Raw genomic sequence first — 110,215 nt, forward strand, 5'->3', positions numbered from 1 at the left:
CGAAACCTCATCTGCACATGCCCTCCAATGTCAGAATACGAAGAAGCCGCAGAGTAAACTCTCAAAACCCCCGCCAAAAAAGCGGGGGTTTCGCCAATCGGAAACCTGTGTTCTGATTTGAGCCTGTTTTAGATGTCGTTTTTACCCAGCGAAGCGTCTTTTCTGCTTGCTGCAGGTGCGAAGGCCCCGTACCTCTGCCCGTGGGACACCCCTCCCCAACGAGGGGCGTGTATCTGGAAGGGTAATACAGATGACAATCGAACAACCGGCGACGCGGCCGGCCAATCCGCGTTTTTCCTCGGGCCCTTGTGCCAAACCCCCCACATTTGATCTGACCAAACTGGCGGATGCTGCCTTGGGTCGTTCGCATCGTGCTGCGGTCGGCAAGGGCAAGCTGAAGGCAGCCATCGAAGGCACGCGCGAGATTTTGGGCATACCTGCTGACTACCGCATCGGTATCGTTCCTGCGTCTGACACTGGCGCGGTTGAAATGGCGTTGTGGTCTCTGCTGGGCGAACGCAAGGTCGAGATGCTAGCCTGGGAAAGCTTTGGTTCTGGTTGGGTCACTGACGTTGTAAAGCAGCTGAAGATCGATGCCGAGGTGAAGACCGCCGATTACGGTCAGATCGTTGATCTGGCATCTATCGATTTTTCCAATGATGTTGTGTTTACCTGGAACGGCACCACCTCGGGTGTGCGGGTGCCGAATGGCGACTGGATTGCCGAGGACCGTAAGGGTCTGACGATTTGTGATGCGACCTCGGCAGCGTTTGCGATGGATCTGCCTTGGGACAAGCTGGATGTGACCACTTTTAGTTGGCAGAAAGTGCTGGGTGGAGAGGCTGCGCATGGGATGCTAATCCTGTCGCCCCGCGCCGTTCAGCGGCTTCAAAATTATACCCCGGCATGGCCATTGCCGAAGATTTTCCGCCTTACCAAGGCGGGCAAGCTAATCGAGGGCATTTTCACCGGAGCAACGATCAACACGCCCTCGATGCTGGCGGTCGAAGACTACTTGTTCGCTTTGGGCTGGGCGCGCTCGGTTGGCGGCTTGCAAGGCCTGATCGCCCGTGCGGATTCCAATGCGGGTGTGGTGCATGCGTTCTGCGATCAAAACGACTGGATCGGCAATTTGGCCGAGGACGCAGCGACACGTTCGAACACTTCAGTTTGTCTTAAGTTCACCGACGCGCGTATTCAGGATGGTTCGGCTTTTGCCAAGGCCGTGGCCAAACGGCTCGAAGCCGAAAACATCGCACTGGATATCGGTGCCTATCGCGATGCCCCTGCGGGTTTGCGCATCTGGTGCGGTGGCACGGTCGAGACCTCGGATATCGAGGCGATGTTGCCATGGCTCGCATGGGCCTTCGAGACCGAGATCGCGTCGCAGACTGAAGCTGCCTGATGTTATTGCCGGGCCACCCAAGGCCCGGCGCTTCCATACAATTCAAGGACCAAAGATATGGCCCCCAAAGTACTCGTATCTGACAAACTCAGCGAAACCGCCGTGCAGATCTTCCGTGATCGCGGCATTGATGTGGATTTCATGCCCGATCTGGGTAAGGACAAAGACAAATTGGCCGAGGTGATCGGTCAGTATGACGGCCTCGCCATCCGTTCGGCCACCAAAGTCACGCCCACCATTCTTGATAAAGCCGACAAGCTGAAGGTCATCGGCCGTGCAGGGATCGGCACCGATAATATCGACAAGGATGCGGCTTCAAAAAAAGGCGTGATCGTGATGAACACGCCGTTTGGAAACATGATCACCACCGCCGAGCACGCCATTGCGATGATGTTCGCGGTCGCACGGCAAATTCCCGAGGCCAGCACCTCGACCCATGCGGGCAAGTGGGAAAAATCCAAGTTCATGGGGATCGAACTGACCAACAAGACACTCGGTGTGATCGGCGCGGGTAATATCGGCGGCATCGTTTGCGAGCGTGCGCTGGGGCTAAAGATGAAGGTTGTCGCCTATGATCCCTATCTGGGCGAAGAGAAAGCCGCCAAGATGGGCGTTGAAAAGGTCGAGCTGGACGAGCTGCTGTCACGTGCTGACTTTATTACTCTGCACGTGCCGCTGACCGACCAGACTCGTAACATTCTGAGCCGCGAGAACCTTGCCAAAACCAAACCCGGTGTGCGCATTGTCAATTGCGCGCGCGGCGGTTTGGTCGACGAAGACGCGCTGGCCGAGGCGTTGCAGTCGGGACATGTCGCTGGGGCGGCTTTTGATGTGTTCAGCGAGGAGCCTGCCAAAGAGAACGCTCTGTTCAATCTGCCCAATGTTGTGTGCACACCTCACCTTGGCGCGGCAACGACCGAAGCGCAGGAGAACGTGGCGTTGCAGGTGGCCGAGCAGATTTCGAACTACCTGCTGACCGGCGCGGTAGAAAACGCGCTGAACATGCCAAGCGTTACGGCAGAAGAGGCCAAGGTCATGGGGCCGTGGATCAAGTTGGCTGGCCATTTGGGCAGTTTCATTGGTCAGATGACGGACGAACCGATCAAGGCGATCAACATCCTTTATGATGGTGTTGCGGCCGAGATGAACCTGGCGGCTCTGAACTGTTCGGTGGTCGCTGGTATCATGAAGAAATTCAACCCCGAGGTGAATATGGTTTCTGCTCCGGTCGTGGCCAAAGAGCGGGGGATCCAAATCTCGACCACCAATCAGGATAAGTCCGGAGCCTTTGAAGGCTATATCAAGGTGACCGTCGTGACCGGGAAACGCGAACGTTCGATCGGGGGAACCGTGTTCAGTGACGGCAAGCCGCGCTTTATTCAGATCAAAGGCATCAATATCGATGCCGAGGTTGGCGCCCACATGCTTTATACCACCAACGAGGATGTGCCGGGTATCATCGGTGCATTGGGGCAAACTATGGGCACGCATGGTGTGAACATTGCGAACTTTACCCTTGGTCGCGCTGAGGCGGGAGGCGAAGCGATCGCGCTGTTATACGTCGACGAACCAGTTCCGGCTGAAGCGCGCGCGCAGCTGGCGGAAACCGGTCTGTTTACCCAGATCAAGCCACTGGAGTTTGAGGTGGCCTGAGTGTCGCTGTTGAATTTCTGAAACAGATTGATGCCCGGGCTTGTGCAAAGCGCGGGCATCGCCTTTTCAAAGAGTCGTATTTGCGTCAGAAGTGCAGCAGTCGCAGATGCCCGAGGGGAACCAGATGACCAACCCGATCTACGCAATCGGTGATTTGCACGGGCGTGTGGACGAGTTTGACCGCGCATTGTCGCTGATCGAGCGCGATGGTGGTCCGGACGCCGAAATCGTGTTTTTGGGTGATTACGTCGATCGAGGCCCAGATAGCAGGGGCGTCATTGACCGTTTGATCGCAGGACGTGATGCGGGCAGGCGCTGGGTCACCCTGCTAGGCAATCATGACCGGATGTTTTCGTGGTTTCTGGAAGATGTGCCACGTCACGATCCGCATATGTTGGTAGGATATCATTGGCTGCACGAGCGGTTGGGTGGTGTCGAAACACTTCAAAGCTATGACGTGTTCTTCGATCAGCAGACGCGCTTAGAGGATCTACATGCCATTGCACGGGGCGCGGTTCCTGTGGCGCATCGGATGTTTCTACGGGGGCTCGTGGCCATGCATCAAACGCCAGAGATTGCGTTTGTTCACGCAGGCATCCGGCCCGGAATACCGCTGAGCGAACAACGGGAAAATGATCTGGTGTGGATCAGGCAGAGCTTTCACAATCACCGTGGCCCGCATCCGAAGCTTATCGTCCATGGACATACGCCTGTGGATCGGGCGACGCATTATGGTAATCGCATCAATCTGGATAGCGGTGCAGGGTATGGCCGCCCGGTAGGCGTTGCGGTGTTTGAAGGTCGGGATTGCTGGTTGCTGACGGATAAAGGCCGCGTTGCGCTATTGCCCTGACGATCAGGATTGTGTGAACAGGTCTTTGCAGCGGTCACGCAGGATGTTTTTTTGCACCTTGCCCATTGTATTACGCGGCAGTTCGTTAAGCAGGATCAGTTGGCGGGGATGTTTAAAACGGGCCAAAGCACCCTGTATCGTATCCATGATCGCTTCGATATCGGGCGTCTGACCGGGGGTCGGAACCAGAATGCCAACCGGGGTTTCTCCAAAATCCGGGTGGGGTACGCCGATCACCGCGCTTTCCAGCACGCCGGGTTGTTCATCCAGCAGCAGCTCGATCTCTTTAGGGTAAATGTTGTACCCCCCTGAGATGATCAGGTCCTTCCCGCGTCCGACGATGTGGACATATCCATCCTCGTCGATCCGTCCCAGATCACCGGTGATGAAGAACCCATTTTCGCGCAGTTCGGCGGCGGTTTTCTCGGGCATTTGCCAATAGCCCTGAAACACGTTGGGGCCGCGTACTTCGATGACCCCGATTTCACCATTTGGCAGAGTCTCCCCCGATTCAGGGTCCGTGACCTTCAATTCGACATCTGGCAAGGGAAATCCAACGGTTCCTGCGCGGCGCTCGCCGTCGTATGGGTTTGACGTATTCATGTTGGTTTCGGTCATTCCGTAGCGTTCCAGAATGCGATGGCCGGTCCGGTCTTCGAATTGAACATGCGTGTCTGCCAGCAAAGGTGCCGATCCTGAAATGAACAGCCTCATATCCTGCGTCAGCTCCCGCGTGAACCGTTGGTCGCTCAGCAGCCGGGTGTAGAAGGTTGGTACGCCCATCATCGTCGTTGCCTGAGGCATCAGACGTAGCATGTCGTCCAGGTCGAATTTGGGCAGAAAGATCATCGATCCACCCGAGGCGAGCATGACATTGGTCGCAACAAACAGCCCATGGGTGTGAAAAGTCGGAAGTGCGTGGAGCAGCACGTCGCTGTTCGTAAACTGCCACTCGTTTACCAGAGTCTCCGCGTTCGATAGCAGATTGGCTTGCGTCAGCATCGCCCCTTTCGAGCGTCCGGTCGTGCCCGAAGTATAGAGGAAAGCGGCCAGATCGTCCTCGGTCCGGCGGACCGGTTCAAAGGCAGGAAGCATCCCCAACGCACGCCGTGTCAGGCTACCCGAACCGTCCGCGTTCAGCGTCTCGAACCGGGCGTTGTTCTTTTGTGCGATATCAGCAAGCCCAGCCTCGTTGGCCGCGTCGCAGACCACCAGAGATGCGCCGCTATTTTCGATGAAATAGCTGAGCTCTTGCGTCGTGTAGCCCGTGTTGAGGGGTAGAAAGATCAGCCCCGCCTGGACACAGGCGGCATAAAGCGCCAGTGCTTCGGCGGACTTCTCCACCTGCACTGCGACACGGTCTCCCGGTTCCAGTTCCAGTCCGGTCAGCGCATTGGCCAAACGGGCTGCCGTGTCCAGAAACGCGGCATGGGTCAGTGTCTGACCATCGGCGAGATGCAGAAACGGCGTGTCCTTGCCCGCATGAATGCCAAACAAACGATCATAGAGCGGGTTGCCCATCCCGGTTTCCTTTCCATCCGACGCTGGAACTCTGTCTCGTAAATGGCAGGGGGTAAAGCCCGGAAAATCAGAATTCGGTGGTCATCCGGTAGCCCGCTGCAAAGTACATTTTGGCGAAGGTCACCGGCTGACCTTGCAGCCATGTGATGCGCTCTGCCGTAAAGACGGGCTCTCCTTCGGACACATCTAAAAACCCGGCCAATGTGGCGTCAGCGCGGCTGGCTAGAAATGTTAGCTCGACATTTGTGAAAGGGACGGTTTGCACCAGCCAGTCATTCGGTCCGATACTTGAGAAATCGGCCTGTTCCACTTGCGGTACGCTGTCGATCACGATCCAGCGGTCCTCGAACTGAAAGGGTGTGTTGGTGGAAAAATGCATGCATCGCACATGCATGACTCGCTGATCCACGCGCAGGGCCAGACGAGCCGTCAGCCAATCGGGAGCGGTCTGTGTTTCATGCGATACCAGCGCATAGCGATAGGTGCCGCCCGCAGCTTCAATCTCATCACGGACCAGTGGAATGGTGAATCGTGCCTGACGCTGCGGCGCGCTGAGAACCCGGGTGCCCGCCTTTCGACGCCTTTCCAGAAACCCTTCATCCGCCAGTTCCCGCAGCGCACGGTTGACTGTGGTGCGGGTGCACGAAAATTCCACCGCAAGCTCTTGCTCATTGGGAAGCAGGGCATCCGGTTGCCATTCGCCGGATCGGATGCGTTGCAGGACGGTTTGCTTAATGTCTTTGTAGCTGGTGGTATCGCTTGTCTGGGTCATGATTCAAAGGTCGCCAACAGGTCACTCATCGCCGCGCGATAATTGGTCAGGATCGCATCGCGAGCGATGTGCCGCCCTCCGCACACTTGATGTCGCCCGGCAGACCACAAATCGGTCACAGTTCCGTCTGGCGCCGCAAAGCAGAGCCCGTCAAGCAGTTGATCGTCGCGCAGACTGCACAGAGTTGGGTGGCTGCGATCGATTGCGACCAGATCGGCAAGGTGACCCACAGCTATATTTCCAGCCGCGCGCCCAAGGGCTTGCGCTCCACCTCGTGCGGCCCCGTTATAAAGAGCCTGACCAACCGATCCTTCGCCGCGCACCAAAACCGTGCGCGCTTTGTCACGCAACCTTTGGGAATATTCCAGCGTCCGCAACTCCTCAGGCAGTGAAATGCGTACATTCGAGTCTGATCCGACACCAAAGGCACCTCCGGCGTCGGTATAGACAGCCCCATTGAAGATGCCATCGCCCAGATTGGCCTCGGTGATCGGGCAGAGACCTGCCACCGCTCCGGATTGGGCGAGGGCGCGTGTTTCATCATCGGTCATGTGGGTGGCGTGGATCAGGCACCAGCGCTCGTTCACGTCCACGTTGTTCAACAACCAATCCACCGGACGCTGACCCAGAGCGGCCTCGACATCCGCGACCTCCTTCTCTTGTTCCGAGATATGGATATGCACCGGGCCGTTAGGAGTTGCCTTGAGCACCTGCTGCAGGTCATCCGGTGAGGTCGCGCGCAAGGAATGCGGCGCGATGCCAATCTGACTATCTGCGTGGGGCAGAAGCGGTTGGCACTCTTCAGTAAGCTGCAAAAACCGATCCACATCATTGCTGAAGCGTAACTGACCACCTGCTAGCGGCTCTTGTTTGACGCCGCCATAGGTGTAGAGCACCGGCAGATGCGTCAGGCCAATCCCGGTTTGGCTTGCTGCCGAAAAGATGCGCTGGCTCAGCTCGGAAAGCTGCGTATAGGGCGCACCGCCGGGTTGTTGGTGGACATAGTGAAATTCCCCGACCGAGGCATACCCGGCCTCCTGCATTTCCATGAAAACCAGTGCAGCGATGGCTTCGATGTGCTCAGGGGTGAGGCGATCCAGAAAGCGGTACATCAGGGTGCGCCAGGTCCAAAAGCTTTCGCGCCCGGCAGCGCGGGTTTCGGTCATACCGGCCATGGCGCGCTGAAAGGCGTGGCTGTGCAGGTTGGCCAAAGCGGGAAGCAGGACATCGACACGGGTGTCGCTTGGATGGGCGTCTTTCCCGTGTTCCAGCTTCGTGATCCGACCGTGTTCGATTTCAACCCGAAGATCGCTAACCCAGTCAGAGCCTAACAGGGCCGTTTTGGCATGAACCGTCATCGCAACTCCATTTTGTGTAGACTTTATGTATTTACCCGTATACGAAAAATCAAGCGCAGGGGGAGCCCAAAAGAATCGCCATGACGAAAAAAACCGTAATTTGCAGCAAACAGGTGGCCACCATGGGGGGCGACCAGCCCTATGGGATGATTGAGGATGGCGCGATTGCCGTCGAAGGATCGCAGATCGTATGGGTGGGCCGCCAATCTGAAGTTCCAGCATCTTATGCTGAATGGCAGCGTGTTGATTACGGGGACCGACTGATCACGCCCGGGCTGATTGATGCCCACACCCATGTAGTATTCGGCGGTAACCGCGCGGTTGAATTCGAGATGCGCCTAAACGGAGCGACCTACGAGGAAATCGCGCGCGCGGGCGGGGGCATCCTGTCGACCGTAAACGGCACGCGGGCGGCAACAGAAGATGAGCTGCTGGCAGGTGCTCTTCCGCGCGTGGATGCGCTGTTGGCCGAAGGTGTGTCCTGCATCGAAGTGAAGTCGGGCTATGGGTTGGATACCGAATCCGAACTGCGCATGCTGCGTGCCGCGCGCCGGATTGCGCAGGAGCGGCCCGTTCGGGTTAACACCAGCTTTCTGGGCGCACACGCTACTCCGCCGGAATTTGCGGGCCGCGACGATGCCTATATCGATGAGGTTTGCATTCCGACCCTACGCGCGGCCTATGCCGAAGGACTGGTGGACGCGGTGGATGGGTTCTGCGAAGGCATTGCCTTTGACCCCACACAGATCGAACGGGTTTTTGTTGTCGCGCAAGAGCTTGGCTTGCCGGTGAAGCTGCATGCTGAGCAGTTGTCTAACATCGGCGGGGCAAAGCTGGCGGCAGCCTACGGGGCTCTGTCCGCTGACCATATCGAGTATCTGGACGCCGACGGTATTGCTGCCATGGCCACCGCCGGAACGGTTGCGGTCCTTCTGCCCGGCGCATTCTACACGCTGCGCGAGACGCAGATGCCGCCAGTTGAGATGTTGCGCCAGCAGAATGTGCCAATGGCGCTGGCGACCGATTGCAATCCGGGGTCATCACCGCTGACCTCTCTGCTTTTGACGATGAATATGGGATGCACCCTGTTTCGCATGACGCCCGAGGAAGCCCTGGCAGGTGTCACCCGCGTCGCGGCCCGCGCCTTGGGTCTGGATAATACGGGCATGATCGCACCCGGTTTGCGTGCTGATCTCGCCATCTGGGACGTGTCCCATCCGGCCGAGCTGTCTTATCGCATCGGTTTCAACCCTCTGTACAAACGTATTTTTGGAGGTGAGGAATGACTCCCATACCACTCACTCCGGGTCAGGTTACGCTGGATCAATTGGCCGAGATTTATTGGGCCGAGGTTACGATATCGCTGGATGAAGCTTGTCGCCCCAAGGTTGACGCTGCTGCGACTCGAATTGCGCAAGCCGCCGAAGGGACTGAGCCTGTCTATGGCGTGAATACCGGCTTCGGTAAGCTGGCAAGCCATAAGATTGCGGCCAAGGACACCTCGACCCTGCAGCGCAACCTGATCCTCAGCCATTGTTGTGGCGTGGGCCCTGCGGTACCGCGTCGTCTGGCGCGGCTGATGATGTCATTGAAGCTGCTGTCCTTCGGGCGCGGGGCGTCGGGTGTTCGCTGGGAGCTTGTCGAATTGCTGCAACAAATGCTGGCGCGAGGTGTAACGCCCGTTATCCCAGCGCAGGGTTCCGTTGGCGCGTCAGGTGATCTGGCGCCCTTGGCGCATATGACCGCAGTGGTGATCGGTGAGGGTGAAGCCGAGGTAAACGGCACCGTCATGCCGGGTGCGGAGGCTTTGAAAACAGCTGGGCTAGAGCCGATTCAACTTGGCCCAAAGGAAGGTCTCGCGTTCATCAATGGGACGCAATTTTCGACCGCCTTTGCGCTGGCCGGTCTGTTCGAAGGCTGGCGCGCGGCGCAAAACGCGTTGGTGATTTCGGCGGCGTCAACGGATGCGATCATGGGATCCACCGCCCCTCTGCAACCCGAAATTCATGCTCTGCGTGGTCATCGCGGGCAGATTGAAGCAGCGGCGGCGATGCGGGCCACTTTGGACGGCTCTGAAATCCGCGAAAGCCATCGCGATGGGGATACGCGGGTTCAGGACCCATACTGCATTCGTTGCCAGCCTCAAGTGACCGGCGCGGCGATGGACGTAATCCGGCAAGCTGCCGCAACACTGGTGATCGAGGCCAACGCCGCCACCGACAATCCGCTGGTTCTGACCGATCCGGATGCCATCGTATCGGGTGGGAACTTCCACGCCGAGCCGGTGGGTTTTGCCGCCGATATGATCGCACTGGCCCTGTCTGAAATTGGAGCAATCGCGCAACGTCGGATCGCGCTGATGGTCGATCCTGCGCTCAGCTTTGATCTGCCACCATTCCTGACGCCAGAGCCAGGGCTGAACTCGGGCCTGATGATCGCCGAGGTCACTACGGCCGCTCTGATGAGCGAAAACAAGCACCTGGCCAACCCTTGCGTGACAGACAGCACGCCGACATCGGCCAACCAGGAAGACCACGTCTCGATGGCTGCCCACGGGGCGCGGCGGCTGAGCCGGATGGTGGATAATCTGAACTATATTTTGGGGATCGAACTGCTCTGTGCCGCACAAGGCATCGAGTTCCGTGCGCCTCTGGCTACCAGCAAGTCGCTGAACAGCGCGATTGGGCGTTTGCGCGAAGATATCCCATCACTGGGCGATGATCGCTATCTGGCGCCCGAGTTGGAGACGGCGAAGTCGCTGGTCGAAAGCGGCGCTGTTCTACAGGCGGCTGCCCAGCCCATGCCGGAGCTGTCGTAATGCAGGTTTTCAGTGTTCAGAGTGGCGATGGGCCTATCGTTCTGGGGCAGCCGCATGGCGGTACGTTTGTACCTGACGACGTTGCCGCGCGACTGAATGCGAACGGGCAAATTTTGGCGGATACGGATTGGCACATCAACAAGCTCTACGACGGGTTGGTGGCCAATGCGACGGTCGTGCAATCCCATATCCACCGTTATGTGATCGACGCCAACCGAGACCCTGCGGGCGCATCACTGTATCCGGGGCAGAATACGACAACACTGGTGCCATTGACCGATTTTGACGGTCAGACGATCTGGGCAGAAGGACAGGAGCCCTCAGCCGATGAGATTGAAGCGCGACGCATCGCTTACCACGCGCCCTACCACAACGCGCTTGAGCAAGAGCTTGAAAAGGTGCGCGCAAAACACGGGGTGGCGATCCTGTTTGATTGCCACTCGATCCGCAGCAAGATCCCGTTCCTGTTCGAAGGTACCCTGTCGGATTTGAACATCGGCACCGATGGCGGTGTGACTTGCGCCCCCGGTATAGAGGCCGTGGCCTATGAATTTTCGCATTCCTCCCCCTACAGCACCGTCCTGAACGGGCGATTCCGAGGGGGCTGGACGACCCGCCATTATGGCCGACCTGATGAAGGCCAACACGCGATCCAGATGGAGCTGGCGCAATCCACTTATCTGTCCACCGAGACCCCTCCGTGGGCGTTTGATGAGAAGAAAGCCACCCGTCTGCGTCGCTGGCTGGTGGATATTCTTGACGCCATCCAAGACACTGCATTGGAGCTTTGACATGACCGATCCTCGCAAGAATACCCGCGATATCTATCCGCCCACCGGCCCCGAACTGAACGCAAAAAGCTGGGTGACCGAAGCGCCATTGCGGATGATGATGAACAACCTGCATCCAGACGTGGCCGAAAACCCGCATGAGCTGGTGGTTTATGGAGGCATCGGTCGCGCGGCGCGGACATGGAACGATTTCGACCGGATCGTCGCAGGGCTGAAGGATCTCGAAGAAGACGAAACCCTGATCGTGCAGTCGGGCAAACCAGTGGCGATCATCCGTACTCATAAAGATGCACCGCGCGTTCTGATCGCCAACTCAAACATCGTGCCGCATTGGGCCAATTGGGATCACTTCAACGAGCTCGATAAGAAGGGCCTGATGATGTACGGCCAGATGACGGCTGGGTCGTGGATCTATATCGGTACGCAGGGCATCGTTCAGGGCACCTATGAGACCTTTGCCGAGGCAGGTCGTCAGCACTATGGCGGTGACCTTACTGGCAAGTGGATTCTGACCGGTGGTCTGGGCGGCATGGGTGGCGCACAGCCTCTAGCAGCGGTGTTTGCCGGGGCCAGTTGTCTGGCAGTTGAGTGCAATCCAGACTCGATCGATTTCCGCCTGCGCACCAAGTATCTCGACGAAAAAGCCGAAACGCTGGACGAAGCGCTTGAGATGATCGACTGCTGGACAAAGGCGGGCGAGGCGAAATCTGTGGGTCTGCTGGGCAATGCGGCGGAGGTGTTCCCCGAGATTTACGCGCGGATGCAGGCCGGTGGCATGCGCCCCGATATCGTCACTGACCAAACCAGCGCCCATGACCCGATAAACGGGTACCTGCCCATCGGCTGGAGCATGGCGCAGTGGAAAGACAAGCGTGAGACTGATCCCAAAGCGGTTGAAAAGGCTGCTCGCGCGTCGATGAAGCAGCATGTGGCTGCGATGGTTGATTTCTGGAACGCGGGCGTTCCGACGCTGGATTACGGCAACAACATTCGGCAGGTGGCTCAAGACGAAGGTCTTGAGAACGCCTTTGCGTTCCCAGGATTTGTCCCCGCCTATATTCGCCCGTTGTTCTGCAAAGGCATCGGCCCGTTCCGCTGGTGTGCCTTGTCTGGTGACCCCGAGGATATTTACAAGACTGACGCCAAGATGAAGGAATTGTTCCCCGAGAACGAGCACCTGCATCGCTGGCTGGACATGGCGCAAGAACGCATCGCGTTTCAGGGTCTTCCGGCACGTATTTGTTGGATCGGCCTTGGTGATCGTCATCGCGCCGGCTTGGCGTTCAATGAAATGGTGGCCAATGGCGAGTTGAAAGCGCCGGTTGTTATTGGGCGAGACCATCTGGACTCGGGCTCGGTCGCCAGCCCCAACCGCGAGACGGAGGCGATGCTGGACGGCTCGGATGCGGTGTCGGATTGGCCGCTGCTGAACGCGCTGATCAATACGGCGAGCGGTGCGACATGGGTTTCGTTGCATCATGGCGGCGGCGTGGGTATGGGCTTTAGCCAGCATGCAGGTGTGGTGATCTGTGCAGATGGAACCGAAGATGCCGCACGGCGCTTGGAGCGGGTGTTGTGGAACGACCCGGCCTCGGGTGTCTGGCGTCACGCGGATGCAGGGTATGAGATCGCCAAAGATTGCGCCCGCGAACATGGGCTGCGGCTGCCGGGTATTCTGGGCTAGATCAAACTGCCTCTGGTGAAAATGCTGCACCTGCGATATCCCGCAGGTGTGCTAACCGGAGGCCCGACATGTACATAGCCACTCTGCTGACCAACCCGGCGGCCCCATCGCTTGAGGCGACGCTGGTCGAGTCCTTGCGGAACGCCTGGGGCGGTGGTGATGTGCAATGGCTCAGTCCGGATGAGGCGGCCGAGTTTTCGCTGACTGATATGCCGGACAATAAATGGGATGTCTGGGCAGACCTGCAGAACATGGGCGTTGATCTTGTTGTCCAGCCCGCCGAAGGGCGGCGCAAAAAGATGCTGCTGGCCGATATGGACAGCACCATGATCCAGCAGGAATGTATCGACGAGTTGGCTGACGAGGCCGGTGTGGGCGATCGGGTCAAGGACATCACCGCGCGGGCGATGAATGGCGAGCTGGATTTCGAAGGGGCGCTGACCGAGCGCGTTGGTCTGTTGAAAGGGCTGGATGAAGGCGTGATCGGCAAGGTTCTGGACGAACGGATCACTCTGATGCCCGGCGGTAAGGCGTTGCTGGCCACGATGCGCGCGAATGGGGCCTACGCTGCGCTGGTATCGGGTGGGTTTACCGCTTTTACGGCCAAGGTCGCCGAAGAGCTTGGATTTGATGAGAACCGAGCGAATACATTGCTGGCTGAGGATGGCAAGCTTACCGGCGACGTGAAGCGGCCCATTCTTGGGCGACAGGCCAAAATTGAGGCATTGGAGCAGATAACGGCCAGCCTTGGCATTTCAGAAAGTGATGCAATCGCCGTTGGTGACGGGGCCAATGATCTGGGAATGTTGGGCCGCGCGGGCACGGGTGTAGCGCTGCACGCCAAGCCCTCGGTCGCTGCCGAATGTGATGTCCGCGTAAATCACGGCGATCTGACTGCTCTGTTATATTTGCAGGGATATGCTAAGGCGTCTCATCGCTACTGATCGCGTATATTCACCTTTCAATTTGGTTGCTCAAAGCCTACGAGCAGAGTAATTTTGCTGCAATGCTACCGGGTCCCAAAATGCTTCAAGTTCGGTGGTCGAATAACCAAGTTTGATGGCCAAGTTTAGTACCGCGTTCAGAAGCGGCTCTTGAATCTCTCCAATATCTGTTCGCAGGATTCGCTGTACTTTATCTACAGGCGGTGACGAAACGTTGTACTGGGCCGGACCAGCGAACCTGTTTAGAAATAATTTCAACTTTGGATCGTTAGCTGCGTATAGGTCCTCAAACTTATAAATTCCCGAAAATCCTGGCACATCGTGCTGTTCTAAAGCGAATTGGTTGATCTCAAGCCAATTGAACAAGTTTTTCTCGAATGGCGAGAAGGTCTCAGCATTCTCAGCCACATCCTTGTGATAGACAGTTGGGTCGTTCGGATGAATTGCAGCTATTCTTTCCGTACGCCTACCTCTGGAGACATTTGGAACAAATATCCCATGGGTGGCGTGAGACGCGGCGACACTAAATGGATTTCGAACTAGATGCGCAAATCGCAGAGATTCACCAAAACGCTCCGCAAAATAGGGCAGCCATGCGTAACTTGTCCAACCTACATCGATGTAGTTTTTGTCTTCCGCAAGCAGATCTTCAATCTCGATCAGCTTGCGCTGGATCTGCACATGTTTGCCAAGAACGCCAAAGTAATTCCTTGGGCGACGGAATACCCTTCTGGAATGATAATCCGGGCCGATTCCTTCATGCTCAACGGTAACTTGAGGCAATGAATCTGCCAGTATCGACGCCAGATTTTGTGTCGATGTTCGACCCGTTGAAAGAAGAAATCTGACGGTCGCCATATTGGTTTCTTAACTCCACTCTTTCCTAAGCAATAAGTCGTGGAATCTTCCGGTGCAAGCTAGTGATTTATCAGCGAAACCCAATCGAATAGACCGGCCACTTGATTATTTAACCAAAAAATTAAATAGTAGACTTATGACGCCACTGCTGACCGCATTCTCCGCCTTGTCTGATGCCACTCGGTTCTCGATTGTCGAGCAACTGATGGACGAAGGCGAGCTGCCCGTCGGCGACCTGATTGAAGGCAAGGGCATGTCAGGGGCTGCGATCTCGCGTCACCTGAAGGTCCTGCGCGAGGCCGGGTTGGTGCAACAACGGGTGCGCGGCACGCAGCGGATGTATTCGGTGCAGCCTGAGGGTCTACGCGCAATTGCCGAGTGGACGATTTCGAAACGACAATTTTGGGAAAGCGGCCTCGACCGTTTGGGCGAACTTATTGAAAAGGAGAACTCATGGCCGACTTGAAACTGGAACGAGATTTTCCCGTCAGCCCCGAGGACCTGTTCGCATGGGTTAGTGATGGCGCAAAGCTGCTGCGGTGGTGGGGCCCCGAGGGCTTGCACGTGCCGGAACATGACCTCGATTTTTCACGGCTGGGTCCGTGGTATTCGGTGATGCAGAACGGTGAGGGCCAGCAATTCAAGGTCTCAGGGCATGTCACCCATATCGACCGGCCAAAGTCGGTCGGGTTTACGTGGGCCTGGCACGACGATCAGGATCAGCGCGGTGCCGAAAGCCATGTGACCTTTTCGGTTTCCGCGACCGACAGCGGATCACGGCTGGTGGTCGATCATCGCGAGCTTGTTGATGCCGAGTCGGCTGCGAACCATAATGAAGGCTGGACATCGTCGCTGCGCAAGCTCGAAGCACTTTGCAATTAGGTTTTCATCAGGGAGGAGCGATATGCCCCAATATTTGTTTGTTTATCACGGGGGCCACACCCCAACCGATCCCGCCGAGGTCGATGCGACCATGGCCGCTTGGGGTGCCTGGTTTCAGGACATTGGCGGTTCGCTTGAGATTCCCGGAAATCCTGTGGGTCAATCCTATACGGTCACCAACGGTGGCGTTGAAGATAATGGCGGCGCCAATCCGGCCTCGGGGTTTACGGTTGTAAAGGCTGATAGCATCGAAGCCGCAACCGCGATGGCCAAGGGCTGCCCGATGGTGGTGAACGGCTCAGGCTCGGTCGAAGTGGCCGAGGTGCACGAGATCGAGATGTAAGTCTTAGCCGGGGAAGTCCGGCGCTGGCTTGATCACACCACATTCCAGCCCGCGACGGCTGTATTGCGTGGCGTTCATGAATTTGCGGGTGGCCGGGTGATCGGCCGCCAGCACGCCCAAGCTTACCAGAATGGCCGCGATGGCGCATTCGCTGGCGCGGGTCGTGCCATCCGTGATTTTCAGCGCTACACCCATTCTCTTCTCGGGAATGATGGCGACAAAGACGGCTTCGGCCCCTGTTTTGATTGCCACGCGTCCATTCATCGCGCGCATTAATTCGGTACAGGCGCGGGTTTCTCCGGCGACAAGTTCGGGGTGCTTCACCATCGCCGCCGTAAGCTGCGATGCTGCTTCGCTGGAGCGGTCTGACCGGTCAGCGGCTGACGCAAACCACGCCATTGATCGCGCAAGTCCGACCAGGGACGTTGCAAAATTCGGGGCTGAACAGCCATCGATCCCAAAGGTTGGGCTCGTCTCACCTGTGGTCTCTTCGATGGCAGACAGGCAGGCCTGCTGAACCGGGTGATCGATTTCAAGATATTCAGGCCCGGCCCCCATATGCTGGGCCAAAGTCAGGAAACCGCAATGCTTACCTGAGCAATTGTTATGTATCTGGCAGGGCGTATCGTCCGCCAGGATGAGTCCGTCTCGGGCTGCCATGTCAGCGGGTTCCTGCGGGCCGCAGCGCAGATCGGGCTCGGACAGGCCGAGGTGATCGAGCCATGCGGACACGCGATCGGTATGGATATGCGCCCCGTTATGCGAGGCACAGGCCAGTGCCAGATGTTCGCTGTTCAAACCGTATTTCGCCGCCGCACCCGAGGTGATCAATGGCAGGGCCTGGATCATTTTGGCCGAGGATCGGGGATAGATTATCGCGTTCGGATCCCCCCAACTGCGCACGATCTGACCACTATCGTCACAGATCACTGCGTGACCCAGATGCAGGCTCTCTAATAGCGATCCGCGCCAGAGTTCTGTCATCGGTACGGCTTGTGTCATGTCCACCCCATAAATCATGCGCAAAAATCTGCCAATCGCCCTTTCGCCTGTGGCGAAACCTGCGTTAGTGTGTGTATGTCGACAATCATCGGAATACGCAACTGAACAGACGAACCGGCAGGGTTCGCACGCATGTCCGATGGGTATGAGGTATTAGGTCGGGCTAGGAGGCTGGACAGATGGGACTAAAGCTCGTTCGCGTGATCGCGGGCCTGTGCATGGCAGGAATTGCGACAACGGCAATTGCTCAGCAGGCTACTAGTACGAACCGCGTCGCGGCAAAGACCGATTGGAGCGTGTTTGTCGAAGAAGACCCCACCGAATGCTGGAGCGTTTCCGCGCCCAAGGAAACAGTGAACACACGCGGTGGCCGCGTCGTTTCCGTGCGGCGCAGCGATATCCTGCTGTTTGTTTTCTACCGCCCAAATGCTGAGGTCAAAGGGCAAGTGACCTTTACCGGCGGCTATCCGTTTGCCTCTGGATCGACTGTCAATCTACTTGTCGATGGCAGCGAATTCGAACTGTTCACGGATGGCGAATGGGCGTGGCCTGCAACCGCCTCGGACGATGCCAAGATCGTCACGGCTATGAAGCGCGGAAGCGAAGCCGTGCTGACTGCCCGTTCGGAACGTGGAACACAGACCAAAGATACGTTCTCATTGCTGGGTTTCACGGCCGCGATCGAAGACGCTGAAAAGCGCTGCACGAACTAAAGTGCACACAGATATGACCTCGAAACCCCGCTATCCGGCGGGGTTTTCTACGTATGGGTAGATCTTTTGGGTTTATTGGAAATTTATCCAACGTCAGAATGTGTTTTTGATCCGTGTCAAAGCCGACTTCTCAAATTTCTGAACTAATCAGTTTAGATCAATTTGAGGAGTTGGCAATGAATCCAAACAAATATCTGTCCGCGCTTTTGGTGGCGTCTGCGGCGATCCTTGCAGGATGCGAGAAGGAAGCGGAAACTTATCCAATTACGGGTGAGCAATGTGGACCGGAGGATCCCGTAAAAACTCTGGATGCAGAAGATTGCTACATCCCACCTGCAGTAAACTGACAAAATTGGACCGCTCAGGTTTCTGCCTTGGCGGTTCAACTTGATTGGGCGTGGGTTTTGATCTGTGATAGACAGGTGTCTCTGTCAGGAGGATCGAGGTATGCGATGGGCTATTGTTTTTCTGCTGTTTCCCATGTCCGCAGTTGCGGACCCAACACTGGAGTGTATCAACGCCGGATCGCAGGTTGAGATTGGGTCTTGTGTTTCGGACATGGAAACGCGCGTGAATGCCGCGATAGACTCCAGCTATTCCTTGGCACTTGGCGCTGCAAGGGAACTGGATGACGTCACCGGCCGCGCTGTTGCCACGCCCGCGCTGGAGGCATCGCAAAACGCGTGGACAGCTTATCGCGATGCACAGTGCGAAGCGGTGGGTGCGTCGTTTGGTGGTGGATCAGGCACCGGCATTGCCATAACTGCGTGCCGCGTTGATCTTGGGCGGGCACGTGTTGACGAATTGCTGCGCTATGCAAATTGATGCACGATTTCTTTTGATCTTTGTGCGCGTTCCTATATAGAGGCGCATCCCAAGCCAGAATCCATTGAGATAGCCACATGTCGCCCAAAGCGCCGATCACTCAAGATGTCATGACCATCCCCCGCAAATTGCCCGAGGGGAAGGTGAACCTTGTTGGCCTCACCCGTGATCAATTGCGCGATGTGCTGATTGAGCATGGTACACCGGAAAAGCAGGCAAAGATGCGCACCGGCCAAATCTGGCAGTGGATCTATCAATGGGGTGTGCGCGATTTTGGTGAGATGACCAACCTCGCCAAAGCTTATCGGGCACAACTTGCCGAGAATTTCTTAATCGAAATCCCCGAAGTCGTGACCCGTCAGGTGTCTGAGGACGGCACACGCAAATACCTGTGTCGCATCGCGGGAGGGCACGAAGTAGAGGTCGTCTACATCCCCGAAGAAGATCGCGGTACGCTGTGCATCTCGTCTCAGGTCGGCTGCACGCTGACCTGCTCATTCTGTCATACGGGTACACAGAAACTGGTGCGCAATCTGACCGCGGCAGAGATCGTCGGACAGGTCATGATGGCGCGGGACGATCTTGAGGAATGGCCGACACCCGGTGCCCCCAAGGACGAGACACGGCTGTTGTCGAATATCGTGCTGATGGGTATGGGCGAGCCGCTCTATAACTTTGAAAATGTCCGTGACGCGATGAAGATTGCCATGGACCCCGAAGGAATATCTCTGTCGCGCCGACGTATTACCCTGTCGACTTCGGGTGTGGTGCCTGAAATTGAACGTACCGCCAAGGAAATTGGCTGCCTATTGGCGATCTCGTTCCACGCCACAACCGATGAAACCCGCGACGTGCTGGTGCCAATCAACAAGCGCTGGAACATCGAAGAGCTGCTGCAGGCACTGGCCAGCTACCCCAATGCCTCGAACTCCGAGCGAATTACATTTGAATACGTGATGCTGGATGGCGTGAACGACAGCGATGAGGACGCGCATCGACTGATCGAGCACATCAAGCGCCATAAGATTCCGGCCAAAATCAACCTGATTCCGTTCAACGAATGGCCCGGCGCGCCTTACAAGCGTAGCTCGAACAATCGCATCCGAGCCTTTGTCAATATCATCTATCAGGCGGGTTATGCCTCACCCATCCGCAAAACGCGCGGTGAGGATATCATGGCTGCCTGCGGGCAGTTGAAATCGGCCACCGAACGCGCCCGAAAATCGCGCAAGCAGATTGAGGCCGAGGCTGGCCTGAACCATTAGATTCCGCAGATTGTCCGTCACTACGATAAACTTAATAAATTGAATGCTGTTTTGGCATTCAGAATTTGCTATGTTTAAGGGGCATCTGCTCTGGTTGGGGGGTCACTAGCAAACACAAAGTGGTGAAGTTGCTGGGGCGGTGCTGGCAACACTATTTAAGGCCGCTATCATTTTTCGAACTTAATGCGGCATTTCGGCGAACTGATCAGTCAGGGAGGCCATAGAATGATTACAAGACACCTGCCGATCGTTAAGATCGTGCTGTTTATTGCGGTGTTGGGGCTTATTTCTGTTGCGGGAAATGCACAGAACAACGATCAGGATGCTCATCTGGCCATTGAAAACCCGGCTGATCTGTCCAAGGAAGATGCTCAGGCTCATTACAAATCTCTGTCCCGGCGCATGGAACGAGGCTATGCCGCAGCCCAGTTGGACGTGCTTTTGAACTATCAAGCCTGGCCGCTTTTCAACGATGCACCCTATATCTCGGCCACCCATGGGCAGCGCTATGTCAACAGCTACGCCAATCGCATGGCGCATAATTACGGAACCTTGCAGGAAGGTGAGGTTTTGCCTGTGGGCTCGGTTCTGGCCAAAGACAGCATGACCGTCACCGATGAGGGTAACGTGCATCCGGGTGCCTTGTTCGTGATGGAAAAACTACCGGCGGGTACCAACCCTGAGACAGCAGATTGGCGATACATCATGGTGATGCCGGATGGTTCGCTGTTTGGCGACACGATGGGCTTTCGCGCGTCCGAGGTCGATTACTGCCATGTCTGCCACGAGGCGGTTGCTGACAGGGATTATACGTTTTACGTGCCTGAAGAGTATCGCGTCGAGAACTGAACTTCAGCTTGCTGGTAAGGTCAGTTCGGTGGCCTCGCGGCGGCTAAGTTGCTCACCCTGCTTGCGTTTGGACAGAACCTCGCGTGCACGCGCGAATTTCTCATCCTGCCAGAAGATCAAACAGCCGTTGCAGCCTTTGCCGCAACACCCTTCGGTTCCGATGCGATTGGTTTTGAAGCGGCGTTCGTTGCCGTCTTCTCCGATTTTTTCAATCAATTCATCGCGGCGGCGCGCATAAGCTTTGGCGTTGTCACGACCCGTGGTCTCCAGCCCTTGCACCAGCTTGTCGAACCGAATGCGGCTCCAGTGTTCGTCCGTCAGGGCGCGTTCCTTGCGCAGAACCGAGTAGACAGGGAAACGCGCGCGTAAATCTTCGATATCCTCGTGATCGAACAGAGTGAATGGCAGGCGGATAATTGTCTTGGTGCTCCCATGCACCACGTTTAGTCTCGCGCCATCTTGGGCGCGTTCAAAGTCATAGACCCGCAACAGAACCGTCTCGCGTGAAATCGGAGAGACGAAGTCTAACACATCCCCCGGTTCCAGCTTGTTTTTCACCTCAACCAGAAAGGCATCCTGAGTCACATCTGTGACGATCCCCGCATATTCCCACTGCGCGATAGAAGCAGTGTGCTCGTAGTCATGTGCGTAGTTTGTCAGTCGGCCTTCGTGGAAGGCCAGCGTGTAGCCTCGGTTCCCGACGGTTTCGAGTTCACGCATGTAAGGTTTCGGGTCCCAGTTCTCGGGGTCGGCGTGATAGTCGTCAATGGCCATACGATAGGCCCGTGCAACGATGGCGGCGTAGTATTCTGACTTACCGCGCCCTTCGACCTTAAGGCTGTCGACGCCGATCTTCAGGTATTCATCCAGTTTTGGCATGATGCACAGATCGCGCGAGTTCAGGATATAAGACCCCCGATCATCTTCTTCGATGGGCATCAGTTCACCGGGGCGGCAGCCCTCTTCCAGCAGGAATTCAAACATATCGGCGTTTTCGTCGGTAATGCGCAGCTCCTGATGCGTACCGTCTTTCAGACGCAGTTTCAGACCATAGTTCCAACGGCAAGAATTGGCACAGTTGCCTTGATTCGCCCCGCGTTCGGCCATGAAGTTAGATAGCAGGCAGCGGCCCGAATAGGTCATGCACATGGCGCCGTGGACGAATGCCTCAAGCTTGATGTCGGGGCATTTCTCGCGAATCTCGACCAGTTCGGGGTATGAGACTTCGCGCGCCAGGACTACAAGCTCGGCCCCCTGATCCTGCCAGAACTTCACCGACAACCAAGAACAGATATTGGCCTGGGTTGAGATATGCAGCGGCAATTCAGGCGCCCGTTCACGGACGTATTGGAACACGCCGGGATCAGCGATGATCAGCCCGTCGGGTTTCACCTTGCGGACGGTGTCGATGTATTCATCGAGCTTCGGGATGTCCTTATTGTGCGAGAACAAGTTCAGCGTCAGGTACGCGCGCCGGCCGTGGCTATGGCAGAACTCGACCCCCTCGATCACCTCTTCCAGCGAGAACTCGGATTTAGTCCGCAGCGACATATCCGGTGTGCCCAGATAGACCGCATCCGCGCCATACAGGATGGCGAGTTTTAACTTGCGTAGATTGCCCGCAGGCATCAGCAATTCGGATCTGGACTGGGTCATAGGGATACCGGGCTAAGGATCAAGGGCGTCTTCTACGCCAATACCCCTGTGCCCAAAACCCCGTTACCTGCGACTGAACCGCGCTGTGCCGATGACCTCGATCAGTTGTTTTCGAACAGGTTCCGGTTGGGCCTCGACCGCGTTCAGCACCTCGCGCAATTCGGCGCGCAGCCCATGCATCTGGTCGATCAGCGAGATCATCATCGACAGTGCGTCGGCCTCCATATCGTACTGGTCATGCAGCTCGCATGCCAGTTCCAGTCGGGCAACGTCAATGCGCTGATATCGCAGCCCTTGCTCCGATTGCTCGGGGATCACGATCTCAGCCGCCAGATATTCGGTTAGGCGATCCGAAGTCAGGCGGGCGATGGTTTCGATCAGTTCGGCTTCGGTCAATGTGCGGCTCATGACGGCATTCCTTTGCGCGGATCATAGCTGTGGGTTTCGCGCCATGTCTCCATGAATTGCTTCAAATCATCGTCTACCTTGTCCGGCATTGCGACGGTCAGTTCGATGAACTGATCACCCCTATCGGACGAGCCGCGCTTCTTGACCCCTTTGCCACGCAGGCGCAGGGTTTTGCCGCTGCTGGTCCCTGCAGGGACACTGACATTGACGCCCCCGTCGATGGTGGGCGCTTGGACCTTGCCGCCCAATACCGCCTCGTCAATGGTGATGGGCAACGTAATATGGATGTCATCGCCCTGACGGTCAAACACCGGATGATCCGCAACCGAGATGGTGACCAGCGCATCCCCGGGAGGGCCTTCACCATATCCCGGTGCCCCCTTGCCACGCAGGCGGATGGTTTGACCGGTCGTGATGCCCGCCGGTATCTTCACTTCAATCCGGTTCCCATCCGGTAGGGTCAGCTTTTGGCTGGCGCCGAATACGGCATCCAGAAAACTGATCTGCAGTGAGTAATTCAGGTTGTGCCCTGGCGCGTGGAACTCTTGTGTTCGTTGGCCATAACCACCCCGCCCGCGCATGAACTCGGCGAAGATGTCGGACATGTCGTCTTGCTCAGTCGAATACCCGCGATAGGGGTTGCCTGCAGCTTCGGCATAGTCCCGATAATATTGCTGCTGTGGACGTTCCTGACCGGACGCATCAATTTCGCCATTGTCATAGCGTTTGCGTGTTTCGGGATCTTTCAACAGGTCATAAGCGGCGGCGGCGGCTTTGAACTTGGCTTCGGCTTCCGCATCACCCGGCTTAAGGTCCGGGTGACACTCCTTCGCGATCTTCCGGTAGGCTTTCTTGATTTCGGCATCGCTGGCGTCTTTGGCGACACCAAGAACGGTATAGGGATCGTCGCTCATATTGCCTCTCGTCGATGTAGGTATGGTCTGGCCTTGATGAAGGTATTTTATCATGTGATTTCAACAGGTCAAAAATCCTTCGGGGTCGAATTACCTCGCAAATTCCGGTTGTCCTGCTAATATCTGCATGTTTCGAAGTGTTGATTGCCGGAGATCACCTTATGTCGCGCAGAATAAAATCCGCTCTCGCGTTACTAGTCGGGAATGCCATCGGGTTGTTGCTTGCTTCGCTGCTGCTGGCGGGCTTTGCAATCAAGCCGATCTCGTTCATCGTTGTAGTGATTGTCTTTACGCTGGTTCAAGTCGTAGCCGAACCGTTGATCCTGAAGCTGGGCGAGAAGAAGGCCCCGGCGCTGAAAGGTGGGATCGCACTGATTGTCACATTTGTGGGCTTGCTGGTGACCGATCTGATAACAGCGGGGCTAACAGTTGGAGGTATTTCCAACTTACTGGCAGCGACTTTGCTGGTATGGCTGGGCGCGTTGATCGCCAGCATCGTGCTGCCAATCTACGTGTTCACCGAGCTGCGTGAACCTAAGAAGAAATCATAACGCGTTCAGGCTGGCCTCGATCGCCCGCCACAGTTCTTCTACCGGCTCGCACCCGACAGACAAGCGGATAAAGGCAGGGTCGACCGCATCGCCCCAGCGGGCACGCCGCTCGGCTGAGCTGTGGACACCGCCGAAGGATGTGGCAGGGCGCAGCAGGGGGCAGGCGTTGATGAACTGTTCGGCTTTGGCCTCAGACTCCAGCGTGATTGTCAGCAGAAAACCGAACCGAGCGGTTTGGGCAGCCGCCAATGCGTGCGATGGATCACCGGGCAGGCCGGGATAGCGAATGTGTTTCACGGCCGGGTGCGATGCCAACCGTTCGGCCAGAACTTGCGCCGAGCTACACATGCGATCAAACCGCACATCCAGCGTTTCAAGGCCACGGTGCAACAACCACGCCTCGTGCGGCCCCGGTATCGCACCTGAAACGCGGCGCCATTCCTCTACCCGTTCCATGATTTGCGCATCGCGGCTGGCGACATGGCCCATCAGCAGGTCCGAATGCCCGCCCATCGCCTTCGTATCCGAACTCACCACCACATCGACGCCAAGGTCCAGTGGGCGTTGGCCCAATGGTGTCATGGTTGTGTTGTCGGCAATCGTGATGCCACCAGCCTCGCGCACGGGCCTGGCGATTGCTGGCAGATCAAGCATATCCAGACCGGGGTTCGATGGGCTTTCCAAGAACACGACATCAATTCCATCAAAGCCACCTTCGGCAAAGGCAGTAGTTGGGCGTTCGACGATTGAAACGCCTAGATTCGACAGGAACCGGTCGGCCAGAAGCCGGGTCACATAGTATCCGTCGGATGGGATCAGCAAACGAGACCCTGCTTTGACCGTGGCAAACAACGCAGCCGAAATCGCCCCCATGCCAGAAGGAAAGCTGAGGCAGGGTGCGTTTTCGAGATGCGACAGGACGTGCTCCAGGTGAACCCAAGTCGGGTTGTCGACCCGGCCATAACTGGCGTGACCGTCTGGATCACCCGGTAAATGAAACATGCTGCTTTGGGTCAATGGCAGGGCCACAGGCTCGCCCTTGTCCAACGCGTTTCCGCGCAGGTGGAGCATCTCGCCGGTCTTGGGTCTAGTCATAGTTCAGCGTCCCGGAATTTGGTCACGCGGGGGAGCGGGCTCCCAGTTCTCGATAATCTCGACCGCCTCTTGCGCGGTGTCGACAAAGCGGAACAGGTCCAGATCTTCATCCGAGATGGTGCCCGCGTCCGCCAGCGCTTCCCAGTTGATGACTTTCTCCCAGAACTCACGCCCGAACAGCAGGAAGGGAACGCGCTCCATCCGTCCTGTCTGGATTAGGGTCAAGGATTCGAACAGCTCGTCCATAGTGCCGAACCCGCCCGGGAAAATAGTGATGGCGCGGGCGCGCATCAGGAAGTGCATTTTGCGGATAGCAAAATAGTGGAAGTTGAAGCTGAGATCAGGCGTTACATACAGGTTCGGGGCCTGTTCGTGCGGCAGCACGATGTTCAGGCCGATCGAACAGCCACCCGCATCCAGTGCACCGCGATTACCCGCTTCCATTACCCCGGGTCCGCCGCCGGTGACGATCACATTCTCACGGCAGCCGGTCTGGTTCGATTTCTCTGTCATCAGGCGCGCAAACTCGCGCGCCTCATCGTAGTATTTTGACAGCCCGGCCAAGGTCTCAGTCCGCGCCGTGTGTTTCTGGGCTGGTTCCGGGATGCGCGCACCGCCAAACATGACAATGGTCGAGGTGATCTCACGCTCGGTCATGATCATCTCGGGTTTTAGCAACTCCAGTTGAAGGCGAACGGGGCGCAGCTCATCCCGGCACAGGAAATCATCATCAGCGAAGGCAAGTCGATAGGCCGATGACCGCGTCTGCGGCGTGTCCGGCACTTCGCTTGCGGTCGAGCGGTCGGTCTGTGCGTCGCGAAAGGGGCTGAGGCGATCTTCTCTCATAAACGGGGTTCCCTGCTTGCGTGTTTCCAAAACAGCTATAGGGTTCGCGGGAAGAGTGCCAGTCACGGAAAGACAAGAATGGATTGGAAAAGTGAAATATTGGCAGCGCGGGATCGCATTGCCGGACATGCACAAATCACACCTGTGATGCAGAGCAATGCGCTGGGTTATCCGGTCGAGTTGAAGCTGGAGCATATGCAACACACTGGCAGCTTCAAAGCGCGCGGCGCGTTCAACACTTTGCTCAGCATGGATGTTCCTTCGGCGGGCGTGGTGGCGGCATCGGGTGGCAACCATGGAGCGGCTGCGGCTTATGCGGCGCATGCGTTAGGTCATCCGGCGAAGATTTTTGTGCCCGAGCTTGCAGGACCGTCGAAGATTTCCCTGATCGAACGGATCGGAGCCGATCTGAGCGTGGTTCCGGGGGAATATGCCAACGCTTTGACCATGGCTCAGGCACATGAGGTTGAATCTGGTGCAATGCAAATCCACGCCTATGACGCGCCCGCAACTGTTGCCGGGCAAGGGACGTGTTTTGCTGAATGGGACGCGCAGGGTTTGCAGGCAGATACAGTTCTGGTTGCTGTCGGTGGCGGCGGCCTGATTGCTGGGGCGCTGGCTTGGTTTCAGGGTGCGCGCAAGGTTGTGGCTGTCGAGCCGGAAACCTCCTGCGCGCTGAATGCTGCCTTGGCTGAAGGTGAGCCGGTTGATGTTTCGGTCTCAGGCATTGCAGCGAATGCGTTAGGCGCACGTCGAATTGGCGATATCTGCTTCGGTCTGGCACAGGGGATGACTTCGGTTTTGGTTCCCGATGAGGCGATAGCGCAGGCCCAGCAGACATTGTGGCAAGCTCATCGAATTTTGGTGGAGCCAGCTGGGGCGGCAGCCATGGCTGCGCTGATCTCAGGTGCATATCAGCCCGAACCAGATGAGCGGGTTGCGGTTCTTATCTGCGGTGGGAATATTGCGCCGGACCCCCTGGCTGATTGAATTAACTGCTTGTGGAAACACGTTGTGAATTTTATCTATAATTTATGACTGCGACCATTGCCGACACGATATATCAAGCGCTGAGCCAGAAGATCATAACTGGAGACCTTGCCGCCGGTGAGAAGTTGCGTCAGGACCATATCGCGCGCGACTTTGAAACCAGCCATGTGCCGGTGCGCGAAGCGCTGCTGCGGCTTGAGGCACATGGATTGGCCAAAAGCGAGCCGCGAAAGGGCATGCGTGTCACTGCCTTGGACCCCGCCGAAGTGCGTGAGGTGATCGAAATGCGTGTCGCGCTTGAATCTCTGGCATTGCAGCATTCAGCGCAAAACATGACCCCAACCGCACTGAAAGTAGCTGATCGGGCGCGAAAAGACTGCGATGAGGCTGACAGTATGCCGCAATGGGAAGCGCGGAACAGAATCTTTCACCGAGCTATCCTGACGCCATGCGGCCTACCTCGCCTGTTGCATGCGATTGATGATCTGCATATTGCCAGCGCGCGGCATCTGTTCGCGCACTGGCGACCAAAATGGATGCAGCGGATCGATACGGATCACGCGGCCATAATTCAGGCGTTAAAAAGCAAAGATGTGTCAGCGGCGACATCGATTCTGGTGCGCCATATTCGCCGCGCAAATTGAATTCTTTCAGGCAGTTAAGTGCTATTTTTCACCGCTGAAGATTTCACTTGATTTTTAATAGATAAAAATGATGATCATGAGTCAACTGGTAAATAATTATCTATAAAAGGAAGTACAATGAAAACCATGCTGCGATCCGCCTTGCCGACTACCGGTGCGCTCAGCCCGGCGGGACAGATCATCCGTGTCGTGATGGGCATCCTTCTGCTGACAGCCAGCGCAAAAGTCCAAGTGCCATTTTGGCCGGTGCCGATGACCCTGCAGGTCGCTGCCGTCATGGCGATTTCTGCAGCTTTCGGGATGCGCCTCGGATCCGCAACTGTGATTGGCTACATGGTGGCTGGAGCCGTCGGTCTGCCGGTTTTTGCCGGGACACCCGAAAAAGGCATCGGACTGGCCTATATGATGGGCGGCACTGGTGGCTATCTGCTGGGCTTCGTTTTTGCCTCGGCCATCGTCGGATGGGTGGCGGATAATCTGCGCAAGCTGTTTTTGGTCCCGGCCATGTTAGCTGGACTTGTAGCGATATACGCTCTGGGTCTGGGGTGGCTGGCCCAGTTTGTACCTGCGGACAAAGTGCTGGTTTACGGTTTCAGCCCGTTTATCGTAGGTGATCTCGTAAAGATCGCGTTGGCGGCCGTTATCGTGATTGGCCTGCCAACGGGTTTGATGCAGAAAATCCGCGGGTCGCAAGCGGATGCTTGATACAGGACAGGACATCCGCAGCAACTGGACCGTGGATGAGGTGGAGGCGCTACTGCGCCTCCCGTTGCTGGATCTGGTTGGCCGTGCAAATACCATCCATCGGACGTATCATGACCCGGAAGACATTCAGAAGGCCAGCCTGCTATCGATCAAAACCGGCAGCTGCCCGGAAGACTGTGCCTATTGCCCTCAATCCGCGCATCACCGCGAGGTTGAACTGACCAAGGAAAAACTGATGGACCCCGGGCATGTGGTCTCGCTAGCTAAACGGGCCAGGGATGCCGGGGCCGAGCGGTTCTGCATGGGTGCCGCGTGGCGCCAAGTGCGGGATGGGGAAGAATTCGACAATGTTCTGGAAATGGTTCGGGGCGTTCGCAATTTGGGGATGGAAGCTTGCGTGACACTGGGTATGTTGAAGCCGCATCAGGCCCAACGGCTCGCCGACGCGGGACTAACCGCCTACAATCACAACCTTGACACCTCGCCGGAATTCTATGGTGAGATCATCGGGACGCGCACCTATCAGGATCGGTTGGAAACACTCAGCTATTGCCGTGACGAAGGTATCGATCTGTGTTGTGGAGGTATCATCGGCATGGGTGAAAGTCTGCGGGATCGTGCTTCACTATTGCAGGTTCTAGCGAGTTTTGACCCACATCCCGAAAGCGTTCCGATCAATGCTCTGATCCCGATTAAGGGTACTCCGCTGGAGCATCGAGAGAAGGTGAGCATCTTCGATCTGGTGCGCATGGTTGCGACCGCACGTATCACCATGCCAGCAACCCGCGTACGCCTGTCGGCGGGCCGGTCTGACTTTTCGACCGCAGAGCAGGCATTGTGTTTTCTCGCTGGCGCAAACTCGGTTTTCTACGGAGATGTTTTGCTGACCGCACCCAATGCTGGAACACAAAATGACAGGAACATGTTTACACTTCTTGGCGCAATAGCAGAAGATTGACGCATGTAGGGTTGCTTGCGTCGCATTGCGCCATGGTTCCACCTTGCGTATAGGCCACATCAACGTGAACAGATTCTCTAGGGAGACGCCTATGTCAAACGCGCAACTGGAAGCCGCCATCGAAGCCGCCTGGGACATGCGTGATACGATCACACCGGCCACGACGGGCGAGCAGCGTGAGGCCATCGAGGATACTCTGAATGCGTTGGACAGCGGTTCATTGCGCGTTGCCGAAAAGCAGGCAGATGGCAACTGGCACGTAAACCAGTGGGCTAAGAAGGCCGTTCTTCTGGGGTTCCGCATCAAGGATATGGAGATCCAAAATGGCGGCCCGCAAGCCGGTGGCTGGTGGGACAAGGTCGACAGCAAGTTCGCCGGTTGGGATGAGAACCAGTGGCGCGCTGCAGGTTTCCGGGCGGTGCCCAACTGCGTCGTGCGCAAGTCAGCCTATATTGCACCCGGTGCGGTGTTGATGCCGTCATTTGTGAACCTGGGTGCTTATGTGGACGAAGGCACCATGGTCGATACCTGGGCAACGGTCGGTTCTTGCGCACAGATCGGAAAGAATGTGCACCTGTCGGGCGGTGTTGGCATCGGCGGAGTGCTGGAGCCAATGCAGGCTGGTCCCACCATCATCGAAGATAGCTGCTTTATCGGTGCCCGTTCCGAGGTTGTTGAAGGCTGTATTGTCCGCGAAGGCTCGGTTCTGGGCATGGGCGTATTCATTGGAAAGTCGACCAAGATTGTCGATCGCGAAACCGGTGAGGTTATGTATGGCGAGGTCCCGCCCTATTCGGTGGTCGTCGCGGGTTCGATGCCGTCAAAAAACAATGTCAGCCTGTATTGCGCGGTCATCGTGAAACGCGTTGATGAAAAGACGCGCTCGAAAACCGGGATCAACGATCTGCTGCGCGACTGATCCTGAGCTGTTTATTTAAGATTTGGCCGCAGAGCAGATGTTGCGGCCAAATCTATTATTGCTTGGGTATCAACCCCAGCACTGTCTGTTGAAAGAAATCTATTGCGGCCTCGCCGCCAGCGCCTTTGGCGAGAGCGCCCACTTCGAAGCGCGGAGATTGCATGGATTTTTGCATCTTTTCGCAAACCCAGACATCTTCGGTTTGGAAATCGCCCGTTTCCAGCGGGTGTTTGGTCCAGTGCGAGGATTTGATCAGCCCTGTTTCGGCATCGTACCCAGGAATGTCAGCCGCGCGGTGCGTGTAAGTAAACCAGCCCTTCGGAGACCAGTTCCGCACCCTTAATCGCATCCTGTTTGCGCTTATGGGTTCCATCGTTGAAATCGAGAATCCCCAGGGATTGGGCGTTAGGATCGTGGTTGGGAACAGCATGTAGACCCCGCCATACCCCGGGGTTTCAGCATTTTTAACGGTTTTCAAACCTGAACCTTTGGCGGAGTTTTCAACGAATTGCGGAATCCTGTGTTTCACACCTTCGCGCTCGGTCGACCACCAAATCATATTTTGACCAAACACCTCCCACAGGTTTTTGTCATGGGTCGGCCCTCCCAGCGTGTCTTTGTGCAGATAGGCAAGATGATAGCCATCAATTGCGTTCTCGAAGAAGACCTTCCAATTGCACTCGATTTCATAAACCACGTTGTCGGGATTTTCCTGCAGCTCGGTCGAGTTCAGATCATGCGGCCAGGAAATCTGATCCAGCCCGCTCAGCCAGTTGTCAAAATCCGCATCCGGGTCAGGATTAACGAAAACAAGATTGCGAAATACGCCCACAGCCGCCCCAAAAAGAGCATTGGATTTCTTGTCGAGATCAGGAAAGCACTCACGCTGGGCAGGAACTCCGCGCAAAGCACCGTCCAGATTATAGACCCAGTTGTGATAGGGGCAGACAATGGTTTTGCCTGCATTGCCGCATCCTTCCAGAAGTTCTGTACCACGATGGCGGCAAAGATTGTGAAACCCGCGTAACTCACCATCGGCGCCTTTGATGACAATTACGGAATTTGCTCCGGCTTTGATCGTGCGAAAATCTCCGGGTTCAGGAAAATCCATTGTCACACCGGCAAAGGTCCAGCAGCGGCTGAAGATATGTGCTTGTTCAACCTGAAACCAATCCTCTGAAACATAGGCTTCTCGCGGTAGTCGGTTTTTCGGTTTGTCGGGTAGCGATGCCGGGGCTTGCATGTCACTTCCTTAGATTGTCAAAAATGATAATTGTCATTATTGACAATAAAGCGATTTGTCCAGTATCCAATTTCAAGATTTCGACCGAAGGATAAGGCGGGCAGATGAAACCTGGAAAAAGCCTAAGGCATCACAAATGGATGACTATCGCGGCTGTGCTGGTGCTGCTGGCATCAACACTGGCGGGGGTATATGCGATCTGGGGTGTGGTTTTTGTGTACTGGGGAGTTCTGGCAATTCGATCAGGGCAGGCCTTTCTTGTTGAAGCTATTGAGCGCAGAGAGAACCCGGTTTTGTTCTGGGTGCTAACGGCGATGTGGTTCGGCTTCGGAGTACTTTACATCCTGACGGACATTTTCCCCACTCAGACCGCCTGAATGATTAACTCATGCCCAGAACCAGTTTGAAAGATGTCCGTACGAAGGAAATACTGAGCGCATTTACCAGATGTGTCGCACGGTATGGATTGGATGGCTCAACACTCGCCCGTATCTCCGAAGAAGCGGGGATCGCGCGGCCTCTGCTTCGTCACTACCTTGGCAATCGCGAAGAAATGATCCAGCGCCTGCTGGACCATGTCCTGAGTGATTTTGCTATGCGGACCAAAACCTTTTTCGATATGTTGCCAGCAACAGGGCGCATTGATGCTTTGATCGAAGCGTTGTTTGGACGCGTTGATTATTCTTCTGAAAGCGCCGCCGTTTTTGCGGCTTTGGTAGCGGCCTCGGAGCGACACAAAGAAATTCGCCAACCCCTGTTGCGCTTCGTATACGAGTTTGAAGATCGTATCGCTGCTGAGATCAGTGCTGAGAATACAAGCGCTGATCCGAATCTTGTGGATGTCGCGGCTGCAGGGATCACAGCGATTTACTTCAATACAGATGCGGTAATGCCCTTGGTTCCAAAGGAAGGTTGGCGCGACAGGCAGCGGGCAGCCGCATTGGTTTTGCTGGAAGCGGCCTGCCAGAGCGGTCGGACCTGAGTTGACCCACACTCTGGCTCAGCGTATTGCGGGCCTTATGCAGAAGCAAAAGAAACCCTCGCGTCAGCAAGTCTATACTCTTCTGGTTCAGATTGGCCGGAAGGATGGAGATGGTTTGCCAAAAGACGCAACCGGAGCCGCGCTGATGTGCTTTGCCAGCGGTGTGGATGAGGCAGAAGCCGTGCGTGAAACGGTGGCGATTTTAAAACAGGCCGATACCGCTCCACTGGATGTCACCGGTTACGGCACGCTTGCCGAGCGAGAAGCGCAGGGGCACGATATCGATCCGGATGAGCGGGCATTGATGCAGCGGGCGCTGGACGAAAACGCCGTCATAGTTGCACAGATGACGCCATTCTTTGGAGACGAGAGCCCGGCTTAGTTCCGCGCTCCGAACCATTTGCGGTAGATTTCATCATAGGTACCGTCTTCGCGAAGAGAGAGAAGCGCCTGGTTGACGTCTTCAACCAAAGGCGATCCGGTTGGGAAGGCGATGCCATAATTTTCGCGTAGGAAAATCCCGCCGGTCATACTTGCCGTTCTTCGACCCTCATGACTGGCGTAATAGGACAGAATTGGCGCATCGAATACGACTGCATCCAGATCCTTGTCTTTGAACGCAGCCAGCATGTCCTGAAGGTCGGCATAGCCCGTGAACTCGATCTCGCGGCGGTTCAGAAAGTTGGCTGCTGTTGAATCAGAGATGGTTCCGACTTGCTTGCCATAGAGGTCATTAACCGAATTCACGCTGCCGGTGATCGCATCTACAGTCATCACCGATGTGATCCGGGCGGTAAACACCGATACGATGAACAGCGAGGAAACCACCAGCACAACCCCCAGAATGCGCCCAAAAGGCGTGCGGGGCATCCGCTCTTCAAATCCGCCATTAACCACGAGGTTGAGCGCCCACCAGAAGGAAGGGAACCAAGCCTCATTCAGTTTCCGGTCAAAATAGGGCTGCGCGCGTTTCTCGAAACTCCACATCAGCATGCCGCCCCCCAGAAGAATGGCAAAGGCCAGACCAATTGCGATGAACAGCTCGCGCGACAGCAGGGCGTGCAGTAAAGACGGTTGGCGCGCTGCCTCGGACGGAACCATGATCTGTAGCCCGGCTTCAAAGATGGGCTGGGTGAAATCCATTCGGGTTTCACGCATGGCGGTGATTGAAATATTCGCAATGGCCAGATCGGCTGACCCGTCTTGAACGGCCCCCAGCATTTCGCCAAAGCTCTCGACCCGGTTGATCGAATACTCCCAGCCCAGCGACTCAGATAACGCCGCCAGCAGGTCCATCGAGAAACCGGTCTGGACCCCGTCCTCGACAAACGAGAACGGAGGGCGGGTCACAGTTGTAACCGTGAGGGTCTGAGCCTGGCTTTGCTGCGCGAGAGTCGCGAAAGTCAGGCAGATCAATGCGAAGAAGACGCGCTTCATTTGGAATCACCTGTTTCGCGGCCCTCTAACCTAGTTCAGGGCAGCGCGGCAAGGCAGCCGCAGGGTCAAGGCTCACGTTTTGTTGGGGTGCTAAAATCGAAGTCTTTGGATTTTGGATTGGAAATCTGACTATTCGGGGTTGGCAAGCCGGGCAATTCGTTGAATCTGTGCACGAACACCGGCATCCATCAGAACAAGAGGCCCGTTATGACCGATCCAGTTGAGCTGACCGCAAATCTGATCCGTTGCCCTTCGGTCACACCCGAAGAGGGCGGCGCGCTGGTTTTATTGCAACGTGAACTTGCGGATGCAGGTTTTGAATGCACCCGTGTGGATCGCGGAGGCGTCAGCAACCTATTTGCGCGTTGGGGCAAGAAAGGACACGCTCGCAGCTTTGGCTTCAACGGCCACACGGATGTTGTTCCGGTGGGTGATGAGGCCGCTTGGACTGCGCCCCCGTTCGGAGCAGAAATTCGTGATGGAGTGATGTATGGCCGTGGTGCGACGGACATGAAATCGGGCGTGGCGGCCTTTGCCGCAGCAGCCATTGATTTTGTGCGCAATACGCCTCCGGATGGTGCGGTGATCCTGACAATTACAGGGGATGAGGAGGGTGACGCACTGGATGGCACCGTCGCTCTACTGGATCACATGGATGCGACGGATGAGCGGATGTCGGTCTGTCTAGTAGGGGAACCAACCTGTCCGAATAAGATGGGTGAAATGATGAAGATCGGTCGGCGCGGCTCAATGTCAGCTTGGTTTATCGTGACCGGGGTGCAGGGGCATTCTGCTTATCCGCACCGGGCGAATAACCCATTGCCAGCAATGGCGCGGTTGATGGATCGGCTGGCCAGTCGCGAGCTGGATCAGGGGACCGACCACTTTGATGCCTCAACATTGGCCGTGGTGACGATCGATACGGGCAATCCAGCGACGAACGTCATCCCGGCGCAATGCTCTGGAACAGTGAACATTCGGTTCAATGACCTGCACTCGGGCGTCAGCCTGAGCGACTGGTTGAAATCCGAGGCTGAATCAGTTGCCAAGGCGTTTGGAGTTGAAATCGAAACCAAGATCAAAATCTCAGGTGAGAGCTTTCTGACTCCTCCGGGTCGGCTTTCGGATCTGGTAGCGCGCGCCGTTGAGGCAGAAACCAATATCTGCCCCGAGCTTTCAACCACTGGCGGCACATCGGATGCCCGGTTCATCAAGAACCATTGCCCAGTGGTCGAATTCGGGCTGGTCGGGCGCACGATGCATCAGGTTGATGAGTGCGTTGAGGTGGCACAAATTCATCAGCTCAAGGCAATATACGCGCGTATTCTGTCGGATTATTTCGCCTGATTGATGCAAAAGACTTTGGTCATCATGGTGAAAGAGCCACGTCCGGGGCGGGTGAAGACTCGTCTGGGACGCGATATTGGCATGGTCGGTGCGGCTTGGTGGTTTCGACATCAAACGCGGTCACTTGTCCGACGCCTGCGCGATCCGCGCTGGCAGATTGTTCTGGCGGTTTCTCCGGATCGGGAGGGGATGAACAGCCGTGTCTGGCCAGTCGATCTGCCGCGTAAGCCGCAAGGGCGCGGAAATCTCGGTGATCGTATGGGGCGGATGCTGCGCGGTGCCCCCGATGGGCCAGTATGTTTGATCGGTGCAGATATTCCGGGGATTACACGCGGACACATCGCGCGGGCCTTCGGCGCATTGGGCCGGGCTGAAATCGTGTTCGGGCCAGCCCCTGACGGGGGCTATTGGTTGGTCGGTGCGCAGCGTTATAGCGCGTTGCCGTCAGGGATGTTCAACAACGTGCGCTGGTCGACTGAGAACGCTTTGGCCGACACGCTGGCTTCGGTAAATGGACGTCGAGTGACGTTGCTGGATCACCTTCGCGATGTGGATACCGTGGCCGATCTGCACGGCTGACCCGACAGGCCGCTTTTTGGTCATGACGCGGTCGCATGCCCGTGCTAGGCCAAACTCATGACACGCATTCCGACCAAGCAAGAGGTCCTCGACTGGATCTCGGCGAACCCTACCCTGACCTCGAAACGTGATATCGCCAAGGCCTTTGGCATCAAGGGCGCAGATCGGATCGACCTGAAGCGCATCCTGAAAGAGCTTGAGGCCGAAGGGCATCTGGAAAAGCGCAAGCGTAGCTATCGTGATCCGGATCGTTTGCCGCCGGTCAGCGTGTTGCAGGTCAAGGCTCCGAACGCGGATGGCGACCTGTTTGCGCGTCCGTTGGAATGGCACGGTGAGGGAGTCGAGCCCATCATTCTGCTCATCACCCGCGCCAGCGATCCGGCATTGGGCGAGGGTGACCGCATTCTGGCCCGCCTGACCGTCGTGCACGAGGAAGACCACAATTACGAGGCACGCCTGATCCGCCGTATCGGCACCAACCCGCGCAAGATCGTGGGTATCTTCCGCAAAGGGGCCGAGGGTGGCCGGATCGTACCTATCGACAAGGCTGGTTCCACCGAATGGCTGGTCGAGGACGGGGCCGTTCTGGGCGCTAAGGACGGGGAGTTGGTCGAGGCCGAGCAGGCCGGACCCAAGAACCGCATGGGCCTGCCACGCGCGCGCATTGTTGAACGGCTTGGCGATCCGACCGCGCCCAAGGCTGTCTCATTGATCGCCATCCACCAACATGGCATTCCTGACGATTTCCCGGACAAGGTGATTGAAGAAGCCGACAAGTCCAAACCTGTTGGCCTGAAAGGGCGCGAAGACCTGCGGGATATGCCCTTGCTGACCATCGATCCTGCGGATGCACGGGACCATGACGACGCCTGTTATGCGCACGCAGACGATGACCCAAAGAATAAAGGTGGCCATGTGATTTGGGTCGCCATCGCCGATGTGGCCGCCTATGTGACACCCGGTACGGCGCTGGATCGCGAGGCGCGCAAGCGGGGCAATTCCAGTTACTTCCCCGACCGCGTAGTGCCGATGCTGCCGGATCGCCTGTCCGGTAATCTGTGTTCCCTGCACGAAGGCGTGCCGCGCGCCTGTATCGCGGTTCGGATGCAGATTGATGCCGAGGGTAGTAAGATCGGCCACCGCTTTGTAAGGGGTCTGATGCGTTCAGCCGCTTCGCTGAACTATACCGAGGTGCAGGAAGCGATCGATGGCAACCCGAACGACCGCACCGGGCCGTTGCTGGAAACCGTTCTGAAACCGCTCTATGCCGCCTATGCCGCATTGAAAAAAGCGCGGGCGGAGCGCCAGCCGCTGGAACTGGACTTGCCTGAACGCAAGATCGTTCTGAGCGACGCGGGCGAGGTCACAAGCGTTGCGTTCCGTGACCGGCTGGATGCGCATAAGCTGATAGAGGAATTCATGATCCTCGCCAATGTCGCTGCCGCCGAGACCCTGATCGCCAAACGCCGCCCGCTGTTGTTCCGCGTCCACGAAGAGCCCGCACCTGAGAAGCTGGAAAGCCTGAGAGAGACGGCGCAAGCAGCAGGTTTGAATCTGGCCAAAGGGCAGGTGTTGCAGACCCGCCACCTGAACGCGCTGCTGAATGCTGCCGCGGATACCGAAGATGCCGAGCTGATCAACCTAACCACTTTACGGTCAATGGCACAGGCCTATTACAACCCTGAAAACTTTGGACATTTCGGACTGGCTCTGCGGAATTATGCACATTTCACCTCACCCATCCGCCGCTATGCGGACCTGATCGTGCACCGCGCGCTGATCACGGCCCATGGCTGGGGCAAGGACGGGCTGACCGAGGAGGAAATCGCGCGGTTGGAGGAAACAGCCACGCATATCTCGGATACCGAGCGCCGATCCATGATGGCCGAGCGCGATACGACTGATCGTTATCTGGCGGCCTATCTCAGCGAGCGGGTCGGCAATGAGTTCACCGGCCGTATCAGCGGCATCGCGCGTTTCGGGGCCTTCGTGAAGATGGACGAGACCGGAGCGGACGGTTTGGTGCCCGTGCGCTCGCTAGGGCGTGAGTTCTTTCATTTTGACCGTGAAGCCGGGACGCTGATGGGTTCGGATACCGGCCTGATTATTGCCATTGGTCAGCGTGTCACCGTGCGGCTGACCGAGGCAACGCCTGTAACCGGCGGATTGGAATTGGAACTGCTCTCTATCGATGATCAAGCCCTGCCACGAGGACGCGGTCCAACCAAACGCGGGTCGCGGCGCAAGGCGGTCAGCACCAAGCGCAAGAAGGACAAAATCAAGCGCAAGGTCGAACGCAAACGCCGTCAGAGATGATAGGTTAACGCGCGCGCAATCAGCCAGCCGTGGCGTGTGGGGTCGATCTGATCGGGCGCATCGAATAGGATGGCGCGATTGCCATCGATGTGATCCTCATTGGGAAAAGCAGAAGTAAAATCCCCCATCAGTCTGCTCTGGCAGTGCACGAACAACGCAAACCGAGCGGCTTTGTGTCCGCCCAGTCGGATCGTTGATCCCTTGGGTGCCAAATAGGCTGGCTGCCCCCACCGCAACGCCTCTTCCAGCGGCTGAGCCTGCGCTAGCGAGGCCGCAGTTTCGAAAATCAACTCGCGCAGCATAAGTGCTCCTGCGCGAGTTTCTTCTGGCATCGCCCCGTAAGCTGCGGCGACTTTTGCATCCTCAAAGGGTGTCATGACAATGGGATCGCCTGTTCCATTCGATCGATATAGCTGTTGAGCAGTTTATCCTGTTTGATCCGGCGGGTCAGGGGGGTGTCGGACGGTGTCGCGCGCATCGCCGCCAGCATTGGACCGACGCTCATGTCCGCCGAGGTTGGTTCCTCTCCCATCAGGTAGGGCGATTGCCAAAGATAGGTTGAGATAGCTTCAAGGTCGCGCTCTAGCCGGTCCTGTCGTTCTGCGGGTGAGAATCGGGAAACACCCTGAAAGGCCAACCCTTTGACAACGGATTTACGGATCGAGTTCGAGACCGGCTTGCGGATCAGTGCTGGAATGACTGTGAAGAACGTATCGCGCAGGATTGGCCAGACCTCATCATTGGCCCAACGATCCTGGACGACATGGAAGTAAAGATGTTCCTCGGCCATGCGGATTAGAGTACGGGATTGGGCTTTTTGCAGGCCATTCAAACCGGCATCGAAATCTGCACCCTGAGACTCGAGCCACTCGCGGATCAAGTCGCTGTCGGGGATCAGGCGCTCGGGTGTGCGCAGAACCGGCAGTTTCTGATGCGGCATCTTGCGGGGGTCCAAAAGGTCGGACCGCCGCCAGCGCTGTCCTGCCCGTTGAAGCATCAGGGCGGTTTTCACACAGAACGGGCTGGCACTGAACAGGCCGAACGCAGAGGGGAAAGTAAGAAGGGTCAGCATCATCAGCTCCATAATTGGGATGTCCGAGGGATACGCCTGACTAATGACAGTTTCTGACATTAGGTTTAGGTTAGTGTGCAGTATGTCTCGTACCGCTCGCCTGTTTCAGTTGATGCAAGCCCTGCGTTCTGGCCCATCACCCAGAACGTCGGTCCAGCTGGCACAGGATTTGGGCGTTTCACCGCGTACAATACATCGGGACATCGATGCTTTGCGTGCTCTGGGGGCCGTAATAGACGGCGAGGCCGGGTTTGGGTTTACCCTGATCGAAGATGCAACTTTGCCACCACTGGGTTTTACCAATGACGAGCTTGAAGCATTGGTATTAGGTCTACGAGAGGTGCAGTTGATCGGTGATCCGGCGCTGTCTGATGCGGCAAGCGAGGCCTTGCGAAAGCTGCAGGGCCGGTTGCCGCAGCGCCAATCCCACCGACTAAGTCATGCTGTTCTGACTGCCACGCGGTTTGACAGGCCAGCGGTGCCAACAATTGATGTTGCAGTCCTGCGCCAAGCAGCATGGGACGAACGCGCGGTTGAGTTTGCCTATACCGATGCCAAGGGCGTGGGAACGCGGCGTCGGGTCAATCCACTGAGTATCGTCTACATGGATCGCGCCAGTGTTCTGCTCAGCTGGTGTCACTTGCGCGAGGACTTTCGCGTTTTCCGGCTGGACCGTATGCAAGACATGGACGTGTCCGACGAAAGCTTCCGCCCCAAGCGCGTGTCGTTACTGCGAGAGGCGATTGCCCGTATTCGTGCTGAACGCGAGGCACAGGAACAGGAAAGCTAATTTTCTACATTTTGAAAAATACCGATTGTGCGCTATCATTGAACCTGAGCAGTAATCAGGAAAAATCGGAATGCGTAAGTGCGTAGGTGGCGTCATGACCGCCGCATTATGGGCATCCATCGTGCAGGCGGATACAACAGATAAATCAATACGGCCTCTGGCCCGACCATTGGTCGACAATATTCAACTGGCTTCGGCAGACGTGATGGTTTCGGTAAGGCCAGTATTGCGTCCTGAGGTCGAACATTATCGCGTATCTGCCGAAGGGAACGCGCGCTTTCAGGCTTGGCTTGGAGCGTTTCGCGAGCGGGCCCGCGCTCAAGGAATCTCGGCCCGGACGCTGGACCGAGCATTGGCCGGGGTGACCTATGACAGCGACATCATCAAACGAGATCGCAATCAGGCTGAGTTTTCAAAACCGATCTGGGAGTATCTGGATTCGGCAGTTTCAAAAACGCGGATTTCGAATGGACGCGCGGGCTTGGACCGGCATCGGGAAAATCTGACGCGGATAGAGGCGCAATATGGCGTTGAAAAAGAGGTTGTCACCGCTATTTGGGGGCTCGAAACCTCGTTCGGAACCTATCGGGGTGGCAAGCAAACTATCAGATCGCTCGCGACACTGGCCTTTGATGCACGGCGGGCGAGTTTCTTTGAATCCCAGCTTATCGCGGCCCTTCAGATCCTGCAGTCCGGGGACGTGGATGCTGTGAATATGGTCGGCAGTTGGGCCGGAGCGATGGGGCACACGCAGTTCATGCCGACCTCATTTCTGGATCACGCAGTAGATTTCGATGGCGATGGGCGGCGCGATATCTGGTCGGATGATCCAACTGATGCTCTGGCGTCAGCCGCCGCCTATCTGGCAAAGCATGGATGGACCAAAGGCCAACCATGGGGGGTAGAGGTCAAGTTACCATCCGGCTTTGATTATGCAGATGCAAGACGAGACGTTACACTGATGCCGTCAGAATGGGCGGCCCGAGGAGTTCTGGCGCACTCAGGCCAGGTGGTGCCCGACTATGGAAAAGCTGCAATTTTGTTGCCAGCGGGTGGCCGTGGTGTTGCTCTGATGATTTTCGATAATTTCAAGGTGATCGAGGCATACAATGGTGCCGATGCTTATGTGATCGGGATTGGGCATCTGTCTGACCGGCTTGCAGGCGGTGCTCCGTTTCAAGCCGAATGGCCACGTGGAGATCGCGTGCTGAGTTTTACCGAAAAGAAAGAGTTGCAGCGTCGGTTGACGCAGGCTGGGTTTGACACTCAAGGGATTGATGGTCGCACCGGTCCGAATACGATCAATGCGGTCCGAGCGTTCCAGGTCGCTCAAGGGCTGGTTCCGGACGGGTACCCGTCGCTCAGTCTGCTGGAGCGGATGCGTTGAAGGTAAGGGCGGACCAAATGGGCCGCCCTTTAATCGTGATTAGGACGCGGATTTCATCAATCCCCTGTTGTTGATTTCTTCCAATGCTTCGTCCAGCGATTTGTTAATGCGCACAAACATCTCATCGATGTCCTCAGGCGTCAGGATCAGGGGTGGCGAGATGATCATCCGGTCGCCCACGTGGCGCATGATCAGGTTGTTCGCAAAGCAGCGGTCGCGACAGATATACCCAATCGTGCCGGGTTCAGACGCAAATTTGGCGCGGCTGGATTTATCCGGTGTCAGCGCGATTGACGCCATCATTCCAACGATCTTAGCTTCGCCGACCAATGGGTGATCAACCAGTGCCTCCCATTTCTTCTTCAGATAGGGGGCCGCGACATCGCGGACATGATCCACAATTCCTTCTTCTTCCAGAATGCGCAGGTTTTCCAGCGCAACCGCAGCAGCAACGGGATGGCCGGAATATGTATAACCGTGGTTGAATTCGGTGTTGCCGATAACTTCGGCGATTTCATCATTTACGATAGACCCACCGATAGGCGCGTAGCCCGAGCTGAGGCCTTTGGCGATGGTCATGATGTGTGGTCTGATGCCGACAGTTTGTGACCCGAACCAATTCCCAGTCCGACCAAACCCGCAAATCACCTCATCTGCGATCAACAGGATATCGTATTTGTCGCAAATACGTTGGATTTCCGGCCAGTAAGTGTCTGGCGCAACGATAACACCACCCGCTCCCTGCACTGGCTCGGCGATGAAGGCTGCGACTCGGTTTTCACCAAGCTCTAGAATGGCCTCTTCCAATTCGCGCGCGCGGGCGAGGCCAAACTCTTCAGGGGCGAGGTCATCACCTTCGGCCCACCAGTTTGGTTGGTTAATGTGGTGAATATTTGGAATCGGGATGCCGCCTTGCGCATGCATTCCGGCCATACCACCCAGCGATGCGGATCCAACCGAAGAACCGTGATAGGCATTCTTGCGGCTGATGATGATATTCTTGTCCGGCTGACCTTTCTCAGCCCAATAGGTGCGAACCAGACGGATATTGGTATCATTGGCCTCGGACCCGCCAGCGGCGAAGAACACGTGGTTCAGATCACCGGGTGCAAGTTCAGCAAGCTTGGCGGCCAGTGCGATAGCCGGGATGTGGGTCGTTTTGAAGAACGTGTTGTAATACGGCAGTTCGCGCATTTGACGGGCGGCGGCGTCGGCCAGTTCATCGCGGCCATAGCCGATATTGACGCACCAGAGCCCGGCCATGGCATCCAGAATCTCTTCACCTTCGCTGTCGGTCAGATACACGCCGTTGGCGCGGGTGATTACACGTGCGCCTTCCTCACCCAGCGATCCATTTGCCGAGAACGGGTGAATGTGATGCGCCGCATCCAGCGCCTGCAATTCGGCGGTGGGCATGTGATTGGTGATAGTGGACATCGGCGATTCTCCTGCAAGCGTGATTGCAGGACAGAATATGATCAAATTTTACACTGTCAATCGAATCGCTGCATTCTAGGTGCCGGGCAGGGCATCGCCCATCATTCCCATACCTTGCTCAATGTCCTGTGCCGTTGCCAAAGCAGCCTTCTCCGCATCCTTATTGCGCAGTGCGACGATGATATCCTTATGTCTATCGGGTAGGCTTTGGGTGCCGAATCGACCGCAAACAATCCGCAATGAAGGGCCGAATCTCAACCACAGACGTTCGGCCAGGTCGACCAGAATCGGGGCATCGGCATGCGAATACAGTGCTTGATGAAAGGCGTGGTTTAATCGCAGATATCCGCCAACATCCCCATCTGTAATCATGAGGTCGAGCCGTTGATCCAGCTTCTCCAGATGGTCAATTTCGGTCGACGAAATGTTCCTGGTGGTACGCCTTGAAAGCTCTGTTTCTATTGATATTCTTGCAAAAATCATCTGTTCGATATCATTGGCAGATAATAAGGGTACGCTGACCCGTCGGTTGCCTTGAAAGATTAGGGCGCCGTCAGAAATTAGGCGTCGTATCGCCTCGCGCACCGGGGTCATGCCTACGCCCAACGAATCAGTCAGACCCTGAATCGTTACCGGCTGTCCTGGCACAAGATCACCAAACAGGATCTGCGATTTCAGAGTGCGATAGACCTGTTCATGCGCAGGGCGTTTTTCTTCATCATCCGGCTGTGTGCTCGCCTTATTTTTGATCAAATCCAAATGGTTTACCTCAATCCGCGCATTTCTATCTTGTCTGAATTTACACCTGTTCCGACCATAGGTGAAACCGCTGCAAAACGCAAAACTTGATCAAATCCAAAAAAAAGTGAAAATAGCCGCATAATCGCAGGGAGAAGACTATGAAACTAAAAACGCTGGGGATGACAGCGATCGTCGCATTGGGGACTTCGGCCGCTTTTGCCGAGGAAGTGCGTGTCTATAACTGGTCCGACTATATTGACGAGGAATTGCTGAGCAAATTCGAAGAAGAGACAGGCCTGACCCTGATCTATGACGTGTTTGATAGCAATGAGGTTCTGGAAACCAAAATGCTGGCCGGTGGGTCAGGTTATGATGTGGTTGTGCCTTCGGGAACGTTTTTACAACGCCAGATTCAAGCGGGCGCGTTCCAGGAACTCGACGCAGCCAAACTATCGAATGCAGGAAACCTGTGGGATGTGATTCAGGAGCGCACCGCAGGGTATGACCCCAACAACGCTTATTCGATCAACTACATGTGGGGAACCACCGGCATCGGCTTGAATGTTGACAAGGTCAAAGAAGTTCTGGGCGACGATGTTGCGCTCAACAGCATGGATCTGGTGCTGAAGCCTGAAAACATGGAAAAGCTGGCCTCGTGCGGTGTCCATTTCCTGGATGCACCCGCCGAGATCATTCCGATGGTGCTGCAATATATCGGCGAGGACCCGGATAGCCATGACACGGACGTCATTGCGAAAACCGAAGAGGTTCTGACCGGCGTGCGTCCATATGTGCAGAAGTTCCACAGCTCGGAATACATCAATGCGCTTGCCAACGGTGATATCTGTGTGGCCGTCGGTTGGTCAGGGGACATTCTGCAAGCTCGGGATCGTGCCGATGAGGCAGAAAATGGTGTGGTCATCGAATACCATCCATTCGCGGAAGGCTCGCTGATGTGGTTTGACCAGATGGCGATACCTGTTGATGCACCAAATCCGGAAGGTGCACACAAGTTTCTGGACTTTATTCTGGATGCCAACAACATGGCTGCCGCGTCGAACTATGTTTACTACGCCAACGGTAACAAGGCTTCGCAAGAGTTCCTGGAAGAGGACGTAATCGGAGATCCGGCGATCTATCCGGATGATACGACGATGCAGAATCTCTATATCACCACGCCTTATCCGGCAAAAACCCAGCGGGTGGTGACTCGTCTCTGGACCAAGGTGAAATCAGGCACCTGATCTGATTGATGCGCAAGGCAGACAAACTGCCTTGCGCCATATTTATCCTGACCGATTACCGGGGGCCACTTTGAACACTGAAGTCTTTGCGCCGTGGAACGACCCGCAGGCGAAACCCTTGATCCAGTTCCAGAACGTCACCAAACGATTTGGCGCATTCACCGCAATCGATAACCTTTCGCTGGATATCTATGAGCGTGAGTTCTTTGCTCTGCTTGGGCCGTCGGGCTGCGGAAAGACCACGATGATGCGGATGCTGGCCGGTTTTGAAACTCCGACCGATGGCCATATCCTTCTTGGGGGTCAGGATATCGATCCGATCCCGCCCAATAAGCGGGCGGTGAACATGATGTTTCAGTCTTACGCCCTGTTCCCTCATCTGAGCATCTGGGACAATATCGCTTTTGGTCTGCGTCGGGACAACATGCCCAAGCGCGATCTGGAAGAACGAGTTGAAGAGATGCTGCGCCTGACCCGCCTTGAGCAGTTTGCGCGCCGTAAGCCGCATCAGATCTCGGGCGGTCAACGCCAACGCGTGGCGCTGGCCCGGTCATTGGCCAAGGCGCCAAAACTGCTTTTACTCGACGAACCCTTGGGGGCGCTGGATAAGAAGCTGCGTCAAGATACCCAGTTCGAGTTGATGGATATTCAGGAAAAGACCGGCACGACCTTTGTCATCGTGACTCACGACCAGGAAGAGGCGATGACCGTTGCCAGCCGAGTGGCTGTCATGGATCAGGGAAAATTGATGCAAGTGGCGACACCCGATCGCATCTATGAGACACCGAATTCCGTCTATGTCGCAGATTTTATTGGCGACGTGAACATCATCGAAGGGCGCGCCACGGCACAAGGGGATGAAAACTATCGGATTGATTGGGCCGAGGGGCAACCTCCGCTCACAGCCTCAACTGCAACCCAATTGTCCGATGGGCAGGGCTGCCATCTGGCGATCCGTCCCGAGAAAGTCGCCATTTCAGCCGAGCGCCCCACAGATGCGATCAATGCGATCCAGGGCAAGGTGCATGACATCGCTTATCTGGGCAACCTGTCGACCTATCATGTTGAGCTGCCAGACGGCACGATCATCAAAGCACAAACGGCGAATACCCGTCGTATCTCGCGCCGCTCGTTTACTTGGGAAGACCCGGTCTGGCTGTCCTGGACAGCGACTGCCGCAGTCTTGTTGGAAAACTGATGCGTCGCGCTGTTCTGATCGCCATTCCCTATGTCTGGCTTCTGGCGCTGTTTCTGGTGCCGTTCTTTATCGTTCTGAAAATCTCACTTTCGGACACCGCGCTGGCCATTCCACCTTACACGCCGACATTGGATTTCTCTGAGGGCTGGACAGGCATTAAGAACTTCTTCAGCCAGCTTGATCTTGAGAATTTCGTTTGGCTGACCGAGGACGATCTATACTGGAAAGCTTACCTTTCCAGCGTCAAAATCGCCCTGATTTCAACAATTCTTACGCTGATTGTCGGCTACCCGATCGCCTACGCGATGGCGCGCGCGCCTGAAGAATGGCGGCCCACATTCATGATGTTAGTCATCTTGCCCTTCTGGACGTCATTCCTGATCCGGGTCTACGCGTGGATGGGCATTCTCAGCAATGAGGGCTATCTGAACCAACTGCTGCTGTGGACGGGCATTATCTCAACCCCGCTGACCATTCTTAACACCAATACGGCGGTCTATATTGGCATCGTCTACACTTATTTGCCCTTCATGATTCTGCCGATTTACTCGTCTCTAGAACGTATGGACGGGTCGCTGATCGAAGCCGCCGAAGACCTTGGGTGTTCGCGCATGCAGGCTTTCTGGTTGATCACAATCCCTCTGTCACGTCCGGGTATCATCGCGGGTTGTTTTCTTGTGATGATCCCGGTGATTGGTGAGTTCGTGATCCCGTCGCTTCTGGGTGGCTCCGGAACTCTGATGATCGGTAAGGTTCTTTGGGAAGAGTTTTTCTCGAACCGCGACTGGCCGGTCGCTAGTGCGGTTGCCGTGGTTTTGCTACTGATCCTTGTGATTCCGATCGTGCTGTTCCAGCGCAACCAGCAAAAGCAGACGGAGGCTGAACAATGAGCAGACTCAGCTGGTTCAACACGGTGTCGCTGACGTTGGGGTTCGCGTTCCTGTATATCCCAATGATCATCCTGATCATCTTCAGTTTCAACGAAAGCAAACTTGTCACCGTCTGGGCAGGGTTTTCAACCAAATGGTACGGAGAGCTGGTTCAGAACGAGGCGTTCCTTGACGCGGCATGGGTTACACTGCGGGTTGCTGTGTTCTCGTCGACTTTGGCGACGATCCTTGGCACGGCAGCGGCATATGTTTTGGTGCGTGGCGGGCGGTTTTTTGGACGAACGCTATTTTCGGGGATGATCTACGCCCCTCTGGTGATGCCAGAGGTGATAACGGGCCTGTCTCTGCTGCTGTTGTTCATCGGGATCGGGTTGGATCGGGGGATTCTAACCATCGTTCTGGCTCATACGACATTTTCCATGTGCTTCGTTTCGGTTGTCGTCTCTTCGCGCCTTGTTACATTTGATCGGTCGCTGGAAGAGGCCGCGCTGGATTTGGGGTGCTCGCCGGCGCAGGCTTTTCGTCTAGTGACGTTGCCGATCATTGCGCCCGCCGTTGTTTCCGGCTGGTTGTTGGCGTTTACCTTGTCGCTTGATGATCTAGTCATTGCGTCCTTCACCTCAGGACCATCCGCCACGACACTTCCCATTAAGATTTTCTCGGCTGTGCGTCTGGGTGTCAGTCCAGAAATCAACGCGTTGTCGACGCTTATGATCGCTGTGGTAACGGTGGGTGTCATCACCGCATCATTGGTGACCAAACGCGCGATGATGCGGCAAAAGCAGGATGAACAAGCCGCGGCGCGCACCGAATGAAGCGAATCTTTTCGGATTACGCCTACAGTGCGGCCCCTCGTTCAGGATGCTGGTGGGACGAGACGATCGCGGCACCTGATTGGCCTAAGCACCAAGGAGAGCTGAAGGTCGATGTTGCCATAATCGGCGGTGGGTTCACGGGCCTATCTGCAGCGCTGCATTTAGCGAAAGAGGGCGTATCGGTTGCTGTGTTCGAGGCGAACTCTCCGGGCTGGGGCGCATCAGGGCGAAACGGAGGATTCTGCTGTCTGGGTGGTTCGAAGCTCAGTGAAGCCACTCTCAGACGTCGTTACGGTGCAATTGAGGCAGCAGCATATTTTCAGGCTGAAAAAGACGCAGTGTCGTTGGTTGCCGATCTTCTGGCGCGTCATGAAATCGATGCGGACAGGCACTCGCGGGGTGAAACTCAACTGGCCCATTCCAAGCGAGCGATGGCACGACTACGTCAAAGCGTCGCCTCAGAAGGCCAGCTGCATGAGCAGCATGAACTGGCAGATTTAGGGTTGGGAGGCGCGTTCTTTGGCGGATACACAACGCCTATCGGCTTTGGTTTGAACCCTCGTAAGTACCTTTTTGGTTTGGCCAGCGCAGCGCAGGCTGAGGGTGCAAAGTTGTACCAACACAGCCCGGTTCAGAAGATATGCAAAACCGCGCAAGGCTTTGATCTGCATACACCCACCGGTCATGTTCAGGCTTCGAACGTGCTAACCTGCACAAATGGGTATTCCAGCGAGGATTTACCCCAATGGATGGCTGCGCGCTATATGCCGACGCAATCGACGGCTTTTGTCACACGCGTTCTGACCCAAGACGAATTACAGGCTCAAGGCTGGACTTCGGATCAGATCGCATATGACACGCGCAACCTGCTGCATTATTTCCGGTTGATGCCCGATAGGCGGTTTCTGTTCGGAATGCGTGGGGGATTGATGTCGTCACCCCGTGCCGAATCGCGCATTCGGCAAAAGGCGTTGCAGGATTTCAGATACTTGTTTCCTGCGTGGGCCTCAGTTGACGTTACGCATATCTGGTCCGGTATGGTCTGCCTGTCCCGCGCCCTCGTGCCATTTGCGGGTCCGGTTCCGGATCAAGCCGGGTTGTTTGCGGGCTTTGCATATCACGGCAACGGCGTTGCTATGGGGACATATTGTGGCCGAGCCCTCGCCCGGATGGTCCTCGGGCAACCAAGCGAGCTCCCTTTGCCGATCAAGCAACCGCCAGCTCGTTTTCCATTGGGAAGATGGCGCCGTGCCTTAATGCCGCCAGCCTATGCATTGCTTGGGCTTGCAGATCTATAAGGCTTGGATTTCCAATTCAAAGGCCCGAACATATTCAGGTGATCCGTTTTCGACCCGCCACAGACAATATGCCGCCATTCGCCAGCCATACCAAGAGCGCAGAGATAAGTATCGCGCAGTAACTTGGTGCCGATCATAGGCGGTTAGAAAGCTCGCTACCTCCGCCTCCGACAGAGGTGCACCGCGATAAAGATGCTGCATCGCGGGCGATAAAAATATCGCCAAGTCTTCACATGGGTCACCCGAGGCCGGACATTGCCAGTCGATGAGTGTCAGCCCGGCTGATGATTGCAGAATGTTGCCCGCCACCGGGTCACCATGGATAAGACATCGTTCGGCAAGAGGTGGTATTTGCCCCCGCGGTTTCAACGCGATCAGCCGCTGCGCCTCAGCGTTCTGGCAACTGCGCAAGATTTGCTCAGCATGGCATCTCAGATCCTCGCTGCCATTGCAGCCAGTGGGGAGGTCCAGATTTATCGATAGACTGTGGAGTCGCCTCAGCAGAACCGCGACGTTTTCGACGCCTTCGCGCCATGGATTGCCTGGTGCATGATCGTAATAAACCCAGCTCGCCTTCTCGAAAGACCCGGTTGCCCGAAGATTGGGCACGAAGCCGGTGCTGTTGAGTGCGCGCAAGCAGTTCGCCTCAAGTCTAGCGTCGTTGCGAAACAACGGATTCTGAAACGGTGCGCGATACAGCTTGAGGACCGCGTCGCTGTGATCCGACAGTACCTTCCACACCTGATTTGTACGCCCACCGTACAGCACCTGGAATTGGGCTCGAACATCAATCAGCCCTTGAGAATGTAGCTGGGCAACCAGCTTTGGCGGAGGTGGGATTTGGTCAGACAGGGAAGTTACCAGATTGAGCAGCGAGTCGATTTTGCCAAGCTTTGACCTGCGCCGCCCAACAGATCAAGCACCTGTTCGGATTTGAGTAACCTCATCCGCAGATACTTCTGCCCCGCTTTCGAGCTTTAACATGACCGCGCCGTCACCCACGTGGGCCTCAACAACACGGCCAAAGGCGGCAGTGGGAGTTTCAGTTAGCAGTTTGTCTCCACTAAAGCTCGCGAGAGTCGCAGAGTAGCTCCCTGCCAGAAACGCGGTGCCGGTACTGTCAACACCGTGCCATTCGAATTCGGTTTCATTGACGGGCACGGTAATTCGGTCGACCACGTCGCCCTGCGTGTTGCGGATGATCAGTTCAGCTCTGGTTGCATCAGGAGCTGCACTGGCAAAGAGCGTAACGGGCTGATTTTCAAACTGAAATGGTGTGGCAACTTGAACATCCATACCAACCCAACTGGCAAGCTGGTTTAGATTGACCGATCCCAACGTCAAAGCCAGACCAGATAAAAGTTCATTTGCCTTGACCTGTTGCTCGACCATCGAAAACTGCGCGAGCTGCGAGGCATATTCTGATGAGTCCAATGGTTCCAGCGGATCCTGGTTTCGTGCCTGTGCCGTCAGCATGCGCAGGAATGTCTCGAAATCCGACGACAGAGCAGAACGTTGCGCGTTGCTGGGTACACCTGAGGTGGCGATTGGGTTTGCGGTTGAACTCGACGGGGTGATCATCGCTTAAAGCCTCACATCAAGGCCACCACGCGGGCCGGATTGAACTATTGGTGGAGTATGAGTCTCATCAACAGCGAGCTCCGGTGTGTCAGAGAACTGCTGCGCCTCGGGATCTTTTTCTTGCTCTGCTGTGTTACCGGACAGGCCCAGATCAAGTGACATACCTTGGTATCCAAGTTTATCGAATTCAGCGGATAACAGCGCGATGTGCCGCCGCATCAAATCAAGCGTTTCTGGCCGTTCCGTCATGATCATCAGATGCAACCCATCTTCACGGTTGGTTAATGTGATCGAGACGCGGCCCAGTTCCTCGGGGTTGAGGGCGATGTCTACGCCCTGAGCTCCAGGCCTTGCTGAGATGACGGCTGCTAATTGGCCCGCAATGGCGCGGGCATATTCGGCGCGATGGGGTATCAATGGTGTTGTGCCCATGGTTTCCCGCTGGATGGGCACAGATGTCGCTTCCTTTAGTGTCGGCATATCGAGAATCTCGTAGTCTGTTACGGGTTCGCGGATTGCATCTGCGGAAGTTATTTTTGTGGCTTGGGTCGATATCAGAACACTAGTGGCGCTAGCTGTTTGCTGCTGCGAGACCGCTTTAAGTACCGACGCGATCGGTGTGTCTAAATCCGGGCGGATGCCGACTTCGGCCGAATTTCCAGACTGAATTGGGCGTGCATTCGAATTCGGGCTGATCCCGTACGGACCTAGCGTCCGTGTGAGCACCCGTTTTTCAACTTTATCGGATTTTTGTTCCGGCGCTGCCGGGATTTCGGACGCTGCCGGGGTGGTCGAACCTATTGTTGTCGACCTATTTGTCTGATCGGTTGGTGAAGTGGATATGTTCTGATTAGACACCGGTCCTACAGCGGGCGAGGGTGCCGCTATTTCCGACTGTCCCGGCGCTTGCAATTCGCTGTCCGCAATCGTCAACAGTTGCGGAAACGCAGCCTCGGGATTTGGCAACTCCTCATCACCGTTTTGGGATAGTGGTTCCTCATTAGTTCTAACAGAGTCGTTGATTTCGACATCCGGCTGTTCTTCTACTGCGACTTTCTGTTTTGAAATTGTTGGCAAGCTCTCAGGATCGTTCAACTCGGCCTCTTCGTTCATGACGTCCTCAAAGGCCTGAGCTCCCTTGTTCTCACGCGCTCCCCCGTGCTGGGCATCGGATTTGCCTCCTGTGGTGGTTGAGGCCGTCAAAACGGTCAGCGGGTTGGACATTTCTTGCTCCGGCTGTGTTTGTTTGACCCGGACTCTGACCTCAGGAAGTTACAATTATTTTAACTGCTTTCCTCTTTGATCATGAAAGTTCGAAGCAATTTACGGAGAATCCAATGTCGATATCAGCGATTGGAGCAACGACGCCGGCCGCTCAAGCTTCAGATAAGCTTAGAGCTGCCTCAATCGAGCTTGAGGCGACCTTTCTCGCTGAGACGTTGAAATCCGCGGGCCTTGGGCAGGCGCGGCAATCGTTCGGAGGAGGCGCAGGTGAAGATCAGTTTTCTTCGTTTCTAATTCAGCAGCAGGCCCAGCAGATGGCCCGCGCTGGTGGAATTGGTCTGTCAGAGGTTCTCTTTAATGCAATGATGGAGAAGGCCGATGGGTGAAAATCCGATAAAGGCGTTGGAGGATCTGCTGGATCAGGAGCGTAAGGCATTGATAGGCGGCGATCTTGACGACCTGAACCGATTGGCACCTGAAAAGGAAGACCTGATTGATGCTCTCAACGGCCTGAAAGTCATTGATAGCGACGACCTTGTTCGTGTTCAGATGAAAGTCGCGCGTAATCAGGCACTATTGACCAGTGCAGCCGAGGGCATCCGCGCCGTTGCTGAACGCATGTCGGAACTGCGTCGCGTGCGTCAGGAGTTCAGTACTTATGACGCGGCGGGTCAGCGGAATGGGTATTCGGTGCGCTTGCAGGCAAAGCTGGAGAAGCGTGCATAAGGCTGGGTTTGATTCAAATCCAAAGCTTTGGATTTATTCGTCTTAGCACTCCGTTAGGGGATCAGGGTCAAAGTTGGGATTGCACCTGGAACAGCAGGTGGCGCGAAGGCCACAGGGCGCGACGCAAAGGTCAGAACGACGGAATGCCCGCCGGTTCGGTGGGTCCAACATGGGCGTCGAAGGCGCTCGAACGCAAAGAGGATGACAAATATGTCCAGCATTCTGACGAACAATGGCGCAATGGTTGCGCTGCAAACTCTCAAATCCGTAAACAAGAACCTTGCGATGACGCAGAACGCGATTTCGACCGGTAAAGATGTGGCGACGGCCAAGGACAACTCTGCCGTCTGGGCTATTTCCAAAGTGATGGAATCGGACGTTAAGGGTTTCAACGCCATCAAAGACAGCCTGGCGCTGGGTGAATCCACAGTGGCAGTTGCACGGAACGCTTCGGAAACGGTTACAGATCTGCTGAACCAGATGAAAGGCAAGATTGTTGCGGCACAGGAAGACAATGTCGACCGCGGCAAGATCAATGACGATGTGACGGCATTGCGGGACCAGATCGCATCGGTCGTAGGCGCGGCGCAATTCAATGGTCTAAACCTAGTCGATGGGTCGGCAGGTACAGCATCCATTCTTGCGTCGCTGGACCGTGATAGCGCTGGAAACGTAAATGCATCATCGATTTCGGTCGCGAGCCAGGATTTGTCGACCGGCGGCTATGCGTCGAAGGGGGTTCTGGCGGGGTCGGATAACGTAACCACCGACAATGATGCGGCCGGGTTCACAATGGATAAGTCCGGCGGTTCGGGTGATATCGTTATCGACAGCTCGACTGACAACTTTGCTGCTGGTGACCAGGTGTCGATTACCATCGGTGACAAAGTTGCTTCCTATACGGTTCAAGCTGGAGATCTGGACCCGTCGGGCACCTACGACTCAGCTTATACTGATGCGATTGTCGCAGTTGGGTTGAAGAACCAGATTGATGCCTTGGGTATTACCGGTGTGGCTATCGACTATGACTCCAGCGCGGCGGGTACGCTTTCATTCGTTACCGGGACTGCGACAGCGGGTGCTGACGCAGATCGCGATGTGACCGTTTCGGCGCAATTCACCAATGCCGGAGCAGGCGGTTTGGGTGCGTTGTCGTCGATTGACGTATCGACCGATGCAGGTGCCGCGGCAGCACTAGGAACCATCGAGACACTGATCAACACCGCGATTGATGCATCGGCCGCATTTGGTTCGTCGCAGGGCCGGATTGAAACCCAGAAAGAGTTCATCTCGAACCTGGCGGACTCGTTCAAATCCGGTATTGGTTCATTGGTCGACGCCGACATGGAAGAGACGTCGGCCCGGTTGCAGGCTCTGCAGGTGCAACAACAGCTGGCGACGCAGTCTCTTTCTATTGCGAACCAGGCTCCGCAGTCCATCCTGTCGCTGTTCCGCTAATTCAGGAACTCAGCCGGGGCGCGCGCGCCGTGCTCCGGCCTTAACTGCCCGCTGATGGACAATCGGAAGGATTTCAAGTGACTCCGCAAACGCTCGCCCAACGCGCTTATGCGCAATCTGCTGCACCGACGCGAACGCCCCGGGATACGGAATATGAGGCGATATCCAAAATCACACACCGTCTGAAGTCTGCGGCAGCACGCAGGGAAACGGATTTTAGCGCCTTCGTCCAGGCATTGCATGAAAACCGCCGGTTATGGAGCGTGTTGGCGACCGATGTTGCGGATGCTGATAATGCACTGCCGAACAATCTGCGGGCTCGAATATTTTATCTCGCTGAATTCACGGAACAACACAGCAGCCAGGTGTTGGGAAATAAAGCGACAGTAGAGCCGCTGCTTGAAATCAACATGGCAGTCTTGCGAGGACTACGTCAAATGAGGGGGAATTGATGGGCGGTCTGGTGCTAAAGCTTGCCCCAAAAGAGCGGGTTCTGATCAACGGTGTCGTCATCGAAAATGGTGACCGCCGCAGCAGATTTTCCATCATGACACCGCAAGCCAATGTTCTGCGTCTGCGCGATGCTATTCACCCTGAAGAGGTGAACACTCCAGTGCGTCGTGTCTGCTATGCAGCACAGCTTGTGCTGTCTGGTGACACAGAACCCGATCAGGCGCGTCAGCAGTTGCTGCGACGCGTAGAGGAGTTGAGCCAGGTCTTTACAGATACCGATAGCCGCCGGGTGTTGGCTGATGCCACAGAAGCGTTGGTGGCCGAGCAATACTATAAGTGCCTAAAAGCGTTGCGCTCTCTATTACCACGAGAAGAGCGGTTGATGGCGTATGAGCAATGACCTTTCAACCGGTCGTACCCACCGGTGGAATTGTGGGCTGGCGATTTCTTCAGCGGACGTATGACGCGCAATTGCAAAGTTTTTCAAACTCGTCGATTAATGAGCGTGAGACAACGTATTTTCTGAAAAACATAGGAAATGTTCGCTCGGCTGAAGATCTGGTTGCTGATCGTCGCTTGCTACAGATCGCCTTGGGTGCCTTTGGCCTCGAAGATGATCTGAACAATCGGTTTTTTATACAAAAGATCCTGTCGGACGGTACTCAGGCGGAGGATGCATTGGCGAACAGGTTGGCTGACAACCGATATCGTGACTTTGCAAAAGCTTTTGGATTGGGGCCGGGTGAGATTCCAAAGACGGGTTTGGTCAGCGCGATGGAGAAGATCGCCGAAGATAATATGGCCGCCCGGTTCGAAATATCGGTTGGTGAATCCGATGAATCGGTGCGTATCGCATTATTCACGCAGCATGCCTTGCGCGAGATAGCTCAACAAGGTGGTAGTGAGAACAGAAAATGGTTCGACCTTATGGGATTGCCACCATTGCGCAACATGATGGAAACGGCATTAGGCCTGCCCAGATCATTTGCACAGTTGGATTTAGACAAACAACTTGAAGTCTTTAAGGATCGGTTGCAACGCGCCACCGGATCCTCGAATCTGGCGCAATTTACGGACATAGAAGCCGTCGAAATTTTGACGGATACCTATCTAGCCCGCAGCCAGATCGTGCAATTCCAGAGTGTAACTTCTCCTGCGCAGACGGCGTTGATCCTGCTGGGTGGCGGGTTTTGATACTAAATTTTGGATGTCGGACGGAGTTCGATCTGGGTCAGAAATCGCCAAAGCTCTGAAGCGTGAATTCGAGTGTGGTAAAGACCTGGCTTCGGCAACTAGGTGTTCAGATCTTTCGACGCGTCGTATCCGCTAACAATTTAAGAATCCGGTTAGATATCTGCAGAAGCTTGCAGTGCAAAAGAACTAATCGGTTGCGAAACGTTATGCAGCTTGATCTCTCCTAACGGGATGGCCTGTTTACAGGCGGGCTCGATATCGTGGGATACAACGATTCTGTGACCGGCTGTTTTGCCATATTCCCCTAGTCTGGCGGCGATATTCGCCGCTTGTCCGATCACTGTGAAATCCAGCCGCTCTTGTGAGCCTACATTGCCGTAAGTAACACGACCATAGGCGACGCCGATTGAGCAGTCGCAATGATAATCATTTTCGCCGTTGCGAAGCTCAGCCAGTTTCTCGACGATCTCAATCGCCGAGAGCTGCGCGTTGGTCCGGGCTTTAGCGGCGTCGTCACCCGCCGGGAAAACAGCCAATACCGCGTCGCCGATGAATTTCAACACTTCTCCATCATGGTCGTGCACGATCCCCGATACTGTTTCGAAGAACGCGTTCAACAAATCGATGTATTCATCGCGGCCCAACGTCTCTTCGAGCGCGGTTGAGTTGCGCAGATCGCAAAACATAATAGCCGCATCTATATCATCACCATCACCTCGGCGGATTTCACCGCCCAAAACCCGAGCGCCCGATCGTTTGCCAACATAGGTTTCAAGCAAAACCTGGGCGTTTTCGCGCTGCATGAAGACCTCGTAGAAGCGCGCGATTACGGAAGAGCACTCAAAAACCAGGCCAAGGTTTTCTGTTGTGAATCCATCTGGGTGATCACTGGTCAGGGTCAGGACGTTTATTCGCCCATCTGAAAAGGGTAGTGGCATGGCAACATAGTCTGTTGCCCCTTTCGCGCGCAGATCTTCGATGATCGGAAAACTGTTATGCGGATTTTCGTTGTTCAGGCGTTGACGCACGCCGCCCAGTCCGTTTGAGACGTGGCGCAGGGGGCTATTGGTAAAGGCAGGGTGATCGTGGATCTCGTAGGTCGGGGTGTGGGTCGAAATCTCGGCCGTGTCCTTTTCCCAGATGTAGTGTTTGCCTGCGATCAACGGGTGCAGCGACCAGACCAGGATGCTAAGGCGTTGTATTGCGATGCCGTGTTCCAGCATTTTCTCGGCCAGTGCTTTGGTGAAAGCATCGGGTGTTGCGATATCCGACGCTCCGCGCATCAACCAGTCGATCAAAGGCCCGCTGATATTGCCGTCATCGGGTTGCCGAAGTTGGTTTTCTCCAAGGTCGATCCGCGTCGCCGTGTTGGGCATAAAGCCGATATGTCCTTGAATGGCTGCGCTTTCGGGAAAGGCATCTTCATAGGCCCAGATCGAGTTACTCAGGTGCTCTTCCGGCAGGCTGATGTCGTGATAGGTTGCGGTGCCCTTGAACGGACAGAATGTTTGCAACTCAGTCTCGGGGCTGAGTTCGACGCACAGGTCTTCACGCGGGATGTAAACCGAAGGGGGCAGCCGCGTTTCATACATGACCTTGGCGTTATGGCTTTCGGCGAGCAGGATATCACCACGGTAGATCGCAATCCGCCCTTTTAACGGTTCAACCGAAATACCATAGCCTTTGACATTTGGTGTGGCATGGACGTTCATCTGCAACCTCCCCTGGCCAAGCCCTTATATGATGGGCCTTCAGGGTGACGATTCCAAGATGCGAACACAGATTTTACCGCAATGAAGCAGTCAGACCATCTGAATTACGTCTTTTTCGATCGACAACATGTAGCCTTTTTTGGCGATGTTTTTCACCAGCAATTCACTGACCATCTGATTGCCGAGTGCGTCCCTTAGGCGTTTGATACGGGTGGCCCCAGCGGCTTCTTCGCAATCGACCACGTTCCGCCCTGAAATCATGGCTTCGATCTGCGCTCCGGACAGAACTTCGTCATCCAGCCGGGATTCGGCTAATACCGACAGGGTTTCCATTGCTGCGGGAGTTAGCCTGAAATCCATGTTGTTGAGGTAAACCGTGTTTTCCTCGCGGCTGATCAGCAGCGAGGTCACCTGAATCCCGGTCCGCTCAATCTGCGCCATGCGGCGATTCAGCAGGACTAGCATCACCAGAAACACCAACGCGGTAATCAGCATGGCGCTGGCAAAGACCAGCAGCACGAAGATCACCATGCGATAGCTGGACAGCGTATCGGCGAATGCTGTGCCGGATTGGGCCAATATTTCCAGCAGGCGGATTTCGGATTGTGAGGTCAGGTCAGACTCGACAAACAACCGCTCGACGCGCGCGTTGAAAGCGTTCGCATCCGGTAGCGTCCAGAACAGGAAAACCGCTGCAGTCACCAGGATCGCGACGATTGCCGCTATCCCCAGACCAACCAGCCGAACCCCCGAGCGACGCGCTTCAGTAACGGAGATAGAATTTTCCGGCATTGGCCTTCCTTTGATCCAATCCATTCGCCTCAAAAACGGTCATCACGTTCAGCAGGGTCCAGCCGTTTGATTTCAGCCGCTTTGCGACTTCGTTCCGGGCCGAGCCCTTATCGCAGCTTGAGACTTGCATGACGCCATAGTGCAGGCGCAAGGGATTGTCCTGCTTGGCTTTGTAGTCGGCAAAGCAATCTGCCGCGACGGCCTGCGACCCAACCGATATCAGGGCCGTCAGAGCCAGAGAAGAGAGGATCTGTTTCATGGGCTGCATCCTGCGCATGGGTTGGGCGGATATTCAATAACCTCAGGGGGTTTGCGGCGCTGATATTGGATAACAGATTGCCGTTATTGCTTGTCTGGAGGGGGTGGTCGCAGTGTCGGGTTATCAGTTTCGCGGTCCGTCACGGGCCTGCCCCATCATCCGAAAGGACACGTATCATGCACCGGAAATTTATTGCTCTGATCATAGCCGCCGCCGTCGCCATCACCGGGATCTCAGCGTCACAGGCACGGGCGGCAGATACCAGGGATATTCTCGGAGGACTGGCTGCAATCGCGATCATTGGTGCGGCGGTCAATCACTACCATCAAGAGAAGAAGCGTGACGAAGAGGCCGAGCGCCGCAAGCGTCATAAGAAGGCTGAAGCCAAGGCGGAAAAGGCTAGGAAAAAACATGCTGTTCGCCCGCTGCCAAAGCGGGTTGCGCGTTATGACTTGCCGCAGCGCTGTCTCCGCACGTTCGATGCCTATTCGAAAAAGCGTCCGCTGCTTGGGCCGAACTGCCTGAAGAAGCACTATAAACATGCCGATAGCCTGCCACACCAATGCAAGGTTGGTTTCTGGAATGGTAAAAGGGTAAAACGGGCATACGAACCCGCCTGCCTGCGCCAGAAAGGATACCGCGTCGTTTACCAGTAACCGGTTTCGAGCAGGAGTGGCGCCATAGAAGCGCCACGCGGGAGAGGGTGGCGCAAGCTGCCCTCTTCTTTTTTCTTGCGCCCGGCAAGGAAACGCGGTTTGCCAATGGTATGACGACACCTGATTTCGAACTCGAACGGGCTTTGCTGGCGCGCGGATACACCCGAATTGCCGGGGTGGATGAGGTTGGGCGTGGCCCATTGGCCGGGCCGGTTGTTGCGGCAGCGGTGGTATTGAATCCGCAGGATATTCCGGACGGGTTGAACGATTCAAAAAAACTGACGGCCAAACGTCGCGTTGGTTTGGATGAGACATTGCGCAATCGGGCAGAGGTCGCGGTGGCCGAAGCCACAGTCGCCGAGATAGATGAGCACAACATCCTACGTGCCTCTCATCTAGCGATGGTGCGTGCGGTCGCGGCCCTCGACCCGGCACCGGATTTTCTGCTGATCGATGGGAATATGATTCCGCGCGGGATGAAACTACCCTCGCAAGCTGTGGTGAAGGGTGACGCTCGATCGATGTCGATTGCGGCAGCGTCGATCATTGCGAAAATCTGGCGTGATCAATTGATGGTGGATTTGGCGCAACAGCATCCCGGCTACGGGTGGGAGGCAAATGCCGGATATCCGACAAAACAGCACCGCGAGGCGCTGCGAAATCTCGGGGTGACCCCACACCATAGACGTTCGTTCAAACCGGTCCACAATATCTTGTATCAAGAGTAAATCGTAAGTTGCTGATTCAAAAAAGAAATTGACGGCGAATCATCTTTGAATCATCCTTGTCTCAACCAAATGAGCGCAAAAGCGCCGTGGAACTGAGGCAGTGATATGACCACAATCAAGACGAAGGGCGCAACCGCGCTCCCTTTAAACACGATTCTATCCGGGGACTGCATCGAGGCGATGAACAGTCTGCCCGAGGCGTCGGTTGACCTGATTTTTGCGGACCCCCCGTATAATCTGCAGCTGAAAGGCCAGTTGCACCGGCCAGACAACTCTCAGGTCGATGCGGTCGATGATCACTGGGATCAATTCTCAAGCTTTGGCGCCTACGACCAGTTCACGCGTGAATGGCTGAAAGCGGCGCATCGTTTGCTGAAACCCAATGGCGCGATCTGGGTGATTGGGTCTTATCACAACATTTTCCGCGTGGGTTCCGCCCTGCAGGATGCGGGCTATTGGATTCTGAATGATGTGGTTTGGCGAAAATCGAACCCGATGCCGAATTTCCGCGGCAAGCGCTTCACCAATGCGCATGAGACGATGATCTGGGCCTCCAAACGTGAGGGTGCGAAATACACGTTTAACTACGAAGCGCTGAAAGCGCTGAATGAAGGCGTACAGATGCGCAGCGATTGGGTGCTGCCGATCTGCACCGGGCACGAGCGCTTGAAGGATGAAAATGGCGACAAGGCGCATCCGACACAGAAACCGGAATCACTGCTGCATCGTGTTTTGATTGGCTCGACTAATCCGGGTGACGTTGTGCTGGATCCTTTTTTTGGCACTGGCACCACAGGTGCTGTTGCGAAAATGCTGGGGCGTGAGTTCATCGGTATCGAGCGCGAAGAAAGCTATCGCAAGGTAGCTGAAAAGCGCATCGCCAAGGTCCGTAAATTCGACCGCGAGGCGCTGGAAGTCAGCGCCAGCAAACGCGCCGAGCCGCGCGTGCCCTTTGGCCAATTGGTCGAACGCGGCATGCTGCGTCCGGGTGAGGAGCTTTATTCCATGAACCAGCGCCACAAGGCCAAGGTACGCGCGGATGGGACGTTGGTAGGCGACAACGTCAAGGGCTCGATCCATCAAGTGGGGGCGCATCTTGAAAACGCGCCGTCCTGCAATGGCTGGACTTACTGGTGCTTCAAACGCGATGGCAAGACTGTGCCGATTGATGTGCTGCGTCAGCAGATCCGATCAGAGATGCATAGCTGATTTACTCAATACCGCCGGTGCCTGTGGCCTGACACAAGGCACTAAGCCTTGCCCCGCCGTTTTGGCGGGGTCTTTGTTTTCCTCTATAGGATGATTGCATAGGGTAGCCCCTGACAGCGCATATGGGAGACCGATGCAATGACCGAGACAACCGCCAGTCAATCTCGTCTGAGCAGACTGTTCTTCACGCAGCCGGACAATTATGACCTAGACAACAAGTACACCGAAGCTGCGCTGGAGCGAAATAAGCGTGAGGGTTTGGAGCTTGCCGTTCGGGCGCGTTGGATCGCAATGGCCTTTACGGCACTATTGCTGATTTACTTGAATCCCCACTGGGAGGTTCTCTGGTACCATTTCATTCTGTTGCTGATCTGCGCCAATGGTTGGCTGATCCGACGTGCGGGGCGCGTTGGTCAATCCCGAACAGAGCTATTTTTGATCTTCATTGATTTGCTGATCATGACATTGGGTATGATCGTTCCTAACCCGTTCAGCGACGACGTGCGGCCGCTGGCAATGCAGTATCGGTTCGACAACTTCCAGTATTTCTTCATCATTCTGGCTGCAGGAACTCTTGCCTATTCCTGGCGTACCGTCATCGCGATTGGAACTTGGACGGCGTTAATGTGGACAGCTGGTTGGGTGATCGCATGGTGGGTCTCCACGCCGATACCAGGGATCAGCGAACGCGTATCCGAGGCCTTGGCAGGTTATCCAGACGTCGCAGAATTCATGGATCCCAACAGTTTCATGTCGACGCTTCGTATTCAGCAGGTGATTGTTTTTGTCATGGTTGCAGTGACGCTTGGTGTTTCGATGCGGCGCCTCAATCGCTTGTTGATGTCGAATGCCGGGCTTGAACGTGAGCGCGCGAACTTGTCGCGCTATTTCTCTCCGAATGTGGTTGATGAGCTCAGCCAGAACGATGAGCCTTTGAAGCAGGTCCGCAAAGAAGACATCGCGGTTCTTTTCATCGACATCGTTGGGTTCACCAAATTTTCTGCGGGGCGCGATCCGTATGAGGTTATCGAGGTCTTGCGCGGGTTCCATGCGCGGATGGAGACAGAGGTGTTTCGCCATCATGGAACGCTAGACAAGTATCTGGGAGACGGATTGATGGCTACGTTTGGCACACCGCTGCCGGGTGAATTGGATGCGAGCAATGCATTGGCTTGTGCCCGGTCGATGGTCGATATGATCGACCGCTGGAATATTGATCGCAAACGCGCCGGTGAGGCAGAGATTCAGATCGGAGTAGGGGTTCACTATGGCTCAGTTGTCCTGGGTGATATCGGAGCGAACCGGCTGGAGTTCGCTGTGATAGGCGATGCGGTAAATGTTGCTGCAAAGCTTGAGGCCATGACGCGCGAATGCGCTGCCCGCATAATTGTCAGCGATGCATTGCGCACCCAAGCGTTGCAAGAAACACCGAACTCAGAAGACTTGATGGCAGGATTTGAACAGCGGCCGGATCAGACGGTGCGAGGTGTCGCCGCCCCGATGGATTTTTGGGTTCTCCAAAAATAGGGGCTCCCGCCTGTCAGAACCGCATCAAAGATGCGATTTCTTCCTGTTGGGCGGGGCAGCATGCTGGCGCGTGCTGCGGTTAGGTGCGAGGCAGAGGGTTCTGCGCCTTGTTATAGGGCTGCCAGTCGGCGATCTCGGGGTAGTATTGACGTCGCCACGCTCGGACCTTGGGGTTCATGATCCGTCGCCACAATGGTGGGATCATCGCAGCAATTGTCATGACCGGATACCCATATGGCAGTTGCGGGGCGGCGTCCTGAGAATGGTGTTGCAGCAAAGGGAACCTGCGGCTTGGTTTGTAATGGTGATCCGAATGGCGTTGCAGGTTGATAAGTAGCCAGTTCGACGCTTTATGCGACGCATTCCACGAGTGGCGCGGGTGGACGTGTTCGTACTTACCATCCCCCAGGTATTTTCGCGTCAGGCCGTAATGCTCGACATAGTTGACCAATTCTAGTTGCCAGATCGCGGTACCTGCCTGCAGCAGGAATAAGCCTATCCCGGCCCATCCTCCGAGCAGATACGCCAGAAACACCATGGTCGATTGCAAGGCCCAATACCGCCAGAAGGGGTTCGTGGAAGCTGTCCAGGGGCGGTCTTTGCGGGCCAGTTTGTTCGCTTCCGCGTGAAACGCCGATTTCAGACTTTGGCGCAGGACGCGCGGATAGAAACGGTGGAAGCCTTCGTTGTAGCGTGCGGTCACAGGGTCGCGTGGGGTGCCAACATAACGGTGGTGGACCAGCAGATGTTCCGACCGGAAATGGGAGTAAAGCACCATCGACAGCAGGATATCACCCAGCCATCGTTCCAGCTTGCCTTTCTGGTGCATCAACTCGTGGCTGTAATTGATTCCGATCGTGCCTGAAATAACGCCCATGCCGAAGAATACGCCAATTTTTTCGATTGTGGTCAGTCCCGTTGCGCGGGTCGTGTACCAGATCAGTCCGTAAAGCGTGAGGAACTGCACCGGAGCCCATGCTTTGATCAGCCAAATATACCAGTCCAGCTCTTCATCTGGCGCATCCGGGTCGGCATTTTCCAAGTTAAGCCCCGTCAGTTGATCCAGCACAGCAAAGGCCCACCAAGTTGAAAGAGGCACAATCAAGACCCACCAACCACCAGCGAAGGAGGTCATCCAAATGAGTGGGACCAGCAGGTATGAGACCCAAAATGGAACGGCAGATTGCCAGCGAGAGAGGGTGTCAGATGCAATCATCTTGGGGCTCCAAAGCGTTGCCCGAACAGTAGACCGCTCTTTATGTTTTGCACAGCGGTCTATTGGCCGCGCCAGAGATCGAACCCCTTGCGCATAACGGTGGGTAAGTCGCTGGGTTTGAACTGGTGTTTGTCCATGATCACAAAATCATCCGGAGTAAACCCATCGGGCAGTTTGGTCGTCCAGATACGCAGGATCAGGTGAAAATGGGTGAAAGTGTGCCGCACTTCGCCCGGTATTTCTTGCCAACGCGCCGGGAACGGCGGATTTTCTACAGGCGCGTCGGACCAGTCCGAGCCGGGCCAGCCCAACATGCCGCCCAGCAGGCCTTTGTCGGGGCGGCGTTCCAATAGCAGAGCACCATCACTGCGTTGGGCAATATAGATATGACCCAACCGTGTTGGTTTCGGTTTTTTGGGTGTTTTTTGCGGTAATTCTGTCTGCGTACCCGCAGCCCGCGCCAGACAGGGTGCATAGAGTGGACAAATCCCGCAAGCTGGAGATTTAGGTGTGCAGATCGTCGCGCCCAAATCCATAACCGCCTGAGCATGATCCCCGGGCCGCAGAGGTGGTGTCAGTGACGCGGCCTTTTCTTTCAATAGGGGTTTTGAACCAGGCAGGGGATCGTGAATGTCATATAACCGCGCCATGACTCGTTCGACGTTGCCGTCCAAAACAGTCTCGGATTGATCAAATGCAATCGCTGCAATAGCAGCAGCGGTGTAGGGCCCAACTCCCGGCAGTTTCAGTAATGCGTCGTATCTCTCGGGGAATTGACCATCATACTCAGCAGCGACAACGCGCGCGCATTTCAATAAGTTGCGCGCGCGGGCGTAATAGCCAAGGCCAGCCCACTCGCCCATGACCTGATCGTCTTGGGCCTGTGCCAAGGCTTTGACAGTGGGCCAACGGGTGGTGAATCTGATGAAATAGTCGCGCACAGCGGCTACGGTGGTCTGCTGTAGCATAACTTCGGAAAGCCAGACCCGATAGGGATCAGGCATGACACCGGCGGCGCGATCCACCGGGCCAATCCGCCACGGCATTTCCCGCGCGTGGCGGTCGTACCAGTCCAACAGCGTCTTGCTCAGGTCGATTTCGGTGCAGTCACGCAAGTTTTATGTAACTCCCTGTCGGGTTTCACTGGCGCACAGGTCGCAGCTTATTACAATAGCCGTGCAAGAGTTGGAAACCAGATGCAACGCAGACGTTCTTCGACCCGCGGGTTCAAGCGCACCGCCACTTTGCTGAATGACCGGATCAGGCAGGCCGGGGAAAGCCGGGGTTTTGCCGTCTCGCGCCTTTTGACTCATTGGGCCGAGATTGTGGGCCAGGACATCGCGTCGATCGCCCGGCCGGTGAATGTAGGGTACGCCAAGGGCGGATTTGGGGCGACTCTGACGGTGCTGACAACCGGGCCACAGGCGCCAATGCTGGAGATGCAGAAAGAGCAGCTCCGTGACAAGGTGAATGCCGTCTATGGCTACAACGCGATCAATCGGGTACGTATCACCCAGACCGCGCCGACCGGATTTGCCGAGGGGCAGGCGAGTTTCGATCATAAACTGAAACAGACAAAACCTGTTGTTTCACCAGAAGTTGCAGCTGAGGCCGACAATGTGTCGCGCGCAGTTCATGATGAAGATTTGCGTGCAGCCCTTGAACGTTTGGGCCGCAACGTTTTATCCAGACAGAAACGCTAAGAAAGGGCTGAGGAATGAGCCGGATTGCAACCGTAATATGTGCGGCTGTCGCCGTAGCCGCAGGCGGCTATTGGCTGACAACGTCGAGTAATACGATCCCTTCGAACCCGCTTGTCGGTACCGCCGAGGCGCAAGAGGCGGATCTGGACACGTCAACCATCGTTGAGATGGTGCAGGGGGCGGAAGACGCGCCAGTCGAGATCATCGAATATGCATCATACACTTGTCCGCACTGCGCGAATTTCCATCAGGGCGCATATAAGCAGCTCAAGAAGGACTTCATCGACACGGGCAAGGTCAAGTTCACCTATCGCGAGGTATATTTTGACCGCTATGGCCTTTGGGCATCGATGGTGGCGCGGTGTGCGGGTCCCGAGAAGTTTTTTGGCATTACCGATCTGCTTTACGAAGGTCAGTCCGAATGGACTCGCGCCGGTGGTCCTGCCGAAATCGTTGACGAGCTGCGCAAGATTGGTCGTCTTGCAGGTATCGACAATGATCAGCTTGAAGCCTGCTTGCAGGACGGCACCCGCGCGCAGACGTTGGTAGCCTGGTACCAAGAGAACGCTGAACGTGATGGAATTCAGGCGACACCCTCTTTCATCGTGAATGGCAAGAAGGTTGATAACCAGTCTTATGACGACTTCAAGAAGTTGATCGAAGACGAGCTGGGCAGCTAATCCCTGTTGGGCCAGCCTGTATCGGGCTGGCCATTCGTTCAGGGTGAGGGCGCGACTTTGGTTAACATCGCTTTGACCATTTCATCCTGATTGATGTGTAGCCGGACCGGAAGTGTTAGGACCTTACTTCGGAACGCCGCAGGTAAGCGCACGGCGTCCTTCTCGGTTGTAACCAATTGGGCGCTCAATGCTTTAGAGTCCTTCTCCAAGCGGCTCATAAGGGCGGTTGTCAGCGGTTGGTGATCGTCCAAAGCTTCGGCGCGCAGCAGTTTTGCACCTAGTTGCCGCAGAGTTTCAAAAAACTTTTCGGGGTATCCGATGCCCGCAAATGCCAGAACAGAGGTATCGCTCCAGTCCATCCCGGTTTGCAGCGGTCGCATCTCACCCGTGGCGTGGGGCACCGAAAGCGCGTGGCTCCATATTTCAGCGAAAATCGATTGCGCCTCGGAATCGCCAAGGGACAATACAAGATCAGCCCGCTTCAACCCCGCTTCCACGGGTTCTCGCAAGGGTCCGGCAGGAAGGCACAGCCCGTTGCCAAATCCCCGCGCGGCATCTACCACGATGATCGAAAAGTCTTTGTTGACCGAGGGATTTTGAAATCCGTCATCCAGTACAATTGCGGTCGCGCCCGCAGCCGCGGCAGCCTGTGCGCCGGCGGCACGATCCTTGGCAACCCAGACTTCGGCGAATGCGGCCAACAAAAGGGGTTCGTCGCCCACCTGCGCCGCGGTGTGTTTCCGTGGGTCAACCTGCACTGGGCCTTCTAGAGATCCGCCATGTCCGCGGGTGACAACATGAGGTTGGTGCCAGATGCCCCTCAGACAATCCAGTACCCATATTACGGTTGGCGTTTTGCCGGTGCCGCCCGCGTTCAGGTTGCCGACGCAGATTACCGGTACCCCGGGTGAGAGGCTCTGCCCGCTCGCCACGCGGCGGGCTGTCGCGGACGCGTAGATGCGGCCGAGTGGAGCAAGTAATCTGGCCCGCAAGTTCAACTGATCGGGGGCCGAATTCCAAAAATCAGGGGCGCGCATGGTGGGCCCTCCGCCGGTCCAGCGTGTCTTGCACCATGTCGATCAGTTGATCCGCCTGTGGCGCGCCTTCGGTTACAATCTGCCAACCGGCCAATGCCATGTCTGCGGTACGGTCCGGAGCCAGCAACTCGACTACGCCATCGCCCAACTCAGTCGCCGATTTTATGGTTATGGCGGCGTTGGCTTGGTTCAACCTATCATAAAGGACCTGGTAATTGCCCACATGCGGGCCATTAATCACCGCCGATCCCAACGCGACTGCAATTAACGGGTCTTGACCACCTGCGTGGCGTTCCAACGAACTGCCCATGAATGTCACGGCTGAAACACGATGCCAAAGGCCCAGATCTTCGGGTTCTGATGTCACGATGACTTGCGTTGTATCCTCAATGGCATGACCTTCGTCCCAATTAGCGCATCGCAAGTCCATCGCCTCTAGACGTTTGTACAATGGCGCGGCCTCGGATGCATCGGCCACGTGCAGAACCATAGCAAGACGCGGTAACAATCGTAGTGCCTGGCGATGTGCACTGAGTACAGAAATAAACTCCTTGGCCTGAACCCATGCGGCCAGCCAAACTGGCCGACCGGCCAGAATGTGGTTGGTCTCGATCAATTCATCCTCGGGCCAGGGGGTTGGGTTGGGGCTGACATGAAGAGGAGGCTCGACCGAAATTTTTGCCGAGTTGACCCCCAACCTCCTGATTTGGCGTGCTGTTTCATCATTTGTGGTGAGGATGGTCGTAAAGCAATCCAGCGTATAACGGGTAATATCCGGGAGCCAACGCCCACCTCGTGCCGTCTTGATTTCAACCAATGCCTCAAGCAGTACGAGCGGGATTGACCGTTCCTGCGCACGGGTAATGATGTTTGGCATTAATCCACCGCCGAACCAAAGTCCCATATCGGGGTGCCAATGGTCCAGGAAAGCTCGTGCGGCACCAGTGTGTTCGGCCGGGAGCTTTAGAATTTGGCAGCTGCACTCTTCCCATTCTCCGAAATCGGCGTCGGGAGGCGCTGTTAGAAGCAGCGACAATCCCGGTCGCGCGGACATTAAGCGGCGACAGAAATCATCAACGGCGCGCAGCCGGTATGGTGTGCTGACATGCACCCATAAAACTTCTCCCTCAGGTCGCGCTATACCTGCAAAACTGGTGTTCTTGGGAACACCCCAAGAAAGGACCCGATAGGCCGCCAGGCTGAGAGATCGTGGTTTACTCATGCAGAGATGCCGATCCCGCGCGGGTCCAATCTGGAACGAAGATTTTCATGTACCTCTGAGCCCGCCGCTACAACGCCATTCAGGCGAGGGTGAGCATTATTGAACCGTAATGGATGCCCTAACCGATCTGTACAGCGTCCGCCCGCCTCACGCAGGATAAGATCACCGGCGGCGATATCCCATTCCCAGCTGGGGCGCAGGGTCAGCATTCCGTCGAACCGTCCTTGTGCAACCAATGCCATCCGATAAGCGAGTGACGGCCGGTACACTCGGCGAAAGTCCGGGACAGCCTCAGACAGCCAATGGCGCGGATCAAGATTAGGTTTTGCGGCCAGAATCTCGGCGTCGGACAGCTGCACCCGCCCAGAAACGTATATGGGTCTGCCATTCAGCGTTGCGCCTTGCCCTTTTGCGGCGGCATAAAGCAGATCGCGCATTGGCAGATAAATGACCGCTGCCGTTACCTCCCCCTGCTCAGACACGGCCAGCGAATGCGCCCAGGTGCGTGATCCTTCGGCAAAACTGCGGGTGCCATCGATGGGGTCAATGACAAAGACCCGACTACGGGTCAGGCGATCAGGTGAATCCTCGGTTTCTTCGCTGAGCCAGCCGTAGTCCGGGCGGGCAGCCTGCAGTTCACGCTCGAGCATTGCATTGACGGCCAGATCAGCTTCGGTAACCGGTCCTGCGCCTTTGGGTTTGTCCCAGCGCTGGGCGTCAGGGCCCGAATAGCGCGTGGCGATATTTCCGGCTTCAAGTGCGGCGTCGATCAGCAGGGACAGGTCAGTTGCCGGCAAGGGTCATCCCTTCAATCAGCAGCGAGGGTACAACGCGCGACAAGTAAACGCGCGCATCGTTTGCAGGAATGATGCGCATTAACATGTCGCGCAGATTGCCCGCGATGGTGCATTCGTTGACAGGGTGCGTGATCTCGCCGTTTTCGACCCAAAAACCCGATGCACCGCGGGAATAGTCGCCGGTATTGGGGTTGATGGTCGAGCCAATCATCGACGTAACCAAAAGCCCTGTCCCCATATCGCGCAATAAATCAGCACGTGTTTTGTCGCCCGGCGTCAGGCTAAGGTTCCAGTTGCTGGGTGAGGGTGGCCCGGATACGCCGCGCGCGGCGTTCCCGGTAGAGCTCATTTCCAGTTTGCGCGCGCTGGACAAATCCAGCGTCCATCCAGTCAGCACGCCATCCTCAACGATAGCTCGCCTGTGTGTTGCCAGGCCTTCGGCGTCAAATGGGCGCGAGCCGGAGATGCGCGGGCGATGTGGGTCTTCGATCAGCGACAGGTGTGACGGCAGAACCTGCTGCCCTAGGCTTTCCTTCAGCCAAGAGGCTCCGCGTGCAATAGCGGCGCCATTGCTGGCCGCCAGCAGATGGCCGATCAGGGACGAAGAAATACGCTCGTCGAAGACGACAGGGAAACTGCCGGTCTGCGGTTTGCGCGCACCGACGATCTGAACCGCGCGCTCACCTGCTGTTCGGCCAATCTCGGCCGGGCTGCGCAGATCTGACTGAAAGGTACGGCTGTCACCGTCATAGTCACGTTCCATCCCTGTGCCCTCACCGGATATGGCAACGCATGAGGTTGAACGGCTGCTGCGCATGTAGCCACCCGAAAAGCCGTTTGTCGCGGCGAGATGGACTCGGTGAGTGCCATAAGCCGACGCCGCGTCAGAAACCTGCGATACGCCCGCAACTTCCAACGCCGCTGCTTCGGCAGCCAACGCGTCCTGCATCAGAGCTTCGGCGCTGGGTTCAGGGGCCGTGTCAAAAAGTTCCAGTGCATCCATGTCCCAGTCGGTGATCAACTGGTCGGGTTCAGCCAAACCGGTAAACGGATCCTCCGGGGCTTCCTGAGCCATGGCAACTGCCCTTTCGGCCATCGCTTTGAGGGTCTCGGGGCGGCTGTCTGAACTGGAAACGATCGCCTGGCGCTTGCCCAGAAAAACCCGCAGCCCCAGATCGGTCGCTTCCGAGCGTTCGGCATGTTCCAACGCACCACCGTGCACCTCGACAGAAACGGATGATCCATCAATAACAATGGCATCGGCCGCTTCGGCGCCAGCCCTGCGGGCTGCGTCCAGCAGTTCGTCGCTGATGTTCTGAGGTGTTCGGGTCATGAGGCCTCCGGTCTGGTTATACTGGACCTAGCCTCGGATCGTTCCTCCCGCAAGGCCTGCAGCACAATAGAGTAATGTGCCTCAGGCGGGAAAGGCCACGATTGCGGCCTTTCCCCATATGTTGATCACTTGATACGCTGACCGTTGGCCAGAATCTGCCCGTCCTCGGTGAACTCAATATTCGAATTCAACGTGTCGGGTTCTTCGCCTGGAACAGCCATCAGACCCATCATCATACGGGCACCAAGCGCATCGTTTTCCGAGACAAAGCCCATGCCGATCAGCTTGTCGAGCAGAGCATTGGCCCCGACAAGTTTCAGATTGGCGACGCCCGACGGGGCGGGTAGACCATCAAACTCTTCGGTGTTGGAATTGTCGAACGTGAAGTCTCCATTCCCGGTCAACTCTGCCCCGACCAGCGACACAAGCAGTTCGTTGATCTTCAGTGAATGCAATTCGCCCGGAACCACATCAGATGTCTCAAGCTCTTCCACTGCTTCTGGGTCCATGAAATCAACCAGAACCTTGGCGGTGCCGGTCGTATCCAACGCAATGGTTGCCGGATCACGGGGCAGCGCGCCTGCAGGGTCAAACATGCTCCACAAAATGTCGGACATGGTGAAATCGGTCAGGTTCATGCCAAACCCGAAGGGCTGGATCTCTTCCGACGCCTGAACGGGGAACTCAAATTTCAGCCCGGCATTGGCCATTGCCATTTCGATTGGGAACGGCAGGTCGGCCGTTGTGACCGCCAGCTTCGTGCCGTTCTGCGCAAGATCGTAAACAAGCCTCTGGGCATCGATGCTGCCGGTAAATCTGCCACCTTCGGAACTGCTGCTCAGCGAGAACGGTTCGCCCTCGGATGTACCCGCCATTTCGGTGCTACCCGAGGCATAGGTAAAGGTCCCTGACGCGGCGAACCCGGCCTTATAGATGTCTTCAATACTTGCGACATCCATGCCGGGTGGGATGATTGTATCGCCGTCAAACTTCAGGTCATCAAGCTTGCCGCTGATCCGGCCCGTATCTTCGCTATCGGGCTCGTTAAAGGCGACGTCATAGGACAGACTGCTAGCGGTAAGTTGCTGCTCTATATTGCGCTTCTCGTTGATTTCCATCTGGGAAGCGCCAGCAATATCGTTCATCTGGACATTCAGGGCCAACATGTCATCCGGCGCAGTCTCACCGTCGAATTCCATCGAGTCCAGCGTCAGAGACAGACTGTTCGCCGTATAGTCGTAAGTCATATTTTCGGGAGTACCCGAGACGACCATTTCCAGAGCGTCATGAGAATAGACCAGATCGGCCGAGAAGGTCTCCCCCTCAGCTTCACCCGAAATTGTCATTGGAAAGCTGGCAGGGAACCCGATATTGACAGTGCCGTCGCCATTCTCGGTCAGCGTCATCTCGGGGACGACCATATCAAATGTGCCTTCGGTATCCGGAATCGCCATCGCCATCGTCATGTTCGAGATGGTTGTGACGCTGCCCGATACGCTTTGCTCACCGGTTACGTCATAGCCCATCCCGCCCAGATAGGCCTGCCAGTCGGACCAGACATCATCGGCTGTTACATCTGCAAATGCACCGTTTGTGGCAACGGCATATGCCAAAGCTGCACCGCAGCTGCGGCGAAGGAAAACAGTCATAAGAGAACCCTTCTTGATCAATTTGACGGCATCGTCGTGCCTGTAGCGATCAGCGTCAAGGGGGAAGGGGTGGACCAATTCCCCATTTGCGGGTTACGAGTTAAGACAATTTCAAATGCAGGGATTTAAGCGATGCATATGCAAGGGAAAACTGTACTGATCACTGGGGCTAGTCGAGGCATCGGCGCAGAAGCCGGGCGCGTTTTTGCCGCAGCCGGGGCCAATGTGGCTCTGGTCGCGCGCAGCCGTGATCAGATCGAAGCGTTGGCTGCGGCGCTGGGTGAAAATGTGATCGCGTTGGCTTGCGATGTCAGCGATTTTGCGCAGGTAGAACAGACAGTTGCCGACTGCATTGATCGGTTTGGCGCACTGGAGGTGCTGATCGGGAACGCGGGTGTGATCGATCCGATTTTTCATCTTTCGAACGCGGATACACAGGCTTGGAGCCATGCGATCGATATCAATCTAAAAGGTATCTTCTATGGAATGCGCGCGGCTTTGCCCATCATGCGGGCGTCAGGCGGGGGAACGGTTTTGACCGTCTCGTCCGGCGCGGCGTCTAATCCGGTGGAAGCCTGGAGCCACTATTGCGCCTCCAAAGCTGGCGCCAAGATGTTAACGGAATGCGTTCATTTGGAAGAGGCGCATCATGGCATCCGCGCCATGGGCTTGTCGCCGGGGACCGTGGCCACTGATATGCAGCGGGTGATCAAGGCCAGCGGTATCAACCCGGTCAGCCAGCTGGATTGGGACGATCATATCCCCGCAGATTGGCCGGCTCGGGCGTTGATGTGGATGTGTTCGGCGGATGCGGATGAGTTTTTGGGGACCGAGATATCGCTGCGCAATGAAGAAATCCGCAAACGAGTTGGTCTGACGTGATTGATCTGACCCAAGAAGACGGGTTGTGGACGGTCACGTTGAACAACCCGGAAAAGGCCAATGCACTGACTTCAGCGATGCTGGGTGATTTGGTCCACATCGCAGAGACCGCAACTGAGGCCCGCGCGTTGATCTTGACCGGCGTAGGCCGGGTTTTCAGCGCAGGTGCAGATCTCGAGGAAGCGCGGGCGGGACTTGCAACCTCAGATCTGTGGGAACGACTTTCGGGTGCGATTGCTGCGTTGCCCTGCCTGACGGTGGCGGCGCTCAATGGCACGCTGGCGGGTGGGGCCAACGGTATGGTTCTGGCCTGTGATCTGCGTATCGCAGTTCCGTCAGCCAAGTTTTTCTATCCAGTCATGAAGCTGGGTTTTTTGCCGCAACCCTCTGATCCTAAACGGATGGCCGCTTTGATTGGCCCGTCCAGAACTAAAATGATCTTGATGGCCGGGCAAAAGATCTCGGCCGAAGAAGCGTACAACTTTGGGTTGGTTGATCGGGTTGTCGAGGCCGATCTACTGATGCCCACCGCGCGGGAGTTGGTAACAGACAGTCTGTCTACTGACCCAGCGATTGCAGCAGGCATCGCCGGATTGTGCCCATGAGAATGGCTGCACTGCGCTTGCGAGTGACAGATCCGGATGGGTTGGCCGCGTTCTATCGTGATGCGCTTGGTATGTCGGTTCAGGCCGAAGGTGCCAATCGCCGCGTGGGATACCCCGGCCAAGATGCTGATCTTTTGCTGATGCCGAGTGGCGGCGGCTATCACCACGACCGTGGTCAGCGCTATTGGAAGATCGGGATCACGTTGCCGAATGTTGATCTTGCGGCTGATATACTGCGCCAGAAGGGTATCGAGGTCAGCGCGCCGGGACAGTTTTTGGACATTGGCTACATGTGCCATCTGAGTGATCCCGAGGGGTTTGTCATCGAGCTGCTGCAGCATGATTTCGAGGGTAACCGACCCGACGAAGCCGTCAGCCCGGACACCCCATTTGCCGAGGCCCACATTGGTCAGATCACCTTGCGGACTGGCGACATCGCCGCTGAAGATGCGTTTTGCCGATCTCAGGGAATGACTTTGCTATCTATGCAAGATGTCGAACCTTACGGTTTTGATCTGCATTTCTATGCGTTTACAGCCGACGCGCCTCCTAACCCCGATCTCTGGGCAGTCGAGAATCGCGAATGGCTGTGGAAGCGCCCCTACACGACGTTGGAGTTCCAACATATCCCAAGTGCCCGGTTTGCGCTGGTGCCGGATTATCTTGGGATCGAGGTCGAAGGTTTGGCAGACCCGCAAGTGGATGCATTCGGTGATCCATGGCTCCCGAGCGCTTAACGTCCGCGCCGTTTACCGGGCACCTTTGACCGAAAACCCGGTGGGCGTTTACGCACCCAATCCAGAAACTTTTCCAGCCTTGGGTGCGTGCGCAGCGAATCGACCGTGTTGTAGTCGCGCGCCAATTCGGCCTCGGTGAGTGTTGCATGTACTTCTTTGTGACAGATCTGATGCAATAAAACGGTTGGCCCGCCCTTGCCTCCTTTGAGCTTTGGGATCAGATGGTGCAGGCTACCAGCCCCTTCAGGGATCGGGCGGTTACAGAGCGGGCAGATCGGATCAGAATTTGCCATGACCTAACTTTGCGCCGAAGCGTGCATTGGGCAAGAGGGACACAATGGCGCAAACCGTTGTCATAGGAGCAGGACCAGCGGGATTGATTGCTGCCGAGCAACTTGCTGCTGCAGGGCATGAGGTTCTTGTGGCCGAAGCGAAACCTTCGGTGGCGCGCAAATTTTTGATGGCAGGAAAGTCTGGGCTGAACCTGACCAAAGACGAATCCTTTGAGACTCTTATTTCAGCATATGGGGAAGCTGCGAACTGGCTGCACCCGATGATCCAAGCGTTTGACGCGCAGGCGGTCATGTCTTGGGCCGGTGGTCTGGGACAAGAACTTTTCGCAGGTTCAACTGGCCGAGTATTTCCCAAAGCGATGAAGGCATCGCCCTTATTGCGGGCGTGGTTGTCCCGACTTGATCGGGCTGGTGTCGAGATCAAAACCCGATGGCGCTGGAAAGGTTGGCAAAATGGCGCGTTGGTGTTTGAAACGCCTATTGGGGCGCAGTTTTGCACCCCAGACGCGACTATATTGGCGCTCGGCGGTGCCAGTTGGGCGCGACTTGGATCGGATGGGGCATGGGCACCCTGGCTTGTAGAACAAGGTGTCAGCGTGGCCCCGTTCGCATCCGCAAATGCGGCTCTTTCAGTCGATTGGAGCCCGTATATGCAGCCTCATTTTGGTGCGGCCCTAAAGTCGGTGAGATGGTGGGCAGGTCAATTTCAAAGCCGAGGTGAGGCGACGATTTCCGCAAAGGGCCTGGAAGGTGGGGGCCTGTATTCTCTGACGCCGGCACTTCGGAATGGCGCGCCACTATTTGTGGATCTGGTTCCGGATATTTCGAAAGATGCGCTGCATGAGCGATTGAGTGCGAAAAAACCCAAGGCGACCCTGTCGCATTGGCTGAAGAGTGGTTTGCGCCTGTCTTCGCAGAAGGTCGCGTTGTTTCATGAAATGACCAAAGGCAGTGATTTGGCACCTTCGCATTGGGTCGAGACCGTAAAAAATCTGCCCATACATCATTCTGGCCTGCGCCCGATGGATGAAGCGATCTCGACTGCAGGTGGTATTGAGCGTCATTCGGTGAATGAAGGCCTAATGCTGACCGCCTTGCCTGGCGTCTTCTGTGTAGGCGAGATGCTGGATTGGGAAGCACCAACTGGCGGTTATCTTCTGACCGGCTGTCTGGCGACGGGTCGATGGGCTGGGCAGTCGGCAGTTGAATGGTTGAACCGCTAGGCTTCAGCCGGATCTGGCCAGCATCGCCAAGCGGATCATGGCCCTCTCCACCAGCGCCATTGCTGGTGCGGTTTGGCCCGCCGAGCGCAAGGACAGGTCAGTATCGGTCAGAACCGTTAATGCGGTCTGCAATTTCTGTGCCCCCCAACCCTGGGCTTGCCGTAAGATCCGATCGCGCCGTTTGCCATAGAGCGGAGGGCGCAATTTGCCGATTCCCTGTGCCGCTCCGCCTGGATCTGACGCACAGGCATAGAGAGTTCGGAAATGTCGCGTGGCACCGATACACAAGGTTACCGCATTGGTGCCCTGTGCCTGCAACCGCCGGATCAATGGCCCGATCTCTTGTGCACGGCCTTCGGCGACAACGTTCAACACATCATCCAGTGCGGCCTCAGTCGACCGTGGCGCGCATGCCTCGATATCTTCTATGATCAGTTCGCTTGTGTCGCCACGCTTGTAAAGCGACAGTTTCTCAACGGTTTGCGAGAAATCGCCGGGGCTCAGTGCCATGGCGAGCTCGCTGAGGGCCGACATCGAATCACGCGGAATATTCTGTAATCCGGCTTGCGCTAGAATTCGTTCCACCTCGGCCCGAGAGGGTGGATCATCATAGATACCAACGGCGTACGCTGCCGGGTTCGCCTCAAACGCTTTGCGGATTTTTGAGCTGGGTTTGAGCTGACCAGCGGTTACAACAATTTGTGCGTCGCCATGATCCCAGTCTTCCAAAGCGGCAAGAATCGCGGGCGCTGCCACATCTGTCGTGTCTTCGACAAATACCGCGCGGGGTCCGGGAAAAAACCCGACCGCCTTTACTGCGTCCAGCAACAAGGCCGGGTCGCTGCGAAGCTCGCTTCCGGGGATTCGGGTCAGGCGCATTTCTTCTTCCGCGCCGGGCCCAAGCAGGGCGGCCAGTACCTGTTGGCGTTTCAGGGCAACCCGCATGGCGTCCGCGCCGTAGATCAGCAAACCCGCTTTGCCCTCATCCGGCTTGGCACAATATCCCTCAGCCTCGCGCGGGCTCAGCTTCATGCGGACAGGCCCGGTGTGGCATATAGACGATTCACGATCTGATCGGCCAGTATCACCATCAATCGCTCGGTCGCGTCGCGTTCGTCAGCCAATGTTGAGACGGTCGAGCCAGCAGCAGAATAACCGACGAAATCTGTGACCCGTCCAGAGGCAAGAACTTGCCCGGTCGCGTTGGACTTCAACTCGTATCTGGCATTGCCATCAATCGTGTAGCGATTGGTTTCATTTGCCGTCGTGATCGAGGCCCTACGGGTGACTGTAGAAACCCCGACATCGAGCTTGTATTCATTGCCGGAGGTCGCGCTTCGGCCCAGTTTACGCTCCAGATTTTGGACGAGCAAAAAACTTTCGACCGTATTCGGTGCTGATACCTCGACCTTGCCATCCAGAGCCGAGCCTGATCCTCCGGGCGCATAGACCGGCTCGAACCCGCAAGCGGCAAGCGCTAGCGGCATCAACAACAAGGTTCTGCGATCAAACGACGACATTTACGATTCGGCCCGGAACAACGATCACTTTTTTCGGAGCAGCGCCATCCAGCGCCTTTTGCACAGCTTCGGTGCTGAGCGCGATTTTTTCAACCTCTGCCTTGTCCATGTCTTTCGTAACGCTGATTTCTGCACGGCGCTTGCCGTTGATCTGAATGGGCAGGGTGATGGTCTCATCAACCAGCATCGCCTCATCGGCCACAGGCCACGGTGCTGTTGCGACCAAACCTTCGCCGTCCAGCATCTGCCAAAGCTCTTCTGACAGGTGAGGGGTCATGGGCGACATAAGCTGTGCCAGCGTTTTTACGGCCTCGCGCTTGGCTGCGGTGCCCGCCTTTGATTTCGCCAGCGTGTTGGTGAAAGCATAAAGCTTGGCGATGGAGGCGTTGAAGCCGAAGGATTCGACGCCGCCTGACACATCGTGAATGGCTTTGTGCATCTCGCGCAGTAGCGCTTCGTCCTCGGCATTGGCGGCCACGTCCGACCCGACGATTTCCGATGCGATCCGGTGCACCCGGCTCAGGTGCTTGAACGCGGCTTCAGCGCCAGACGCGGTCCATTCCACGTCGCGTTCGGGTGGCGAATCGGACAGCACGAACCAGCGCGCGGTATCGGCACCGAAGGCCGAGATGATGCTTACCGGATCAACCACGTTTTTCTTGGATTTCGACATCTTGGCCGAGGGGATGATCTCGACCACGGTACCGTCGGCCAATTTGCCGTCGGTCACATCCTCGGGCAGGTGATAGACCGGTCGGCCCTTAGCATCGCGCGTCTGGTAGATCTCGTGCGTGACCATGCCTTGCGTGAACAACGCATTGAAGGGCTCGATGGCTTTTTTCGGCAGGTGGCCAGTGATGTTCATCGCCCGGGCGAAGAAACGGGAATAGAGCAGGTGCAGAATCGCGTGTTCGATCCCACCGATATACTGGTCGACATTCATCCAATACTCGGCTTCGGCAAGATCGGTAGGCGATTCCGCGCGCGGCGCAGTGAAACGGGCGAAATACCACGACGAATCGACGAACGTGTCCATCGTGTCGGTTTCGCGCTTGGCCGGTGCGCCGCAGGACGGGCAAGGGGTGTCACGCCAGTTAGGGTGACGGTCCAGCGGGTTGCCAGGGATCGAAAAGTCGATTGGTTCGCCGTTGCCACCGTCATAGGGCAGCTGAATCGGCAGATTCTCTTTCTTCTCGGGCACGGTGCCGCATTTGTCGCAATGGACAACGGGAATCGGGCAACCCCAATACCGCTGACGGCTCAGACCCCAGTCGCGCAGGCGGTACTTAGTGACGCCTTCACCCCATCCTGCTTTTTCGGCGAAATCGACCGTCGCGTTAATCGCCTCATCACCGGTCGCCTCGGTCAGACCGGCAAAATGTTTCACCCAGCGGACCTTTTCGGTCTTAGGCGGCACAAAGGCGATTTTGTCGACCGGTGTGTCACTGTCCAGTGCGAAGAACGTGTCGATCACCGGCAGGTCGTATTTGCGGCAGAAATCCAGATCGCGCTGGTCATGGGCGGGACAGGCGAATATCGCGCCGGTGCCATAGTCCATGAGGATGAAGTTGGCGATCCAAACCGGCAGCTCCCAGTTCGGGTCCAAAGGGTGCTTGACGCGGATGCCGGTGTCGTAACCCAGCTTTTCGGCCGTTTCGATGGCTTCTTCGGTGGTGCCACCCGTGCGGCATTCGGCAACAAATTCAGCAACTTCGGGGTTTTCGGCCTCAAGCTGCTTGGCGATCGGGTGATCAGGCGAGATGCCAACAAAAGATGCCCCCAGCAACGTGTCGGGACGAGTCGTATAGACGGTGATAGGCTCTTTGCCATCGGTTCGTTCGAACCCAAACTGAAGGCCGCGCGACTTGCCGATCCAGTTTTCTTGCATCAGGCGCACCTTGGCGGGCCAGTTATCCAGCGTGTCCAGCGCGTCGAGTAGCTCCTCGGAATAATCCGAGATCTTGAAAAACCACTGAGTCAGCTCCCGACGCTCCACCAATGCACCCGAACGCCAGCCACGGCCGTTTTCTACTTGTTCATTGGCCAAAACGGTCATGTCGACCGGGTCCCAGTTCACTACGGCGTTCTTGCGGTAGACAAGACCGGCCTCAAGCATATCTAGAAACAGCGCTTGCTGTTGGCCGTAGTATTCCGGATCACAGGTGGCAAATTCACGGGACCAATCGATCGACAGACCCAGCGGTTTCATCTGTCCGCGCATGTCGGCGATGTTGCCGTAGGTCCAGTCTTTAGGGTGGCCGCCGATTGCCATCGCGGCATTTTCGGCTGGCATTCCGAAGGCATCCCAGCCCATCGGATGCAGCACGTTATGTCCGGTCGCCAGTTTATGCCGCGCGATCACGTCGCCCATCGTATAGTTGCGCACATGCCCCATATGAATGCGGCCTGAGGGATAGGGGAACATTTCAAGCACGTAGTATTTCGGCTTGTCCGCCTTGTGGTTGGCGGTGAAGATTCCGGCCTTGTCCCAGGCCTCTTGCCATTTTGCTTCGATTTCGTTGGCCGAGTAGCGCGACATGGTGCGGTCCTTCGTGAATGAAAACGCCGGGCATGAACCCGGCGTTGTATTATTGTGATTTCTTGCGGGTTGCTAGAACTTGTTGTCAGCAATCCGTAGCTGACGGGCCCGGGATAGGATTGCATCCTCAACCGCGCGGGAGGTTGCCGCACTGACCGGGGAACCGCCACTGGTTTGAAGCGCAACAGAAAGTGAGCGCGCCTCGAGCGCTGGATCACTAATATGTACCGTTGCGCGATACGACCGCCCGCCGCCGGGCGGCGTTCCGTAACCGGTAACGATCACACCTGTAAACGGATCAACCTCTTCAATGGGCAGGAAATTCAGCACATCCAGGGACGCGGCCCAAAGATAGCGGTTTACTTGCGTTACTTGCTCGGATGTGTCCGGGCCGAAGATGTCCCATATCGTTGTACGATTCGGATCATTCAGCTCGCGCTCTTCTGACGAGCTGCCATCAACGGTCAAAACGCTGGCGTCTCCTGGCGGCAGTCGCCCGCGACTACAGGCAGAGACAGTCGCCGTCACCATGATCAAACCCAGAATCGTTATCAGGCGCATCGTTGGAAGGTCCTGTTTTACTTGTTTTGTACTGTTTGAATGTCACTCCTAGACAAGGAGTGGTGCTGCAACAAGCCTATTCTTTACATATGGGCGTGAGTTGCCCGCAGGACCTGGCGGAAAATCGACTGTGGCATCCTTGCACCAATTCGATCTGAATGACGACAGAGCGTTTATGCCAAGCTTGCGCAACCGGGGTAAAAAAAGCGAAACGATGTCCGTGCTGAGACGCGTGCTTTGCATGTGTCGAGTAGAAATATCTTTGAAACCGAGGGAAACAAGATGAAAAAAGTTCTCTTCGCATCGACCGCTCTGATCGCAACCGCAAGTGTTGCAGCGGCCGACGTTAAATTCAGCGGTTATGGCCGCTTTGGTATTGGTTACCTGGAAGACCGTACCGGCACCGTTGATTCGATTGATGGCGGCACCGCTTCTGGCGTTGACACCGACAACACAATCCTGATCTCGCGTTTCCGTCTGAACATCGACGGCACCGCAGAAACCGACGGTGGTGTTGAGTTCTCGGCTCGTGTTCGTCTGCAAGCTGACGAAAACGCCGGCAACGGCGAAGCAGGCACAGCTCAGCTGAGCGGCGCACGCTTCTCGGCAATCTACGGTGGTCTGCGTGTTGACGCGGGCAACGTTTCGGGTGCCTTCGACAACCTGGCAAACTACTACGGTAACGAGCCTGGCCTGGAATTCTTCATCGGTCAGTATGCCGCTGTTGACTACAGCTTCCTGGCATTCTCGTCGACCGGTGCAGGTTCGAACGCTGTGTTCTTCCAGTACGCAGTTGGCGACTTCGCCTTCGGTGCGTCGTATGACCAAGCCACTTTTGCTGAAACCGCAACTGCTGGTGCAGACACCGACAGCGGCGACCGCTGGGATATCAGTGCAACTTACACCTTCGGCAACGTCACAGCCGCTCTGGCCTATGGTCAGACCGACCGTCCGTTCGGTGGTGAGAAAGACACTCTGACCGTACTGACCCTGGGCGCTGACTTCGGCGACTTCAACGGTACCCTGTTTGTAGCTGACGATGACGTTGCAGCAGATAACCTGAACGGCACCGCGTATGGTTTCTCGCTGGCCTATAACCTGGGCGCGGCAACCACTCTGACCGCTGCTTACGGTGACGGTAGCGCAGACGACGACACCCAGCAGTACGGCATCGGCTTCATCCATGACCTGGGTGGCGGTGTGTCGCTGAAAGGTGGTCTGGGCAACACCAAAGCTGGTGACGGCGACAGCCGCGTTCGCGCAGACTTCGGTGTCAACTTCAACTTCTAAGTTGATTTGAACCGCAAGGTTTAAGGGCAGGTCTTCGGACCTGCCCTTTTCTTTTTTGTCCACATGATGTTTTGCTGCAGCAAACGCTAAATGAGAGGCCCCATGTCGCTGCAAGATATCACCGACCGTATCGCAAAAGCGGAATCCGCATCCGGGCGCGTCACTGGGTCTGTACAGTTGATCGCGGTTTCCAAGGTTCAACCCAACGATCGGGTCGAAGCCGTTTTGCAACAGGGCCATCGGTGTTTTGGAGAGAACCGGGTTCAGGAGGCAGCGGGCAAATGGCCCGCGTTCCGGGAAATTTATCCAGATGTCGATTTGCATTTGATCGGACCGCTGCAGACCAACAAGGCACGGCAGGCGATAGAGCTTTGCGATGCGATCCATTCGGTCGACCGGCCTAAGCTTGCGAAAACACTGGCGAGATTGGCGCAAGAGATGGGCAAGTGCCCGAATCTGTTCATTCAGGTTAATACGGGTGAAGAGGATCAGAAGGCAGGCGTACTTCCGCTTGATGCGGATACCTTTATCGCTGAATGCCGAGGCCTTGACCTGACCATTCGTGGATTGATGTGCATCCCACCGGTCGATGAAGAACCCGCGCTGCACTTCGCGCTTTTGGCAAAAATAGCCGAAAGGAACGGGCTGGACGGGTTATCGATGGGGATGAGCAGCGATTTCGAATCCGCAATTGCCTTGGGCGCGACTCACGTTCGCGTCGGATCAGCCATCTTTGGTGCGCGCGTTAAGCCTGAGGAATGATCAGCCGATTACCCGGTGCAATCTGCCGCGCGATCCATCGTAGATGGTCGCGCCGGAAGGCGATGCAGCCTTCTGTGGGATAGCGCGGTCGTCGCCACTGATGCAGGAAAATGGCCGAACCTTGACCGGGTATCGAGTCAGGGTAATTCCAGTCGGTTATAAGTATCAGATCGTACAACGGGTCGGGACGACGCAGCTTTTCGTGGCTGTAGCCGTGAGGCGTATGAACTAGATGATTATAGGCAGTGTCTTCTACGTCGTCTGACCATAAATCGTTTGGTCCGATAGGGCGCGCCCAAGAAGCGGGGCGCGACATTCGGTCAGCGCGGTAGAGCATCCCGACAATATGATGTGCGCCCACAGGCGTAGCCCCATCACCTTCCCGTTTGGTTCGACTCAAAGATCCCCTGCCTATCGCACAGGGGAACATGCGCCCCAGAAACCGTATGCCCCGAGGTGTTAGAACCAGATCACGTGGTGTCACAGTAAATGACCCGATTTCGCCGCTTTGGTTGCAAGATATGAGCGGTTGAAATCGGTTTCGCCCACCTTCAGAGGAACGCGTTCAGTGACGGCGATTCCGGTTCGCTCCATCATTGCGATCTTAGCGGGGTTGTTGGTCAGCAGACGTACCGAACTGAACCCCAGAGACTTCAGGATGTCGGACCCCAGTCGAAAATCCCGCTCGTCATCTTCGAAACCCAATCGATGATTGGCTTCGACAGTATCAAAACCCTGATCTTGTAAGAAATAGGCGCGCATCTTGTTGGCGAGTCCAATGCCGCGGCCTTCCTGGTTCAGATAGAGCAGTACCCCCGCACCTTCGGCGCCCATCTGAGTTAGAGCGCCGCGCAATTGCGGACCGCAGTCGCATTTCAGGCTGCCCATAAGATCACCGGTAAAACAGGCTGAATGCAGCCGAGCGAGGACGGGTTTGTCTCGGTCCGGGCGTCCGATCTCAACGGCGTAATGTTCCTCTCCGCCGTCTTCGGGGCGGAATACGTGCAAGCGACCAGCCTCTGAAACTTCCATCGGAAGGCGCGCGGCGACGACAGGATGCAACGCGCTTCGATCGGTCAGATGTGGTGCCGCGCGTGCATGATCGATACGGGTCAGCGCGTGCGTTGCTGCAAACTCATGGCTTTCATCGATGGGGACGACCACAGTCGCGGGTAGCAGTTGGGCCGATTTGGCCAACGCAATCGCGATCCGGTGCAAATTTGCGCTGCCCTGCCGCTGGGTCATCAGCGGCCCTTTCATGGGCGCGTTCAGATCGTCCGAGGGGTCTGCGACTGCCTGGACCCAGCTTAGCTCGGCATCCGCCGGGATCATGACCCGGGCCAGATCGCCGTCATACGCGCGCGCTTTTAGTGTTTCGGCGCGCCGCATTGTAATGGCCACAACCGGTTCTCCACCAAGGGTACGCAAGTCTGCCAGTCTCTGCGGGCTCAGCGTTTCCGTGGCGAAAGCAAGAACACCGAAACCGAGTTCATCCGTTAGAACGACAGGAACACCCATTCGCAGGTCCGCCCGCGCCCGCGCCAGCAGTTCAGTTATGTTGGGGACGAGACTCATGTATGTTACCCTATAACGATTTGTCTTTCTCCTACCCCGATCAATGGGAAATGTGAAACAATTCCTATGCGACAGACACGAGGCCGTGAGGCGACTGCAGTATACCTTGCTGATTGCATTCTCCGTACGCAAGTGATGGAAAAGGCTTAGGAGGACCGGACATGGCTCAGCTCAAGAAAATCCTGCTGGTGGATGATGACGAAGATCTGCGCGAAGCGCTCAGTGAGCAACTCGTGATGACTGAAGATTTTGATGTGTTCGAAGCATCAGATGGTCAGTCCGCAATGGAGCGTGCACGCGAAGCGATTTATGATCTGGTTATTCTAGATGTCGGCCTGCCCGATACCGATGGCCGCGAACTGTGCCGCCTGATGCGCAAGCAAGGTGTCAAAAGCCCTGTACTGATGCTGACCGGGCACGACAGTGATGCCGATACGATCCTTGGCCTGGATGCAGGTGCAAATGACTATGTCAGCAAGCCTTTCAAATTCCCGGTTCTTTTGGCACGCATTCGGGCCCAACTGCGTCAACACGAACAATCTGAGGATGCAGTATTTGTTCTTGGTCCCTATACCTTCAAGCCAGCGATGAAGATGCTGATGACCGAAGATGATCGCAAGATCCGACTGACTGAGAAAGAGACGAACATTCTCAAGTTTCTCTATCGGTCGACCGATGGCGTTGTCGCGCGCGATGTCCTGCTGCACGAAGTGTGGGGTTATAACGCCGGTGTTACGACGCACACATTGGAAACACACATCTACCGTCTTCGTCAGAAGATCGAACCCGACCCGTCAAATGCGCGCCTTTTGGTCACAGAATCGGGCGGATATCGCCTTGTTGCTTGACTAATGGTGGATTGACTTGGATCAAAGTGATACCCTGTAGGTATCTTTAGATTACTCCCAACCCGCGCATGTCCGGGTTATGACATGCACCTCCCTGTTGGACTGCCGGGCCTCATGGCCCGGCTTTTTTTAACGCTCAGCCAATTGATCGCCTGAACTCTACTATGCTGTCACGATCAGAGATTGAGATGAAACTGACCTTTACACGCCTACCCGAGGTTGATCCGCAAGATATTCTTTCGCACATGTCTGATCCTCGCTTGGTTGAACATTTGCCTCTGTTAACAAGCGGATGGGACAACGCAGCCGTCGACCAATTTGTTCAGGTCAAGGAAGAGTACTGGGTGCGTGACGGGCTTGGGCATTGGGCAATATTGCAGGGCGATACATACATAGGTTGGGGTGGGTTCCAAAAAGAAGGCGACGAGTGGGACTATGGTTTGGTTCTGAGGCCTGAATATTTTGGATTAGGCTCGCGGATCACGCGACAGGCAATTGAATTTGCTATTGCGGACCCGCGCATCCCGTTCGTGACGTTTTTACTGCCTCTATCGCGTCGAAAATTGGGGGCTTTGGCACGGTTGGGTGCGCATTATGTCGGTGAGATTGAGTATGAGGGTGCGAAGTTCAGAAAGTATCGTATTAAAACGGGCTGAAAGCCCGATACATGCCGTTTCGGGTAATAGGATCTGATTTGTCGGTCTTTTCCCATGGCGCCGCTCACAGTCGCGCGCTAACCTGCGCAGATCGAGACAAAGGAACTTTCCGATATGCCCTTTACCCTTGCCACATGGAACATCAACTCGGTCCGCCTGCGTGAGCCTATCGTGCTGAAATTGCTGCAGGAAGAGGCGCCAGATGTGCTGTGTTTGCAGGAATGCAAGTCGCCGGTCGACAAGATCCCGACCGAGGGCTTTGCCGAGCTTGGCTACACGCATATGATCGCGCGGGGGCAGAAGGGCTATAACGGTGTCGCCATCCTGTCTCGGCTGCCGCTCGAGGAAGTGGGGGACAAAGATTTCGCGGGATTGGGTCATGCACGCCATATCGCGGGTCGGCTGGAAAATGGTGTGACCATCCACAATTTCTATGTTCCTGCCGGAGGTGATGTCCCGGATCGCAAGATGAATGAGAAGTTTGGTCAGAAACTGGACTACCTGACCGATATGCGGGACTGGTTCCATGCCGAGAAGCCGGAAAAGTCCATACTGGTTGGCGATTTAAATATTGCCCCGCGCGAAGATGATGTCTGGTCGCACAAACAACTGCTCAAGGTGGTTTCGCATACGCCGATCGAAGTTGAAGCGCTGGCCGAGACGCAGGATGCGGGTGGCTGGGTCGATATTACCCGGCAGGATATCCCCGAAGGGCAGCTTTATAGCTGGTGGTCCTACCGGGCTCGGGATTGGGACGCGGCAGATAAGGGGCGCAGGCTGGATCATGTCTGGGCCACGCCTGATATCTCGAACGCTGGCCATTCCAGCCGAGTTTTGCGCGATGCGCGTGGATGGGAGAAACCAAGCGATCATGCGCCGGTTTTTGCGACATTCGACGTCTGATTGATGTAAAAACGCTCGACTCAGCCCTTGGTTTCTGAACTGCGGGGCTGCATATAGAGCGCAAATACGAACCTGAGAGTAAATACCATGGATCTTTTGAACGGCGCAGCCGGCCCTGATACCACTGATCTGATCAAGGATGGGACCGAGGCCACTTTCATGGCCGATGTGGTCGAAGCCTCGCAAGAGATGCCGATCATCGTCGATTTCTGGGCTCCATGGTGCGGTCCTTGCAAAACGCTAGGCCCGGCACTTGAAGAGGCGGTGACCGCAGCCAAGGGCGCGGTCAAGATGGTCAAGATCAACGTGGATGACGCTCAGATGATCGCGGGCCAGTTGCGTGTGCAGTCGATTCCGACCGTCTATGCCTTTCATAAGGGGCAACCAATTGACGGATTTCAAGGCGCCTTGCCGGGGTCTGAAATCAAGGCATTTATTGATCGCGTGATCGAAGCCGCAGGTGGCGAGAGCCCCGGTAATCAGCTGGACGATGCGGTTCAGGCCGCAGAAGAAATGTTGACTGAAGGGGCGGCCGTTGACGCAGCGCAAACCTTTGCGGCTATTCTGGGCGAGGATGCCAACCACGCTGCAGCTTATGGCGGGCTAGTACGGGCGCATATCGCGCTGGGTGATTTGGATCAGGCTGAAGCCATCCTCAACGGTGCCCCGGCCGAGATTTCAACTTCGCCCGAGGTTGAAGCAGCCCATGCGCAGCTCGAACTGGCTAAACAGGCGGCGGATGCTGGGCCGGTTGGTGAATTGACTGCGGCGGTTGAGGCTGAACCTGACAACCATCAAGCCCGATTTGATCTTGCGCAGGCCTTGCATGCCAACGGTGATGTTGAAGAGGCGGTCGCTCAATTGCTCGAACTGTTCCGCCGCGATCGCGAATGGAATGAGGGCGCGGCCAAGGCTCAGCTCTTCACGATCTTCGATGCGCTCAAGCCCAATGATCCGATCGTGTTGAACGGACGGCGCAAGCTCAGCTCGATGATATTTGCCTAAATTCCGATCAGGGCTACACTCGTCTACATGATGCACCCCGCTGATCTGCCGGAAACGGTGTCTGTGTTTCCTCTGCCCGGAGCGCTGCTGTTGCCGCGCTCGCGCCTACCGCTGCACATTTTTGAGCCGCGCTATCTCCAGATGCTGGATGACGCTCTGAAAACGTCCGAGCGGCTGATCGGGATGGTGCAGCCGAACACCTGTCAGGGGGACGAGACCAAGCTGCATCAAATTGGTTGCGCTGGCCGCATCACGCAGTTTTCCGAGACTGAAGATGGTCGCTATCTGATCACTCTGACTGGTATATCGCGATTTAGGGTCAAATCAGAATTGGACAGTTTCACCCCATATCGGCGCGCCTCAGTGTCTTGGGATGGGTTCGATCGTGATCTGGGCAAGGCCGAAGTGGATGATGGTTTTGATCGAAACAGGTTCCTAAAACTACTGGAGCGGTTTTTCTCATCGCGCCAGTTGTCGACCGATTGGGACACGATGAAAGACGCAGACGACGAACTTTTGGTCAATTCGCTGTCGATGATGCTCGAATTCGACCCTGAGGAGAAGCAGGCCCTGCTTGAAGCCCCCTGCCTGCGTACCCGGCGCGAGACCTTGGTGACATTGATTGAGTTCGCCATGCGTGGCGGATCGAATGAGGAACATCTGCAATGAGCACACCCGAACACGCATTTGATCGCCATATGCTTGAGGCGTTGATTTGTCCGCAGACCCACACAACGCTGCACTATGATGCCGAGCGGCAGGAACTCGTGTCCAAAGCCGCCGGGCTAGCCTTCCCGATCCGCAACGGTATCCCGGTGATGCTTGTGGATGAGGCGCGCGAACTGGACTAAATCTGGCGCCCTTGCAGCAGTTTCGGCAGATCGCCGGTCAGCCCTGCTGCCTCGCGCACAAAGCCCCGGCGCAGTCCGGGCAGAGATCCGACAATGCCCATACCGATATCCCGGCCCATGCGAAGCAGAGGGTTGTCGTTTGAAAACAGCTTGTTGAACACATCCGTCGCCATTGCGAGCGAGGCGGTGTCGAACCGACGCCACTCCTGATAGCGCTCCATTACCAGCGTTGATCCGATATCTTCGCCACGTCGTCCAGCAAGAGTCAGGACCTCGGCCAAGGCCCCCACATCGCGCAGTCCCGCATTCAGGCCTTGCCCAGCAATGGGGTGCATGCCGTGGGCGGCGTCTCCAACCAAGGCCAGCCGATCTGCTATGAAGGAGTTGGCAATTGTCAGGTTCAGCGGATACGTGAACCGGTCGCCTTGCAGGTGGATGTCCCCAAGGAAATCACCAAAGCGCGGGCGCAGGATCTGCAGGTAGTCTGCCTCGGGCAGGGCATTGATCTGTTTGGCCGTCTCACTGCGTTCGCTCCACACGATGGAACTACGGTTGCCGGTCAGAGGCAGAATCGCCAGCGGGCCGGGGGGCATGAAGAATTGATGGGCAATACCGTGATGGGGCAGTTCGTGTTCTATGGCGCAAACCAAAGCGGTCTGGCCATAGTCCCAGCCCGTGCGCTTTATTCCAGCGCGCGCTGCAGTCCCACTGCGACGACCATCGCAACCGACCAAAAGATTGCCAGACAAAGTCGAACCATCATCCAGCGTCAGCGTCGCTCCGAGTGCTGTGATGTCCTGAGATACAACAGTTTTGCCGCTGATTTCGGTGATCCCGGCATGTTCGGCCATGGCTTCCAGAAAGGCGCGCCTGAGGTGGCGGTCTTCGACCATATAGCCCATTGGACCTTCTTCGATCTCAGCATGATCGAAATGCATGAAAAATGGCGAGGGCCCTGCACCGGCATGGCCGTCCGTGACCTTGATCTCGAGCATGGGTTGGGCGTGGTCTTCGACCTTCTCCCAAACGCCGATTGCGTCCAGAAGACGTTGTGAGGCCAGCGCCAGTGCGTAAGCACGCCCATCAAAGGCCGCGTTCTTGCGTACCTTTTCGGCCAGGGCATCAATTACGGTGACCGAATGCCCGGTCTGGGCCAGTGCCAGCGCAAGAGCGGGGCCATTCAGGCCGCCGCCAACGATCAGGATGTCGGATCTGTGTTCCATGTGCTGCAATATGCGCGCCCATTCGGGATTGTCCATGTGCGGTCCTGTCGCTACCGTCCGGACACGGAATTAATTGGAGGGGACCGGATGCAAGACTGGCTGACCATGACGGCATGTGATTTGGGCCGTGGTATCGGAATGGGGCAGATCGATCCGGTTGAACTGACCGAAACATATCTAAGCGCGATTGATGCCCATCCACATCGCGATCGCATTTACGCCTGTGTTACCCACGATCGCGCCCGCGCCGAGGCACAAGCGGCGCAAGAGCGGGTCAAACTTGGCCTGCGTCGATCATTGCTGGATGGGGTTCCGATCAGCTGGAAAGACCTGTTCGACACGGCAGGCGTCGGAACCGAGGCAGGTTCGGCCCTGCTAAAAGGCCGCGTACCCGAATCCGATGCGCAGGTGGTACGGAACGCGACAGCAATGGGCACGGTCTGTCTGGGCAAAACGCATATGAGCGAATTGGCGTTTTCGGGTTTGGGCCTCAACCCTGTGACGGCCACACCTCCGTGTGTGAATGACGAAGAGGCCGTGCCTGGAGGTTCATCCTCAGGGGCAGGGGCCTCGGTGGCATGGGGTCTTGCGGCTGGTGGCATCGGATCAGACACAGGTGGCTCGGTGCGCATTCCTTCTGCATGGAACGATCTTGTGGGACTCAAAACCACGGCGGGACGCGTTAGCCTCGAAGGCGTCGTACCGCTTTGCCTGAAATTCGATACGGTTGGGCCTTTGACAAGGTCTGTTGAGGATGCCGCTCATATGCTGGCTGCACTGGAGGGCACAGTCCCGGCTGATCTGCGCGGGGCCTCTTTGAAAGGTCGCCGCTTTGCTGATTTGCAGAACGTGGCCAAAGATGATCTGCGCGAGGCACCTGCCAAGGCCTATGATGAGGCGCTAGTGCGTCTGAAAGAGGCAGGGGCCGAGATTGTTCCGCTTGAAGTGCCCGAGTTGAATGATGCGATGGGACTGTCAGGTGTGCTTTATACGACCGAAGCCTATGGTCTGTGGCGCGACGTGATCGAAGCGAACCCTGAAGCGATGTATCCCGAAATCCTGGAACGGTTCCGCATGGGCAAAGCCTATACCGGCCCGGATTACGTGGCAGCCTGGTCAATGCTGACTGCCTGCCGTCAGGCCTGGGACGCGGCGACCGCCGGGTTTGACGCGGTGCTTGCGCCGACCGCACCGATCTTGCCGCCTAATCTGGACCGGCTGATGAATGACCATGACTACTATGTCACCGAGAATCTTCTTGCCCTCCGAAACACAAGGATTGGAAATCTGATGGGACTTGCGGCGCTGACATTGCCCACGGGAACACCCGGTTGCGGGCTGATGATGTTGGGCTATCCGGGGTCGGAAGAGGCCTTGTTACGGCTCGGATCAGCCGCCGAAGGTGTTTTGACCTGAATGCCACAATCCCCTGATTCGGAACCTCTTTGTCTGGACGAGACCCGGGTCGATCTGTAATCTGCCAAGAAACGGGGCGCAAAATGACCCCGATATTGAGGCAGTATGATGAATTACCCCGAGCGGTTTTCGAACCTACCGGAATATGCATTCCCGCGTCTGCGCGCCCTGTTGGATCATCATCAACCGGGTGGCGATATCGTTCACATGACCATTGGCGAGCCCAAGCACGATTTCCCGCCCTGGGTAACCGACGTGATCATGGAAAACGCCGCCGGATTTCAAGGCTATCCGCCAAACGAGGGCTCGCCCGAATTGCGCGCTGCAATCGCTGACTGGGTCAACCGCCGCTATGGCGTGTCGATGGACCCAGAAACCAATGTGATGGCTCTGAATGGCACCCGAGAGGGGTTGTACAATGCCGCCATGGCATTGTGCCCCGAGCAAAAGAACGGCCAACAGCCGATCATCTTGTGCCCTAACCCGTTTTATCAGGTCTACATGGTCGCCACGATCTCGGTCGGATCGCAGCCCTATTTTGTGCCAGCAACCGCTGCGACTGGCCATTTGCCGGACTACACCAGTTTGCCCGAAGAAGTGCTGAATCGCACGGCTGTCGCCTATATCTGTTCACCCGCGAACCCTCAGGGGGCGGTCGCATCGCGTGACTATTGGGCCGAACTGATTCAACTGGCCGAGAAATACGATTTTCGCATTTTTGCCGATGAATGTTACTCTGAGATCTACCGCGACCTCGCTCCGGTCGGTGCGCTGACCGTTGCACAGGAGCTAGGTGCTGATCCCGAGCGGGTTACGCTGTTCAACTCACTGTCCAAGCGATCAAATCTGGCCGGATTGCGGTCTGGGCTGATCGCGGGTGGGCCTGAGACAATAAAACAGGTCAAGCTGTTGCGCAGCTATGCGGGTGCCCCTTTGCCTGCACCATTGCAGGCCGCCGCCGCCAAAGTCTGGGCCGATGAAGTGCATGTGCAGGAGAACCGCGCGCTGTATCAGGAGAAATACGCTGTCGCGGATGAGGTCTTTGCGGGCCTGCAGGGTTACATGCCGCCCGAGGCAGGGTTCTTCCTGTGGTTGCCGGTCGAAAACGGCGAAGAAACCGCATTGAAGCTTTGGCAGGAAACCGGCGTTCGGGTTCTGCCAGGCGCATATCTTTCCCAAGGTGATCCGGGGCAAAACCCGGGCGAGCAATTTATCAGGGTCGCTATGGTGGCTCCAAAAACAGAGATGAAGCGCGGGCTGATCACGCTCCGCGACTGCATCTATTCGTGAGGTACGAGGGCAAAATGGCATCATTGAACGCGCGCAACCGTGACCCGCTGCTGGACAGCACCACGCAGGCCGCCATCGAACGGCGCAGTAAGGAACTGATCGGGATCGCTCTGATCTTGTTGGGGCTCGCAGCCGCCGCGATGGTATGGTCCTATACGCCTGACGATCCGAACTGGATGGTCTCAACCGACGCACCTGTGCAGAATTGGATGGGGCGCATCGGGGCCTCGATCGCTGCACCGTTGTTCATGATCGTGGGGTGGGGCAGCCTGGGTGTCGCGCTGGTATTGGTCACCTGGGGCGTGCGCTTTGCTGGTCATTTTGGCGAAGATCGCGCCATTGCCCGTTTGATTTTTGCTCCGATCTGGATTGCAGTTCTGGCCGTATACGCAGCGACGCTGGTGCCGGGTGTCGAGTGGCGGGCTACGCATAGCTATGGGCTGGGCGGTCTGTTTGGTGACACGGTGATGGGCGCTTTGTTGACGCTGTTGCCGATCTCTTCCCATTTTCTTGTCAAGCTGATGTCGCTCGCGATGGCGGTTGGGATGCTAGCGCTGGGCGTTTTCGTGTTGGGTTTTACCAAAGTCGATGTGCGCAATGGTTTCCGGGCCTTCTTGTTGGGGCTGGTCATGGCTTATGACTTGCTGATGAATGCGCTGGGCCGAGGGGCGACCGCGACCGCGCAGGCCGCGCGCGATCGAAAAGCGCAGTGGGTCGAGCGTAAAGCAGAACGCGCAGTAGCGGTGCAGGCGGATTTTGATGATGATCTGGCCTATGCAGATCCTGTTTTTGAAGACCCTGAGCCTGAAGTTCAGGAGCCCGCAGCTAAGACAGGTCTTCTGGCGCGGATGCCATCGCTGATCCGCCGCCCCGAACCGATGCCCGAACCCGAGTTGATCGAGACCGTCGCTGTCGAAGGCTATTACGATATGCCCGGCGAGGATCGTATTCGGTCCAAGATTTCGGCTGCGGTACGCAATCGTAAGGTCGCGGCAGGGGAGTTGACGCCTGAACCTGATCCGAGCCTGCCATTGACCAAAGGGCGTGGTAGGGGCCCGGATCCGCTGATATTGAACTCTGGCGTGGCAGATGAATTGCCACCGGAGCCTCCGATGACATCTGCCGGTTTGCCCCCCGAACCACCGATGACTGCTGGTTATGAGGCGTCTTATTTGGCTCAGGCTGATTTTGTGGCCGAACCGGACTATGAAGACGAGGCAGTGTTTGAGGATGCCCCTGAACAGGCGCCGCAACCACGGCAGGCGGTTAAGATACCGGTGGCTGAACCGCGTAAGCCCGTAGTGGCTCAGCCGGTTCGGCGCACTCCCCCGCCTTCGCGCCGGGCACAGGCCGAGGCGCAGCCGACACTTTCATTTGAGGAGCGGCATTCCGATTTCGAACTGCCACCGCTGGGCTTGTTGTCAAACCCGGCCAGCATTCAGCGTCATCACCTGAGTGATGAGGCGCTGGAGGAAAATGCGCGGATGCTGGAAAACGTACTGGATGATTATGGCGTCAAGGGTGAGATCGTCAGCGTCCGCCCCGGCCCCGTGGTCACCATGTACGAACTTGAACCGGCTCCGGGCCTGAAGGCCAGCCGTGTGATTGGTTTGGCGGACGATATCGCGCGCTCGATGTCGGCCCTGTCGGCGCGGGTGTCGACTCTACCGGGGCGCTCGGTGATCGGGATCGAACTGCCGAATGAAAATCGTGAGATGGTGGTGCTGCGCGAAATCCTCGCCAGCCGTGATTTCGGCGATGGAAATCACGCGCTGCCGCTGGCGTTAGGTAAGGATATCGGCGGTGAGTCTGTCGTAGCGAACCTCGCGAAGATGCCTCACCTGCTGATCGCGGGTACGACTGGCTCAGGTAAGTCAGTGGCGATCAACACGATGATCCTGTCGTTGCTGTATAAGCTGACGCCAGATGAATGCCGCCTGATCATGATTGACCCGAAGATGTTGGAACTGTCTGTTTATGACGGTATCCCGCATCTGCTCTCACCCGTCGTGACCGATCCGAAAAAGGCGGTCGTTGCTCTGAAATGGGTCGTGGGCGAGATGGAAGACCGATATCGCAAGATGTCCAAGATGGGCGTGCGCAACATCGCGGGCTACAATGGCCGTGTGAAAGACGCGCTGGCCAAGGGTGAGATGTTCAGCCGTACGGTCCAGACCGGATTCGACGATGAAACCGGCGAGCCGATGTTCGAGACCGAGGAATTCGCGCCTGAGGCAATGCCTTATATCGTCGTCATCGTCGATGAGATGGCCGACCTGATGATGGTCGCAGGTAAAGAGATTGAGGCCTGCATCCAGCGTCTGGCACAGATGGCGCGTGCCTCAGGTATTCACTTGATCATGGCCACGCAACGCCCCTCAGTCGATGTGATCACCGGCACGATCAAAGCGAACTTCCCGACACGGATTTCATTCCAGGTAACTTCGAAAGTCGACAGTCGCACCATTCTGGGTGAGATGGGGGCCGAACAACTGCTGGGGCAGGGCGACATGTTGTATATGGCGGGCGGCGCCAAGATTACCCGTTGCCACGGTCCGTTTGTCTCAGATGAAGAGGTCGAGGAGATCGTCAATCACCTGAAACAGTTCGGTCCGCCGGATTACATGAGCGGCGTAGTCGATGGCCCGGCCGAGGAAAAGGCTGACAATATCGACGCCGTTCTGGGCTTGAATACCGGTGGTAACACCAACGGAGAAGACGCCCTTTATGATCAGGCGGTGGCGATTGTGATCAAGGATCGCAAATGTTCAACCTCGTACATTCAGCGGAAACTCGCCATTGGCTATAACAAAGCGGCGCGGCTTGTTGAGCAGATGGAAGACGAAGGCGTTGTTTCCGGGGCAAATCACGTGGGCAAACGTGAAATCCTCGTCCCCGAGCAATAGGATATTTAATAACAAGGGCAGAACGCTTATCTGGGGCGTATGAAACAGATTGCTTTTGCCCTTGCTCTGACACTGGCCGCACCTGCCGCATGGGCGGCGGACAAGCTGCCGCTGTCGCAGATCTCTAACTATCTGAATCAGTTGAAAACGGTTCAGACCACCTTCACGCAAGTAAATGATGATGGCTCGTTGAGCACCGGAAAGCTGTGGTTGCAGCGCCCGGGTAAGATGCGGTTTGAATATGATCCGCCAAATGACGCGGTGGTTTTAGCACGGGCCGGAACGGTGCAGATATTCGACCCCAAATCGAACCAACCGCCCGAGCAGTACCCTTTGAAACGTACTCCGCTGTCTCTGGTCTTGGCGCGCAATGTCAATCTTGCACAAGCCAACATGGTTGTGGGTCACGACTTTGACGGAACAGCTACGATTGTCACGGCTCAGGACCCCAAGAACCCTGAAAGCGGCCGGATCGAACTGATGTTTACTTCCGATCCGGTTGAGCTGCGCAAATGGGTGATACACGACAACGCAGGCAGTCGGACGACCGTTCTGCTTGGGCCTCTGACCGAGGGGGGGACCCTCGATTCAAATGTATTTTCTAACAAGGCCAGAATCGGGTCAAGCAATCGCTGACGCGACAGGTTCAATATCGGCAATTCGCCAACTGGGCTTGATACAGCTCAGCGCGGGCGTCCACATCACTCGCCACATTCAGCAGCCATGACTTGCTGTTGTAGCTGCCGCGCGCGTAACCCGTATGACCTTCGTGATAGGCCAGATACTGGTTGCGTGTGTCGCTGGGGTGGATGCCGTTCCGCTCATAGCTTTTGTTCATGTACCAGCCGATGAAATCTGACGCATCGCGAATACGATCCCGCTTGGCGCGGCGTTTACCGGTTTCACGCTGATACTGCTCCCACGTGCCATCAAGCGCCTGGCCATAACCGTAGGCGCTGCTTTGACGACCCATCGGAATAACACCCAGCACATATTTGTGTGGCGTGCGTGCGTCGTGCCTATACCGGCTTTCCTGGTAAATCGTTGCCATCTGAACGTGGACCGGAACGCCCCATTTGCGCTCGGTGCTTTTGAAGGCCTTAATATAGTCGGGCTTCTCGCGCGCAATGCTGCACGCGTCATTCAGTCTGCTTGGCGGCTGCTTCGACCCGCCACCGCAGGATGCCAAAAGCAGCACCCCGAAGAGTACGAAAAGAAATCTGCTCATGTGCCTCGTGCCTTTTTTCTTTATTCTAGCGCAGATTGAGCATTTTGGAAATCACAATCGTTACAGAATAATAGCGAGAATTAGAGGTAGTGCTGCAACAGACAACATCGTCGAGACCATAACCATGCCGGCAACGGCGTCGGAATCAGCCTCGAACCTTTCCGCCAGCAGGTATGATGTGACGGCGACTGGCGTGCACATCTGCAAGACCAACACTCCAAAAGCCACAGGCCCCAACCCAAAACCGGCGGCAAAAGCCCAGCCGAGCCCGAAGCACACAGAAAGCTTGAGCAGAGAAAGCCAAATCGCCTGTTGCAGTTTTTGGGTTGTCAGTCGGGCAATCGCTACGCCAAGTGTAATCAGCATCATCGGAATTGCCATCTGGCCCAGCAATTCCAGCGTGTTGGTCAGAAACAGAGGTGTTTGCCACCCGCGCCAAAGAAATAAGGCCCCCAGCAACGTGGCCCAAACCATGGGTTCGCGCAGAACCTTCCCAAATGCTCCGCGCCCGGCAACCAGATAGATACCGTAGGTGAATGAGAACAGAGCGGTCACTGCCAAAAAGATCACCGCATAACCCAATCCTGCCTGACCAAATGCAAATATGCAAAGCGGTAGCCCAAGATTGCCGGTATTTCCAAAGATAAGCGGTGCCAGATAAGTGCGTTGCTCCATTCCGGTTAATCGCACAAAGGCCCAAAACACTGCTGCCAGCGCGATATGGGCCGCAATTGCCGCTATGGTGAACCGGGTCAGATCCCCACCCGGAATATTGGTCTGCATCAGGGCGACAAAAATCAGACTGGGCACCGCAAGTGTGACCGCAAGACGCGTTACAAACTGTAGCCGATACTCAAATCCAAGCCTAACCCATGCGAACCCGATCCCAGCCAAAAGGAACACAGGGGCCACGATTTCGAACACTGTCAGTAGTAGGTGCACAGACTGTTTCCCCGAATTTCCACTCAATGATTGGCTTTTCCGCCCGAAAAGAGGTAGTAACCTCTTTGGGGGCCGAAACAATGTTAAAGACACAAGCTAAGTACCGCCTGGGACAGGTGGTTCGACATAAAAGACACCCTTTTCGAGGGGTAATTTTTGATGTCGATCCGGAATTTTCGAATTCAGAAGAATGGTATCAAGCCATCCCCGAAGATAGCCGCCCTCTGAAAGATCAGCCGTTCTATCACCTGCTAGCTGAAAACGACCAATCCTTCTATGTGGCTTATGTTTCAGAACAAAATCTGATCGAAGACCAATCGGGTGAGCCCGTTGATCACCCCGACATCCCCAATATGTTCGGCCCGTTTCAGGACGGATCATACCCGTTACATTTTCAGTTGAACTGAATTCAGTAGCTGTATTGTAAGTGCTTAGTATCCAAGAGCGCAGCCGTCTTTACGTGGGTCACTTGCACCTATCAAGATGCCTGTGTCACAGATTCGAATGGCTTGCGCGCCCCCAAGGGGTGTTTCCAGAATTTCAATGATGTGCCCCATATCGGATAATTGTTGTTTGATTGGGTCAGAATAGCCGCGCTCCATTTTTAACACACCTCCATCCGCAAACGCGCGGGGGGTGTCTATGGCCTGCTGCATCTCCATCTTGAAATCCGTCAGGTTTGATACAAGCCGGGCATGGCCGGTCGGTTGATAGGCACCACCCATGACGCCAAAGGGCATCGTTATCCGGCCATTTTCACGCAAAAGGCCGGGAATGATGGTGTGCATAGGACGCTTCCCACCTGCCAACTCATTCGGATGTCCAGGTTCAAGATTAAACCCGGCCCCCCTGTTCTGCAGCAATATTCCGAACTTCTCGGAAGCAATGCCCGACCCGAACCCATGGTAGATCGAATAGATCAGCGAAACCGCCATGCGATCCCGATCTACAACCGTGATATAGACGGTGTCCTTGTGTACGGATTCAGTTAGAGGGGCGGCTGCGGGCATAGCGCGTTTCGGGTCTATGAGGGCAGCCAGGCTTGCAGCGGTTTCTGGGGCAAGGAAATGCGCCATCCGGCTGCTATGATCGGGGTCGGCAATGAACCGGTTGCGGGCGTCATAGGCCAGTTTGGTGGCCTCGGCCTCGATATGCACCCGCTCGGCCCCCAATGGGTCGAGTGCTGCCAAATCAAAATGTTTCAGGATGTTTAGCAAAAGGATTGCGGTGGCGCCCTGACCGTTTGGAGGATGTTCGTACAGATCGACACCTGCGTAATCTCCACGAACAGGCGACGCTTCGTCACTCTGAACCGCCGCGAAATCTTGTACTGTGTGTGTGCCTCCAAGTTCGGACAAGACCGCCAGCATGTCTTCGGCAATCTCACCGTTATAAAACGCGTCATACCCCTGTCGTGCCACACGGCGCAGTACCTCTGCCTGGCCCGGTGCCCGAAATATCTGACCGGTTTGCAGGGGTTTGCCATCCTTCAGATAGTGATCCCGTGCGGCACCTTGCAGTGTCGCGGCGCTGTTTCGCCAATCAAACGCTACGCGCGGTGCAACTGGTACGCCAATTTCAGCATAGTGGATGGCCGGTCGCAGAATCGCTTCCAGCCCCAATCGCCCCTCCGATTGTGCCAATCGGCAAAAGGCCTTAACGGCACCAGGAATAGTCACCGCATCGGGGCTGGTCAGAGGGACGGAGCTTAGTCCGCGATCACGCAATGCCCCCGCATCAGCATCCGTCGCGGCACGACCTGAGCCGTTTAGTGCACGCACCGTGTTTTCACCTGCGCGGTTATACAGAACAAAGCAATCGCCACCTAAGCCGGTCATCTGTGGCTCGCAAATACCCAGAAGCACAGCACCCGCAATGGCGGCATCCATCGCGTTACCGCCTTGTTCAAGAATGTCCAATGCTGTTTTGGCGGCCAGTGGATGTGATGTGGCACACATTCCTTCGGTTGCCAGAACTTCAGACCGTCCGGGCTTGTGCAGATCGCGCATAGCGTACCTCTTCCGTAATCAGGCCGAGATTAGGGCTTGGGATAAAATTGTCCAACAATTTCAGGAACGAGGTTCCTCGGCGCCGTTCACTGGGTGGGGGCTGTGACGCTAGGCGCCGAGGGAAGCTATCTGAGCTACCCCTTGTTTATGATCTTTGTTTGCGGCGCGACAATGGTTCGATCTGGGCGTTATTGTGGCCATTTGGTGCCGATCAGTGTGGCGTGTCAAAGTTGAAGCGAAGGTAGAGCAGATTAACTCCGTCCTTGCGCTCATACTGAATGTCGCTGCTAAGTCGGTGAATCAGGTACCAGCCAAAGCCGCCTTCAGGAAGGTTCTCCAAATCTGTGTCGACGGGTGCCGGGTGGCTGCTTGGCACACGCAAACCGGGCATTGGATCGCCGGAGTCAAAAATTTGGACTATCAGTTCTTTTGCGCACAAAGAGCAATTAATTCTAATGTCAGTCGGGGAGTTCTCGGCATAGGCGTGTTCAACCACATTGTTTATGGCTTCAGTGAGCGCAATTCTAACATCGTCAGCTTTACTTTCCGGCAAGCCGTGTTTTTCCAGTCGGGCACTTAAAATAGCTATCCCTTCGGAGGCCTGAACCTGAGTCGCAGGAAAGCTCAAATTGAGACAATCTTGTTTGCAATTGGCGCCCACAGCGATTTACTCCTGCCGGTCGTCAATCCGCCCCTGCGCATATCGCTTCATCCAGCGAAGCGAACAACCTGAAAACGGTATCCATACGCGTAAGACGAAACACTTTTTCAACAATCGGGCGGGGTCCTGCCAAGTCCAGGCGTTGCCCGTCGCCCAGTTGTTTCATTGAGGCGACAATGGCCCCCAGGCCACTGGAGTCTATGAATTCTACCGATGACAAATCCAGAACAATTCGTTTCGCACCGGTTTGTGTTTCTGCCCGCATGGCTTCTTTGAATTGAATCGCCATTGCGGCATCTATGCGGTCGCAGTGAACGGATATTACTTGTGTCTCGCCGGTCGTGCCGCTGCTGAGCCCCATGGTCAACCGCCCTTCGTATTGCAATTTGATCGTAGAAATACGCTAGACGGTAATTCTTACCATTCGGTATCCATGGTCGAGAAAGCACGAGGGAGATTCCGGATGAACGAAGTTGTGATCGCGGGGGCTGCACGCACGCCAATGGGTGGATTTCAGGGAATGTTCGACGGCGTAACTGCTGCGGATTTGGGTGGGGCTGCAATCCGTGCCGCGTTGAAAGGTGCAGGGGCTGAGACCGTTGATGAAGTGCTGATGGGCTGCGTCCTTCCAGCGGGTCAGGGCCAAGCCCCTGCGCGCCAAGCGGGATTTGCGGCGGGCTTGGGTGAAGAGGTGCCCGCCACAACGCTTAACAAAATGTGTGGCTCCGGCATGAAGGCCGCAATGATTGCGTTTGACCAGATCGCTTTGGGCCATACTCAGACAATGGTCGCAGGCGGGATGGAGAGCATGACTAATGCACCCTACCTTCTGCCCAAGATGCGCGGCGGGGCACGGATCGGGCACGGGCAGGTGGTTGATCACATGTTTCTGGACGGGCTTGAAGACGCCTATGACAAAGGCCGCCTCATGGGGACTTTCGCCGAAGACTGCGCCGAATCCTACCAGTTCACGCGCGAGGCGCAGGACGAATACGCTCTGCGATCGCTTTCTAACGCCCTGTCAGCGCAGGAAAATAATGCCTTTGATCAAGAGATTACCTCGGTCTCGATTCGAACCCGCAAGGGAGAGGTCGTGCTGGATGCAGATGAGCAACCAAAGTCGGCGCGGCCCGAGAAGATACCCACGCTAAAACCAGCCTTTCGCGAGGATGGAACGGTAACGGCGGCCAATTCTTCTTCGATCTCGGATGGTGCAGCCGCCCTTGTGCTTGCTTCGGCTGAGGCGGCGGAAAAGCAGAACCTGACCGTGCGTGCGCGAATCCTTGGTCACGCCAGCCATGCTCAAGCGCCGGGGTTGTTCACAACTGCTCCGGTCCCTGCCGCGCAGAAATTGTTGGATCGTATCGGTTGGAAGAAAGAGGATGTCGATCTGTGGGAAGTCAACGAAGCCTTCGCTGTTGTGCCCATGGCCTTCATGCACGAAATGGGCTTGTCCCGTGAGATCGTGAACGTGAATGGCGGCGCATGTGCGCTTGGTCATCCGATTGGCGCCTCCGGGGCCCGGATCATGGTCACGCTGCTCAACGCGCTGGAAAAACGGGACCTCAAGCGCGGTGTCGCGGCAATCTGCATCGGTGGCGGAGAAGGGACGGCCATAGCAATAGAACGCGTTTGACGCTTTGACTTTTTGCAAATACTTCGGGGAATTGGCGGCAGCGCCCGCAGTTCCCCGGATGCAAGGTCCATCAACATGACAGCCGATTACGACACACTCGCCAAAACCATTGCCGCCTTGACCGAAGGTGAAACCGACGAGGTTGCGCTGATGGCCACGGTGGCATGCGAAGTGCATCACTCTGACGACCGTTTCGACTGGACAGGGTTTTATCGCGTGACCGAGCCCGAGGTGTTGAAAATCGGACCGTATCAAGGTGGGCACGGCTGCCTTGTGATCCCTTTCGAACGGGGCGTTTGTGGTGCGGCCGCCCGGACAGGGCAGATTCAATTAGTCCCGGATGTCGACGCCTTCCCGGGCCATATCGCCTGTGCGTCATCCACACGATCCGAGTTGGTGCTGCCCGTGCGGGACGCTAACGGAGACGTTATCGCAGTGTTTGATATCGACAGCGATCAACCTGATGCGTTTTCCGAGGATGATGCGGTTGCGCTTGGCTCCATTCTTGCGGGTGTTTTTGCGCGCTAGGAACCTGCATCTATTGCAATAGCGCCCCGAGGTCGTGAGAGACGATCAGATAGCAAAGCCCGGCGTGACACGCGGTAATGGCATAAAGCCACGTGGAAAATCCACGCTTGCGTGTCTTGTGTTCAAATATCCAGCGCCCAAGAAGCGCGGCCAGACTGCCGCCCAGAGCTGCCAACCACAACAAGCGCCGCTCAGGAATGCGCCGCTTTCGGCGGCGTGCACGCAACTTGTCCCAACCAAAGATCAATAAGGTTAGGGCGTTAATGGCCCAAAGATAAATTACGGCAATCCACATGGACCGTGCATAGCCAACTATTTTTGCGGACCCAAGTGAAAAAATGCTTGGAAATTTCACCGATTCGAGGCACCGTGAAAAAGTAAGAAAAAATTTCACGCTATCTCGGAGCGCAAATTGAACTCTCAGGCCCCCCACAGCGCAACACTCGGTGCCGACCTGCGCGCGCTGCGTAAGGCGCGCGGGTTGACGCTGACAGAAATCGCTAATCGATTGGATCGGTCCGTAGGCTGGCTCAGCCAAGTCGAAAGAGACATGTCCGAGCCTTCGATCTCGGATCTACGACAGATTGCCGAGTGTTTGGGCGTGCCGATGTCGATGCTATTTGCTCATTCTGCAGCCCCAGCGGATGAGCAGGGATATGTCGTGCGGGCTGGGTCACGTCGCCCGATGGGCTCTGGCGAAGAAGGGCTGATCGAAGAACTGCTTTCGCCCGACCTGACCGACGATTTCGAGATGGTGCATTCAACATTCGAGCCGCATTCGCAGATGCAGACGCCAGCAAACCGACCGACACAGGAAGTCGGCTATATGGTGTCAGGCCGTCTGGAACTGACGATTGGTACGCGCAGTTTTCAGGTTGGTCCCGGTGACAGCTTCCGGATCAAGCACGAACCCTACACATGGTCCAACCCCTTTGACGAACCCGCGGTGGCCATCTGGGTCATTGCGCCTCCGGTGTACTGATGAGTTTTGAAGCCTGGACCATATTCGCTCTGTTCTGGGTGGTGTTTGTGACCACTCCGGGGCCGAATGCGGTCAACTGCATCTCAAATGGTATGAGCCTGCCATTAACCAAAGCTATGCTGGGCGTACTCGCCATTCTGACACAGGCAAGCGCGTTCCTGATCCTCTCGGCAGTGGGGATTACTACGTTGATTGCCGCGTCGCCAATGGGGTTCTTTATCGCCAAGTTGATCGGGGCCGGGTTTCTGATCTGGATGGGCGTTCGCGGTTGGATGAACGCTGCGAAGCCTGCTCCAGCTTCTGAGCGTCCAGCGCGGCATGTTTACTTTCACGCGTTGGCCGTCGCCACGATCAACCCCAAAAGCGTCGCCGGATACCTCGCGGCGTTTTCGCAATTTGTGCAGCCGGATGTACCCATCTGGCAGCAGATGGCTGTGATCATGCCGACGGCACTGGTCATCACGACACTCAGCTATACCGGGTTCACCTTGCTGGGGGCACTGATGGGCAAGGCCGCACTGGGGGCGGTGTTCAATATCTGGGTACGCCGCGTGATGGCGACCTGTTTCATCATCTATGGCGTTTTGCTGGGGGCCAGCTCTACGCCGACAGCGAGGGGATAAAGACATGCATACCGGTTCCTGCCTTTGCGGCGCAGTCGCTTTTGTTGTTGACGGAGACCTCACGCCACCAAATGCCTGCCATTGCGGGCAGTGCCGAAAACAGTCGGGGCATTTGTGGGCCTCGACCGTCACGCATCAGGACAATCTCAACTTTACGGCCAGCGAAACGCTGGGCTGGTATCGCGCCTCTGACATTGCCAAGCGCGGCTTCTGCCGCGCTTGTGGTTCGTTCCTCTTCTGGCAGCACAATGACGAGGACACGATCGCAATTTCCGTGGGCTCATTGGATGAGCCGACCGGGTTGAAACTCGCCCAGCACATCTTCGTGGCGGACAAGGGCGATTACTATGACATCAAAGACGACCTGCCCCAGCGGGCACACTAATAGGGAACCAAACACATGAGTGAATTTCCAACCAAGGCCCGCGTGGTCATCATCGGCGGTGGCGTTGTCGGCTGCTCATCGCTTTATCATCTGGCCAAGAAGGGCTGGACGAATTGTGTTCTGTTGGAAAAGAACGAGCTGACGGCAGGCTCGACATGGCACGCAGCGGGTAACGTGCCGACCTTTTCGACCTCGTGGGCGATCATGAACATGCAGCGCTACTCGACCGAGCTGTATTCGCGCCTCGCGGACGAGGTCGATTATCCGATGAACTACCACGTTTCTGGGTCGATCCGACTGGCGCACAGCAAGGAACGGATGCAGGAATTCGAGCGGGCCATGTCCATGGGCCGCTATCAGGGTATCCCGATGGAGATGTGGACGCCGGAGGAGGCCAAGGAACGCTATCCCTTCCTTGAGACTCATGATCTTGAAGGCGTGCTCTATGACCCGACCGATGGCGACATTGACCCCGCACAGCTGACCCAGGCGCTGGCCAAGGGCGCACGCGATATGGGGCAGAAGATCATCCGCTTCTGCCCGGCGACCGATGTGACCCAGCATGATGACGGCACTTGGATCGTGCATACCGAAAAAGGTGACATTGCCTGTGACTATGTGGTGAACGCCGCCGGTTACTATGCCCAGCGCGTAGGGGAATGGTTTAAACCCTTCGGCGGCCGCACCGTCCCGGCAATGGTGATGAGCCACCAGTACCTGTTGACCGACGAAATCCCTGAGATTGAAGCGTGGTCGAAAGAAAGTGGCGGCAAGCTGCCTTTGCTACGTGACGTGGATATTTCCTATTATCTGCGGCAGGAAAAGAACGGCTTCAACCTCGGACCTTACGAACCCAACTGTAAGGGCCACTGGATGACCGAGGATGATCCGATGCCCGAGGATTTCAGCTTCCAACTGTGGAACGACGATCTGGACCGCATCGAAGATATCGTCACAGATGCAATGGAGCGGGTGCCGCTGATGGCCACTTCGGGCGTTGGTCGCGTCATCAATGGCCCAATCCCCTACGCGCCAGACGGCTTGCCGCTGATCGGCCCGATGCCGGGTGTGACAAACGCGTTCGAGGCTCATACCTTCACCTTTGGCATCGCCCAAGGTGGCGGCGCTGGCAAGGTGCTGGCCGAATGGATCGTCGATGGTCACACCGAATGGGACATGTGGGCCGTCGATCCACGTCGTTACACCGACTACACCGATCAGGATTACTGCAACCAGAAAGGCATGGAAGTCTATGGCAACGAATACGCCATGCACTTCCCCCATCACGAATGGCCCGCTGCACGCGACAAGAAACTCTCGCCTGTGCACGCCAAGGTCAAGGAACTGGGCGGCGTCATGGGGGCCTATAACGGCTGGGAACGCGCCAACTGGTTCGCGCAACCCGGCGACGACACCTCTCTGGAGGCTACACATACCTGGGGACGTTCAGGCCCATGGGAACAGCGGGTCAAAGAAGAATGCGAAGCCGTGCGTGATCACTGCGGCGTGCTGGATCTGCCCGGGTTCTCTCGGTTCTGGATACAAGGGGATGGTGCGGATGACTGGCTGCGTGGCTTCTGCACCGGAGGTATACCCAAAGCCGGACGCATGAACCTGATCTATGTCTCGGATGAAAGAGGGCGCATTCTGACCGAATTGTCCTGTATCCGTCTGGCCGAGAACAACTTCGTCCTGATCACCGCCGCGACGGCGCAGTGGCATGATGGAGAGCTAATCCGCAATTCGGTGCCCGAAGGTGTGACTGTTCGCGAAACCACGACCGAGCGTGATACGCTGATCGTATCGGGGCCAATGTCGCGGAATGTGTTGTCCGGCCTCACGGATGCGGATTTGCAGCAAGGTTGGCTGACCCATCAGTTTGCCACCGTCGCCGGGCAGGATGCCTTCCTGATCCGTGTATCTTTCGCGGGCGAGTTGGGCTGGGAAATCCACGCTGAAAACGATGCGATGCCAGCCATCTACGAAGCCGTGCTGGCTGCCGGGGCCAAACCCTTTGGCATGTATGCGCTGAACTCTTTGCGGATCGAGAAAGGTTATCGTGCGTGGAAGGGCGATCTGAGCACGGATTACTCTTTGCTTGAAGGTGGTTTGGGTCGTTTTGTCAAACTCGACAAGCCGCAGGATTTTGTTGGCAAAGCGGCCATTCAGAACGAAAAGCAGCAAGGCGTCAAGAAATCCTTTGTCACTCTGATCGTGGACGCAGGCGAGGTCGATGCGCCTTACATGTCCTGCATCTGGAGCGGCGATGAGATCGTGGGTGAAACGACCTCAGGTGCGTGGGGGTATCGCATCGGTGCTTCCGTCGCGCTTGGCATGGTGCGTGCAGATCAGGCCGTGCCAGGAACTGAGCTGGAGGTTGAAATCTACGGTCAAAAATGCCGTGCTGTTGTGCAGGAAGACCAACCGCTTTGGGATCCTACGAATGAACGGTTGAGGGCCTGAAGACCCATATAGAAAGGAACGCAAATGACCCGGCAGATGCAAGGCGTATATCTGAATGGCCACGGTGGACCCGAGGTGTTGGAATGGCGGGACGATATCCCAGTTCCAAACCCTGATCCGGGGCAGGTCCTGGTCCGCGTTGCCGCTGCCGGGGTGAACAACACTGACATTAATACGCGGATCGGCTGGTATTCCTCGGACGTCACGGGTGCAACGGATGCGGTCGATCAGCAGGTCGAAGCAGGTGGTTGGGGAGGTGCGCTGCACTTTCCCCGGATCCAGGGTGGCGATCTTTGTGGAATTGTCGAAGCGGTTGGATCGGGTGCGGCGTTCAAGCCTGGTCAGCGGGTGACTTGCCCGATCAATTTGCCGCGCCCGGTTCCTGGCCGACCACAGGGCTTTATCGTGCTCGGTTCAGAAATTGACGGGGCCTTTGCCCAATATTGCCTGATGGAAAGTGATGACCTGTACGACGTGACTGACTCGCCTTTGTCTGACGTTGAAATTGCCGCGATTCCCTGCGCTTTTGGTACGGCCGAAGGCCTGCTGACTCGTGCCGGTGTCATCGCAGGTCAAAAAGTGCTGATCACAGGGGCGTCGGGCGGTGTGGGCCTTGCCGCCGTCCAGCTTGCAGCGCTGCGCAGGGCGACGGTCTGGGGCGTTAGCAACGCCGCCAAGTCTGAGGTGGTCAAGTCACAGGGCGCAATCGGGACTTTTGAGCGCGACGCGGCTTTGCCGGAAGACATGTTCGATGTCGTTATAGATGTGGTCGGAGGTCCGGCTTGGCCAGATCTGATACTTGCGTTGAAACCCGGCGGCCACTATGCCGTAGCTGGCGCGATCGCAGGTCCCATTGTCAGCGCGGATTTGCGGGATATCTATCTGCGCGACATCACGATCCATGGGTGCACCTATCAGCCACCGGACGTTTTTGACCGCCTTGTTGCATTGATGAATGCAGGTCAGATCAAGCCCCTGGTCTCAAAGACCTATTCGTTGCGCGACATTGTTCAGGCGCAAGAGGATTTCCTGTCCAAGACTTTGCCCGGAAAGCTGGTTCTGGTGCCGTGAAAGAGGGAATAAATGGCTGATATTACGCTTTTGGATGGTTCGATCGGGCAGGAGTTGGTGAAGTTGAGCGGTGACAAGCCGACGCCACTTTGGTCAACACGCGTGATGATCGACAAACCCGAACTTGTGGCGGAGGTTCACGCCGCCTATTTCCGCAGCGGTGCAACGATCGCTACGACAAACACCTACGCAATACACCGCTCACGTTTGGTTCGTGAGGGGATCGAAGATCAGATGCCCAATCTCATTGACGCTGCCTTGTCACAGGCCGAACTGGCGCGCTGTGGCACCAGCGGGCGGATCGCAGGCGCGCTTGGCCCGTTATTGGCCAGCTATCGGCCCGATCTGAACCCCGACCCCGCAGATGCCGCCGCGAAATTCGCCGAGCTGGCTGCAATGATGTCGGACCGGGTCGATTTTTTTCTGATCGAAACAGTATGCTCGGTGCAGGAAGCCGAAGGTGCGCTGCGTGGAATCGAGAACTGTGGGAAACCCGTCTGGCTTGCCCTGTCGGTTATGGACGAGGACGGAACCCGCCTGCGTTCAGGTGAACCACTGGGGGACATTGCCCCTCTTGTTACGCGCTATGCACCCGAGGCGGTGCTGATCAACTGTTCACGCCCCGAAGCGATTCCGGCGGCTTTGGATGTCATCGCAATGTTGGATCGCCCGTACGGGGCCTATGCCAACGGCTTTACAGGCATCAAAGAAGGCTTTCTGGAAGATGCCCCAACCGTTGATGCCTTGGAGACCCGCCATGACCTGGACCCTGATGCCTATGCACGGCACGCGATGGGTTGGGTGGCGCAGGGCGCTACGATAGTTGGTGGTTGCTGCGAAGTCGGGCCGGAACACATCAAAACCCTCGCCGAGAATTTACGTGCGGCCGGACACAAAATCGTCTGAGGGACCTCGATGCCTGTCCGGACCAAATCTGACCAACAGCAGGATCGCGTCCAGTACCATTTTGACATTCTGGTTGCGTCGGGTTTCGTATTGCTCGAACTGGCCTCGCTGGTTGAGGTTTTGCGCTTGGCGAACCGTGTGTGTGCCCACCCGCCGTTCACGTTCACTTATCGGTCGCGTCAAGGAGGGCCGGTGGAAAGCAGCAGCGGAGCGACGGTATCGACCGACACAGTTCCGGCGCAACCGAATGCGAATTATCTGTTTGTGATCGGAAACTCAGACCCGGATCAGCCCGAACTTTCTCTGGGACGTGTCGTGCGCGATTATACGTTTCGGGGCGCCCAGGTATTTTTGTTGGCTGAAGCTGCAAGCCGGTATATCGACGAAAATAGCGCTGATCATATGGCAACCCATTGGGAAAATGCCTCTTTCCTGCGCGAACGTGGTGCTCGGTTTGAGGCCAAGCTATCTATCGCCACTGAGCAAGGTTCGGTTGTCACTTGCGCTGGCATGGAGGCAACCACAGATATCGCGCTGGCGGTGATCGGGCGGCATATCTCGGGTGCGGCCAAGATGACTGTTGCCGACATCATGCTGCATGAAAACATCCGTGACTTTTCATCCATGCAACCTTTTTCCGGCACCCGGACAACGGTCACTGGTGATGAGAAACTGGACCAGTGTATCAAGCTGATGCAGGCAAACATCGAGGAACCTCTGCCGATCAAACAGATCGTTGACATGCTGCACGTATCGAACCGCTCTCTTGAGCGAAAATTCAAAGCAATTTTCGGAACTACGCCGAACGGGTTCTACCGGGAAATGCGACTGGCCAAAGCTAACAACCTGCTTCTGAATACGACGATGAGCGTGCGGGAAATCGGGCTGGTTTGCGGTTTTCCAAACGGATTTTCATCCGTCTACAAAAGTTTTTTCGGCATCACGCCGTTTGTTCTGAGACGCCAGAAAAGACGCCCGGAATATCGGTGATTTTTGTATTTAAGCTGACGCTTTTGATGCTTTTATTGTCGATCCTTCGTGGCATTTTGTAGAAAACCTGAATCAGCGGAGACGTCAGGATGGTTGATCTTCCCACCAAGGCCCGAGTGGTCATCATCGGCGGCGGCGTCATTGGATGTTCGGTTGCGTATCATCTGACCAAGAAAGGTTGGGGCGATGTCGTTCTGTTGGAGCGCAAGCAACTGACCAGCGGTACGACATGGCACGCGGCGGGACTGATCGCGCAGCTGCGCGCGACGGCGAACATGACCAAACTGGCCAAGTACAGCCAGGAACTATACGGCGCGCTTGAAGAAGAGACCGGTGTTGCCACTGGGTTCAAGCGCTGCGGATCGATCACGGTCGCTTTGACCGACGAGCGTAAGGAAGAGATCTATCGTCAGGCCGCTATGGCCCGCGCTTTCGGGGTTGAGGTCGAAGAGATCGGCAATGACCGTGTGCAGGAGCTATATCCCCATCTTAACCTGGAAGGGGTTAAAGGGGCAGTTTACCTGCCATTGGACGGGCAAGGTGATCCGGCAA

At 56.3% G+C, this 110,215-nt stretch carries 118 protein-coding genes (1 of these 118 cut by a window edge); 74 read left to right on the top strand and 44 right to left on the bottom strand.

All coding sequences use genetic code 11. From position 1 onward, the window contains the following. The first annotated feature begins 250 nt into the window (after window positions 1-250). The 3 genes from ACR0DU_RS12075 (at window position 251) to ACR0DU_RS12085 (ending at window position 3,911) form a co-directional block, all read left to right on the top strand. Window positions 251-1,405: a phosphoserine transaminase gene (locus ACR0DU_RS12075; protein ID WP_480874853.1), complete on the top strand. Its 1,155-nt coding sequence runs from the start codon at window positions 251-253 to the stop codon at window positions 1,403-1,405. Between the two features lie 57 nt (window positions 1,406-1,462). Next, complete coding sequence (gene serA / locus ACR0DU_RS12080; RefSeq protein ID WP_010440643.1) at window positions 1,463-3,058, top strand: phosphoglycerate dehydrogenase; 1,596 nt, start codon at window positions 1,463-1,465, stop codon at window positions 3,056-3,058. 124 nt (window positions 3,059-3,182) lie between these two features. Next, a complete protein-coding gene (locus tag ACR0DU_RS12085) occupies window positions 3,183-3,911 on the top strand; it encodes a metallophosphoesterase family protein (RefSeq protein ID WP_480874856.1) in 729 nt (242 codons plus the stop codon). Between the two features lie 3 nt (window positions 3,912-3,914). Here the strand turns inward: ACR0DU_RS12085 and ACR0DU_RS12090 are convergent, their stop codons facing one another. From ACR0DU_RS12090 to ACR0DU_RS12100, 3 genes are all read right to left on the bottom strand, one after another. Beyond that, entirely contained in the window at window positions 3,915-5,432 is a 1,518-nt protein-coding gene (locus ACR0DU_RS12090) for a malonate--CoA ligase (RefSeq protein ID WP_480874858.1), read from the bottom strand. 67 nt (window positions 5,433-5,499) lie between these two features. Next, a complete protein-coding gene (locus ACR0DU_RS12095; RefSeq protein WP_480874861.1) occupies window positions 5,500-6,204 on the bottom strand; it encodes a GntR family transcriptional regulator in 705 nt (234 codons plus the stop codon). After that, entirely contained in the window at window positions 6,201-7,562 is a 1,362-nt protein-coding gene (locus tag ACR0DU_RS12100; RefSeq protein WP_480874864.1) for a formimidoylglutamate deiminase, read from the bottom strand. The genes ACR0DU_RS12095 and ACR0DU_RS12100 overlap by 4 nt, the downstream gene beginning before the upstream one ends. Before the next feature lie 80 nt (window positions 7,563-7,642). Between ACR0DU_RS12100 and hutI the strand changes: the two genes are divergently transcribed. The 5 genes from hutI to serB all read left to right on the top strand — a co-directional run bounded on the left by hutI (window position 7,643) and on the right by serB (window position 13,799). Next, window positions 7,643-8,848, top strand: coding sequence for an imidazolonepropionase (gene hutI, locus ACR0DU_RS12105; protein WP_480874867.1), 1,206 nt, complete (start codon window positions 7,643-7,645; stop codon window positions 8,846-8,848). Continuing rightward, a complete protein-coding gene (gene hutH / locus ACR0DU_RS12110; protein WP_480874870.1) occupies window positions 8,845-10,380 on the top strand; it encodes a histidine ammonia-lyase in 1,536 nt (511 codons plus the stop codon). Before hutI ends, hutH begins: the two co-directional genes overlap by 4 nt. Beyond that, window positions 10,380-11,171, top strand: a complete 792-nt coding sequence (hutG, locus tag ACR0DU_RS12115) for an N-formylglutamate deformylase (RefSeq protein WP_480874872.1) — start codon at window positions 10,380-10,382, stop codon at window positions 11,169-11,171. Before hutH ends, hutG begins: the two co-directional genes overlap by 1 nt. Before the next feature lies 1 nt (window position 11,172). Next, window positions 11,173-12,855 (top strand): urocanate hydratase, encoded by a 1,683-nt coding sequence (gene hutU / locus ACR0DU_RS12120; protein WP_480874874.1) that lies wholly within the window; start codon window positions 11,173-11,175, stop codon window positions 12,853-12,855. A gap of 68 nt (window positions 12,856-12,923) precedes the next feature. Next, the gene (gene serB / locus ACR0DU_RS12125; RefSeq protein ID WP_480874876.1) at window positions 12,924-13,799 is read left to right on the top strand and encodes a phosphoserine phosphatase SerB; all 876 of its coding nucleotides are present in this window, start codon (window positions 12,924-12,926) and stop codon (window positions 13,797-13,799) included. 30 nt (window positions 13,800-13,829) lie between these two features. Here the strand turns inward: serB and ACR0DU_RS12130 are convergent, their stop codons facing one another. Beyond that, window positions 13,830-14,657 carry a hypothetical protein gene (locus tag ACR0DU_RS12130; protein WP_480874878.1) on the bottom strand — a complete coding sequence of 276 codons (828 nt, stop codon included), beginning with the start codon at window positions 14,655-14,657 and terminating at the stop codon, window positions 13,830-13,832. Between the two features lie 136 nt (window positions 14,658-14,793). Between ACR0DU_RS12130 and ACR0DU_RS12135 the strand changes: the two genes are divergently transcribed. The 3 genes from ACR0DU_RS12135 to ACR0DU_RS12145 are packed head-to-tail and all read left to right on the top strand — an operon-like array spanning window position 14,794 to window position 15,882. Beyond that, window positions 14,794-15,123 (top strand): ArsR/SmtB family transcription factor, encoded by a 330-nt coding sequence (locus ACR0DU_RS12135; protein ID WP_480874880.1) that lies wholly within the window; start codon window positions 14,794-14,796, stop codon window positions 15,121-15,123. Beyond that, entirely contained in the window at window positions 15,111-15,539 is a 429-nt protein-coding gene (locus ACR0DU_RS12140; protein ID WP_480874881.1) for an SRPBCC family protein, read from the top strand. Before ACR0DU_RS12135 ends, ACR0DU_RS12140 begins: the two co-directional genes overlap by 13 nt. A 22-nt stretch (window positions 15,540-15,561) precedes the next feature. Beyond that, window positions 15,562-15,882 carry a YciI family protein gene (locus ACR0DU_RS12145; protein WP_480874884.1) on the top strand — a complete coding sequence of 107 codons (321 nt, stop codon included), beginning with the start codon at window positions 15,562-15,564 and terminating at the stop codon, window positions 15,880-15,882. A 3-nt stretch (window positions 15,883-15,885) separates the two neighbouring features. Here ACR0DU_RS12145 and ACR0DU_RS12150 read toward each other — a convergent pair whose 3' ends face one another. After that, entirely contained in the window at window positions 15,886-16,884 is a 999-nt protein-coding gene (locus tag ACR0DU_RS12150; RefSeq protein ID WP_480874886.1) for an asparaginase, read from the bottom strand. Between the two features lie 179 nt (window positions 16,885-17,063). Here ACR0DU_RS12150 and ACR0DU_RS12155 point away from each other — a divergent pair, with 179 nt between their 5' ends. From ACR0DU_RS12155 to ACR0DU_RS12175, 5 genes are all read left to right on the top strand, one after another. Continuing rightward, entirely contained in the window at window positions 17,064-17,597 is a 534-nt protein-coding gene (locus tag ACR0DU_RS12155) for an invasion associated locus B family protein (RefSeq protein WP_170780892.1), read from the top strand. Window positions 17,598-17,773: 176 nt separating this feature from the next. Beyond that, window positions 17,774-17,944, top strand: a complete 171-nt coding sequence (locus ACR0DU_RS12160) for a hypothetical protein (protein ID WP_170476416.1) — start codon at window positions 17,774-17,776, stop codon at window positions 17,942-17,944. A gap of 100 nt (window positions 17,945-18,044) precedes the next feature. Next, window positions 18,045-18,422, top strand: a complete 378-nt coding sequence (locus ACR0DU_RS12165) for a lysozyme inhibitor LprI family protein (RefSeq protein WP_480874889.1) — start codon at window positions 18,045-18,047, stop codon at window positions 18,420-18,422. Window positions 18,423-18,499: 77 nt separating this feature from the next. Further along, window positions 18,500-19,687: a dual-specificity RNA methyltransferase RlmN gene (gene rlmN, locus ACR0DU_RS12170; protein WP_480874891.1), complete on the top strand. Its 1,188-nt coding sequence runs from the start codon at window positions 18,500-18,502 to the stop codon at window positions 19,685-19,687. A gap of 225 nt (window positions 19,688-19,912) precedes the next feature. Next, window positions 19,913-20,536, top strand: a complete 624-nt coding sequence (locus ACR0DU_RS12175) for a cytochrome P460 family protein (protein WP_170476410.1) — start codon at window positions 19,913-19,915, stop codon at window positions 20,534-20,536. Window positions 20,537-20,539: 3 nt separating this feature from the next. Here the strand turns inward: ACR0DU_RS12175 and ACR0DU_RS12180 are convergent, their stop codons facing one another. The 3 genes from ACR0DU_RS12180 to ACR0DU_RS12190 form a co-directional block, all read right to left on the bottom strand. After that, window positions 20,540-22,192, bottom strand: coding sequence for a U32 family peptidase (locus ACR0DU_RS12180; protein WP_480874893.1), 1,653 nt, complete (start codon window positions 22,190-22,192; stop codon window positions 20,540-20,542). Window positions 22,193-22,255: 63 nt separating this feature from the next. Then, on the bottom strand, window positions 22,256-22,600 hold the full coding sequence (locus ACR0DU_RS12185; RefSeq protein WP_010440680.1) for a hypothetical protein: 345 nt from the start codon (window positions 22,598-22,600) through the stop codon (window positions 22,256-22,258). Beyond that, on the bottom strand, window positions 22,597-23,514 hold the full coding sequence (locus tag ACR0DU_RS12190) for a DnaJ C-terminal domain-containing protein (protein ID WP_480874896.1): 918 nt from the start codon (window positions 23,512-23,514) through the stop codon (window positions 22,597-22,599). The genes ACR0DU_RS12185 and ACR0DU_RS12190 overlap by 4 nt, the downstream gene beginning before the upstream one ends. 161 nt (window positions 23,515-23,675) lie before the next feature. Here ACR0DU_RS12190 and ACR0DU_RS12195 point away from each other — a divergent pair, with 161 nt between their 5' ends. Then, window positions 23,676-24,065, top strand: a complete 390-nt coding sequence (locus ACR0DU_RS12195) for a hypothetical protein (protein ID WP_010440684.1) — start codon at window positions 23,676-23,678, stop codon at window positions 24,063-24,065. On the opposite strand, the gene ACR0DU_RS12200 is transcribed toward ACR0DU_RS12195, so the two are convergent. Further along, the gene (locus tag ACR0DU_RS12200; protein ID WP_480874898.1) at window positions 24,060-25,160 is read right to left on the bottom strand and encodes a cystathionine gamma-lyase; all 1,101 of its coding nucleotides are present in this window, start codon (window positions 25,158-25,160) and stop codon (window positions 24,060-24,062) included. The genes ACR0DU_RS12195 and ACR0DU_RS12200 overlap by 6 nt on opposite strands. Window positions 25,161-25,163: 3 nt before the next feature. Next, window positions 25,164-26,006 (bottom strand): LOG family protein, encoded by an 843-nt coding sequence (locus ACR0DU_RS12205; protein ID WP_319545471.1) that lies wholly within the window; start codon window positions 26,004-26,006, stop codon window positions 25,164-25,166. Between the two features lie 78 nt (window positions 26,007-26,084). On the opposite strand from ACR0DU_RS12205, the gene ACR0DU_RS12210 reads away from it, so the two are divergent. The 5 genes from ACR0DU_RS12210 to dapD all read left to right on the top strand — a co-directional run bounded on the left by ACR0DU_RS12210 (window position 26,085) and on the right by dapD (window position 30,222). Then, a complete protein-coding gene (locus ACR0DU_RS12210) occupies window positions 26,085-26,996 on the top strand; it encodes a threonine/serine dehydratase (protein ID WP_480716148.1) in 912 nt (303 codons plus the stop codon). Between the two features lie 44 nt (window positions 26,997-27,040). Then, window positions 27,041-27,640: a GntR family transcriptional regulator gene (locus tag ACR0DU_RS12215; protein ID WP_010440692.1), complete on the top strand. Its 600-nt coding sequence runs from the start codon at window positions 27,041-27,043 to the stop codon at window positions 27,638-27,640. Window positions 27,641-27,757: 117 nt separating this feature from the next. Continuing rightward, entirely contained in the window at window positions 27,758-28,345 is a 588-nt protein-coding gene (locus ACR0DU_RS12220) for a biotin transporter BioY (protein WP_319545469.1), read from the top strand. After that, window positions 28,338-29,303 carry a biotin synthase BioB gene (gene bioB, locus ACR0DU_RS12225; protein WP_480874901.1) on the top strand — a complete coding sequence of 322 codons (966 nt, stop codon included), beginning with the start codon at window positions 28,338-28,340 and terminating at the stop codon, window positions 29,301-29,303. Before ACR0DU_RS12220 ends, bioB begins: the two co-directional genes overlap by 8 nt. 91 nt (window positions 29,304-29,394) lie before the next feature. Beyond that, window positions 29,395-30,222, top strand: a complete 828-nt coding sequence (gene dapD, locus ACR0DU_RS12230; RefSeq protein ID WP_480874902.1) for a 2,3,4,5-tetrahydropyridine-2,6-dicarboxylate N-succinyltransferase — start codon at window positions 29,395-29,397, stop codon at window positions 30,220-30,222. Window positions 30,223-30,277: 55 nt separating this feature from the next. On the opposite strand, the gene ACR0DU_RS12235 is transcribed toward dapD, so the two are convergent. After that, window positions 30,278-31,465: an aromatic ring-hydroxylating oxygenase subunit alpha gene (locus ACR0DU_RS12235; protein WP_480874904.1), complete on the bottom strand. Its 1,188-nt coding sequence runs from the start codon at window positions 31,463-31,465 to the stop codon at window positions 30,278-30,280. Between the two features lie 104 nt (window positions 31,466-31,569). Between ACR0DU_RS12235 and ACR0DU_RS12240 the strand changes: the two genes are divergently transcribed. Genes ACR0DU_RS12240 through ACR0DU_RS12250 form a run of 3 tightly spaced genes read left to right on the top strand, consistent with a single transcriptional unit; the run spans window position 31,570 to window position 32,829 of the window. Next, the gene (locus ACR0DU_RS12240; RefSeq protein ID WP_480874906.1) at window positions 31,570-31,842 is read left to right on the top strand and encodes a hypothetical protein; all 273 of its coding nucleotides are present in this window, start codon (window positions 31,570-31,572) and stop codon (window positions 31,840-31,842) included. A gap of 11 nt (window positions 31,843-31,853) precedes the next feature. Continuing rightward, complete coding sequence (locus ACR0DU_RS12245; RefSeq protein ID WP_480874909.1) at window positions 31,854-32,447, top strand: TetR/AcrR family transcriptional regulator; 594 nt, start codon at window positions 31,854-31,856, stop codon at window positions 32,445-32,447. A 37-nt stretch (window positions 32,448-32,484) separates the two neighbouring features. After that, window positions 32,485-32,829: a hypothetical protein gene (locus tag ACR0DU_RS12250; protein ID WP_010440705.1), complete on the top strand. Its 345-nt coding sequence runs from the start codon at window positions 32,485-32,487 to the stop codon at window positions 32,827-32,829. On the opposite strand, the gene ACR0DU_RS12255 is transcribed toward ACR0DU_RS12250, so the two are convergent. Then, complete coding sequence (locus ACR0DU_RS12255) at window positions 32,826-33,884, bottom strand: transporter substrate-binding domain-containing protein (protein ID WP_010440707.1); 1,059 nt, start codon at window positions 33,882-33,884, stop codon at window positions 32,826-32,828. The genes ACR0DU_RS12250 and ACR0DU_RS12255 overlap by 4 nt on opposite strands. A 207-nt stretch (window positions 33,885-34,091) precedes the next feature. On the opposite strand from ACR0DU_RS12255, the gene dapE reads away from it, so the two are divergent. Genes dapE through rnr form a run of 3 tightly spaced genes read left to right on the top strand, consistent with a single transcriptional unit; the run spans window position 34,092 to window position 38,126 of the window. After that, window positions 34,092-35,231: a succinyl-diaminopimelate desuccinylase gene (gene dapE / locus ACR0DU_RS12260; RefSeq protein ID WP_480874911.1), complete on the top strand. Its 1,140-nt coding sequence runs from the start codon at window positions 34,092-34,094 to the stop codon at window positions 35,229-35,231. 3 nt (window positions 35,232-35,234) lie between these two features. Then, a complete protein-coding gene (locus ACR0DU_RS12265; protein WP_480874913.1) occupies window positions 35,235-35,810 on the top strand; it encodes a TIGR04282 family arsenosugar biosynthesis glycosyltransferase in 576 nt (191 codons plus the stop codon). Window positions 35,811-35,867: 57 nt separating this feature from the next. Continuing rightward, window positions 35,868-38,126, top strand: coding sequence for a ribonuclease R (gene rnr / locus ACR0DU_RS12270; RefSeq protein ID WP_480874916.1), 2,259 nt, complete (start codon window positions 35,868-35,870; stop codon window positions 38,124-38,126). Here rnr and ACR0DU_RS12275 read toward each other — a convergent pair. Together ACR0DU_RS12275 and ACR0DU_RS12280 are read right to left on the bottom strand one after the other, a co-directional pair. Continuing rightward, window positions 38,117-38,503 carry a DUF1801 domain-containing protein gene (locus ACR0DU_RS12275; protein WP_480716157.1) on the bottom strand — a complete coding sequence of 129 codons (387 nt, stop codon included), beginning with the start codon at window positions 38,501-38,503 and terminating at the stop codon, window positions 38,117-38,119. The two genes, rnr and ACR0DU_RS12275, sit on opposite strands and share 10 nt — an antisense overlap. Continuing rightward, window positions 38,500-39,258: a glutathione S-transferase family protein gene (locus tag ACR0DU_RS12280; protein WP_480874919.1), complete on the bottom strand. Its 759-nt coding sequence runs from the start codon at window positions 39,256-39,258 to the stop codon at window positions 38,500-38,502. The genes ACR0DU_RS12275 and ACR0DU_RS12280 overlap by 4 nt, the downstream gene beginning before the upstream one ends. A 22-nt stretch (window positions 39,259-39,280) precedes the next feature. Between ACR0DU_RS12280 and ACR0DU_RS12285 the strand changes: the two genes are divergently transcribed. Next, window positions 39,281-39,988, top strand: a complete 708-nt coding sequence (locus tag ACR0DU_RS12285; RefSeq protein ID WP_170703623.1) for a helix-turn-helix transcriptional regulator — start codon at window positions 39,281-39,283, stop codon at window positions 39,986-39,988. Between the two features lie 70 nt (window positions 39,989-40,058). Next, window positions 40,059-41,375, top strand: coding sequence for a lytic murein transglycosylase (locus ACR0DU_RS12290; protein ID WP_480874922.1), 1,317 nt, complete (start codon window positions 40,059-40,061; stop codon window positions 41,373-41,375). Window positions 41,376-41,414: 39 nt separating this feature from the next. Here ACR0DU_RS12290 and ACR0DU_RS12295 read toward each other — a convergent pair whose 3' ends face one another. Next, complete coding sequence (locus ACR0DU_RS12295; RefSeq protein WP_480874925.1) at window positions 41,415-42,812, bottom strand: aspartate aminotransferase family protein; 1,398 nt, start codon at window positions 42,810-42,812, stop codon at window positions 41,415-41,417. A gap of 75 nt (window positions 42,813-42,887) precedes the next feature. Beyond that, window positions 42,888-43,571: a GntR family transcriptional regulator gene (locus ACR0DU_RS12300; protein WP_170780874.1), complete on the bottom strand. Its 684-nt coding sequence runs from the start codon at window positions 43,569-43,571 to the stop codon at window positions 42,888-42,890. Window positions 43,572-43,711: 140 nt separating this feature from the next. Here ACR0DU_RS12300 and ACR0DU_RS12305 point away from each other — a divergent pair, with 140 nt between their 5' ends. The 5 genes from ACR0DU_RS12305 (at window position 43,712) to ACR0DU_RS12325 (ending at window position 48,998) form a co-directional block, all read left to right on the top strand. After that, window positions 43,712-44,797, top strand: coding sequence for a polyamine ABC transporter substrate-binding protein (locus tag ACR0DU_RS12305; RefSeq protein ID WP_010440724.1), 1,086 nt, complete (start codon window positions 43,712-43,714; stop codon window positions 44,795-44,797). Window positions 44,798-44,867: 70 nt separating this feature from the next. Continuing rightward, window positions 44,868-45,995 (top strand): ABC transporter ATP-binding protein, encoded by a 1,128-nt coding sequence (locus tag ACR0DU_RS12310; RefSeq protein WP_480874928.1) that lies wholly within the window; start codon window positions 44,868-44,870, stop codon window positions 45,993-45,995. Next, the gene (locus ACR0DU_RS12315) at window positions 45,995-46,885 is read left to right on the top strand and encodes an ABC transporter permease subunit (protein WP_010440728.1); all 891 of its coding nucleotides are present in this window, start codon (window positions 45,995-45,997) and stop codon (window positions 46,883-46,885) included. Before ACR0DU_RS12310 ends, ACR0DU_RS12315 begins: the two co-directional genes overlap by 1 nt. Continuing rightward, window positions 46,882-47,700, top strand: coding sequence for an ABC transporter permease (locus ACR0DU_RS12320; RefSeq protein ID WP_170780872.1), 819 nt, complete (start codon window positions 46,882-46,884; stop codon window positions 47,698-47,700). Before ACR0DU_RS12315 ends, ACR0DU_RS12320 begins: the two co-directional genes overlap by 4 nt. Further along, a complete protein-coding gene (locus ACR0DU_RS12325; protein ID WP_480874931.1) occupies window positions 47,697-48,998 on the top strand; it encodes an NAD(P)/FAD-dependent oxidoreductase in 1,302 nt (433 codons plus the stop codon). Before ACR0DU_RS12320 ends, ACR0DU_RS12325 begins: the two co-directional genes overlap by 4 nt. Here ACR0DU_RS12325 and ACR0DU_RS12330 read toward each other — a convergent pair. The 3 genes from ACR0DU_RS12330 to ACR0DU_RS12340 form a co-directional block, all read right to left on the bottom strand. Then, window positions 48,993-49,766, bottom strand: a complete 774-nt coding sequence (locus ACR0DU_RS12330) for a phosphotransferase (protein WP_480874933.1) — start codon at window positions 49,764-49,766, stop codon at window positions 48,993-48,995. The genes ACR0DU_RS12325 and ACR0DU_RS12330 overlap by 6 nt on opposite strands. A gap of 147 nt (window positions 49,767-49,913) precedes the next feature. Beyond that, window positions 49,914-50,579 (bottom strand): flagellar hook capping FlgD N-terminal domain-containing protein, encoded by a 666-nt coding sequence (locus ACR0DU_RS12335; RefSeq protein WP_480874935.1) that lies wholly within the window; start codon window positions 50,577-50,579, stop codon window positions 49,914-49,916. A gap of 3 nt (window positions 50,580-50,582) precedes the next feature. Continuing rightward, window positions 50,583-51,803 carry a flagellar hook-length control protein FliK gene (locus tag ACR0DU_RS12340; protein WP_480874937.1) on the bottom strand — a complete coding sequence of 407 codons (1,221 nt, stop codon included), beginning with the start codon at window positions 51,801-51,803 and terminating at the stop codon, window positions 50,583-50,585. A 113-nt stretch (window positions 51,804-51,916) separates the two neighbouring features. On the opposite strand from ACR0DU_RS12340, the gene ACR0DU_RS12345 reads away from it, so the two are divergent. Together ACR0DU_RS12345 and ACR0DU_RS12350 are read left to right on the top strand one after the other, a co-directional pair. Continuing rightward, window positions 51,917-52,189 (top strand): rod-binding protein, encoded by a 273-nt coding sequence (locus ACR0DU_RS12345; protein ID WP_480456572.1) that lies wholly within the window; start codon window positions 51,917-51,919, stop codon window positions 52,187-52,189. Further along, complete coding sequence (locus ACR0DU_RS12350; RefSeq protein WP_170545305.1) at window positions 52,182-52,529, top strand: flagellar export chaperone FlgN; 348 nt, start codon at window positions 52,182-52,184, stop codon at window positions 52,527-52,529. The genes ACR0DU_RS12345 and ACR0DU_RS12350 overlap by 8 nt, the downstream gene beginning before the upstream one ends. Before the next feature lie 53 nt (window positions 52,530-52,582). On the opposite strand, the gene ACR0DU_RS12355 is transcribed toward ACR0DU_RS12350, so the two are convergent. Continuing rightward, window positions 52,583-52,750: a hypothetical protein gene (locus ACR0DU_RS12355; protein ID WP_162096913.1), complete on the bottom strand. Its 168-nt coding sequence runs from the start codon at window positions 52,748-52,750 to the stop codon at window positions 52,583-52,585. On the opposite strand from ACR0DU_RS12355, the gene ACR0DU_RS12360 reads away from it, so the two are divergent. From ACR0DU_RS12360 to ACR0DU_RS12375, 4 genes are all read left to right on the top strand, one after another. After that, on the top strand, window positions 52,740-53,987 hold the full coding sequence (locus tag ACR0DU_RS12360) for a flagellin (RefSeq protein ID WP_170545302.1): 1,248 nt from the start codon (window positions 52,740-52,742) through the stop codon (window positions 53,985-53,987). The two genes, ACR0DU_RS12355 and ACR0DU_RS12360, sit on opposite strands and share 11 nt — an antisense overlap. Window positions 53,988-54,064: 77 nt before the next feature. Continuing rightward, a complete protein-coding gene (gene flaF / locus ACR0DU_RS12365; RefSeq protein WP_170771591.1) occupies window positions 54,065-54,439 on the top strand; it encodes a flagellar biosynthesis regulator FlaF in 375 nt (124 codons plus the stop codon). Then, window positions 54,439-54,840: a flagellar biosynthesis repressor FlbT gene (gene flbT, locus ACR0DU_RS12370; protein ID WP_170780864.1), complete on the top strand. Its 402-nt coding sequence runs from the start codon at window positions 54,439-54,441 to the stop codon at window positions 54,838-54,840. The genes flaF and flbT overlap by 1 nt, the downstream gene beginning before the upstream one ends. After that, entirely contained in the window at window positions 54,837-55,634 is a 798-nt protein-coding gene (locus ACR0DU_RS12375) for a DUF1217 domain-containing protein (protein ID WP_480874940.1), read from the top strand. The genes flbT and ACR0DU_RS12375 overlap by 4 nt, the downstream gene beginning before the upstream one ends. 152 nt (window positions 55,635-55,786) lie before the next feature. On the opposite strand, the gene ACR0DU_RS12380 is transcribed toward ACR0DU_RS12375, so the two are convergent. The 3 genes from ACR0DU_RS12380 to ACR0DU_RS12390 all read right to left on the bottom strand — a co-directional run bounded on the left by ACR0DU_RS12380 (window position 55,787) and on the right by ACR0DU_RS12390 (window position 58,397). Continuing rightward, window positions 55,787-57,346 (bottom strand): DUF427 domain-containing protein, encoded by a 1,560-nt coding sequence (locus ACR0DU_RS12380; RefSeq protein ID WP_480874941.1) that lies wholly within the window; start codon window positions 57,344-57,346, stop codon window positions 55,787-55,789. 90 nt (window positions 57,347-57,436) lie between these two features. Next, a complete protein-coding gene (locus ACR0DU_RS12385; protein WP_319545446.1) occupies window positions 57,437-58,138 on the bottom strand; it encodes a winged helix-turn-helix domain-containing protein in 702 nt (233 codons plus the stop codon). Further along, complete coding sequence (locus ACR0DU_RS12390; RefSeq protein WP_170476327.1) at window positions 58,110-58,397, bottom strand: hypothetical protein; 288 nt, start codon at window positions 58,395-58,397, stop codon at window positions 58,110-58,112. Before ACR0DU_RS12390 ends, ACR0DU_RS12385 begins: the two co-directional genes overlap by 29 nt. A 176-nt stretch (window positions 58,398-58,573) precedes the next feature. Here ACR0DU_RS12390 and ACR0DU_RS12395 point away from each other — a divergent pair, with 176 nt between their 5' ends. The 4 genes from ACR0DU_RS12395 to ACR0DU_RS12410 all read left to right on the top strand — a co-directional run bounded on the left by ACR0DU_RS12395 (window position 58,574) and on the right by ACR0DU_RS12410 (window position 62,517). Next, entirely contained in the window at window positions 58,574-59,053 is a 480-nt protein-coding gene (locus ACR0DU_RS12395; protein WP_319545444.1) for a hypothetical protein, read from the top strand. A 110-nt stretch (window positions 59,054-59,163) separates the two neighbouring features. Beyond that, entirely contained in the window at window positions 59,164-59,781 is a 618-nt protein-coding gene (locus ACR0DU_RS12400; protein WP_170476321.1) for a ribonuclease HII, read from the top strand. A 105-nt stretch (window positions 59,782-59,886) separates the two neighbouring features. Continuing rightward, window positions 59,887-60,990, top strand: a complete 1,104-nt coding sequence (locus ACR0DU_RS12405) for a site-specific DNA-methyltransferase (protein ID WP_170476318.1) — start codon at window positions 59,887-59,889, stop codon at window positions 60,988-60,990. Window positions 60,991-61,128: 138 nt separating this feature from the next. Next, the gene (locus ACR0DU_RS12410) at window positions 61,129-62,517 is read left to right on the top strand and encodes an adenylate/guanylate cyclase domain-containing protein (protein WP_480874945.1); all 1,389 of its coding nucleotides are present in this window, start codon (window positions 61,129-61,131) and stop codon (window positions 62,515-62,517) included. 79 nt (window positions 62,518-62,596) lie between these two features. On the opposite strand, the gene ACR0DU_RS12415 is transcribed toward ACR0DU_RS12410, so the two are convergent. Together ACR0DU_RS12415 and ACR0DU_RS12420 are read right to left on the bottom strand one after the other, a co-directional pair. Next, on the bottom strand, window positions 62,597-63,733 hold the full coding sequence (locus ACR0DU_RS12415; protein ID WP_480874947.1) for an alkane 1-monooxygenase: 1,137 nt from the start codon (window positions 63,731-63,733) through the stop codon (window positions 62,597-62,599). 59 nt (window positions 63,734-63,792) lie between these two features. After that, the gene (locus ACR0DU_RS12420) at window positions 63,793-64,779 is read right to left on the bottom strand and encodes an A/G-specific adenine glycosylase (protein ID WP_480456737.1); all 987 of its coding nucleotides are present in this window, start codon (window positions 64,777-64,779) and stop codon (window positions 63,793-63,795) included. A 150-nt stretch (window positions 64,780-64,929) separates the two neighbouring features. Between ACR0DU_RS12420 and ACR0DU_RS12425 the strand changes: the two genes are divergently transcribed. Then, window positions 64,930-65,436 carry a DUF721 domain-containing protein gene (locus ACR0DU_RS12425; RefSeq protein ID WP_480456581.1) on the top strand — a complete coding sequence of 169 codons (507 nt, stop codon included), beginning with the start codon at window positions 64,930-64,932 and terminating at the stop codon, window positions 65,434-65,436. A 14-nt stretch (window positions 65,437-65,450) separates the two neighbouring features. Continuing rightward, window positions 65,451-66,116: a DsbA family protein gene (locus ACR0DU_RS12430; protein ID WP_170771577.1), complete on the top strand. Its 666-nt coding sequence runs from the start codon at window positions 65,451-65,453 to the stop codon at window positions 66,114-66,116. Between the two features lie 38 nt (window positions 66,117-66,154). Here the strand turns inward: ACR0DU_RS12430 and lpxK are convergent, their stop codons facing one another. From lpxK to ACR0DU_RS12455, 5 genes are all read right to left on the bottom strand, one after another. Then, window positions 66,155-67,153: a tetraacyldisaccharide 4'-kinase gene (lpxK, locus tag ACR0DU_RS12435; protein WP_480874950.1), complete on the bottom strand. Its 999-nt coding sequence runs from the start codon at window positions 67,151-67,153 to the stop codon at window positions 66,155-66,157. Then, a complete protein-coding gene (locus ACR0DU_RS12440) occupies window positions 67,140-68,375 on the bottom strand; it encodes a 3-deoxy-D-manno-octulosonic acid transferase (RefSeq protein WP_480874953.1) in 1,236 nt (411 codons plus the stop codon). Before ACR0DU_RS12440 ends, lpxK begins: the two co-directional genes overlap by 14 nt. Next, window positions 68,372-69,172 (bottom strand): inositol monophosphatase family protein, encoded by an 801-nt coding sequence (locus tag ACR0DU_RS12445; protein ID WP_480874955.1) that lies wholly within the window; start codon window positions 69,170-69,172, stop codon window positions 68,372-68,374. Before ACR0DU_RS12445 ends, ACR0DU_RS12440 begins: the two co-directional genes overlap by 4 nt. Continuing rightward, window positions 69,159-70,505 (bottom strand): TldD/PmbA family protein, encoded by a 1,347-nt coding sequence (locus ACR0DU_RS12450; protein WP_480874957.1) that lies wholly within the window; start codon window positions 70,503-70,505, stop codon window positions 69,159-69,161. Before ACR0DU_RS12450 ends, ACR0DU_RS12445 begins: the two co-directional genes overlap by 14 nt. Before the next feature lie 125 nt (window positions 70,506-70,630). Continuing rightward, window positions 70,631-72,154 carry a DUF2125 domain-containing protein gene (locus ACR0DU_RS12455; protein WP_480456588.1) on the bottom strand — a complete coding sequence of 508 codons (1,524 nt, stop codon included), beginning with the start codon at window positions 72,152-72,154 and terminating at the stop codon, window positions 70,631-70,633. Window positions 72,155-72,286: 132 nt separating this feature from the next. On the opposite strand from ACR0DU_RS12455, the gene ACR0DU_RS12460 reads away from it, so the two are divergent. From ACR0DU_RS12460 to ACR0DU_RS12470, 3 genes are read left to right on the top strand one after another with little or no spacing between them, the layout of a single operon-like run. Then, window positions 72,287-73,036 (top strand): SDR family oxidoreductase, encoded by a 750-nt coding sequence (locus tag ACR0DU_RS12460; protein WP_480456589.1) that lies wholly within the window; start codon window positions 72,287-72,289, stop codon window positions 73,034-73,036. Further along, a complete protein-coding gene (locus ACR0DU_RS12465) occupies window positions 73,033-73,641 on the top strand; it encodes an enoyl-CoA hydratase/isomerase family protein (RefSeq protein ID WP_480874960.1) in 609 nt (202 codons plus the stop codon). Before ACR0DU_RS12460 ends, ACR0DU_RS12465 begins: the two co-directional genes overlap by 4 nt. Window positions 73,642-73,643: 2 nt before the next feature. Beyond that, window positions 73,644-74,378 carry a VOC family protein gene (locus ACR0DU_RS12470; protein ID WP_480874963.1) on the top strand — a complete coding sequence of 245 codons (735 nt, stop codon included), beginning with the start codon at window positions 73,644-73,646 and terminating at the stop codon, window positions 74,376-74,378. Here the strand turns inward: ACR0DU_RS12470 and ACR0DU_RS12475 are convergent. Continuing rightward, complete coding sequence (locus tag ACR0DU_RS12475; protein WP_480874965.1) at window positions 74,375-74,671, bottom strand: HNH endonuclease; 297 nt, start codon at window positions 74,669-74,671, stop codon at window positions 74,375-74,377. The genes ACR0DU_RS12470 and ACR0DU_RS12475 overlap by 4 nt on opposite strands. 44 nt (window positions 74,672-74,715) lie before the next feature. Here ACR0DU_RS12475 and ACR0DU_RS12480 point away from each other — a divergent pair, with 44 nt between their 5' ends. Next, a complete protein-coding gene (locus ACR0DU_RS12480; protein WP_480874966.1) occupies window positions 74,716-75,894 on the top strand; it encodes a TIGR03862 family flavoprotein in 1,179 nt (392 codons plus the stop codon). Window positions 75,895-75,897: 3 nt separating this feature from the next. Here ACR0DU_RS12480 and holA read toward each other — a convergent pair whose 3' ends face one another. From holA to ACR0DU_RS12500, 4 genes are all read right to left on the bottom strand, one after another. Continuing rightward, a complete protein-coding gene (gene holA, locus ACR0DU_RS12485; RefSeq protein WP_480874967.1) occupies window positions 75,898-76,926 on the bottom strand; it encodes a DNA polymerase III subunit delta in 1,029 nt (342 codons plus the stop codon). Then, entirely contained in the window at window positions 76,923-77,414 is a 492-nt protein-coding gene (gene lptE / locus ACR0DU_RS12490; protein WP_480608394.1) for an LPS assembly lipoprotein LptE, read from the bottom strand. Before lptE ends, holA begins: the two co-directional genes overlap by 4 nt. After that, window positions 77,401-79,953: a leucine--tRNA ligase gene (gene leuS, locus ACR0DU_RS12495; protein WP_480874970.1), complete on the bottom strand. Its 2,553-nt coding sequence runs from the start codon at window positions 79,951-79,953 to the stop codon at window positions 77,401-77,403. Before leuS ends, lptE begins: the two co-directional genes overlap by 14 nt. A 72-nt stretch (window positions 79,954-80,025) precedes the next feature. Beyond that, window positions 80,026-80,514 (bottom strand): DUF3576 domain-containing protein, encoded by a 489-nt coding sequence (locus ACR0DU_RS12500; protein ID WP_480874971.1) that lies wholly within the window; start codon window positions 80,512-80,514, stop codon window positions 80,026-80,028. 282 nt (window positions 80,515-80,796) lie between these two features. Between ACR0DU_RS12500 and ACR0DU_RS12505 the strand changes: the two genes are divergently transcribed. Both ACR0DU_RS12505 and ACR0DU_RS12510 read left to right on the top strand, forming a co-directional pair. Next, window positions 80,797-81,804 carry a porin gene (locus tag ACR0DU_RS12505; protein WP_010440800.1) on the top strand — a complete coding sequence of 336 codons (1,008 nt, stop codon included), beginning with the start codon at window positions 80,797-80,799 and terminating at the stop codon, window positions 81,802-81,804. A gap of 102 nt (window positions 81,805-81,906) precedes the next feature. Continuing rightward, window positions 81,907-82,566: a YggS family pyridoxal phosphate-dependent enzyme gene (locus ACR0DU_RS12510; RefSeq protein ID WP_170780844.1), complete on the top strand. Its 660-nt coding sequence runs from the start codon at window positions 81,907-81,909 to the stop codon at window positions 82,564-82,566. Here the strand turns inward: ACR0DU_RS12510 and ACR0DU_RS12515 are convergent. Together ACR0DU_RS12515 and ribA are read right to left on the bottom strand one after the other, a co-directional pair. Then, on the bottom strand, window positions 82,550-83,050 hold the full coding sequence (locus ACR0DU_RS12515; RefSeq protein ID WP_170780843.1) for a L,D-transpeptidase family protein: 501 nt from the start codon (window positions 83,048-83,050) through the stop codon (window positions 82,550-82,552). The genes ACR0DU_RS12510 and ACR0DU_RS12515 overlap by 17 nt on opposite strands. Beyond that, the gene (ribA, locus tag ACR0DU_RS12520) at window positions 83,047-84,141 is read right to left on the bottom strand and encodes a GTP cyclohydrolase II (RefSeq protein WP_170780842.1); all 1,095 of its coding nucleotides are present in this window, start codon (window positions 84,139-84,141) and stop codon (window positions 83,047-83,049) included. The genes ACR0DU_RS12515 and ribA overlap by 4 nt, the downstream gene beginning before the upstream one ends. 161 nt (window positions 84,142-84,302) lie before the next feature. On the opposite strand from ribA, the gene ACR0DU_RS12525 reads away from it, so the two are divergent. The 6 genes from ACR0DU_RS12525 (at window position 84,303) to ACR0DU_RS12550 (ending at window position 88,404) form a co-directional block, all read left to right on the top strand. Continuing rightward, entirely contained in the window at window positions 84,303-84,989 is a 687-nt protein-coding gene (locus tag ACR0DU_RS12525) for a response regulator transcription factor (RefSeq protein ID WP_008756096.1), read from the top strand. A gap of 188 nt (window positions 84,990-85,177) precedes the next feature. Continuing rightward, window positions 85,178-85,645, top strand: coding sequence for a GNAT family N-acetyltransferase (locus tag ACR0DU_RS12530; RefSeq protein ID WP_480874975.1), 468 nt, complete (start codon window positions 85,178-85,180; stop codon window positions 85,643-85,645). A gap of 114 nt (window positions 85,646-85,759) precedes the next feature. After that, the gene (locus ACR0DU_RS12535) at window positions 85,760-86,548 is read left to right on the top strand and encodes an exodeoxyribonuclease III (protein ID WP_010440811.1); all 789 of its coding nucleotides are present in this window, start codon (window positions 85,760-85,762) and stop codon (window positions 86,546-86,548) included. Between the two features lie 87 nt (window positions 86,549-86,635). Beyond that, entirely contained in the window at window positions 86,636-87,553 is a 918-nt protein-coding gene (locus tag ACR0DU_RS12540; RefSeq protein ID WP_480874978.1) for a tetratricopeptide repeat protein, read from the top strand. Window positions 87,554-87,580: 27 nt separating this feature from the next. After that, the gene (locus ACR0DU_RS12545; RefSeq protein ID WP_010440815.1) at window positions 87,581-88,222 is read left to right on the top strand and encodes an LON peptidase substrate-binding domain-containing protein; all 642 of its coding nucleotides are present in this window, start codon (window positions 87,581-87,583) and stop codon (window positions 88,220-88,222) included. Continuing rightward, window positions 88,219-88,404 carry a Trm112 family protein gene (locus ACR0DU_RS12550; protein WP_010440817.1) on the top strand — a complete coding sequence of 62 codons (186 nt, stop codon included), beginning with the start codon at window positions 88,219-88,221 and terminating at the stop codon, window positions 88,402-88,404. The genes ACR0DU_RS12545 and ACR0DU_RS12550 overlap by 4 nt, the downstream gene beginning before the upstream one ends. On the opposite strand, the gene ACR0DU_RS12555 is transcribed toward ACR0DU_RS12550, so the two are convergent. Continuing rightward, complete coding sequence (locus tag ACR0DU_RS12555) at window positions 88,401-89,627, bottom strand: FAD-dependent monooxygenase (RefSeq protein WP_480874982.1); 1,227 nt, start codon at window positions 89,625-89,627, stop codon at window positions 88,401-88,403. The genes ACR0DU_RS12550 and ACR0DU_RS12555 overlap by 4 nt on opposite strands. Window positions 89,628-89,714: 87 nt before the next feature. Here ACR0DU_RS12555 and ACR0DU_RS12560 point away from each other — a divergent pair, with 87 nt between their 5' ends. The 4 genes from ACR0DU_RS12560 (at window position 89,715) to ACR0DU_RS12575 (ending at window position 95,875) form a co-directional block, all read left to right on the top strand. After that, complete coding sequence (locus ACR0DU_RS12560) at window positions 89,715-91,043, top strand: amidase (RefSeq protein WP_480874985.1); 1,329 nt, start codon at window positions 89,715-89,717, stop codon at window positions 91,041-91,043. 108 nt (window positions 91,044-91,151) lie between these two features. Beyond that, window positions 91,152-92,333 (top strand): aminotransferase class I/II-fold pyridoxal phosphate-dependent enzyme, encoded by a 1,182-nt coding sequence (locus ACR0DU_RS12565; protein WP_480874988.1) that lies wholly within the window; start codon window positions 91,152-91,154, stop codon window positions 92,331-92,333. Between the two features lie 14 nt (window positions 92,334-92,347). Continuing rightward, entirely contained in the window at window positions 92,348-95,239 is a 2,892-nt protein-coding gene (locus tag ACR0DU_RS12570) for a DNA translocase FtsK (protein WP_480874990.1), read from the top strand. 39 nt (window positions 95,240-95,278) lie between these two features. Then, entirely contained in the window at window positions 95,279-95,875 is a 597-nt protein-coding gene (locus ACR0DU_RS12575; RefSeq protein WP_170545217.1) for a LolA family protein, read from the top strand. 10 nt (window positions 95,876-95,885) lie between these two features. Here ACR0DU_RS12575 and ACR0DU_RS12580 read toward each other — a convergent pair whose 3' ends face one another. Beyond that, window positions 95,886-96,467, bottom strand: coding sequence for a transglycosylase SLT domain-containing protein (locus ACR0DU_RS12580; RefSeq protein WP_010440829.1), 582 nt, complete (start codon window positions 96,465-96,467; stop codon window positions 95,886-95,888). Between the two features lie 60 nt (window positions 96,468-96,527). Then, a complete protein-coding gene (locus ACR0DU_RS12585; protein ID WP_480874993.1) occupies window positions 96,528-97,409 on the bottom strand; it encodes an AEC family transporter in 882 nt (293 codons plus the stop codon). Window positions 97,410-97,489: 80 nt separating this feature from the next. On the opposite strand from ACR0DU_RS12585, the gene hspQ reads away from it, so the two are divergent. Further along, window positions 97,490-97,816: a heat shock protein HspQ gene (gene hspQ, locus ACR0DU_RS12590; RefSeq protein WP_010440833.1), complete on the top strand. Its 327-nt coding sequence runs from the start codon at window positions 97,490-97,492 to the stop codon at window positions 97,814-97,816. A 24-nt stretch (window positions 97,817-97,840) separates the two neighbouring features. Here hspQ and ACR0DU_RS12595 read toward each other — a convergent pair whose 3' ends face one another. The 3 genes from ACR0DU_RS12595 to ACR0DU_RS12605 form a co-directional block, all read right to left on the bottom strand. Then, the gene (locus ACR0DU_RS12595; protein ID WP_480874996.1) at window positions 97,841-99,418 is read right to left on the bottom strand and encodes a gamma-glutamyltransferase family protein; all 1,578 of its coding nucleotides are present in this window, start codon (window positions 99,416-99,418) and stop codon (window positions 97,841-97,843) included. Window positions 99,419-99,629: 211 nt separating this feature from the next. Then, entirely contained in the window at window positions 99,630-100,046 is a 417-nt protein-coding gene (locus tag ACR0DU_RS12600) for an ATP-binding protein (RefSeq protein ID WP_480874999.1), read from the bottom strand. Window positions 100,047-100,101: 55 nt separating this feature from the next. Next, window positions 100,102-100,440, bottom strand: a complete 339-nt coding sequence (locus tag ACR0DU_RS12605) for an STAS domain-containing protein (RefSeq protein ID WP_319545414.1) — start codon at window positions 100,438-100,440, stop codon at window positions 100,102-100,104. Window positions 100,441-100,542: 102 nt separating this feature from the next. Between ACR0DU_RS12605 and ACR0DU_RS12610 the strand changes: the two genes are divergently transcribed. After that, window positions 100,543-101,715, top strand: coding sequence for a thiolase family protein (locus ACR0DU_RS12610; protein WP_480875002.1), 1,173 nt, complete (start codon window positions 100,543-100,545; stop codon window positions 101,713-101,715). 75 nt (window positions 101,716-101,790) lie between these two features. Beyond that, window positions 101,791-102,243 (top strand): GAF domain-containing protein, encoded by a 453-nt coding sequence (locus tag ACR0DU_RS12615; RefSeq protein ID WP_480875004.1) that lies wholly within the window; start codon window positions 101,791-101,793, stop codon window positions 102,241-102,243. A 10-nt stretch (window positions 102,244-102,253) separates the two neighbouring features. Here ACR0DU_RS12615 and ACR0DU_RS12620 read toward each other — a convergent pair whose 3' ends face one another. Beyond that, window positions 102,254-102,538: a DUF1294 domain-containing protein gene (locus ACR0DU_RS12620; protein WP_480875007.1), complete on the bottom strand. Its 285-nt coding sequence runs from the start codon at window positions 102,536-102,538 to the stop codon at window positions 102,254-102,256. 117 nt (window positions 102,539-102,655) lie between these two features. Here ACR0DU_RS12620 and ACR0DU_RS12625 point away from each other — a divergent pair, with 117 nt between their 5' ends. The 8 genes from ACR0DU_RS12625 to ACR0DU_RS12660 form a co-directional block, all read left to right on the top strand. Next, entirely contained in the window at window positions 102,656-103,225 is a 570-nt protein-coding gene (locus tag ACR0DU_RS12625) for a helix-turn-helix domain-containing protein (protein ID WP_010440848.1), read from the top strand. After that, window positions 103,225-103,848, top strand: coding sequence for a LysE family translocator (locus tag ACR0DU_RS12630; protein WP_480875010.1), 624 nt, complete (start codon window positions 103,225-103,227; stop codon window positions 103,846-103,848). The genes ACR0DU_RS12625 and ACR0DU_RS12630 overlap by 1 nt, the downstream gene beginning before the upstream one ends. Before the next feature lie 4 nt (window positions 103,849-103,852). Next, window positions 103,853-104,233 (top strand): GFA family protein, encoded by a 381-nt coding sequence (locus tag ACR0DU_RS12635; protein ID WP_029621880.1) that lies wholly within the window; start codon window positions 103,853-103,855, stop codon window positions 104,231-104,233. Between the two features lie 15 nt (window positions 104,234-104,248). Beyond that, window positions 104,249-106,696: a GcvT family protein gene (locus tag ACR0DU_RS12640; RefSeq protein ID WP_480875013.1), complete on the top strand. Its 2,448-nt coding sequence runs from the start codon at window positions 104,249-104,251 to the stop codon at window positions 106,694-106,696. A gap of 24 nt (window positions 106,697-106,720) precedes the next feature. After that, window positions 106,721-107,767, top strand: a complete 1,047-nt coding sequence (locus ACR0DU_RS12645) for an alcohol dehydrogenase family protein (RefSeq protein WP_480875014.1) — start codon at window positions 106,721-106,723, stop codon at window positions 107,765-107,767. Window positions 107,768-107,779: 12 nt separating this feature from the next. Then, window positions 107,780-108,673 carry a homocysteine S-methyltransferase family protein gene (locus tag ACR0DU_RS12650; protein WP_170780825.1) on the top strand — a complete coding sequence of 298 codons (894 nt, stop codon included), beginning with the start codon at window positions 107,780-107,782 and terminating at the stop codon, window positions 108,671-108,673. Between the two features lie 9 nt (window positions 108,674-108,682). Then, the gene (locus ACR0DU_RS12655) at window positions 108,683-109,663 is read left to right on the top strand and encodes a helix-turn-helix domain-containing protein (protein WP_170780824.1); all 981 of its coding nucleotides are present in this window, start codon (window positions 108,683-108,685) and stop codon (window positions 109,661-109,663) included. A gap of 89 nt (window positions 109,664-109,752) precedes the next feature. Then, window positions 109,753-110,215, top strand: partial view of a GcvT family protein gene (locus ACR0DU_RS12660; protein WP_480875017.1) — the start only. It continues 1,991 nt past the right edge of the window; 463 of the gene's 2,454 nt are visible here — the first part of the coding sequence; it begins with the start codon at window positions 109,753-109,755; the stop codon falls past the right edge of the window.

It is taken from the genome of Ruegeria sp. G2 (assembly GCF_056533505.1).

Bases quoted from the DNA above. Each gene is read 5' to 3' on its own strand.
- serA (WP_010440643.1), top strand. From the start codon at position 1,463: ATGGCCCCCAAAGTACTCGTATCTGACAAACTCAGCGAAACCGCCGTG.
- ACR0DU_RS12165 (WP_480874889.1), top strand. From the start codon at position 18,045: ATGCGATGGGCTATTGTTTTTCTGCTGTTTCCCATGTCCGCAGTTGCG.
- hspQ (WP_010440833.1), top strand. From the start codon at position 97,490: ATGTTAAAGACACAAGCTAAGTACCGCCTGGGACAGGTGGTTCGACAT.
- ACR0DU_RS12630 (WP_480875010.1), top strand. From the start codon at position 103,225: ATGAGTTTTGAAGCCTGGACCATATTCGCTCTGTTCTGGGTGGTGTTT.
- ACR0DU_RS12185 (WP_010440680.1), bottom strand. From the start codon at position 22,600: ATGAGCCGCACATTGACCGAAGCCGAACTGATCGAAACCATCGCCCGC.
- ACR0DU_RS12320 (WP_170780872.1), top strand. From the start codon at position 46,882: ATGAGCAGACTCAGCTGGTTCAACACGGTGTCGCTGACGTTGGGGTTC.
- ACR0DU_RS12460 (WP_480456589.1), top strand. From the start codon at position 72,287: ATGCATATGCAAGGGAAAACTGTACTGATCACTGGGGCTAGTCGAGGC.
- ACR0DU_RS12410 (WP_480874945.1), top strand. From the start codon at position 61,129: ATGACCGAGACAACCGCCAGTCAATCTCGTCTGAGCAGACTGTTCTTC.
- ACR0DU_RS12545 (WP_010440815.1), top strand. From the start codon at position 87,581: ATGATGCACCCCGCTGATCTGCCGGAAACGGTGTCTGTGTTTCCTCTG.
- ACR0DU_RS12550 (WP_010440817.1), top strand. From the start codon at position 88,219: ATGAGCACACCCGAACACGCATTTGATCGCCATATGCTTGAGGCGTTG.
- ACR0DU_RS12325 (WP_480874931.1), top strand. From the start codon at position 47,697: ATGAAGCGAATCTTTTCGGATTACGCCTACAGTGCGGCCCCTCGTTCA.
- ACR0DU_RS12620 (WP_480875007.1), bottom strand. From the start codon at position 102,538: ATGTGGATTGCCGTAATTTATCTTTGGGCCATTAACGCCCTAACCTTA.
- ACR0DU_RS12450 (WP_480874957.1), bottom strand. From the start codon at position 70,505: ATGACCCGAACACCTCAGAACATCAGCGACGAACTGCTGGACGCAGCC.
- ACR0DU_RS12385 (WP_319545446.1), bottom strand. From the start codon at position 58,138: ATGCCGGAAAATTCTATCTCCGTTACTGAAGCGCGTCGCTCGGGGGTT.
- ACR0DU_RS12415 (WP_480874947.1), bottom strand. From the start codon at position 63,733: ATGATTGCATCTGACACCCTCTCTCGCTGGCAATCTGCCGTTCCATTT.
- leuS (WP_480874970.1), bottom strand. From the start codon at position 79,953: ATGTCGCGCTACTCGGCCAACGAAATCGAAGCAAAATGGCAAGAGGCC.
- ACR0DU_RS12505 (WP_010440800.1), top strand. From the start codon at position 80,797: ATGAAAAAAGTTCTCTTCGCATCGACCGCTCTGATCGCAACCGCAAGT.
- ACR0DU_RS12500 (WP_480874971.1), bottom strand. From the start codon at position 80,514: ATGCGCCTGATAACGATTCTGGGTTTGATCATGGTGACGGCGACTGTC.
- ACR0DU_RS12640 (WP_480875013.1), top strand. From the start codon at position 104,249: ATGAGTGAATTTCCAACCAAGGCCCGCGTGGTCATCATCGGCGGTGGC.
- ACR0DU_RS12560 (WP_480874985.1), top strand. From the start codon at position 89,715: ATGCAAGACTGGCTGACCATGACGGCATGTGATTTGGGCCGTGGTATC.
- ACR0DU_RS12095 (WP_480874861.1), bottom strand. From the start codon at position 6,204: ATGACCCAGACAAGCGATACCACCAGCTACAAAGACATTAAGCAAACC.
- ACR0DU_RS12375 (WP_480874940.1), top strand. From the start codon at position 54,837: ATGACCTTTCAACCGGTCGTACCCACCGGTGGAATTGTGGGCTGGCGA.
- ACR0DU_RS12275 (WP_480716157.1), bottom strand. From the start codon at position 38,503: ATGACACCCTTTGAGGATGCAAAAGTCGCCGCAGCTTACGGGGCGATG.
- rlmN (WP_480874891.1), top strand. From the start codon at position 18,500: ATGTCGCCCAAAGCGCCGATCACTCAAGATGTCATGACCATCCCCCGC.
- ACR0DU_RS12305 (WP_010440724.1), top strand. From the start codon at position 43,712: ATGAAACTAAAAACGCTGGGGATGACAGCGATCGTCGCATTGGGGACT.
- ACR0DU_RS12555 (WP_480874982.1), bottom strand. From the start codon at position 89,627: ATGGAACACAGATCCGACATCCTGATCGTTGGCGGCGGCCTGAATGGC.
- ACR0DU_RS12380 (WP_480874941.1), bottom strand. From the start codon at position 57,346: ATGAACGTCCATGCCACACCAAATGTCAAAGGCTATGGTATTTCGGTT.
- ACR0DU_RS12535 (WP_010440811.1), top strand. From the start codon at position 85,760: ATGCCCTTTACCCTTGCCACATGGAACATCAACTCGGTCCGCCTGCGT.
- ACR0DU_RS12345 (WP_480456572.1), top strand. From the start codon at position 51,917: ATGTCGATATCAGCGATTGGAGCAACGACGCCGGCCGCTCAAGCTTCA.
- ACR0DU_RS12425 (WP_480456581.1), top strand. From the start codon at position 64,930: ATGCAACGCAGACGTTCTTCGACCCGCGGGTTCAAGCGCACCGCCACT.
- ACR0DU_RS12355 (WP_162096913.1), bottom strand. From the start codon at position 52,750: ATGCTGGACATATTTGTCATCCTCTTTGCGTTCGAGCGCCTTCGACGC.
- hutG (WP_480874872.1), top strand. From the start codon at position 10,380: ATGCAGGTTTTCAGTGTTCAGAGTGGCGATGGGCCTATCGTTCTGGGG.
- bioB (WP_480874901.1), top strand. From the start codon at position 28,338: ATGCTTGATACAGGACAGGACATCCGCAGCAACTGGACCGTGGATGAG.
- ACR0DU_RS12155 (WP_170780892.1), top strand. From the start codon at position 17,064: ATGGGACTAAAGCTCGTTCGCGTGATCGCGGGCCTGTGCATGGCAGGA.
- holA (WP_480874967.1), bottom strand. From the start codon at position 76,926: ATGAAGCTGAGCCCGCGCGAGGCTGAGGGATATTGTGCCAAGCCGGAT.
- ACR0DU_RS12655 (WP_170780824.1), top strand. From the start codon at position 108,683: ATGCCTGTCCGGACCAAATCTGACCAACAGCAGGATCGCGTCCAGTAC.
- ACR0DU_RS12315 (WP_010440728.1), top strand. From the start codon at position 45,995: ATGCGTCGCGCTGTTCTGATCGCCATTCCCTATGTCTGGCTTCTGGCG.
- ACR0DU_RS12510 (WP_170780844.1), top strand. From the start codon at position 81,907: ATGTCGCTGCAAGATATCACCGACCGTATCGCAAAAGCGGAATCCGCA.
- ACR0DU_RS12360 (WP_170545302.1), top strand. From the start codon at position 52,740: ATGTCCAGCATTCTGACGAACAATGGCGCAATGGTTGCGCTGCAAACT.
- flbT (WP_170780864.1), top strand. From the start codon at position 54,439: ATGGGCGGTCTGGTGCTAAAGCTTGCCCCAAAAGAGCGGGTTCTGATC.
- ACR0DU_RS12475 (WP_480874965.1), bottom strand. From the start codon at position 74,671: ATGGCAAATTCTGATCCGATCTGCCCGCTCTGTAACCGCCCGATCCCT.
- ACR0DU_RS12340 (WP_480874937.1), bottom strand. From the start codon at position 51,803: ATGTCCAACCCGCTGACCGTTTTGACGGCCTCAACCACCACAGGAGGC.
- ACR0DU_RS12160 (WP_170476416.1), top strand. From the start codon at position 17,774: ATGAATCCAAACAAATATCTGTCCGCGCTTTTGGTGGCGTCTGCGGCG.
- ACR0DU_RS12470 (WP_480874963.1), top strand. From the start codon at position 73,644: ATGGCTGCACTGCGCTTGCGAGTGACAGATCCGGATGGGTTGGCCGCG.
- ACR0DU_RS12580 (WP_010440829.1), bottom strand. From the start codon at position 96,467: ATGAGCAGATTTCTTTTCGTACTCTTCGGGGTGCTGCTTTTGGCATCC.
- ACR0DU_RS12145 (WP_480874884.1), top strand. From the start codon at position 15,562: ATGCCCCAATATTTGTTTGTTTATCACGGGGGCCACACCCCAACCGAT.
- ACR0DU_RS12135 (WP_480874880.1), top strand. From the start codon at position 14,794: ATGACGCCACTGCTGACCGCATTCTCCGCCTTGTCTGATGCCACTCGG.
- ACR0DU_RS12635 (WP_029621880.1), top strand. From the start codon at position 103,853: ATGCATACCGGTTCCTGCCTTTGCGGCGCAGTCGCTTTTGTTGTTGAC.
- hutU (WP_480874874.1), top strand. From the start codon at position 11,173: ATGACCGATCCTCGCAAGAATACCCGCGATATCTATCCGCCCACCGGC.
- ACR0DU_RS12205 (WP_319545471.1), bottom strand. From the start codon at position 26,006: ATGAGAGAAGATCGCCTCAGCCCCTTTCGCGACGCACAGACCGACCGC.
- ACR0DU_RS12440 (WP_480874953.1), bottom strand. From the start codon at position 68,375: ATGAGTAAACCACGATCTCTCAGCCTGGCGGCCTATCGGGTCCTTTCT.
- ACR0DU_RS12645 (WP_480875014.1), top strand. From the start codon at position 106,721: ATGACCCGGCAGATGCAAGGCGTATATCTGAATGGCCACGGTGGACCC.
- dapE (WP_480874911.1), top strand. From the start codon at position 34,092: ATGACCGATCCAGTTGAGCTGACCGCAAATCTGATCCGTTGCCCTTCG.
- ACR0DU_RS12235 (WP_480874904.1), bottom strand. From the start codon at position 31,465: ATGCAAGCCCCGGCATCGCTACCCGACAAACCGAAAAACCGACTACCG.
- ACR0DU_RS12335 (WP_480874935.1), bottom strand. From the start codon at position 50,579: ATGATCACCCCGTCGAGTTCAACCGCAAACCCAATCGCCACCTCAGGT.
- ACR0DU_RS12295 (WP_480874925.1), bottom strand. From the start codon at position 42,812: ATGTCCACTATCACCAATCACATGCCCACCGCCGAATTGCAGGCGCTG.
- ACR0DU_RS12190 (WP_480874896.1), bottom strand. From the start codon at position 23,514: ATGAGCGACGATCCCTATACCGTTCTTGGTGTCGCCAAAGACGCCAGC.
- hutI (WP_480874867.1), top strand. From the start codon at position 7,643: ATGACGAAAAAAACCGTAATTTGCAGCAAACAGGTGGCCACCATGGGG.
- ACR0DU_RS12265 (WP_480874913.1), top strand. From the start codon at position 35,235: ATGCAAAAGACTTTGGTCATCATGGTGAAAGAGCCACGTCCGGGGCGG.
- ACR0DU_RS12575 (WP_170545217.1), top strand. From the start codon at position 95,279: ATGAAACAGATTGCTTTTGCCCTTGCTCTGACACTGGCCGCACCTGCC.
- ACR0DU_RS12255 (WP_010440707.1), bottom strand. From the start codon at position 33,884: ATGAAGCGCGTCTTCTTCGCATTGATCTGCCTGACTTTCGCGACTCTC.
- ACR0DU_RS12210 (WP_480716148.1), top strand. From the start codon at position 26,085: ATGGATTGGAAAAGTGAAATATTGGCAGCGCGGGATCGCATTGCCGGA.
- ACR0DU_RS12400 (WP_170476321.1), top strand. From the start codon at position 59,164: ATGACGACACCTGATTTCGAACTCGAACGGGCTTTGCTGGCGCGCGGA.
- ACR0DU_RS12420 (WP_480456737.1), bottom strand. From the start codon at position 64,779: ATGCCGTGGCGGATTGGCCCGGTGGATCGCGCCGCCGGTGTCATGCCT.
- ACR0DU_RS12405 (WP_170476318.1), top strand. From the start codon at position 59,887: ATGACCACAATCAAGACGAAGGGCGCAACCGCGCTCCCTTTAAACACG.
- ACR0DU_RS12480 (WP_480874966.1), top strand. From the start codon at position 74,716: ATGGCGCAAACCGTTGTCATAGGAGCAGGACCAGCGGGATTGATTGCT.
- ACR0DU_RS12280 (WP_480874919.1), bottom strand. From the start codon at position 39,258: ATGTCAGAAACTGTCATTAGTCAGGCGTATCCCTCGGACATCCCAATT.
- ACR0DU_RS12250 (WP_010440705.1), top strand. From the start codon at position 32,485: ATGCAGAAGCAAAAGAAACCCTCGCGTCAGCAAGTCTATACTCTTCTG.
- lptE (WP_480608394.1), bottom strand. From the start codon at position 77,414: ATGTCGTCGTTTGATCGCAGAACCTTGTTGTTGATGCCGCTAGCGCTT.
- hutH (WP_480874870.1), top strand. From the start codon at position 8,845: ATGACTCCCATACCACTCACTCCGGGTCAGGTTACGCTGGATCAATTG.
- ACR0DU_RS12540 (WP_480874978.1), top strand. From the start codon at position 86,636: ATGGATCTTTTGAACGGCGCAGCCGGCCCTGATACCACTGATCTGATC.
- ACR0DU_RS12130 (WP_480874878.1), bottom strand. From the start codon at position 14,657: ATGGCGACCGTCAGATTTCTTCTTTCAACGGGTCGAACATCGACACAA.
- ACR0DU_RS12245 (WP_480874909.1), top strand. From the start codon at position 31,854: ATGCCCAGAACCAGTTTGAAAGATGTCCGTACGAAGGAAATACTGAGC.
- ACR0DU_RS12220 (WP_319545469.1), top strand. From the start codon at position 27,758: ATGAAAACCATGCTGCGATCCGCCTTGCCGACTACCGGTGCGCTCAGC.
- ACR0DU_RS12525 (WP_008756096.1), top strand. From the start codon at position 84,303: ATGGCTCAGCTCAAGAAAATCCTGCTGGTGGATGATGACGAAGATCTG.
- ACR0DU_RS12100 (WP_480874864.1), bottom strand. From the start codon at position 7,562: ATGACGGTTCATGCCAAAACGGCCCTGTTAGGCTCTGACTGGGTTAGC.
- ACR0DU_RS12595 (WP_480874996.1), bottom strand. From the start codon at position 99,418: ATGCGCGATCTGCACAAGCCCGGACGGTCTGAAGTTCTGGCAACCGAA.
- ribA (WP_170780842.1), bottom strand. From the start codon at position 84,141: ATGAGTCTCGTCCCCAACATAACTGAACTGCTGGCGCGGGCGCGGGCG.
- ACR0DU_RS12430 (WP_170771577.1), top strand. From the start codon at position 65,451: ATGAGCCGGATTGCAACCGTAATATGTGCGGCTGTCGCCGTAGCCGCA.
- ACR0DU_RS12530 (WP_480874975.1), top strand. From the start codon at position 85,178: ATGAAACTGACCTTTACACGCCTACCCGAGGTTGATCCGCAAGATATT.
- ACR0DU_RS12195 (WP_010440684.1), top strand. From the start codon at position 23,676: ATGTCGCGCAGAATAAAATCCGCTCTCGCGTTACTAGTCGGGAATGCC.
- ACR0DU_RS12350 (WP_170545305.1), top strand. From the start codon at position 52,182: ATGGGTGAAAATCCGATAAAGGCGTTGGAGGATCTGCTGGATCAGGAG.
- ACR0DU_RS12085 (WP_480874856.1), top strand. From the start codon at position 3,183: ATGACCAACCCGATCTACGCAATCGGTGATTTGCACGGGCGTGTGGAC.
- dapD (WP_480874902.1), top strand. From the start codon at position 29,395: ATGTCAAACGCGCAACTGGAAGCCGCCATCGAAGCCGCCTGGGACATG.
- ACR0DU_RS12615 (WP_480875004.1), top strand. From the start codon at position 101,791: ATGACAGCCGATTACGACACACTCGCCAAAACCATTGCCGCCTTGACC.
- ACR0DU_RS12565 (WP_480874988.1), top strand. From the start codon at position 91,152: ATGAATTACCCCGAGCGGTTTTCGAACCTACCGGAATATGCATTCCCG.
- ACR0DU_RS12570 (WP_480874990.1), top strand. From the start codon at position 92,348: ATGGCATCATTGAACGCGCGCAACCGTGACCCGCTGCTGGACAGCACC.
- rnr (WP_480874916.1), top strand. From the start codon at position 35,868: ATGACACGCATTCCGACCAAGCAAGAGGTCCTCGACTGGATCTCGGCG.
- serB (WP_480874876.1), top strand. From the start codon at position 12,924: ATGTACATAGCCACTCTGCTGACCAACCCGGCGGCCCCATCGCTTGAG.
- ACR0DU_RS12090 (WP_480874858.1), bottom strand. From the start codon at position 5,432: ATGGGCAACCCGCTCTATGATCGTTTGTTTGGCATTCATGCGGGCAAG.
- ACR0DU_RS12175 (WP_170476410.1), top strand. From the start codon at position 19,913: ATGATTACAAGACACCTGCCGATCGTTAAGATCGTGCTGTTTATTGCG.
- ACR0DU_RS12200 (WP_480874898.1), bottom strand. From the start codon at position 25,160: ATGACTAGACCCAAGACCGGCGAGATGCTCCACCTGCGCGGAAACGCG.
- ACR0DU_RS12605 (WP_319545414.1), bottom strand. From the start codon at position 100,440: ATGGGGCTCAGCAGCGGCACGACCGGCGAGACACAAGTAATATCCGTT.
- ACR0DU_RS12650 (WP_170780825.1), top strand. From the start codon at position 107,780: ATGGCTGATATTACGCTTTTGGATGGTTCGATCGGGCAGGAGTTGGTG.
- ACR0DU_RS12610 (WP_480875002.1), top strand. From the start codon at position 100,543: ATGAACGAAGTTGTGATCGCGGGGGCTGCACGCACGCCAATGGGTGGA.
- ACR0DU_RS12180 (WP_480874893.1), bottom strand. From the start codon at position 22,192: ATGACCCAGTCCAGATCCGAATTGCTGATGCCTGCGGGCAATCTACGC.
- ACR0DU_RS12395 (WP_319545444.1), top strand. From the start codon at position 58,574: ATGCACCGGAAATTTATTGCTCTGATCATAGCCGCCGCCGTCGCCATC.
- lpxK (WP_480874950.1), bottom strand. From the start codon at position 67,153: ATGCGCGCCCCTGATTTTTGGAATTCGGCCCCCGATCAGTTGAACTTG.
- ACR0DU_RS12140 (WP_480874881.1), top strand. From the start codon at position 15,111: ATGGCCGACTTGAAACTGGAACGAGATTTTCCCGTCAGCCCCGAGGAC.
- ACR0DU_RS12150 (WP_480874886.1), bottom strand. From the start codon at position 16,884: ATGACACAAGCCGTACCGATGACAGAACTCTGGCGCGGATCGCTATTA.
- ACR0DU_RS12285 (WP_170703623.1), top strand. From the start codon at position 39,281: ATGTCTCGTACCGCTCGCCTGTTTCAGTTGATGCAAGCCCTGCGTTCT.
- ACR0DU_RS12455 (WP_480456588.1), bottom strand. From the start codon at position 72,154: ATGACTGTTTTCCTTCGCCGCAGCTGCGGTGCAGCTTTGGCATATGCC.
- ACR0DU_RS12075 (WP_480874853.1), top strand. From the start codon at position 251: ATGACAATCGAACAACCGGCGACGCGGCCGGCCAATCCGCGTTTTTCC.
- ACR0DU_RS12215 (WP_010440692.1), top strand. From the start codon at position 27,041: ATGACTGCGACCATTGCCGACACGATATATCAAGCGCTGAGCCAGAAG.
- ACR0DU_RS12290 (WP_480874922.1), top strand. From the start codon at position 40,059: ATGCGTAAGTGCGTAGGTGGCGTCATGACCGCCGCATTATGGGCATCC.
- ACR0DU_RS12240 (WP_480874906.1), top strand. From the start codon at position 31,570: ATGAAACCTGGAAAAAGCCTAAGGCATCACAAATGGATGACTATCGCG.
- ACR0DU_RS12390 (WP_170476327.1), bottom strand. From the start codon at position 58,397: ATGAAACAGATCCTCTCTTCTCTGGCTCTGACGGCCCTGATATCGGTT.